At 66.8% G+C, this 115343-nt stretch carries 94 protein-coding genes, 5 tRNA genes and 1 pseudogene (1 of these 100 running past the window's edge); 52 read left to right on the top strand and 48 right to left on the bottom strand.

Annotated elements, in window-relative coordinates; all coding sequences use genetic code 11:
• On the bottom strand, window positions 1-828 hold part of the coding region annotated (gene purD / locus RIT73_RS10000) for a phosphoribosylamine--glycine ligase (RefSeq protein WP_309131922.1) (this coding region is incomplete at its 3' end). The annotated region extends 827 nt beyond the left edge of the window; 828 of 1655 annotated nt are visible.
• Window positions 829-861: 33 nt separating this feature from the next.
• On the opposite strand from purD, the gene RIT73_RS09995 reads away from it, so the two are divergent.
• From RIT73_RS09995 to RIT73_RS09985, 3 genes are read left to right on the top strand one after another with little or no spacing between them, the layout of a single operon-like run.
• Window positions 862-1998 carry an asparaginase gene (locus RIT73_RS09995; RefSeq protein WP_309131921.1) on the top strand — a complete coding sequence of 379 codons (1137 nt, stop codon included), beginning with the start codon at window positions 862-864 and terminating at the stop codon, window positions 1996-1998.
• Between the two features lie 18 nt (window positions 1999-2016).
• Window positions 2017-2418 (top strand): sterol carrier family protein, encoded by a 402-nt coding sequence (locus RIT73_RS09990; RefSeq protein ID WP_309131920.1) that lies wholly within the window; start codon window positions 2017-2019, stop codon window positions 2416-2418.
• Entirely contained in the window at window positions 2415-3857 is a 1443-nt protein-coding gene (locus RIT73_RS09985) for an aldehyde dehydrogenase family protein (RefSeq protein ID WP_309131919.1), read from the top strand. Before RIT73_RS09990 ends, RIT73_RS09985 begins: the two co-directional genes overlap by 4 nt.
• A 98-nt stretch (window positions 3858-3955) precedes the next feature.
• On the opposite strand, the gene RIT73_RS09980 is transcribed toward RIT73_RS09985, so the two are convergent.
• On the bottom strand, window positions 3956-4945 hold the full coding sequence (locus tag RIT73_RS09980; protein ID WP_309131918.1) for a universal stress protein: 990 nt from the start codon (window positions 4943-4945) through the stop codon (window positions 3956-3958).
• Between the two features lie 210 nt (window positions 4946-5155).
• On the opposite strand from RIT73_RS09980, the gene RIT73_RS09975 reads away from it, so the two are divergent.
• From RIT73_RS09975 to purM, 5 genes are all read left to right on the top strand, one after another.
• A complete protein-coding gene (locus tag RIT73_RS09975) occupies window positions 5156-7618 on the top strand; it encodes a molybdopterin-dependent oxidoreductase (protein WP_309131917.1) in 2463 nt (820 codons plus the stop codon).
• Complete coding sequence (locus RIT73_RS09970) at window positions 7615-8136, top strand: hypothetical protein (RefSeq protein WP_309131916.1); 522 nt, start codon at window positions 7615-7617, stop codon at window positions 8134-8136. The genes RIT73_RS09975 and RIT73_RS09970 overlap by 4 nt, the downstream gene beginning before the upstream one ends.
• Window positions 8137-8283: 147 nt before the next feature.
• The gene (locus RIT73_RS09965; protein ID WP_309131915.1) at window positions 8284-8799 is read left to right on the top strand and encodes a hypothetical protein; all 516 of its coding nucleotides are present in this window, start codon (window positions 8284-8286) and stop codon (window positions 8797-8799) included.
• A 48-nt stretch (window positions 8800-8847) separates the two neighbouring features.
• Complete coding sequence (purF, locus tag RIT73_RS09960; protein WP_309131914.1) at window positions 8848-10329, top strand: amidophosphoribosyltransferase; 1482 nt, start codon at window positions 8848-8850, stop codon at window positions 10327-10329.
• Between the two features lies 1 nt (window position 10330).
• Complete coding sequence (gene purM / locus RIT73_RS09955; protein ID WP_309131913.1) at window positions 10331-11476, top strand: phosphoribosylformylglycinamidine cyclo-ligase; 1146 nt, start codon at window positions 10331-10333, stop codon at window positions 11474-11476.
• A gap of 224 nt (window positions 11477-11700) precedes the next feature.
• On the opposite strand, the gene RIT73_RS09950 is transcribed toward purM, so the two are convergent.
• Complete coding sequence (locus tag RIT73_RS09950) at window positions 11701-11916, bottom strand: DUF3073 domain-containing protein (protein WP_309131931.1); 216 nt, start codon at window positions 11914-11916, stop codon at window positions 11701-11703.
• Window positions 11917-12044: 128 nt separating this feature from the next.
• Between RIT73_RS09950 and RIT73_RS09945 the strand changes: the two genes are divergently transcribed.
• From RIT73_RS09945 to RIT73_RS09895, 11 genes are all read left to right on the top strand, one after another.
• Window positions 12045-12860 carry a hypothetical protein gene (locus RIT73_RS09945; RefSeq protein WP_309131912.1) on the top strand — a complete coding sequence of 272 codons (816 nt, stop codon included), beginning with the start codon at window positions 12045-12047 and terminating at the stop codon, window positions 12858-12860.
• A 92-nt stretch (window positions 12861-12952) separates the two neighbouring features.
• On the top strand, window positions 12953-13549 hold the full coding sequence (locus tag RIT73_RS09940; RefSeq protein ID WP_309131911.1) for a hypothetical protein: 597 nt from the start codon (window positions 12953-12955) through the stop codon (window positions 13547-13549).
• Window positions 13546-14415, top strand: a complete 870-nt coding sequence (locus RIT73_RS09935) for a hypothetical protein (protein WP_309131910.1) — start codon at window positions 13546-13548, stop codon at window positions 14413-14415. Before RIT73_RS09940 ends, RIT73_RS09935 begins: the two co-directional genes overlap by 4 nt.
• Window positions 14416-14573: 158 nt before the next feature.
• The gene (locus tag RIT73_RS09930) at window positions 14574-15761 is read left to right on the top strand and encodes a PLP-dependent aminotransferase family protein (RefSeq protein ID WP_309131909.1); all 1188 of its coding nucleotides are present in this window, start codon (window positions 14574-14576) and stop codon (window positions 15759-15761) included.
• Window positions 15762-16040: 279 nt separating this feature from the next.
• Window positions 16041-17072: an SIS domain-containing protein gene (locus tag RIT73_RS09925; protein ID WP_309131908.1), complete on the top strand. Its 1032-nt coding sequence runs from the start codon at window positions 16041-16043 to the stop codon at window positions 17070-17072.
• Window positions 17072-17899 (top strand): PfkB family carbohydrate kinase, encoded by an 828-nt coding sequence (locus RIT73_RS09920; protein WP_309131907.1) that lies wholly within the window; start codon window positions 17072-17074, stop codon window positions 17897-17899. The genes RIT73_RS09925 and RIT73_RS09920 overlap by 1 nt, the downstream gene beginning before the upstream one ends.
• A gap of 72 nt (window positions 17900-17971) precedes the next feature.
• Window positions 17972-18874, top strand: a complete 903-nt coding sequence (locus RIT73_RS09915) for a transporter substrate-binding domain-containing protein (protein WP_309131906.1) — start codon at window positions 17972-17974, stop codon at window positions 18872-18874.
• Between the two features lie 11 nt (window positions 18875-18885).
• Complete coding sequence (locus RIT73_RS09910; protein WP_309131905.1) at window positions 18886-19809, top strand: amino acid ABC transporter permease; 924 nt, start codon at window positions 18886-18888, stop codon at window positions 19807-19809.
• The gene (locus RIT73_RS09905; RefSeq protein ID WP_309131904.1) at window positions 19806-20570 is read left to right on the top strand and encodes an amino acid ABC transporter ATP-binding protein; all 765 of its coding nucleotides are present in this window, start codon (window positions 19806-19808) and stop codon (window positions 20568-20570) included. Before RIT73_RS09910 ends, RIT73_RS09905 begins: the two co-directional genes overlap by 4 nt.
• 8 nt (window positions 20571-20578) lie before the next feature.
• A complete protein-coding gene (locus RIT73_RS09900) occupies window positions 20579-21688 on the top strand; it encodes a hypothetical protein (protein ID WP_309131903.1) in 1110 nt (369 codons plus the stop codon).
• Between the two features lie 58 nt (window positions 21689-21746).
• Entirely contained in the window at window positions 21747-22829 is a 1083-nt protein-coding gene (locus RIT73_RS09895; RefSeq protein WP_309131902.1) for a LacI family DNA-binding transcriptional regulator, read from the top strand.
• On the opposite strand, the gene RIT73_RS09890 is transcribed toward RIT73_RS09895, so the two are convergent.
• Window positions 22801-24279, bottom strand: a complete 1479-nt coding sequence (locus RIT73_RS09890; protein ID WP_309131901.1) for an NAD(P)/FAD-dependent oxidoreductase — start codon at window positions 24277-24279, stop codon at window positions 22801-22803. The genes RIT73_RS09895 and RIT73_RS09890 overlap by 29 nt on opposite strands.
• Before the next feature lie 74 nt (window positions 24280-24353).
• Between RIT73_RS09890 and RIT73_RS09885 the strand changes: the two genes are divergently transcribed.
• From RIT73_RS09885 to RIT73_RS09870, 4 genes are all read left to right on the top strand, one after another.
• Window positions 24354-24728, top strand: coding sequence for a VOC family protein (locus RIT73_RS09885; protein ID WP_309131900.1), 375 nt, complete (start codon window positions 24354-24356; stop codon window positions 24726-24728).
• A gap of 8 nt (window positions 24729-24736) precedes the next feature.
• Entirely contained in the window at window positions 24737-25261 is a 525-nt protein-coding gene (locus RIT73_RS09880; RefSeq protein WP_309131899.1) for a HutD family protein, read from the top strand.
• Window positions 25262-25680: 419 nt separating this feature from the next.
• Complete coding sequence (locus RIT73_RS09875; RefSeq protein WP_309131898.1) at window positions 25681-27219, top strand: hypothetical protein; 1539 nt, start codon at window positions 25681-25683, stop codon at window positions 27217-27219.
• Between the two features lie 234 nt (window positions 27220-27453).
• The gene (locus RIT73_RS09870; RefSeq protein ID WP_309131897.1) at window positions 27454-28971 is read left to right on the top strand and encodes a catalase; all 1518 of its coding nucleotides are present in this window, start codon (window positions 27454-27456) and stop codon (window positions 28969-28971) included.
• A 111-nt stretch (window positions 28972-29082) separates the two neighbouring features.
• On the opposite strand, the gene RIT73_RS09865 is transcribed toward RIT73_RS09870, so the two are convergent.
• The 5 genes from RIT73_RS09865 to RIT73_RS09845 all read right to left on the bottom strand — a co-directional run bounded on the left by RIT73_RS09865 (window position 29083) and on the right by RIT73_RS09845 (window position 34811).
• The gene (locus RIT73_RS09865) at window positions 29083-29754 is read right to left on the bottom strand and encodes a GntR family transcriptional regulator (RefSeq protein WP_309131896.1); all 672 of its coding nucleotides are present in this window, start codon (window positions 29752-29754) and stop codon (window positions 29083-29085) included.
• A gap of 32 nt (window positions 29755-29786) precedes the next feature.
• Window positions 29787-30794, bottom strand: a complete 1008-nt coding sequence (locus RIT73_RS09860) for a proline racemase family protein (RefSeq protein WP_309131895.1) — start codon at window positions 30792-30794, stop codon at window positions 29787-29789.
• Window positions 30795-30822: 28 nt separating this feature from the next.
• Window positions 30823-31728, bottom strand: coding sequence for a dihydrodipicolinate synthase family protein (locus RIT73_RS09855; RefSeq protein ID WP_309131894.1), 906 nt, complete (start codon window positions 31726-31728; stop codon window positions 30823-30825).
• A gap of 179 nt (window positions 31729-31907) precedes the next feature.
• Window positions 31908-33827, bottom strand: a complete 1920-nt coding sequence (locus RIT73_RS09850) for an aconitate hydratase (protein ID WP_309131893.1) — start codon at window positions 33825-33827, stop codon at window positions 31908-31910.
• Between the two features lie 96 nt (window positions 33828-33923).
• Window positions 33924-34811, bottom strand: a complete 888-nt coding sequence (locus RIT73_RS09845) for a LysR substrate-binding domain-containing protein (RefSeq protein WP_309131892.1) — start codon at window positions 34809-34811, stop codon at window positions 33924-33926.
• A gap of 217 nt (window positions 34812-35028) precedes the next feature.
• Here RIT73_RS09845 and RIT73_RS09840 point away from each other — a divergent pair, with 217 nt between their 5' ends.
• Window positions 35029-36201, top strand: coding sequence for an acyl-CoA dehydrogenase family protein (locus tag RIT73_RS09840; protein ID WP_309131891.1), 1173 nt, complete (start codon window positions 35029-35031; stop codon window positions 36199-36201).
• Window positions 36202-36271: 70 nt separating this feature from the next.
• On the opposite strand, the gene RIT73_RS09835 is transcribed toward RIT73_RS09840, so the two are convergent.
• The 6 genes from RIT73_RS09835 to RIT73_RS09810 form a co-directional block, all read right to left on the bottom strand.
• Window positions 36272-37558 (bottom strand): C45 family peptidase, encoded by a 1287-nt coding sequence (locus RIT73_RS09835; protein WP_309131890.1) that lies wholly within the window; start codon window positions 37556-37558, stop codon window positions 36272-36274.
• A gap of 205 nt (window positions 37559-37763) precedes the next feature.
• The gene (locus RIT73_RS09830) at window positions 37764-38153 is read right to left on the bottom strand and encodes a hypothetical protein (protein ID WP_309131889.1); all 390 of its coding nucleotides are present in this window, start codon (window positions 38151-38153) and stop codon (window positions 37764-37766) included.
• A gap of 264 nt (window positions 38154-38417) precedes the next feature.
• Window positions 38418-38491 (bottom strand) — tRNA-Asp (locus RIT73_RS09825).
• A 108-nt stretch (window positions 38492-38599) separates the two neighbouring features.
• A tRNA-Phe gene (locus tag RIT73_RS09820) sits at window positions 38600-38675 on the bottom strand.
• Between the two features lie 69 nt (window positions 38676-38744).
• A tRNA-Asp gene (locus tag RIT73_RS09815) sits at window positions 38745-38818 on the bottom strand.
• A gap of 35 nt (window positions 38819-38853) precedes the next feature.
• A tRNA-Glu gene (locus RIT73_RS09810) sits at window positions 38854-38926 on the bottom strand.
• Between the two features lie 158 nt (window positions 38927-39084).
• On the opposite strand from RIT73_RS09810, the gene RIT73_RS09805 reads away from it, so the two are divergent.
• Both RIT73_RS09805 and ybaK read left to right on the top strand, forming a co-directional pair.
• Window positions 39085-39432 carry a metallopeptidase family protein gene (locus RIT73_RS09805; RefSeq protein WP_309131888.1) on the top strand — a complete coding sequence of 116 codons (348 nt, stop codon included), beginning with the start codon at window positions 39085-39087 and terminating at the stop codon, window positions 39430-39432.
• A gap of 421 nt (window positions 39433-39853) precedes the next feature.
• A complete protein-coding gene (ybaK, locus tag RIT73_RS09800; protein ID WP_309131887.1) occupies window positions 39854-40354 on the top strand; it encodes a Cys-tRNA(Pro) deacylase in 501 nt (166 codons plus the stop codon).
• 69 nt (window positions 40355-40423) lie between these two features.
• On the opposite strand, the gene RIT73_RS09795 is transcribed toward ybaK, so the two are convergent.
• On the bottom strand, window positions 40424-41035 hold the full coding sequence (locus RIT73_RS09795; protein ID WP_309131886.1) for a YigZ family protein: 612 nt from the start codon (window positions 41033-41035) through the stop codon (window positions 40424-40426).
• Window positions 41036-41210: 175 nt separating this feature from the next.
• On the opposite strand from RIT73_RS09795, the gene RIT73_RS09790 reads away from it, so the two are divergent.
• Window positions 41211-42572: an aspartate aminotransferase family protein gene (locus tag RIT73_RS09790; protein WP_309131885.1), complete on the top strand. Its 1362-nt coding sequence runs from the start codon at window positions 41211-41213 to the stop codon at window positions 42570-42572.
• Between the two features lie 14 nt (window positions 42573-42586).
• On the opposite strand, the gene RIT73_RS09785 is transcribed toward RIT73_RS09790, so the two are convergent.
• Window positions 42587-44218: an amidohydrolase gene (locus tag RIT73_RS09785; protein ID WP_309131884.1), complete on the bottom strand. Its 1632-nt coding sequence runs from the start codon at window positions 44216-44218 to the stop codon at window positions 42587-42589.
• Window positions 44219-44284: 66 nt separating this feature from the next.
• A complete protein-coding gene (locus RIT73_RS09780) occupies window positions 44285-46306 on the bottom strand; it encodes a thiamine pyrophosphate-dependent enzyme (RefSeq protein ID WP_309131883.1) in 2022 nt (673 codons plus the stop codon).
• A gap of 161 nt (window positions 46307-46467) precedes the next feature.
• On the opposite strand from RIT73_RS09780, the gene RIT73_RS09775 reads away from it, so the two are divergent.
• Window positions 46468-49284 carry an ornithine decarboxylase gene (locus tag RIT73_RS09775; protein WP_309131882.1) on the top strand — a complete coding sequence of 939 codons (2817 nt, stop codon included), beginning with the start codon at window positions 46468-46470 and terminating at the stop codon, window positions 49282-49284.
• A 113-nt stretch (window positions 49285-49397) separates the two neighbouring features.
• On the opposite strand, the gene RIT73_RS09770 is transcribed toward RIT73_RS09775, so the two are convergent.
• From RIT73_RS09770 to RIT73_RS09750, 5 genes are all read right to left on the bottom strand, one after another.
• Window positions 49398-50177: an amino acid ABC transporter ATP-binding protein gene (locus tag RIT73_RS09770; protein WP_309131881.1), complete on the bottom strand. Its 780-nt coding sequence runs from the start codon at window positions 50175-50177 to the stop codon at window positions 49398-49400.
• Window positions 50177-50971, bottom strand: a complete 795-nt coding sequence (locus tag RIT73_RS09765; RefSeq protein WP_309131930.1) for an amino acid ABC transporter permease — start codon at window positions 50969-50971, stop codon at window positions 50177-50179. Before RIT73_RS09765 ends, RIT73_RS09770 begins: the two co-directional genes overlap by 1 nt.
• Window positions 50972-51244: 273 nt before the next feature.
• Complete coding sequence (locus tag RIT73_RS09760) at window positions 51245-52051, bottom strand: transporter substrate-binding domain-containing protein (protein ID WP_309131880.1); 807 nt, start codon at window positions 52049-52051, stop codon at window positions 51245-51247.
• Between the two features lie 455 nt (window positions 52052-52506).
• Window positions 52507-53943: an MFS transporter gene (locus tag RIT73_RS09755; protein ID WP_309131879.1), complete on the bottom strand. Its 1437-nt coding sequence runs from the start codon at window positions 53941-53943 to the stop codon at window positions 52507-52509.
• A gap of 187 nt (window positions 53944-54130) precedes the next feature.
• Window positions 54131-55342: an MFS transporter gene (locus RIT73_RS09750; RefSeq protein WP_309131878.1), complete on the bottom strand. Its 1212-nt coding sequence runs from the start codon at window positions 55340-55342 to the stop codon at window positions 54131-54133.
• Between the two features lie 278 nt (window positions 55343-55620).
• Between RIT73_RS09750 and RIT73_RS09745 the strand changes: the two genes are divergently transcribed.
• Window positions 55621-57114, top strand: a complete 1494-nt coding sequence (locus tag RIT73_RS09745) for an MFS transporter (protein WP_309131877.1) — start codon at window positions 55621-55623, stop codon at window positions 57112-57114.
• Here the strand turns inward: RIT73_RS09745 and pcaC are convergent.
• The 6 genes and pseudogenes from pcaC to RIT73_RS09715 form a co-directional block, all read right to left on the bottom strand.
• Entirely contained in the window at window positions 57111-57536 is a 426-nt protein-coding gene (gene pcaC, locus RIT73_RS09740; RefSeq protein ID WP_309131929.1) for a 4-carboxymuconolactone decarboxylase, read from the bottom strand. The genes RIT73_RS09745 and pcaC overlap by 4 nt on opposite strands.
• Window positions 57537-57626: 90 nt before the next feature.
• Window positions 57627-58244: pseudogene (locus RIT73_RS09735) on the bottom strand (alpha/beta fold hydrolase); the annotation flags it as partial.
• A 361-nt stretch (window positions 58245-58605) separates the two neighbouring features.
• Window positions 58606-60099 carry a lyase family protein gene (locus RIT73_RS09730; protein ID WP_309131876.1) on the bottom strand — a complete coding sequence of 498 codons (1494 nt, stop codon included), beginning with the start codon at window positions 60097-60099 and terminating at the stop codon, window positions 58606-58608.
• A 66-nt stretch (window positions 60100-60165) separates the two neighbouring features.
• Entirely contained in the window at window positions 60166-60783 is a 618-nt protein-coding gene (gene pcaG / locus RIT73_RS09725) for a protocatechuate 3,4-dioxygenase subunit alpha (protein ID WP_309131875.1), read from the bottom strand.
• The gene (gene pcaH, locus RIT73_RS09720) at window positions 60776-61576 is read right to left on the bottom strand and encodes a protocatechuate 3,4-dioxygenase subunit beta (protein ID WP_309131874.1); all 801 of its coding nucleotides are present in this window, start codon (window positions 61574-61576) and stop codon (window positions 60776-60778) included. Before pcaH ends, pcaG begins: the two co-directional genes overlap by 8 nt.
• A gap of 103 nt (window positions 61577-61679) precedes the next feature.
• Entirely contained in the window at window positions 61680-62864 is a 1185-nt protein-coding gene (locus tag RIT73_RS09715) for a 4-hydroxybenzoate 3-monooxygenase (RefSeq protein ID WP_309131873.1), read from the bottom strand.
• A 379-nt stretch (window positions 62865-63243) separates the two neighbouring features.
• On the opposite strand from RIT73_RS09715, the gene RIT73_RS09710 reads away from it, so the two are divergent.
• The gene (locus RIT73_RS09710; RefSeq protein WP_309131872.1) at window positions 63244-64299 is read left to right on the top strand and encodes a YeeE/YedE family protein; all 1056 of its coding nucleotides are present in this window, start codon (window positions 63244-63246) and stop codon (window positions 64297-64299) included.
• Complete coding sequence (locus RIT73_RS09705) at window positions 64296-64520, top strand: sulfurtransferase TusA family protein (protein ID WP_309131871.1); 225 nt, start codon at window positions 64296-64298, stop codon at window positions 64518-64520. Before RIT73_RS09710 ends, RIT73_RS09705 begins: the two co-directional genes overlap by 4 nt.
• 41 nt (window positions 64521-64561) lie before the next feature.
• Here RIT73_RS09705 and RIT73_RS09700 read toward each other — a convergent pair whose 3' ends face one another.
• Window positions 64562-65590 (bottom strand): class II glutamine amidotransferase, encoded by a 1029-nt coding sequence (locus RIT73_RS09700; RefSeq protein WP_309131870.1) that lies wholly within the window; start codon window positions 65588-65590, stop codon window positions 64562-64564.
• Between the two features lie 453 nt (window positions 65591-66043).
• On the opposite strand from RIT73_RS09700, the gene RIT73_RS09695 reads away from it, so the two are divergent.
• Both RIT73_RS09695 and RIT73_RS09690 read left to right on the top strand, forming a co-directional pair.
• Window positions 66044-66577, top strand: a complete 534-nt coding sequence (locus RIT73_RS09695; protein ID WP_309131869.1) for an O-acetyl-ADP-ribose deacetylase — start codon at window positions 66044-66046, stop codon at window positions 66575-66577.
• Window positions 66578-66585: 8 nt separating this feature from the next.
• A complete protein-coding gene (locus RIT73_RS09690; protein ID WP_375294992.1) occupies window positions 66586-67290 on the top strand; it encodes an SDR family oxidoreductase in 705 nt (234 codons plus the stop codon).
• A gap of 56 nt (window positions 67291-67346) precedes the next feature.
• Here RIT73_RS09690 and RIT73_RS09685 read toward each other — a convergent pair whose 3' ends face one another.
• The 3 genes from RIT73_RS09685 to RIT73_RS09675 all read right to left on the bottom strand — a co-directional run bounded on the left by RIT73_RS09685 (window position 67347) and on the right by RIT73_RS09675 (window position 68970).
• Window positions 67347-67769, bottom strand: a complete 423-nt coding sequence (locus tag RIT73_RS09685) for an organic hydroperoxide resistance protein (RefSeq protein ID WP_309131868.1) — start codon at window positions 67767-67769, stop codon at window positions 67347-67349.
• Window positions 67770-67927: 158 nt separating this feature from the next.
• The gene (locus RIT73_RS09680) at window positions 67928-68116 is read right to left on the bottom strand and encodes a hypothetical protein (RefSeq protein WP_309131867.1); all 189 of its coding nucleotides are present in this window, start codon (window positions 68114-68116) and stop codon (window positions 67928-67930) included.
• A 98-nt stretch (window positions 68117-68214) separates the two neighbouring features.
• Window positions 68215-68970, bottom strand: coding sequence for a glucose 1-dehydrogenase (locus RIT73_RS09675; RefSeq protein ID WP_309131866.1), 756 nt, complete (start codon window positions 68968-68970; stop codon window positions 68215-68217).
• Window positions 68971-69171: 201 nt separating this feature from the next.
• Here RIT73_RS09675 and RIT73_RS09670 point away from each other — a divergent pair, with 201 nt between their 5' ends.
• Window positions 69172-69744, top strand: a complete 573-nt coding sequence (locus tag RIT73_RS09670; RefSeq protein ID WP_309131865.1) for a dihydrofolate reductase family protein — start codon at window positions 69172-69174, stop codon at window positions 69742-69744.
• Between the two features lie 40 nt (window positions 69745-69784).
• Window positions 69785-70060, top strand: coding sequence for a DUF2277 domain-containing protein (locus RIT73_RS09665; protein WP_309131864.1), 276 nt, complete (start codon window positions 69785-69787; stop codon window positions 70058-70060).
• A gap of 157 nt (window positions 70061-70217) precedes the next feature.
• Here RIT73_RS09665 and RIT73_RS09660 read toward each other — a convergent pair whose 3' ends face one another.
• Together RIT73_RS09660 and RIT73_RS09655 are read right to left on the bottom strand one after the other, a co-directional pair.
• Complete coding sequence (locus RIT73_RS09660) at window positions 70218-72857, bottom strand: ATP-dependent Clp protease ATP-binding subunit (RefSeq protein ID WP_309131863.1); 2640 nt, start codon at window positions 72855-72857, stop codon at window positions 70218-70220.
• 107 nt (window positions 72858-72964) lie between these two features.
• Window positions 72965-73738, bottom strand: a complete 774-nt coding sequence (locus tag RIT73_RS09655) for an IclR family transcriptional regulator (RefSeq protein ID WP_309131862.1) — start codon at window positions 73736-73738, stop codon at window positions 72965-72967.
• 130 nt (window positions 73739-73868) lie between these two features.
• Here RIT73_RS09655 and mdlC point away from each other — a divergent pair, with 130 nt between their 5' ends.
• From mdlC to RIT73_RS09640, 3 genes are read left to right on the top strand one after another with little or no spacing between them, the layout of a single operon-like run.
• Window positions 73869-75554: a benzoylformate decarboxylase gene (mdlC, locus tag RIT73_RS09650; RefSeq protein WP_309131861.1), complete on the top strand. Its 1686-nt coding sequence runs from the start codon at window positions 73869-73871 to the stop codon at window positions 75552-75554.
• Window positions 75554-77017 carry a benzaldehyde dehydrogenase gene (locus tag RIT73_RS09645; protein WP_309131860.1) on the top strand — a complete coding sequence of 488 codons (1464 nt, stop codon included), beginning with the start codon at window positions 75554-75556 and terminating at the stop codon, window positions 77015-77017. The genes mdlC and RIT73_RS09645 overlap by 1 nt, the downstream gene beginning before the upstream one ends.
• Before the next feature lie 55 nt (window positions 77018-77072).
• Complete coding sequence (locus tag RIT73_RS09640; RefSeq protein ID WP_375294993.1) at window positions 77073-78353, top strand: MFS transporter; 1281 nt, start codon at window positions 77073-77075, stop codon at window positions 78351-78353.
• An 11-nt stretch (window positions 78354-78364) separates the two neighbouring features.
• Here RIT73_RS09640 and RIT73_RS09635 read toward each other — a convergent pair whose 3' ends face one another.
• Window positions 78365-81286, bottom strand: a complete 2922-nt coding sequence (locus tag RIT73_RS09635; RefSeq protein WP_309131858.1) for an ExeM/NucH family extracellular endonuclease — start codon at window positions 81284-81286, stop codon at window positions 78365-78367.
• 305 nt (window positions 81287-81591) lie between these two features.
• The gene (locus tag RIT73_RS09630) at window positions 81592-85026 is read right to left on the bottom strand and encodes a bifunctional proline dehydrogenase/L-glutamate gamma-semialdehyde dehydrogenase (RefSeq protein ID WP_309131857.1); all 3435 of its coding nucleotides are present in this window, start codon (window positions 85024-85026) and stop codon (window positions 81592-81594) included.
• Between the two features lie 198 nt (window positions 85027-85224).
• On the opposite strand from RIT73_RS09630, the gene RIT73_RS09625 reads away from it, so the two are divergent.
• Window positions 85225-86877, top strand: coding sequence for a transposase (locus RIT73_RS09625; protein WP_309131856.1), 1653 nt, complete (start codon window positions 85225-85227; stop codon window positions 86875-86877).
• Window positions 86878-86938: 61 nt separating this feature from the next.
• Window positions 86939-87565 carry a uridine kinase gene (gene udk, locus RIT73_RS09620; RefSeq protein ID WP_309131855.1) on the top strand — a complete coding sequence of 209 codons (627 nt, stop codon included), beginning with the start codon at window positions 86939-86941 and terminating at the stop codon, window positions 87563-87565.
• 91 nt (window positions 87566-87656) lie between these two features.
• Here udk and RIT73_RS09615 read toward each other — a convergent pair whose 3' ends face one another.
• From RIT73_RS09615 to RIT73_RS09605, 3 genes are read right to left on the bottom strand one after another with little or no spacing between them, the layout of a single operon-like run.
• On the bottom strand, window positions 87657-89264 hold the full coding sequence (locus RIT73_RS09615) for an amidohydrolase (RefSeq protein WP_309131854.1): 1608 nt from the start codon (window positions 89262-89264) through the stop codon (window positions 87657-87659).
• Window positions 89265-89282: 18 nt separating this feature from the next.
• Window positions 89283-90743 carry an APC family permease gene (locus RIT73_RS09610; RefSeq protein WP_309131853.1) on the bottom strand — a complete coding sequence of 487 codons (1461 nt, stop codon included), beginning with the start codon at window positions 90741-90743 and terminating at the stop codon, window positions 89283-89285.
• 1 nt (window position 90744) lies between these two features.
• Window positions 90745-91995, bottom strand: coding sequence for an MFS transporter (locus RIT73_RS09605; protein WP_309131852.1), 1251 nt, complete (start codon window positions 91993-91995; stop codon window positions 90745-90747).
• A gap of 205 nt (window positions 91996-92200) precedes the next feature.
• Between RIT73_RS09605 and RIT73_RS09600 the strand changes: the two genes are divergently transcribed.
• Window positions 92201-93016, top strand: coding sequence for an SDR family oxidoreductase (locus tag RIT73_RS09600; RefSeq protein ID WP_309131851.1), 816 nt, complete (start codon window positions 92201-92203; stop codon window positions 93014-93016).
• 7 nt (window positions 93017-93023) lie between these two features.
• On the opposite strand, the gene RIT73_RS09595 is transcribed toward RIT73_RS09600, so the two are convergent.
• From RIT73_RS09595 to RIT73_RS09580, 4 genes are read right to left on the bottom strand one after another with little or no spacing between them, the layout of a single operon-like run.
• On the bottom strand, window positions 93024-94037 hold the full coding sequence (locus tag RIT73_RS09595) for a helix-turn-helix domain-containing protein (protein WP_309131850.1): 1014 nt from the start codon (window positions 94035-94037) through the stop codon (window positions 93024-93026).
• Between the two features lie 34 nt (window positions 94038-94071).
• Window positions 94072-95337 (bottom strand): aminotransferase class III-fold pyridoxal phosphate-dependent enzyme, encoded by a 1266-nt coding sequence (locus tag RIT73_RS09590; protein WP_309131849.1) that lies wholly within the window; start codon window positions 95335-95337, stop codon window positions 94072-94074.
• The gene (locus tag RIT73_RS09585; protein WP_309131848.1) at window positions 95334-96413 is read right to left on the bottom strand and encodes a phosphotransferase; all 1080 of its coding nucleotides are present in this window, start codon (window positions 96411-96413) and stop codon (window positions 95334-95336) included. The genes RIT73_RS09590 and RIT73_RS09585 overlap by 4 nt, the downstream gene beginning before the upstream one ends.
• Before the next feature lie 32 nt (window positions 96414-96445).
• Window positions 96446-98359 (bottom strand): FAD-binding monooxygenase, encoded by a 1914-nt coding sequence (locus RIT73_RS09580; protein WP_309131847.1) that lies wholly within the window; start codon window positions 98357-98359, stop codon window positions 96446-96448.
• Between the two features lie 261 nt (window positions 98360-98620).
• On the opposite strand from RIT73_RS09580, the gene RIT73_RS09575 reads away from it, so the two are divergent.
• The 6 genes from RIT73_RS09575 to RIT73_RS09550 are packed head-to-tail and all read left to right on the top strand — an operon-like array spanning window position 98621 to window position 105172.
• Window positions 98621-100123, top strand: coding sequence for a fumarylacetoacetate hydrolase family protein (locus tag RIT73_RS09575; protein ID WP_309131846.1), 1503 nt, complete (start codon window positions 98621-98623; stop codon window positions 100121-100123).
• Window positions 100120-100845: a GntR family transcriptional regulator gene (locus tag RIT73_RS09570; RefSeq protein ID WP_309131845.1), complete on the top strand. Its 726-nt coding sequence runs from the start codon at window positions 100120-100122 to the stop codon at window positions 100843-100845. The genes RIT73_RS09575 and RIT73_RS09570 overlap by 4 nt, the downstream gene beginning before the upstream one ends.
• Window positions 100846-100874: 29 nt before the next feature.
• Window positions 100875-102380: an aldehyde dehydrogenase gene (locus tag RIT73_RS09565; protein ID WP_309131844.1), complete on the top strand. Its 1506-nt coding sequence runs from the start codon at window positions 100875-100877 to the stop codon at window positions 102378-102380.
• Window positions 102381-102423: 43 nt separating this feature from the next.
• Window positions 102424-103590: a 3,4-dihydroxyphenylacetate 2,3-dioxygenase gene (hpaD, locus tag RIT73_RS09560; protein ID WP_309131843.1), complete on the top strand. Its 1167-nt coding sequence runs from the start codon at window positions 102424-102426 to the stop codon at window positions 103588-103590.
• Between the two features lie 11 nt (window positions 103591-103601).
• On the top strand, window positions 103602-104387 hold the full coding sequence (locus RIT73_RS09555; RefSeq protein WP_309131842.1) for a fumarylacetoacetate hydrolase family protein: 786 nt from the start codon (window positions 103602-103604) through the stop codon (window positions 104385-104387).
• Window positions 104372-105172 (top strand): HpcH/HpaI aldolase/citrate lyase family protein, encoded by an 801-nt coding sequence (locus RIT73_RS09550; RefSeq protein WP_309131841.1) that lies wholly within the window; start codon window positions 104372-104374, stop codon window positions 105170-105172. Before RIT73_RS09555 ends, RIT73_RS09550 begins: the two co-directional genes overlap by 16 nt.
• Window positions 105173-105374: 202 nt before the next feature.
• Here RIT73_RS09550 and RIT73_RS09545 read toward each other — a convergent pair whose 3' ends face one another.
• A complete protein-coding gene (locus RIT73_RS09545; protein ID WP_309131840.1) occupies window positions 105375-107414 on the bottom strand; it encodes a hypothetical protein in 2040 nt (679 codons plus the stop codon).
• A gap of 1191 nt (window positions 107415-108605) precedes the next feature.
• On the opposite strand from RIT73_RS09545, the gene RIT73_RS09540 reads away from it, so the two are divergent.
• Window positions 108606-109829: a PrsW family intramembrane metalloprotease gene (locus RIT73_RS09540; protein ID WP_309131839.1), complete on the top strand. Its 1224-nt coding sequence runs from the start codon at window positions 108606-108608 to the stop codon at window positions 109827-109829.
• Window positions 109826-111016, top strand: coding sequence for a MarP family serine protease (locus tag RIT73_RS09535; protein WP_309131838.1), 1191 nt, complete (start codon window positions 109826-109828; stop codon window positions 111014-111016). Before RIT73_RS09540 ends, RIT73_RS09535 begins: the two co-directional genes overlap by 4 nt.
• A gap of 44 nt (window positions 111017-111060) precedes the next feature.
• Here the strand turns inward: RIT73_RS09535 and RIT73_RS09530 are convergent, their stop codons facing one another.
• From RIT73_RS09530 to upp, 3 genes are all read right to left on the bottom strand, one after another.
• A complete protein-coding gene (locus RIT73_RS09530; RefSeq protein ID WP_309131837.1) occupies window positions 111061-112002 on the bottom strand; it encodes an endonuclease/exonuclease/phosphatase family protein in 942 nt (313 codons plus the stop codon).
• Window positions 112003-112100: 98 nt separating this feature from the next.
• A complete protein-coding gene (locus RIT73_RS09525) occupies window positions 112101-112919 on the bottom strand; it encodes a winged helix-turn-helix domain-containing protein (protein WP_309131836.1) in 819 nt (272 codons plus the stop codon).
• Window positions 112920-113195: 276 nt separating this feature from the next.
• Complete coding sequence (upp, locus tag RIT73_RS09520) at window positions 113196-113834, bottom strand: uracil phosphoribosyltransferase (RefSeq protein WP_309131835.1); 639 nt, start codon at window positions 113832-113834, stop codon at window positions 113196-113198.
• Between the two features lie 108 nt (window positions 113835-113942).
• Here upp and RIT73_RS09515 point away from each other — a divergent pair, with 108 nt between their 5' ends.
• The 3 genes from RIT73_RS09515 to RIT73_RS09505 all read left to right on the top strand — a co-directional run bounded on the left by RIT73_RS09515 (window position 113943) and on the right by RIT73_RS09505 (window position 115216).
• A complete protein-coding gene (locus RIT73_RS09515; RefSeq protein ID WP_309131834.1) occupies window positions 113943-114491 on the top strand; it encodes a tRNA adenosine deaminase-associated protein in 549 nt (182 codons plus the stop codon).
• 86 nt (window positions 114492-114577) lie between these two features.
• Window positions 114578-115012, top strand: coding sequence for a nucleoside deaminase (locus tag RIT73_RS09510; protein ID WP_309131833.1), 435 nt, complete (start codon window positions 114578-114580; stop codon window positions 115010-115012).
• Window positions 115013-115125: 113 nt separating this feature from the next.
• Window positions 115126-115216: transfer RNA gene (locus RIT73_RS09505), tRNA-Ser, on the top strand.
• Window positions 115217-115343 lie beyond the last annotated feature (127 nt).

Raw genomic sequence — 115343 nt, 5'->3', positions numbered from 1 at the left:
GACGACGCGCAGACCCTTCGACGTCAGGGCCAGTCCGCAGTAGAGGAGACCGACGAACGGGGTGCCGCGGCGGGTCATCTCGTCGACGACAGGTTGGGCGACGGTGTTGACGATGTCGTCGACGAGACCGGCGGGTGCCCATGGCAGTGGCGAGTAGGCGCCCATGCCGCCGGTGTTGGGTCCGGTGTCGCCGTTGCCGATGCGCTTGAAGTCCTGCGCCGGGGCCAGCGGAATCGTGCGCTGCCCGTCGCAGAGGACGAAGAGGGAGACCTCGGGGCCGTCGAGGTAGTCCTCGATGACGACCCGATCGGAGACCTCGAGGCAGGAGGTGGCGTGGGCCAGCGCCTCGTCGCGGTCGGAGGTGACGACGACGCCCTTGCCGGCGGCCAGACCATCGGCCTTGACGACGTACGGGGCACCGAACTCGGCCAGGGCGGCTTCCGCCTCGGCGGGGGTGTGGGCGACGACCGCCCGTGCCGTGGGCACGCCGGCGGCCTCCATCACCTCCTTCGCGAACGCCTTCGAACCCTCGAGGTGAGCGGCCTCGGAGCTGGGGCCGAAGACCGGGAACGAGGCTTCGCGCAGAGCGTCGGCGACACCGGCGACGAGCGGGGCCTCCGGTCCGATGACGACGAGGTCGACGTCGAGGACCTCCGCCAGGGCAGTGACCGCGGCCGGATCCGTCGCGTCCACAGCCTCCGTGTGGGCGATCTGCGCGATGCCCGGATTGCCGGGCGCGGCGATCACCGCATCGACCTGGGGGTCACGACTGAGAGCGAGGACGAGGGCGTGTTCGCGGGAGCCCGAACCGATGACAAGAACCTTCACACCACCAGCCTATAAGGTCGTAGGCTGGAGTGCGTGAGTCGATCCACTTTCACCCCCGCCGATGCGGCCGAGCTGGCAGTCGTCGTGCGCAGCGGTTTCGTCGAATCCCGTCACGTCGGCTCCGCCGTGGTCCTCGACCCTGCCGGATCACCGCTGATCAGCCTGGGTGCCCCCGCCGTCCCCGTGTTCACCCGCTCGAGCCTCAAGCCGCTTCAGGCGATCGCCGCGATGAGCCTGGGCGCCCGCGTCACAGGAGCCTCGGCGGCACTGGCCACTGCCTCCCATAAATGCGAAGGCCGCCACGCCGAGGTGGTCTCAGGGATGCTCGACTCCGCCGGGCTCTGCGTGAGCGACCTCCGCTGCCCGCCGGCGCACCCCGCAGACGGGGCGTTCCGCCGCCAGGTTCCGGACGAGAAGTCGCCCCTGTTCTTCAACTGCTCGGGCAAGCATTCCGCGTTCCTCATGGCCGCCGTCGCCCTGGGTGCCGACACCGCGAGCTACCTCGACCCCGAGCATCCCGTGCAGCGCCGCGTCGCCGAGGTGGTCGAATCCTTCGCGGGTGAGTCACCGGCAGCTGTCGGTGTCGACGGCTGCGGGGCGCCCGTGTTCGCGCTCAGTCTCGCCGGTCTCGCGCGGGCGGTGGGACGAGTCGTGCGCCTCGGCACGGATTGTCCGGGCGATGGCCGTGACAGCAGCGCTGTCGATCCTGTAGGTCCGCCGGCCGAGGCCAACCCTTCGGTTCCGGGTTCCGAGCGCGCCGTCGACTACACCGCCTACGCCGCCGAGGCGCGCACGCTCATCGACGGCGTCTTCACCCACCCGTGGGGCATCGAGGGCAAGGGCAGGCCGAACACGACGGTCATCGAGCGCCTCGGCGTCTTCGCCAAGGGCGGGGCCGAAGGGGTCATCGTCATGGCGACGAAGTCCGGGTACTCGGTGGCGGTCAAATGCCTCGACGGGTCCTCACGGGCGACCGGCCTCGTCGCGCTCACCCTGCTCGACCGTGCGGGAGCGTTCGACGACGTCACCGCGGCGAACGACCCCGTCGTCACCCCTGAACTCCTGGCCGACGTCATCTCCGCCATCACCGACCCCGTCACCGGAGGCACCGATTCCGAGGGGCGGACGGCGATTGTCGGAGAAGTCTCGCTGGGTGAGGATCTGAGCTGAGAATCGAGAGGATGTCAGATGGCGATTCGCCGCAGAATTGACCCGGCCGAGGGCCGCAGCGCCCTCGAGATGTGGGTGGCCCACACCGATGCGAACAGCGCCCCGGCCGACCGGTCGACGATCGCGACCGCGGTCCGCTTCACCCTGGAGGAGCTCGCCTCCCGGGCGGAGGGCAACAGCGTCGAAGTCCGCGTCCCGCCCTTCGGCGTCACCCAATGCATCCCCGGCCCCCGCCACACCCGGGGCACACCCCCGAACGTCGTCGAAACCTCGGCGGAGGTGTGGCTGAGCCTGGTCACCGGACGGACCGACTTCGCCTCAGCGCTCGCCGCCGGCACGATCGACGCCTCCGGCACCCGCGCCGACCTCAGTGACTACGTTCCCCTGTACACGACAGCCGAACTGGAAGGCAGGCGATGAGCGCTCAGATCACGCAGACCACGTCGTTCATCGGCGGGCGGCACGTGCCCTCGCTGACGACGTACGCCAACATCGACCCGGCCACCGGCGACCACCTCGGCGACGTCTCCCGCGGCGGCGCCGACGAGGTCGATCGCGCGGTCAGGGCCGCAGCGAAGGCACAGCGTGAGTGGAAGCGCTCGAGCCCGGAGCAGCGCTCGCGCCTCCTCGTCGCCACCGCTGAAGTGGTGCGCGAGCACCGCGACGAACTCGCCAGGCTCGAGTCCGAGGACACCGGCAAACCGCTGACGCAGGCCTACGCCGACGTCGACGTGTGCGCCCGCTACTTCGAGTTCTACGGCCACACCATCGAGTCCTACTACGGCCACACGATCCCGCTGACCGACGACATGCACGTCTACACCCGCCGCGAGCCGTACGGCGTGACCGGGCACATCGTGGCCTGGAACTATCCGCTCCAGCTCATCGGCCGCGCCGCCGCGACCTCGCTGGCCACCGGAAACTGCGCCGTCGCCAAACCCGCCGACGAGACCCCGCGTTCGACGGTTCGGCTCGCCGAGCTCATCCACTCCGTCGGCTTCCCCGCCGGCGCATTCAACGTCATCACCGGGCTCGGCGCCGAGGCGGGAGCCGCCCTGAGCGCCCACCCGGAGGTGGCGCATCTCGGCTTCGTCGGTTCGACGCAGATCGGTTCGGCGATCGCCCACGCCGCCGCGGACCGGGTGGTGCCCACCGTCCTCGAACTCGGCGGGAAGTCGGCGAACATCGTCTTCGCCGACGCGGACATCGACGCGGCGATCCCGTCCCTGCTCCGTTCGATCATCCAGAACGCCGGGCAGACCTGCTCGGCCGGTTCCCGGCTCATCGTCCACCAGAACGTCCACGCCGAGGTGATCGAGAAGCTCGCGGCGGCGATGGGTCAGGTGACGATCGGCCACGGCCTCGACGACCCGATGCTCGGCCCCCTCGTCTCCCGGAAGCAGCAGTCCCGGGTCGAGGGGTTCCTGTCCGACATCGGCGGCGCCGAGATCATCACCGGCGGCAGCCGTCCCGAAGGGCTGGCCGCGGACCTGGCGGGTGGTGCGTTCATCGCCCCGACCCTGGTCGACAACGTCTCGCCCGGCTCCATGATCGCGCAGGAGGAGGTGTTCGGCCCTGTCGTCGCCGCGATGCGCTTCGACGACGACGCCGAGGCGATCGCCCTGGCCAACGGCACCGAGTACGGACTTGTCTCCGCTCTGTGGACGCAGAACCTGTCCCGCGCACACCGGATCGCCGCCGAGGTGGACGCCGGGCAGATCTTCGTCAACACCTATGGCGCCGGTGGGGGAGTGGAGCTGCCGTTCGGCGGGTTCAAGAAGTCCGGGTACGGTCGGGAGAAGTCGATCGAAGCCCTTGACGAGTACACGCAGACGAAGACCGTCGTCATCCGGCTGTAGGTGACTCCCATCGTCCGCCCGGTCTCACTTCGAGGCGCGGACTCACTCCGAGGTGCGGACTCACTCCGTCCGCCGGGACTCCCATCATCCGCCCGGTCTCACTCCGAGGTGCGGTGGTGGGCGTTCTTCCGGCGCGGGACCTTGACGACCCGGACGGGGCACACTGCGTGGGCCATCACCGCCTGTGACGTCGACCCGAGGAGGGTCGCGACGAATCCGCCCCGGCCGCGCGAGCCGATGATCAGGAGATCGGCGGTGTAGCTGGCGTTGACGAGCACCTCGGCGGCGGGAGCGTCGAAGATCGACCACCGGATCTCCACCTCGGGGAACTCGTCGGCCAGGGTCGCGACCTCCATCTCCCGGCGGGCGGCCGCCTCGTCGTACATCTTCTGCAGGTGGGTCTCGCTCGGCATCCACTCCGGGGACAGGATGTGGGTCGACGTGATCCCGACAAGATGGAGCGGCCGGCCGTAGAGCCGCGCCTGGATCGCGGCTTCGCGCAGAACCGGGGATCCTGCCTCGAACGGGTCGGCGCCGGCGACGATCTCGCCGGAGAAATCGGGCCGTGAGCGCCGATCATCATCGGTGAACTGCCGGGCTCCGCTCGAGCGCACGGGCAGATCGATCGGGGCGGTGTGCTCCAATTCGGGGCGCTCGGGCCAGGTGCAGGGGATGATGACCGTCGGACACTGAGCGTGGGCGGGCATGGCCAGCGCCACCGAACCGAGCAGACGCCCGTGGAAGCCTCCCCGGCCGCGGGCACCGATGACGGCGAGATCGGCGGACTTGGAGTGCTCGACCATGACCCCCGAGGCGTCACCCGGGGTGACCACCGTCGTCACGTGGACCCCGGCATCACGGACGACCTGGGCGGTCGCCTCGGCGAGCTGCTTGGTGGAGTCCTTGACCGCGGAGTCGAAGTCGATCGGATAGACGATGTCGGATTTCGACATGGCGACCCCGGGAATCGTGTACGCGGCGATGAGGCGGATCTCGGCGGAACTCATCTGCGCATGCTTCACCGCCCACTGGACCGCGCCGTTGCTGTTGGAGGAGCCATCGATTCCGACGATTATCGTGTGAGACATGTTCCACCCTCTGTCAGATGAACTACCGGCCACGCTGCTGATCTCCAGCTTAAGTGACTTCACCGCCGCTGATAACACCATTGCATCGCGATTTCTTCGGGTGCAGGATGGAGGGCAGGCAGGAGAGAAGAGATCACTTCGCTTCCGCGGTGCGGTGCAACCCGACGTGACATGCCGATCATCGCGGCGGCCGAGGGAGGGTGTTGGCAGATGGCACGGGTGGATCGCATTGCAGAGCCGTGGGGCACTCGCACTCCGTACGGTCCCGGCGAGTCGTGGCCGGTGCGAGTGGATACGCACCTGGCGCCCGGCCTGGACGAGTCCGACGTCGACGAGTGGGTGCAGTCGGCGTCGATCCTCCATTCCAACGGTGACGCGATGGACATCGCCGTCAAGGACGGGCGCATCGTCGGTGTCCGCGGGCGCGGCGAGGACCGCGTCAACCACGGACGCCTCGGACCCAAGGACCTCTACGGGTGGCAGGCCAATTCCTCACCGGACCGGTTGACGAAGCCGCTGATCCGCCGCGACGGCAAGCTCGTCGAAACCGACTGGGACACCGCGATGGACGCCGTCGCCGGCCGGACGAAGGAGCTGCTGGCCGAACGCGGTGCCTCCGCCGTCGGCTTCTACACCTCCGGTCAGCTGTTCCTCGAGGAGTACTACACGCTCGGGCTCATCGCCCACGGCGGCATCGGCACCAACCACGTCGACGGCAACACCCGGCTGTGCACCGCGACCGCGGCCGCCGCGCTCAAACAGTCATTCGCCTCCGACGGGCAGCCCGGCTCCTACACGGACATCGACCACGCCGACGTCATCTGCCTCTACGGCCACAACATGGCCGAGACCCAGACCGTGCTGTGGACGCGCATCCTCGATCGCCTCGCCGGACCCAACCCGCCCGCCATCGTCGCGGTCGACCCACGCCAGACCCCCGTCGCCGACCACTCCACCGTCCATCTGGCACCGCTGCCGGGCACGAACGTGATGCTGATGAACGCACTCCTCAAGGAGATCCTCGACCACGACTGGGTCGACCACGACTACGTCAACGCCCACGCCGTCGGATTCGCCGAGCTGGAGAAGATGCTCGCCGACGTCAGCGTCGACCGCGCCGCCGAGGTCTGTGACGTCCCCGCCGGCGACCTGCGGGAGGCCGCCCGACTGATCGGAACCTCGCAGCGGCTGCTGTCGACGGTCCTCCAGGGCTTCTACCAATCGCATCAGGCGACCTCGGCGGCGGTCCAGGTCAACAACATCCACATCCTGCGCGGCATGCTCGGGCGCCCTGGCTGCGGGGTCCTGCAGATGAACGGTCAGCCGACCGCGCAGAACACCCGCGAAGCCGGCGCCGACGGTGACCTCCCGGCCTTCCGGAACTGGGCCAATGACGCCCACATCGAGGACCTGGCGAAGGTGTGGAACATCGACCCGATGGAGATCCCGCACTACACGGCGCCGACGCATGCGATGCAGATGATGCGCTACATCGAGGACGGCTCCCTGCGGTTCCTCTACGTCACCGCCACCAACCCGGCCGTGTCGATGCCCGAGCTCGCCCGGATGCGCAGCATCCTGTCCCAAGACCGGCTGTTCCTCGTCGTCCAGGACATCTTCCTGTCCGAGACCGCGCAGCTGGCCAACGTCGTCCTGCCGGCCGCGACCTGGGGCGAGAAGACCGGCACCTTCACCAACGTCGACCGCACCGTCCACCTCTCGGAGAAGGCCGTCGACCCTCCCGGCGGTGCCAGGCCGGACCTCGACATCCTCATCGACTACGCCCACCGGCTCGACCTGCGCGACAAGGACGGGCAGCCGCTGGTCAAGTGGAGCACCCCGGAGGAGGCGTTCGAGGGCTGGAAGGAATGCACCCGCGGCAGGCCCTGCGACTACACGGGAATCACCTACGGCAAGCTGCGCGGCGGCAGCGGCATCCAATGGCCCTGCAACGAGGACAACCCCGACGGCAGCGAGCACATCTACGTCGACGGCACGTTCTGGTCCGCACCCGACTACTGCGAGAACTACGGCAAGGACATGGTCACCGGCGCCCCGCTCGAACCCACCGAGTACAGGGCGCTCAACCCGGACGCGAAGGCGATCATCAAGGCCGGAGAGTACCTGCCGCCCCACGAGACGACCTCCGAGGAGTTCCCCTTCCACCTCATCACCGGTCGGACCCTCTACCACTTCCACACCCGGACCAAGACGGCTCGCGCGCCACAGCTGCAGGACGCCGCCCCCGAGGTGTGGGTCGAGGCCTCGGCGGGCGACGCAGCCAGGCACGGGTGGAGCGAAGGCGACCTGCTCCGCATCACCACCCCGCGCGGTGAGGTCAGGGCACGGTTGCGGGTGGCCGGCATCCGCGACGGTGTCCTGTTCCTGCCCTTCCACTACGGGTACTGGGACACCCCCGGCGGGGACGAACCAGCAGAGCACGGCAGAGCCGCGAACGAGCTCACCCTCACCGACTGGGACCCGGTGTCCAAGCAGCCGATCTTCAAGACCGCTGCGGCCGCCGCCACGCGGGTGGCATCGTCGCAGGGGCAGGCGGCGCCTGCGCCGACGACGACCGCGTCCCGACCGGTGGGAACTTCGGTCCCGCCCACCCACGGGGACGACACCGCTGTAACCGATGAGAACCTGCGAGACCCGGAAGGTGCACGATGACGGTCATCCAGACCCTGCGCAGTCTGCACGGCAACAAGGTGGGGACGGCGATCGAAGAGCTCCATCGGATCGAGAACGATCTCGCCGCGGCGCTGCTGCACCTCTCGGACAGACACAAAGCCGACCATGAGATCCACCACGTCGCTCGCGACATCGCCGGCTGGTCCCAGGAGCACGTGCGCCGCCTCGCCGAGGTGGGGGCCGACTACGACCTCACGCTCGACCCCGAACCCGAGGACGAGTCGAAGCTGCTGGCACGGCTGACCCAGAAGGGCGCCGAGCTGGTCGGGCGCTTCCACGAACCGGCACTGCTCCTCCTCGGCGATCTCAGGCATCTCCATCGGATGGCGGCAGGGGCCTCGCTCGACTGGGAGGTCCTCGCGCAGACCGCACAGGCCATGAAGGACCGCGAACTGCTGGGCGTCGCGGAGGAATGTCACCCGCAGACGCTGCGGCAGCTGCGGTGGGCCAACGCGAAGGTCAAGGAGATCTCCGCCCAGGTCATGGTCACCGGGTGAGCGGGTTCCCCTGGGAACCGGGCCGGAGAGTCTCGACTAGACTGTCCGCGAACCGAAACGGCGGCCGCTTCCGCCCTCACGCTCAGCTCGACCCGCTCAGCTCGACCCGTACAGCCCGCCGCGGCGGGCGAAGGCACCAAGGAGATCATGAAGGACCAGATCGACGTCACCGTCCGTCGCAGCCCCAAGTATTCGGTGTTCATCGGCTTGGGCGCGATCCTGGGAATCCTGGTCGCCGGAATCCTCGCGCTGACGGTCGACCCGGCCGCGCTGCCCGACGGCTACACCCTCGGCAAAGGACTGGGCCTGCTACTGATGGTCCTCGCAATCATCGGTGCCTTCCTCGGCGGATTCGTCGCGCTCCTGCTCGACCGCGTCGGCAGGCGCAGAGAGCGCAACTACCGGGTGGGCGCCCAGATCGACATGGTCGACGACCCGAAGGAGATCGCGCGGCGCCGCCTCGCGCAGATGAGGGGCGAGACCCCCGCCGAGGCGGACGACAGTTCCGCACCCACCGACGCCAGGGCGGACGGTCAGGGGAACGGCCCTGGGGACAGCGCGCCGACGCCGGGAACCACCTCGGCGGACGGACAGGGGAACTTCGAAGGGACCAACGCACCGAACCCGGGCACCACCTCGGCGGACGAGGATCTGCGTTCCTGAGCCCGGCCTCCGGTGATCTCGGTCATGGGAATGTGAGATAATTATTCGGTGGCAAGACGAGACGGGCGACTGACCCACGAAATCGACCCCCAGGACCGATCACCTCAGGATGCATGCGGAGTGTTCGGAGTCTGGGCGCCGGGCGAGGAAACCGCCAAACTCACCTACTTCGGGCTCTACGCCCTCCAGCACCGCGGGCAGGAATCAGCGGGAATCGCGGCCAGCAACGGCAAGCAGATCCTCGTCTACCGCGACCTGGGCCTCGTGTCCCAGGTGTTCCACGAACGCGACCTCGAGATGCTCCAGGGGCACATCGCGGTCGGGCACACCCGCTACTCGACGACAGGATCGCCGTCGTTCGAGAACGCGCAGCCGACTCTCGGCCCGACTCCCTTCGGCACCGTCGCGCTCGCCCACAACGGGAACCTGACGAACTTCGACGAGCTCGAGGAGATGGCCGACCAGCGTCGCGCCGATGCGCACAAGGTCGTCGAGGCGGCGACCCAGAAGTCGATGCGCACCCGCCCCTTCCGCGACTCCTCCAACGACACCTCCCTGATCACCGAGCTGCTGGCCAGCGAAGAGGGTGAGAACCTCGCCGACGCAGCGCTCCGGCTCCTGCCCAAGGTGCAGGGCGCCTTCTCGCTCGTGTTCATGGACGAGCACACCCTCTACGCCGCCCGCGACCCGCACGGGGTGCGCCCCCTGTCGCTGGGTCGGCTGGAGAGCGGCTGGGTCGTCGCCTCCGAGACCGCGGCCCTCGACATCGTCGGCGCCTCCCACGTCCGGGAGGTCGAGCCCGGTGAGATCATCGCCATCGACGAGGACGGGCTGCGCTCCTACAAGTTCGCCGAGCCCACCGACGCCCGCTGCGTCTTCGAATACGTCTACCTGGCCCGCCCCGACAGTGTGCTCAACGGCAAAACCGTCCACGCGGCGCGGACCGAAATGGGCCGGCAGCTGGCCCGGGAGTTCGCCGTCGACGCGGACCTCGTCATCGCCACACCCGAATCGGGAACTCCGGCCGCCGTCGGCTACGCCGAGGAATCCGGCATCCCCTTCGGTCAGGGACTGATGAAGAACGCCTACGTCGGCCGCACCTTCATCCAGCCCTCGCAGACACTGCGCCAGCTGGGCATCAGGCTCAAGCTCAACCCGCTGCGGGAGAACATCGCCGGCAAGCGCCTCGTCGTCGTCGACGACTCGATCGTGCGCGGCAACACCCAGCGGGCGCTGGTGCGGATGCTGCGCGAGGCCGGCGCCAAGGAGATCCATATCCGGATCTCGTCTCCACCGGTCAAGTGGCCCTGCTTCTACGGGATCGACTTCGCGACCCGGGCCGAGCTCATCGCCAACGGCCTGACCACCGACGAGATCTGCAAGTCACTGGGCGCCGATTCGCTCGGCTACATCTCCCTCGACGGCATGATCGAGGCGACCGAGCAGCAGCGCAGCAAACTGTGCACCGCCTGCTTCTCGGGTGAGTACCCGATCCCCGTCAACAACACTTCTCCCGACAAAGGATGCTGAGTTGAGTTCCGAATCGACCCCCGACCGGGGTGCTTCCGACGCTGCGCCACACTCGACCGACGCTGCGCCACGATCGACGACCTACGCCTCCGCAGGGGTCGACGTCGAAGCCGGTGACCGGGCGGTCGAACTGATGAAGTCCGCCGTCGCCGCCACCCACAACGCCAATGTCATCGGCGGAGTCGGCGGGTTCGCGGGTCTCTTCGACGTCAGCGTGCTCAAGGACTTCCGTCGGCCCCTGCTGGCCAGCTCCACCGACGGGGTCGGAACGAAAGTGGCGATCGCCCAAGCCCTCGACAAGCACGACACCATCGGATACGACCTGGTCGGGATGGTCGTCGACGACATCATCGTGTGCGGGGCGAAGCCGCTGTTCATGACCGACTACATCGCGTGCGGCAAGGTCGTGGCCGAACGCATCGCCGACATCGTCCGCGGCATCGCCGAGGCGTGCGCGAGTGCCGATGTCGCCCTCGTCGGCGGGGAGACCGCCGAGCATCCGGGCCTGCTCGGCGCTGACGAATACGATGTCGCTGGTGCCGCCACCGGCGTCGTCGACGCCGATGACCTTCTCGGGCCCGAGAAGGTCCGTGCCAGCGATGTGCTCATCGCGTTGCCCTCTTCGGGCATCCATTCGAACGGATACTCACTGGTCAGGCACATCATCGCCGAGGCGGGATGGAGTCTGGACCGGAACGTGGACGAGTTCGGGCGGACCTTGGGCGAGGAGCTCCTCGTCCCCACGCATGTCTACACTGCCGAGCTCAACGCCCTGTTCGCCGAGCTGCCGGGAGCCGTGCACTCGGTCTCCCACGTCACCGGTGGGGGACTGTCGGCCAACGTCGCCCGGGTGCTCCCGACAGGTCTGATCGCGCGAATGTCGCGCTCGAGCTGGGAGATCCCGCCGGTGTTCACCGTCCTCGGCGACCTGGGGGGAGTCCCGCAGGCCGACCGTGAGCGCACGTGGAACCTCGGCGTGGGGATGGTTCTCGTCACTGCCGCCGAGGCTGCTGACAGCGTGCTGGCCGCCTGTCCCGGGTCCTGGGTGCTCGGAGAGGTCAGTGCCGATGACGGGTCCCTGGCAGGCAGCCCCGACTATGTGCAGGGTGCCAAGGGCGTCGACGGCGGCGCCGCGATCCTCCGCTGAGCAGTGTGTCCCCGACAAGTTGTGCGGACTTTGCCTCGAATTCTTCGCTCAGATCGAGGCAAAGTGCACACAAGTTGCCGCCGACCGAGCGAAAGTGCACACAGTTTGTCACGGAGCACGCAGAAGGCGGAGACCGAAGTCTCCGCCTTCTGGATTTCGTTCAGTTCCCGGTCGGGATGATCGACGTGAGGGGCGAGTCGTGGTGACCGGCCGGTCAGGGGCGATCAGTCGCGCTGCGAGAAATCGTCATCGTCGTCCACGTTGTACTTCTCGGCATACTCCGAGTAATCGGGTTCGTCGTCATATGGATCCGACGATCCGGACTTCTGGGAATCGGCGCCCAATTCCTTCTGGAGTCGACTCAGGTCGGTCTCCGGGCTGTAGTACTTCAGCTTCCGAGCTACCTTGATCTGCTTTGCCTTTGCGCGGCCGCGACCCACTGGCGTGACCCCCTCCGTCGTCATGTGGGGCACGATGCCCCGGACTAGATCTCTGCTATGCGCTTAAATCCTACCCGTTCACTGGGGGAAGTTCCATTTTGCCGTCTCACCTTGGATAGGCTGTGCTCATGTCCTACAGTCGCGAGTATCTTGTCTCTCTGCGGATCTTCGAACCCACAGTCGTCCATTCCGAACTGCAAGACAGGGATGTCGAGGACAACCGGCCGCGGATCGAGGAGCAGGTTGCGAGTGACGCCGACAAGCGCCTGATTTCCCTGCCTCCGAACCCTGTCGCTGAGTCCTTCCGGACAACCCCCCTTTTCCTCCCCGCGTCTCAGTCCCCGGACGGAGTCGACCGCTTCTGTCCCGTCCAGGAGGACGTGCGAAGCTGGGAGGCGCTCGACGCGTTGGCCGAGCACACCTCGAAGGCGACGCTGGACATCATCGTTCCCAAGTCGGCTCGACGCCGAGCCGCGAGCCGTCGCGCCGAATGGCTGCAGGAAGCAAAGGACACGCGTGTGTTCACCCGCGTCGCCGCCTGGGACGTGCCTCCGGCCTGGTGGCTGTTCTTCTCACTGAGCGAGGACCGCATCGTCACGGAGGAGAACGCCTCCGGTCTGCGAGTGATGATCCGCACGGACATCCTGGCCGCCTCGGCGCGGATGGAATGGGCGGCGGAGACGATCGCGGAGAAGTCGAAGGTCGTCGACATGGTCGAGCAGACGGCGACGCTGGCGCAGTGGGTCGACGGCTTCGACATGAATTCGGTGCTCGAGCTCGACCTGGGCGGCATGAGCGATGTCCTGTGGCCCAATGAGGCTCCCGAGCTCGTCGACTCCTGGGTGACGGCACTGAGCAACGACGACCCTGAGACCGCCGTGGCCTCATTCCAGAAGTATGCCGCGATGTGGGAGCAGCTCAACCTCTACGCCCGCAGTTCCTGAAGATGCCGCGCCGCAAATGCGGGCGCAGTTCCTGAAAAGGTCGGTCCGGTGGGAGCCGCTACGATTGGTCCCGTACCAGCGGACCCGAGAGAATGACCCCCACAGATCGCATGCAGACCCGACTTCTGACCACCAAGCGTTCGCGCGCCGCGAAAGCCGATGCCGCCTCGGCGAGGGCGGACGGGCAGGACGTTCGCGATGCCCAGTCGCCGGCGTCCTCGGGATCATCTGCCCCGGTTGAGTGGACGCCGGTGTCGAAGTGGTCGATCTGCTGGCGGATCACGGTCACGGCCGTCGCCTTCGCAGTGCTCACGGCCGGTCAGTTCCTCAACACCAACGACTTCTTCCCGCTCGGCTCGCTCACCCAGTACGCGACGGCCAAGGACCTCAACGGGTCGGTCAACTCGACGTGCATCGCAGCGAAGTTCCCCAGCGAGGATGAACCGCGCAAGCTCGGATTCAACACTGCGACGGTGGGCATCGAACGCGGTGATGTCGAGTCGCAGCTCGACCGCGTCATCGCGAAGCCCGAACTGCTGCAGACCCTGGCCGACTCCTATGTTCGCCTGCACCCCGATGAGCCGAAGCCGGAGACGATGATCCTCTGCCGCGAGACCACCCAGCTGAAGAACGGAATCAGCGTCGGCGAACCGACGAAGAAGGTCCTCGCGACCTGGAGGGTGCAGTGACGGGTGTGCTCACCGCTGCGCAGCCGCGCAACCGATTCCTCGACTGGTTCATGCCGCAGATCCCGCTGGCTCGGGTCGCGGTGCTGCGGGTCATCATCTACATCTTCGTCATCTTCGACGTGCTCACGATCTCCAACGACGTCATCGCCCATGGCTGGACGCCCGATCTCTACCAGCCGCTGTGGCTGGCCCGGGTCCTCCATCTTCCTCCGGTCAGCGTCCTCGGCGCGCAGGTCCTGCTCGCCGCGGTCATTGTCTTCTCCCTCCTCGGCGCGGCCGGGATCCTGCAGCGTCTCAGCGGCTGGATCGTCGCGATCACCTTTGGCGCCTGGATGTTCTACACCCAGGGCTACGGCTACGTCGCCCACGATCACATGGCGCTCGTCATCGCCGTCCTGGTCCTGCCGACCATCGGAATCGCACGATTCCGGGACGGGGGAGTCACCTCGGCGAAGGCGGGCTGGGCGCTCAAGATGATTCAGATCTCCGTCGTCCTCACCTACTTCTATTCGGTGCTGATGAAGTGGATCGCGTCGGGCAACATCGCTGACTGGGCCAATGGGGCCGTGATCATCTGGGCGCTGATGCGCCGCGGCGCGGAGTGGTCGAAGCCGTTCCTCGAGATGCCGGGCCTGCTCATCGCGGGACAGTGGGCGACGCTGGCGTTCGAGGCGCTCTCGCCGATCGCGCTGTTCGCCAAGGGACGCTGGATCTACTTCATCGTCGCGTTCTTCTGCGTGTTCCACCTGCTCACGTATCTGGCGCTGGGCATCCACTTCCTGCCGACGGTGATCTGCTGGGCGGCGTTCCTGCCGCTGGAGAAGCTCGTGCCCAGGCGGTATCGGAAGACTCCGGCAGCGGCGTGAAGCGCAGTACACTTCCACCATGTCGACATCGCCCGGCGCGGACGCATCGCTCGCGTCGGTCCGCGACCCGTTAGGCTCTGCTCGTCATCACCGGCGACGAGTGCTCGAATCACATTCCGCTCGACGTGCCGCCGGCGCACACCGATCGAGGGGGAGAAATGTCGTCGAAGTTCGCCGATCGCATTGCTCGGGTTCAGCCGTCCGCCATTCGTGATCTGCTCAGATACGGCGACGATCCCTCGATCACTTCGTTCGGCGGCGGGTACCCCGACCCGGCGCTCTTCCCTACCGCCGAGCTCCAGCAGGTCTACGCCGACATCTTCGCCAAGGAGAGCGCGACCGCCCTGCAGTACACCGCCTCGGCGGGGCTGCCGGGCCTGCGGGCCCAGATCGCCAAGCGGATGGCCAACGGCGGGACGCCGACGGATGCGGAGGATGTCCTCGTGCTCCAGGGTGCCCAGCAGGGCCTGGACCTGGTCGCGAAGCTGCTCATCGATCCCGGCGACGTCATCGTCACGGAGAACCCGACCTTCCTCGGGGCCCTCATCGCCTTCAACCCCTATCAGCCCGAGTACGCGGCCGTCGACATCGACGAGGACGGCATGGACGTCGACGCGCTCGAGGCGACTCTGCGCTCAAATGGCGGGGTCAAGTTCATCTATGTCATCCCCGATTTCCAGAACCCCACCGGCGTGACGCTCAGCCTCGAGCGGCGGCAGCGGATCATCGAGCTCGCCAACGAATTCGACGTGCTCGTGCTCGAGGACTCCCCGTACCGCGACCTGCGCTTCGAAGGCGAGCAGCTGCCGACCCTGCGCTCGCTCGACACCGAGGACCGAGTCATCCACCTCGGCAGCTTCTCGAAGATCCTGGCTCCGGGGGTGCGCATGGGATGGGTGAGCGCGGAGCCCGCGATCCTCGAGAAGCTCGGCCTCCTCAAGCTCGCCGCCGACACCCAGTCGAGCACCCTGAACATGACCGCCGTGACCCGGTTCCTCGAGGGCTTCGACATCGACGAGCACATCGCCCGCGCTCGCGTCGTCTACCGGCAGAAACGCGACCTCATGGTCACGACGATGAACGATGCCTTCCCCGCCGAGGTGGCTGTGACGAGGCCGGAGGGTGGTCTGTTCACGTGGGTGAGGTTCCCGGAGGGCTTCGAATCGGCGGCGTTCATGGTCGAGCACGCCCTGCCCGAGGCTCGGGTCGCCTACGTTCCCGGTGGAACCTTCTTCCCCACCGAGGAGCGGAGCAACTATGCCCGGTTCAGCTACTCCGGACAGTCGGACGAGGCGATGGTCGACGCATTGAGCCGGCTTGGGGAGATCCTGCAGACGGAGATGTGAATCTCGGCTGCACGAGGGGCCGCGTCGGTCGGCTGCACGAGGGGCACAAGAGACCAGGGGCTCAAGGTGCCTCCGGCTCACGGCGCCAGGGGGTCGAGGCGCCCGGGTTCACCAGGGCCAATGCGCAGGAGTGGCGATTCAACGGGTGTCCCTGCGCGGATGCCTTTTCCACTTTATATGAGATCGATCTCAGTTTTTCTCGCAAAACTATTGACAGCCAGTTCGCTCCGATTCAGACTTGATAAAACTGAGAACGATCTCACATTCAAAGGAGAAGTGATGACCAAGACTGTCCAGGGCCGCGGAGTCGTAGGAATGCAGGACACCATCGTCAATGATGTGGTCGAAGTCGCCAGTGGAGAAGCAGCGGAAAGGGTCCGTGCCTTCGTCGCCGCCGGAGTGACCCCGACGACAAAGGCGATCTACCTGCTCGGGTGCGGGGGATCCCACTACATGTTCGGCGTCATGAAGTACCTTCTCGATGCCTCGCCGATTCCGGTCATCGACATGAACTCGGCCGAGTTCGTCGCCCGCTTCCCGCACGGTCTCGGCCCCGATGTCGTCGTCATCGCATCGTCGACCCATGGTACGACCATGGAAACGGCAGAAGCGATCGACGTCGCGCAGAACTCCGGCAGCCCGGTCCTGCTGGTCTGCCAGAACAATGAAAGCCCGTGCGCAGATGCCGCAGAGACCACCGTCAATCACAACGGGGTCGAGGCGAAGCAGGTCCTGCTCACTGTCATCGCCCACGAATTGCTCGCGGCGTTCGACGCTGTTCCCGAGTCCCTTCCGTCACCCGAGGTGCTGGCCGCCTGTGGCCCGGTCTTCCCAGAGACGAATGACGTCTGGGCTCATCGCCTCGATCGCGCGGCTCATGCCACAGCCGACTCCTCGGGGGCGACGTTCATCGTCGGCGCGGGACCGAACGAGGGTGCAGCCGACACTCTGGCAGCCTGCTACCTGATGGAGATGCAGAACATCACCGCCGTCGCCTCCGGCGCCAACGACTTCCTCCACGGGACTCACGAGATGGTCACCGACGACACCAACCTCATCGTGTTCCTGGGCGAGGACTCAACTCGTCCCGTCGCACAGAGAACTGCCGATTTCGGCCGCCGGTTCAGCCGGAACACGCACGTGCTCGACAGCACCACGCTGCCCATGTCCGGTGTCAACCCCGCCCACCGGGGCACGATCTCGGCGATCCTCTATGCCAGCTCCGTCATCGCCCTCCTGGCCAACAAGATCGAAGCCATCACCGAGGAACCGCTCATCACCCGCAAGTACATGTGGAAAGTCGAATACTGATGAGCGTCATGGTGGTCGGTGACAACATCGTCGACGTCTTCGATGAATCCGGCGTGGCCTCCGTCGGCGGCAACTGCCTCAACGTCGCGGTCCACCTCGACCGATTCGGAGTGCCGGCACGTTACATCGGCAGTGTGGGCGACGACGCCCTCGGCACAGCGGTTCTCTCCGCCCTCGAGACCGCCGGCTTCGCAACCGATCACATCACCAGGAGGCGTGGAGTCACCGGCTATGCGATGATCCACCATACCGACGGCGAACGCCATTTCGGGGACTTCGACCGCGGGGCAAGCGTCGTTCACCTCGGCGAGAGGGAATGGGAGGCGCTGGCAGGTGCGGAACTCATCCACTCGAGCTACTCATCGGTGCTCGAGGATCACCTACCGCGGTTGGCCGCGATCGCTCCCATCTCGTTCGACTTCGACTCACATTTCGACGACGACTACCTTCGCACCCTGGCTCCGTTCGTCGCTCATGGATTCTTCTCGGCTGCCGAACGCGCCGTGAACGAGATCGCGACCAAGGCCGAAGAGCTCATCGCTGACGGCATGCGCACGGTGACGATGACCCGCGCCGACCGCGGTGCGCTGCACTTCACCTCGGCGGGCACTTGGAGCGTCGACGCCGAAGACATCACCGCGGCCGATACGCTCGGCGCCGGAGACGCCTTCATCGCCGGAGTCGTCGCCGGGATCGTCCGAGGGGACCCGATCCCGGACATGCTGCAGGCGGCGACTCGGCGGGCCGGGGAGGTCTGTACGACGATCGGCTCGCTGGGCCTCTACGTCGACGCCGATCTCGTCCAGCTCACGCGCGCAGCGCGCTGACCTCTTCTCGAGTTCCTCACCATCACCATTCCTCATCAACCGCACCATTCATCGAAATACAAAGGAGTAGTCATGAAAATGCGAATGCTGGCAGTCCCTGCCGTACTCAGTCTGGGCCTGCTCACGGCCTGCGGATCGTCTGCCGCCAGTGAAGCCGGGAAGAGCGAAAAAGCCCAGCCCGGGTCCCAGATCACGGCGGAGAAGGACGAAGCTGTCGCCAGCCAGGTGCCCGAAGAGTTCAAGGACGGGGTCAACGTTGCCGTCTACAGCGACTGGGCTCCGGAGGAATACGTCGAAGAGGGCGAATTCAAGGGCTGGTCGGTGCAGCTCGCGCAGATCTGGTCGCAGAAGATGGGCGCCGAGTTCGAACTCAACGCCAGCGGCTTCGACTCCATCATTCCCGGGTTGGGCAACAACCGCTACGACATGGCAGTCGCCAGCCTCGGCGTCACCGACGAACGGCTGAAGAGCTTGGACTTCGTTCCCATGCAGAAGGAGGGAACCTCATTCGCGTGGGCGAAGAGCAAACCCGACAACGCCGTCTCCGCAGTCGAGGATGTCTGCGGAGGGACGGTGGCGGTGCTCACCGGTGCCTGGGAATACGACTACCTGACGACGAACAATGAGAAGATCTGCGGCGACGAACCGATGGACGTCCAGCAGTTCAAGGACCAGCCCTCGGCCGAGTTGGCCGTCACCTCCGGGCGCGTCGACTACGTCGCCGCCGGCTCCGGAAAACTCGGTTACGCAGCCAAGCAGTCGGGTTCCCTCGTGGTGGGTGACTTCATCGTCGACGCCGTCTACAACGGAGTCGGAATTCCCAAGGACAGCCCGCTCGGTCCGGTGCTCCGCGACGCCATGCAGTCGGCCATCGATGACGGAAGCTACGGCGAACTCCGTCGCGAATGGGGCGCCAGTGAGCAGGGCGACCTCAAGAAAGCTGTGCTGATCACGGAAGACAACCCGAACGGCTGAGAATGATGTCTTTGACCACAACCACGCACGACCGCCCTGACCCGAAGCTCGCGGACACTCATACCCGAGTCCACCATCTCAAACATCCGAGCTGGTGGATCGGCGGCGCCGTCGTCATCCTCCTCATCGCAGCTTTCCTCAATCTCCTGTTCACCAACGAGAACATGAAATGGGACGTCGTCGGAGACTACCTCTTCGACCCCGAGATCATCCATGGTCTTGGCGTGACCATCCAGCTCACGGTGCTGGCGATGGTGATCGGACTGACCCTGGGTGTGATCCTCGCGATCATGAGACTCAGCCGCAATCCGCTGTTCGCTGCGGTGTCGTGGATCTGGATCTGGTTCTTCCGTGGAGTGCCCCCGCTCGTGCAGATGATCTTCTGGTTCAACCTCGCGACACTGATCCCGCAGGTGAAGCTCGGCGTCCCCTTCACGGAGCTCAACCTGGCAGTCTGGGACATGAACACCTTGATGACCTCGTTCTCCGCCGCCATCCTCGGACTGGCTCTGACCGAGAGCGCATACGCGGCCGAAATGATTCGGGCCGGAATCATGGCAGTGCCTCAGGGGCAGGTGGAGGCCGCTTCGGCGTTGGGGATCCCCTCGGCGAAGGTGATGATGAAGATCGTCCTGCCGCAGGCGCTGCGTATCGTGATCCCTCCGATCGGCAATGACCTCATCTCGATGCTCAAATTCACGTCCCTCGTCAGTGTGCTTGCGACACCAGACCTTCTCTACAGCGCGCAGATGATCTACTCGCGCACGTACCAGACCATTCCGCTCCTGCTGGTGGCGACCCTGTGGTACCTGGTGTTGACGACGATCTTCACCCTGGCTCAGCAGATGGTCGAGCGGAAGATCCACAACCAGCCGCTGCTCAACGTCGATCGCCTGAAGTTCCTCCCCATCGGACCGCGAAAGGTCGTGTCATGAACTGGCCGCTGCTCAAAGCCGACAACATCCACAAGCAATTCGGGTCCAATCTGGTGCTCCGCGGGGTCGACCTCGAAGTCAGAGCCGGCGAGGTCCAGTGTGTGATCGGTCCTTCGGGGTCGGGGAAGAGCACGCTGCTGAGGTGCCTCAATCTGCTCGAGCGACCGGACGAGGGGTACGTCTATCTAGATGGGGAACCGGTGGGATACTCCTGGTTCGGTGATGACCTGCGCGAGATGAAACCGGTAGCCCTTGCCCGGCAGCGTGAACGGATGGGAATGGTATTCCAGAGCTTCAACCTGTTCGGCCATCTCACTGTGCTGGAGAACGTCACTCTGGCTCCGCGCCTGATCAACGGAACCAAGGATGCGGTGGCCAACGAAGAGGCACGCGAACTGCTGCGAGCCGTGGGCCTGACCGACAAAGCCGAACACAAGCCCGCTCAGCTCTCCGGCGGCCAGCAGCAGCGCGTCGCAATCGCCCGTGCCCTGGCCATGCGCCCCGAGGTGATGCTCTTCGACGAGCCGACATCCGCCCTGGACCCTGAGCTGGTCGGAGAAGTGCTCGACGTCATGCGCAAGCTGGCGGACGACGGGATGACGATGGTCATCGTGACTCATGAGATGACGTTCGCGCAGGAGGTGGCGGACAAAGTGGTCTTCATGGACGGCGGCGTCATCGTCGAGTCCGGCACCCCGAACGAGGTGTTCAAAGAGAGCATCCATCCGCGCACGACCTCCTTCCTGGCTCGAGTGCTGTGAGCGGTGCGATGAGCGGCAGCCGTGCCAACGTGGGGATCAGGACAATCGGTTTCGACGAGTGCTTCACGTCATTATCGCCGGAAGCGACCGTCGACGTCCTCGACCGCGCCGCCGTCATGTCCCGGTGGGGGAGGGCCGCACCGGCTTCAGGGGACTCGCATGGTGCAGCGGCTTTTCCGGCCGCACAGTTCTCAGCGATGTCCGGTGATTCTCTGATGTTCGGGCACATGGGCTTAGTCCCAGGACTCGGCATGTGCGTGAAGACCGGAATGCAGGTGCCGGACAATAGGAATCGTGGATTGGACACCGTGCAGGCGTCAGTCCTGCTCTTCGACGCCGACACCGGAGTTCCCCAGGCGCTGCTCGACGGACGCGCGATCACGATCATGCGCACAGCCGGTGCTCTGGTCGCGGGCATCCGCAAGGCACTGGAGGTCGACGATGCCATGGCAGGGGATGCTCGGAGGAGAAAAGTCGCAGTCATCGGATACGGGGCGCAGGGCCGACATGTCGCCCGACTGGCTCGTGCCGTGCTGAAAGCGGACCAGGTGGACGCGTTCAATCGATCTGCCTGTGCCGCTGAGCCGGGAGTCCAGATGACCAACTCCGTCGCCGAGGCGGTTGCCGATGCCGATGTCATCGCCTGTGCGACGTCGAGCAGTGAGCCCGTGGTGGACTTGGCCCAGCTGCTCTCGAGTCGGACCACCCTGTCAGAGGCGAATCCGGCCGTGGTCATCGGTTCGCTCAACTCGTATGAACCCACCTTGACAGAAATCGATCCGGCGATCATCGCCGCCTCGACAAGCGTCCACATCGACGTTCCCGATCCGCAGAAGTTCGGACCAATTGCGCAAGCGGGCTCCGGCAGTGATGGTCGGCACAGCGAGAGACAGGGGAACCGGCCGCGAATCAGCCTCATCGGGGACCCTCCGGACTGCGAGAGCACAGAGCCCGAATGCGGCCAACGGAGCCTGCGGACCGTGCTCATCGGCGGTCACGGGCTGCAGGACGCATTGCTCGCATTCGCCGTGCTGCACGGCTGGCCCGCCGCCGATGCCGCGACCCGTCGGTACACTGACACCACAGGTGAGTGGGCGCAGAGGCAGGAAGATCGCTGATGGGCGATCCGAACCGGCAGAGGCCGGATGAACCATCGAAAGGCGGCCGGAGACGAAGATGAAGCGCAGAAGCGTGACGATCAAAGATGTGGCGCAGGCTGCGGGTGTCTCACGTGCGACGGCAGCCAGGGCACTGGGTGATTACGGATACTCGAGCGGACCGGTCCGCGATGCCGTGATGAAGGCCGCCGAGGAACTCGGATACTCACCGAGCCGGATGGCCAAGGCGATGCGCAACGGTCGCTCCCACCTCATCGGCTTCGTCAGCGCCGACATCACCGATGGCCTCTTCTCCGAAGCCCTCGGAGGGATCTGCCGAGTTGCCGAGACTGCCGGATACCAGGTCGTCGTCCTCAACAGTTCGGATAAGCTCGACGACGAGATCACCGGGATCACCACTCTGCTCTCGCACGGGGTCGAAGGGCTGATCGTCTCACCTGTGATCGTCTCCCACTCGGAACACCTCACAGAGGCCGAGCAGACCGTGCCGATCGTCTGCGTCGACCGAGTGCCGAGCGGGCTGTCGGGAGTGGTCTCCGACAATGAAGGCGCGGGCCGGAAGGCTGCCGCCCGAGCAGTGGAACAGGGACATCGTAGAATCGGGCTCGTCGCCTCGGTGCAGAGTGAAGAACCCGTCCAGTTGGAGCGCTCGGGCTCGACGGTGCACGTCGTCGGGGCGGACCGCCCCTCCGTGCTCAGGGTCAGAGGCTTCGTCGACGAGCTGCAGAATTCGGGGCTCGGCATCGATGAGAGCCAGGTCTGTCTCATTCCCCACCCGGCGGGGAACACCTTCGCACTCGTCTCCGAATGGTTGGACGAGCATTCGGACCTGACGGCGATAGTGGCCGCCGATTCCTATCAGGCCAGACATCTTTATCGTGCGTTGCGGGAACGGAAGAGGTCGATTCCCGATGACGTGTCGATCCTCGTGTTCAGCGACGACGAATGGACTCAGTTCGTTTCACCTGCGGTCGACACGATCAGCCTTGACGGCGGGGAGATGGGAGCCAGAGCCGCAGAGGCCCTGCTGCGCGAGATCGAGGGCGAGTCGGGAGATCGGACGGTGGAGTCGATCCCGACGATCTATCGCCCGGGCGGCAGCATCAACCGAATCAAGGCGCCAGACTCGGCGCCTCGCTGATCCCGAACTCGTTCTTCAGTGCACGGCGGGCGGCGAACCAGCCGTTCATCCCGTGCACACCCGGGGCCGGCGGCGTCGCCGAGGAGCACAGGTAGGCTCCGGGAATGCCGAGGCTGTAGTCATCCCAGGCCAAGCGTGGTCGGGCCATCATCCGGTAGAAGGAGACGATTCCGGCGGCGATGTCGCCGCCGATGTAGTTCTGGTTGTGGGCGGCCATCTCGGACGCCGGGATCGCATGGGAGGCGACGATCGTGTCGCGGAAGCCCGGGGCGAAGCGCTCGAGCTGGCGGGTGATGTACTCGGTCGGATCGAGCGGGCAGTCGAAGGGGACGTGGCAGTACGTCCACAATGGCCGCAGACCGTCCACCTCACGACTCGGGTCGAAGACCGTCGGATCGGAGGCGAGCGTGAGCGGATGGCGCGGCATCCGGCCGGCGGCGACGTCCGCCTCGGCGGCGGCCATCTGCGCACGCGTGCCACCGACATGGATGGTCCCGGCACGCGCGACGTCCGGGTCGGACCAGGGGACGGGGCCGTTGAGGACGAAGTCGACCTTGGCCGCGGCGTTGCCCTGAGGGAAGGACCGCAGCGCCTTGTCGACGCGGGTCGGGAGGTGGCCGGTGAAGATCTGTGCGGCATTCAGCGCCGAGGTGTCGAGGAGGTAGCTGCGGGCAGCGGGCAGGTCCTCGACGCGGTCGATGCGCGCGTCTGCTGTGACGGTGCCGCCGTGGGCTTCGAGATCGGCAACCATGAAATCGATGATCGACTGCGAACCACCGACAGGGGAGGGCCATCCGGCTGCATGAGCAAGAGTCGAGAGCATCGTCGCGGTCGCGGCGGTGCCCATGCTCGGAAGCTTCCCGATCGCGTGCGCGGCCACTCCCGTGAACAGGGCCTGGCTGGTCTCGTGAGAGAACGGGATGTTCCAGGTGGGGCCGGACTGGGACAGGAGGCGAAGCCCGAACTGGACGACGTTGGCGATGCCCCGGGCGTCACGCAGGGTCTCGGGCAGCGACCGTTTGTCGCCGAGGGACAGCCAGACCGCATCGTCGACGCGGTCGAGGAGCGGCCCGAAGAATCGGCGCCACTCAGGACCTGCCGCGCCGAGGTGGTCGACCGTCGCCTCGAGATCGTGGAATGCCAGCGCCGCCGGCCGTCCTTCGAGGGGCTGGGCGTAGGAGATCTCCGGCGTTGTGAGTTTCAGGCCGCGGGCGGGCAGATCGAAGTCGACGAAGAAGGGGCTGGCGATCGCGAGCGGATGGACCGCCGAGCAGATGTCGTGAGTGATGCCGGGGGCCAGACCGAGTTCCAGGGTGCGCGCGCCCCCGCCGATCGTCGACTGGGCTTCGAACACCTCCACTGACAGTCCCGCGCGGGCCATGGTGAGAGCGGCGGCCAAGCCATTGGGGCCGGAACCGACGACAACGACATCAACCTCGGAAGAGCTCATGAGGACAGTCTAGGCTCTCAGTGCGCCCGGTCAGCCTCTTCAAACCGTCATGACCTCGGCGTAGACTCACAGACATGGCTATCGCAAAGCAGCCCATCATCGTCCTCGACGCCCCTAACGCCCTGGAGCTGGCCCAGTTCTACGCGAAGATGCTCGACTGGGAAGTGAAGGCCGACGAAGGCGACGAGACCTGGGTGGAGATCACGTCCGATTCCTGGCCCCCGATCTGCTTCCAGGAGGTCGAGGATTACCACGCTCCGAGCTGGCCGAGTCAGAGCCACCCGCAGCAGATGCACATCGACGTCGTCGTCGACGACCTGGATGAAGCCGAAGCTCAAGTGGTCGAACTCGGCGCCGGCAAGGCCGACTTCCAACCGGGCACGAGCTTCCGAGTGTTCCTGGATCCCGCGGGGCATCCTTTCTGCCTGTGCGTCGACTCCGGTTCCTGACTCGGGGCATGCGCGTCCTCAGAAACTTCGACGACCTCACTCCTGTGCCCTGGGCCAATGGCGCCGGAGAGACGACCGAACTCATCTCACTGACTGAGTCGGAGACCATCACTCCGGGCCGGCGCCCGTGGCGCCTGAGCGTGGCGCGGTTGGAGAGGACCGGGCCGTTCTCCTCCCTTCCGGGAATGGCCCGCACCTTCCTGCCCGTGGGCGCCGAGGTGACCCTGGAGATCGACGGTCAGGTGCAGCGAGTGCTCCAGACCGAGCCCGCGCGCTTCACCGGTGACCAGGACGTGGCCTTGGTCGACCTTCCCGTACCGTGCTTCGCCCTCAACCTCATGGTCGCCGAGGACCATGGCAGCGGTTCCGGTCGGCCCACGGTGGAGATGGTGGTGGATCCTGATCAGGGCTTCCATGAGTGGGAGCGATTCGCCGTGACCCTGGAGGCGACGGCCGAGCATCCTCGATTCCGGCTCATCCACCTCGGCGAGGGGGAGACCCTTCCCGCCGGGCGGGTCGCCTACCTGCGCTGAGCCGACCGGCCGGAAGGCGTTTGATCGGTCCCTACTGATGCCCGCGAGTCGGCGATAGAGCGGACCCTGACATGCCAGCGAATCGGTGGTTGTTCGGGCCTGCGTGAAGGCCTTCACACGTCCGCGGAAGCTAACTGTGGGTACCGTGTGAACGGGTTGTGTCGAGGGTGACAATTCGCTTCATTTCCCCTGGTGGAGAGGGTGCCGACGGCAATCGTTGTCAGAGTAATCACAGACTGTTGATGGGTCCATCAGGCAACCCGAAAACGGGCAGACGATACTGGGATCAGTCAGCAGTTTTTGGAGGAACCTTGGCTTTGAAACACGACATCTCATCTCAGTCATTTCCGTCCAAAGGCGGGCGTCCGACAGAATCCGGCACTGCGCCAGGGGACGCTATTGCGCCAGGGAGCGATGCTGTGCCCGACCATCATGAGGAGGGCGACACGAAAGCGCAGGACGGAGGAGCGACCGTTCGCAGTCACGGACCGGGAACCTCGGGTCGCGGGGCCGACTCCGTGGAGGGTGCACTTCAGCCCTCACAGGCTTTGCCGCTGATCACGGAAGAGCTGGCTGCGGCCTATACGACCACGCGGACCGCGCCTGAACCGCCGCGAACCGACAGGTTTCGATCCGCGAACCAGGCCGTTCACCCACACGCTTACGACACCGCCGTTCGCAATCACACCGCCGTTCGCAACGACACCGCCGTTCGCAACAACACCGCCTTCCATGGCGACACTCCCGCCGGCCGCGTCGACGTCGCCGACGACGCCAGGGAGCACGCCGGCAGCGACAACCAGGATGCCGAGGACGGCAAGAAGAGCAAGAAGGGCGAGGGCGGACTGTCGATCACACAGCTCCTCGCCGGAGCCGGTGCCGCGGCGACTTCGTCGGTCATCGGTGGTCAGCTGGGCGTGGCCGGAACCGTCATGGGCGCTGCCGCCGCCAGCATCATCACCGCCGTGGCGGTGACCATCTACAGCAAGAGCATCGACAAGGGCAAGGAGAAGGTCAAGGACGTCGGCAGCAAGCTGGCGCCGGCGGTCAAGGTCGCTCCTGCCAACATCACGGATGGCAAGCCGCTCGTCTCTCTCATGCGCGGAGCAACATTCCGAAAGCACAGCAGGGAAGCGAATGCGGACGGTCGGTCAACCGGACAGCCGGCCCCTGGTCTCGCCGCGAGTGCGTTCGGTTCCGCCCCCGCGGACGGAGTCGGACACCCCACCGCGGATGCGATCGGAACCGCGGCAACAGCTGCGGCGGATGCACCGGACGGGACCGCGTATGCGACCGGAACAGCGGAGGAAGAGGAGCAGGAGCCACGGACGTGGCTGCAGAAGCTGCGCCGCAAGCGCGTGCTCTACCCGGTCGCCATCGGAGTCGCGACGTTCGGCGTGGGACTGGGCATCGTCGTCGCCGCGGAATCCTTCACCGACGCCGACATCTCCCCGGGCACCTCGCAGATCTCCCGATCGGTCACCGGCAGCACCGCCGAGGACCCGAGCGACTCGCAGGACTCGGGCGGTTCCAGTGGCTCGGGAACGACCTCGGGCGAGGACGGGTCCCGAGTCGTCAGGGACCCCGTCGAACAGCAGGGGCCGGAGGGCACTGACAGCAGCTCCGCCTCGGCGGGAGAATCCGGAGCATCCGGCGGGAAGCCGGATACGAGCCAGGGCACCGACACCGGCACCACGACCTCCGACGGAACGACCAGCGACGCGGCAAGCACTGACGCGGACTCCTCGACTTCGACCAGCGGGGGAACAAGCGACTCCGGCTCGCAGACGGGCACCACCGACGGGTCGAGCTCCTCAGGTTCATCGTCGACGTCCGGCACCTCCGGATCGGGTTCGACGAGCAGCGGTGGATCGGGCTCGGTGAGCGGCTCCGGATCCAGCAGCTCAGGATCCGGTTCCGCAGGCTCGAGCTCCGGGTCTGTCGCCGGCAGTGAATGAGACGGGCCTGACCAGGGCTGATGCGCTTTCGCATCAGCGGAACGGTAGTGAGGTGAGGCTGTCTTGATGCCGGGCCGAGAGAGGGCTAGTTTGGACAGTGGCTTCGAAATCAGCCACCCGAACAACTACTGGAAACCCCAATCCCCATCCGTCGAATGAGGGAGATCCCTCGTTCGGCAATGGCAGGGCCAGCGGATGACCGCTGTGTCCGCACGACTGGTTGAAGGAGTAACCATGACGAAGCACGAAGATCATCAGTACCAGGGGTTCGACGCGCAGAAGCCGTCGACCACCGAAACCGGTGCGCCCAGGGAATCGGACGCGCATTCGCTGAGCGTCGGTCCCGATGGGCCGCTCCTCCTCCACGACGTCGCCCTGATCGAGAAGCTCGCGCGCTTCGACCGGGAACGTGTCCCCGAGCGCAGCCCGCACGCGAAAGGCTCGGGCGCCTTCGGCGAATTCGAGGTTCTTGAGGACGTGTCGAGCTACACGAACGCGAAGTTCCTGCAGCCGGGCACGAAGACCCCGATGCTCGCCCGGTTCTCCACCGTTGCCGGTGAGCTCGGCTCGCCCGACTCATGGCGTGACGTGCGCGGATTCGCTCTGAAGTTCTACACCGAAGACGGCAACTACGACATGGTGGGCAACAACACCCCCGTCTTCTTCGTCCGCGATCCGATGAAGTTCGCCGACTTCATCCACTCGCAGAAGCGCATGCCCGACTCGGGTCTGCGCAGCAACAACATGCAGTGGGACTTCTGGACGCTCTCGCCCGAATCAGCCCACCAGGTCTCGTACCTGATGGGACCCCGTGGTCTGCCGCGCAGCTGGCGCCACATGAACGGCTACTCCTCCCACACCTACATGTGGGTCAACGGAGCCGGAGAGCGGTTCTGGGTGCAGTACCACTTCCACAGTGACCAGGGCGTGGAGTGCATGTCGAACGAGGAGGCTGCGAAGCTCGCCGGCTCCGACGCCGACATCCACCGCCGGGACCTGTTCGAGTCGATCGAGGGCGGCGATTCCCCCTCGTGGACCTTCAGCGTCCAGATCATGCCCTACGAGGACGCGAAGAAGTACCGCTTCAACCCGTTCGATCTGACCAAGGTGTGGTCGCACAAGGACTACCCGCTGCACAAGGTGGGACGGTTCACCCTCAACCGGAACCCGTCCAACCACTATGCGCAGATCGAGCAGGCTGCATTCAGTCCGTCGAACACGGTGCCGGGAATCGGAGTGTCTCCCGACAAGATGCTCCTCGCCCGGACGTTCTCCTACCCGGACGCCCAGCGCCACCGGGTCGGGACGAACTTCAACCAGCTGCCGGTCAACGCCCCGATCGTCAAGACCAACTCCTACGACAAGGAAGGGTTCATGGAGTACCACCACAGCGGTGACGCTCCGGTGTATGCGCCCAACTCCTTCGGCCGTACCTTCCAGGACACCCAGGGGCCGGTCGCCAACGGCTGGGAGGCAGACGGCGAGCTCGTGCGCTCGGCCTACACCCTGCACGAGGAGGACGACGACTTCGGTCAGGCGCACACCCTGGTCCGTGAGGTGTTCTCCGAGGAGGACCGGCAGGGACTCATCGAGACCGTCGCCGGCAGCGTCAAGGGCGAAGTGACCGAGCCCGTCCTGTCGCGTGTCTTCGAGTACTGGAAGAAGATCGACCAGGAAGTCGGCCAGGCGATCGAGGACAAGGTCAAGGCAGCGGACGATGACCGCAACTTCGAGAACGAGCTGAACGCCTGACGCTCGACCCGTGACCCCGGCGAGCTGAACGCCTGAGGCTCAGCTCGAAGGGACGCAATCGCCCCGGCACCGCATTGACTGTGGTGCCGGGGCGATTCCTGTCTGCGCGTCTCAGTTCTCCGCCGCCTCCTCGCCGGTGGCCCAAGTGGAACGGGCGTGGCCGATGTGGCGAGCCAGCAGGGCCTCTGCGGTTGCGCCGTCTCCCGCCCGCAGCACGCGGATGAGTTCGTGGTGCTCCTTCGCCGAGGCGGACAGCTTCCCCTCGCGGGCCAATGCGGCGATGCCGTAGAGCCGCGTGCGTGAGCGCAGCGACGTGGCGAGTTCCGTCAGCTGCGGATTGCCCGCGAACGACAGGATCAGGGCGTGGAAGTCCCGGTCGTGCGTGAGGTACCCGTTGAGGTCCTGTTCGTCCGCGCCCTTGAGGCAGGCGTCGGCGAGCGTCTCCAGCTCGGAGACGGCGTCCTCGGTGATCCGACCGGCGACGAGGTGCATGACCGGCGGCTCGAGGAGCAGCCGGATCGCGGTGAGGTCGTCGAGGTCCTTCTCCGTCACCGTCGTGACCCGGAACCCCTTGTTCTTCACCGTCTCGACGAGGCCCTCGCGGGAGAGGTCCATCATGGCCTCCCGCACCGGGGTGGCCGAGACTCCCAGCTGCTCACCGAGAGTGGGCGCGGAGACGAGCTCCCCTTCGGCCAGCTCCCCGGTGATGATGGCCGAGCGGAGCTTGTCGAGCACCGTCTCGCGCAGGTTCCGGGGCCGGTCCAGGGGGATGAGAGCTGACACGTCGAATTCCTTTCGTCACTTCCTCACAATACTCAGACGAGGAATCCGGCGGGGAAGGGGTCGCTCGGATCGAGGAAGTACTGGGCTGTCCCGGTCACCCAGGCGCGGCCTGTCACGGTCGGGACCACCGCCGGACGACCGGCGACCGTGGTCTCCTCGATGAGCCGCCCGACGAATGTCGAACCGATGTAGGACTCATTGATGAAGTCGGTGCGCAGGGGGAGTTCACCACGTGCGTGGAGCGCGGCCATCCGCGCGCTCGTCCCGGTTCCGCAGGGGGAGCGGTCGAACCAGCCGGGATGGATGACCATCGCATGCCGCGACCTCCGGGCGGTGGAACCCGGCGCCGTGAGAGAGACGTGACGGGTGCCGCGAATATCCGCGCGCTGCGGGTGAATGGGTTCATCATCGCCATTGATCGCCGCCATGACGGCCAGTCCCGCGTCGAGGATCTCGGCCCGATTGACCCGGTCGTCGCGGAACTCGATCCCGAGCGAGTCGATGTCGACGATCGCATAGAAGTTCCCACCGAACGCAAGATCATAGGTCACGGCCCCGAATCCGGGGACGCCCACCTCGGCGCCGAGGCGGTCGACGAAAGAGGGCACATTCGTGATCGTCACGGACTCGGCATGCCCCTCGGTGACCGCCACCGAGGCGACGACGAGGCCCGCAGGAGTGTCGAGGCGCACCGTCGTGACGGGTTCGACGACCTCGACCATGCCGGTCTCGACGAGGACCGTGGCGACGCCGATCGTGCCGTGGCCGCACATCGGCAGGCACCCGGAGACCTCGATGAAGAGGACGCCCCAGTCAGCGTCGACCCTGGTCGGTGGCTGCAGGATGGCGCCGCTCATCGCGGAGTGGCCGCGGGGCTCGGTCATCAGCAGGGTGCGGACATGGTCGGAGTTCTCCAGGAACCAGGTGCGGCGCTCGGCCATGGTGGCACCGGGGAGCACCCCCATGCCGCCGGTGATGACCCGGGTGGGCATCCCCTCGGTGTGGGAGTCGACGGCGTGGAAGACGCGGGTGGTGCGCATGGGTGCCTCTCGGTCAGCGGCTCCTGGTCTACTTGTCGTAGCCCTTGGCGGCGGCGGCCTTCGTGTCCTTGGTGATGCGGTCGACGATGTCCTGCGACAGCGGCAGGCGCGGGGGCCGGCAGATGCCGCCCCTGAGTCCGAGGATATCCATGGAGAGCTTGATCGCCTGGACGAATTCGGTCTTCGAGTCCCAGCGCAGCAGCGAGTGGAGGTCCCGGTAGATCTCCTGGCCCCGGTCCAGATCCGACCGGTTGCCGGACGTGCAGAGGGTGTAGAGCTCGATGCACGACTGGGGGATGGCGTTCGGATAGCCCGAGACCCAGCCGACGGCGCCGGCGAGACCGACCTCGAGCACGGTGTCATCGGTGCCGATGAGGATGTCGATGTCCGGGGCGAGTTCCTTGATCTCGTAGATGCGCCGGGGATCCCCGGAGAACTCCTTGACGCCGACCATGTTGCCTGCCGCGTGGATGTCGGCGATGAGCTCAGGCACCAGATCGACCTTGGTGTCGATCGGGTTGTTGTAGCCGACGACCGGCAATCCGACCTTGGCGACCGTGGCGTAGTGGTCCTTGACGATCGCGTGATCGGCCCGGTACGTGTTCGGAGGCAACTGCATCACCGAGGTGGCTCCGGCTTCGGCGGCCTGCTCGGCCCAGTGTGCGGACTGGAGGGCGCCGTAGGCGCCGGTTCCCGCCATGACGGTGAAGCCCTTCGGGCTGGCTTCGACCGCGGTCCGGATGACCTGGGCGCGCTCCTCGTCGCTGAGGGTCTGGTATTCGCCGAGCGATCCGTTCGGGGCGACGCCGTCGCAGCCGTTCTCCGCCAGCCAGGCGACGTGCGCGGCGAACGCATCGTAGTCAACGGAGTAGTCGTCCTTGAAGGGCAGGGCGGTGGCGACGATGACTCCGTGCCATGGCTTCTTTTCCGTCATGAGGGTTCCTTTCGCGGGGCTGGCGTCTCTGCTCAGTCTCGGGGCCCGTCACGGAAGCCGGCGACTGTGTCGATCTATCCGTGGCGTATGAAGTGTGACATTGCACAGATTAGCACGGGGTGCAGGTTCGCGGCCAGGGTGGCCGCGCCGGCGATGCGGGTCTTGTGTCGCCTTCGCAGTCAGCGGTTCGCGATACGGCCGCCGGCGAGGACCATCTCGACCTGACGGGGCGAGAGCCGGTGCTGGAAGTTGACGGAACGACCGGCCACCTCGGCGGTGATGCTCCGGGACTTCCCGAGCTGCTCACGCAGGTCGCGGAACTCGAGGACATCGCCCTGGCTGAGGGAGTCGTAGTCGGAGCCGTCGGCGAAATCCAGGGCCAGGACGCCGAAGTTCGCGAGGTTCTGCCAGTGGATGCGGGCCATGGACTTGGCGATGACCACGCGCAGCCCCAGGTAGCGGGGAGCGATCACGGCGTGCTCACGGGACGAGCCCTGACCGTAGTTCTCGCCGCCGACGATCGCGTGCCCGCCCTCGAGCGCGGCCGCCCGCTTCGCGTAGGTGGGGTCGACCTGGGTGAAGGTGAATTCCGAGATCTTCGGGATGTTGCTCCGATACGGCAGGACCCGAGACCCGGCGGGCAGGATCCCGTCAGTGGAGATGTCGTCGCCGACCTTGAGCGCGATGGGCAGGTCGATGTCCTCGGGGAGGGGGTCGAAGTCGGGCAGGGACGAGATGTTCGACCCCTTGATCAATTCCACCTCGCGCGCCTCGTCGGGCGGCAGGGGAGGGATGAGCATGGAGCGGTTGGCGGAGAACCTCTCCGGCAGCCGCACCCGCGGGTACTCCGCGTCCAGGTCCCGGGGGTCGGTGATCTCGCCGGTCAGGGCGGCCGCCGCCGCGGTCTCGGGTGAGCACAGCCAGACGGAATCCTCATCGGTGCCCGAGCGGCCGGGGAAGTTGCGCGGCATGGTGCGCAGGCTGTTGCGGCCCTTGGCCGGTGCCTCGCCCATGCCGATGCAGCCCATGCAGCCGGACTGATGGATCCGCGCTCCCGATGAGACGAGCTTCGTCAGCCAGCCCCCGGCGATGAGGTCGGCGAGAACCTCGCGGGAGGTGGGGTTGATGTCGAGGGAGACCTGCTGGTGCGCCTGGGCGCCGTCGAGGATCTCGGCGACAATCGCGAAATCGCGCAGGCCGGGATTCGCCGAGGAGCCGACGACCACCTGGAACACCTCCTCGCCGGCGCAGTCGCGAACCGGACGGACATTGCCCGGAGACGAAGGGGCGGCGATGAGGGGTTCGAGGGTCGAGAGATCGATCGAGTCGTGGAGATCGTAGGTTGCGCCCTCGTCGGCGACGAGCTCGGTGAAGTCGTCACCGCGGTCGGCGGCGACGAGGTACCGGCGGACCTCCTCGTCGGCGGGGAACACGGTGGTGGTGGCGCCGAGCTCGGCTCCCATGTTCGCGATGACATGGCGGTCCATCGCGGTGAGACTCCACAGTCCGTCACCGTAGTACTCGATGATGCGCCCGACGCCGCCCTTGACCCCATGGCGACGCAGCATCTCGAGGATGACGTCCTTGGCCGACACCCAGGGCGGAAGCTCGCCGGAGAGTTCGACGCCCATGATCTGGGGCATGTCGATGTAGAGGGGGTCGCCGGCCATGGCCGTAGCGACCTCGAGGCCGCCGACGCCGATGGCGAGCATTCCCAATGCTCCGGCCGCGCAGGTATGGGAGTCGGACCCGACCATGGTGACTCCGGGCCGTCCGAAGCGCGATTGATGAACCGGATGGGAGACTCCGTTTCCGGCGGGGGAGTACCACAGGCCGAACCGGGCGGCTGCGGACCGGAGGAGTATATGGTCCTCGGAGTTCTTCTCGTCCGTCTGCAGCAGGTTGTGGTCGACGTACTGCACGGAGGTCTCCGTCTGCACGCGGTCGAGGCCGAGGGCCTCGAGCTCGAGCATGACGAGAGTTCCGGTCGCATCCTGGGTCAGGGTGTGGTCGATCCGAACGGCGATCTCCTCGCCGGGGGTCATCGAACCGGATTCGAGATGAGAGCTGATCAGTTTCTCTGCGACATTCTGTGCCATCGTCCTTCACCTTCGAGAGCGAGCGCGGCCAGTTCAAGTCTCATTCACGCTATCCCAGTCCCTGATTGAGGACAAGGGCACTGACTTCTGCGCAGATCAGGCCGTCGGCAGAACTTCCCGCACGATCTCGAGAACTCGGCTCAGTGCGGGGGACGGGTTGTTCCGTCGCCAACCGAGCGCGAGCGGGAACGCGTCCGCCCCCTCGGTGAGCCGGACATAGCTGACGCCGTCGATGCGGATGTGATCCGAGGACGCGACGACGATGGCGATGCCCACCTGCGCGCCGACGAGTGCGAGCATGCTGTAGGGGTCCGGTGCCTCCTGGACGATGTGCGGCAGGAATCCGGCCTCGTCGGCCAGGCGCATCAGGGCTTCCCTGACCTGCGAGCCGTGGGAGGGGGCGTAGGAGATGAACGGCTCGTCGCGCAGCTCGGCGATGCTCACCTCGTCCCGGCCGGCGAAGTCGTGATCGGAGGGCACTGCCACCATGACGCGTTCCTGGCGGATGACGTGGACGTCGATGCCGGCGGGAGCCGGGGGGCTGATGACGCCGAGGTCGAGATGCCCGTCGCGCACGGCCAGCGCCGCCTCGCCGGAGTAGGTCAACGGACGCAGCACGAGTTCGATGCCCGGCTGTCGGCAGGCGACCTCCCGGGCGAGCAGAGAGAGGATGGAATAGCCGCTCGAGCCGCCGAATCCGAACTGCACCCGCCCGACGACACCCTGCTGGGCGGCGCGAGCGATGCGCTTGGCGCCCTCCACCTGCGTCTGGATGGAACGCGAGGGTTCGAGGAGCGCCTCCCCGGCCGCAGTGAGCCTGACCCGACGCGTGGTGCGCTCGAACAGCGCCACGCCCAGCTCCTTCTCCAGGGACCTGATCATCTGGCTCAGTGCCGGTTGGGCGATGTGGAGCTTCTCGGCCGCACGACCGAAGTGCAGCTCCTCGGCGACCGCGGTGAAGGCGGAGAAATGACGCAGATCCACGGGTCCCTGCCTCCTCTCCTGTGAAGCTGACGTCGGCGACGGCCACGCCGGCGTCGAATTGATAAGAATATGCCAATAATAGCTAAACGATTGGGCATTGGACTTGCATTGATCGGAAGTGGGAAGCTGAGCCTCGGACCAGAGCTCACCCTCAGACCAGAGTCGACTCTCAGACCATGACCGATAGGCGCGCGAGCGCTGCGACAGGAGCCCATCGATGACCACCACCGGCAACCCCTCCGACCTCCTCGACCTCGACGGACTCTTCTCGGACTCCGAGCGCGAGTTCCGCGACACGGTTCGCGAATTCGTCGACAACCGGATCCGTCCGAACATCGCCGAGTGGTACGAGAACGCGATCTTCCCTGTCGACATCGTTCCCGAGATGGGCGAGCTGGGCCTGCTCGGCATGCACCTCGACGGATACGGCTGCCCCGGACGCTCCGCGGTCGAATACGGACTCGCCGCCCTCGAACTCGAAGCCGGCGACTCCGGTCTGCGCACCTTCGTGTCCGTCCAGGGATCGCTCGCGATGTCGGCGATCCATAAGTTCGGCTCCGAGGAGCAGAAGACCACCTACCTGCCGGGGATGGCGAAGGGCGAGATCATCGGCTGCTTCGGCCTCACCGAGCCCACTGCAGGGTCCGATCCGTCCTCCATGGCCACGACCGCCAGCCGCAACTCGGATGGCTCCTGGACGCTGACGGGGAAGAAGAGGTGGATCGGACTCGCCTCGATCGCGGACATCGCGATCATCTGGGCCTCTACCGATGACGGCATCCGCGGATTCGTCGTTCCCACCGACAGCGCCGGTTTCACCGCGACCCCCATCGCGCCGAAGCTGTCGATGCGCGCTTCGATCCAATGCGACATCGACCTCGACGAGGTGAGCCTGCCCGCCGAGGCGATCCTGCCCGAGGCCGCCGGGCTGAAGGGGCCGTTCTCCTGCCTCAACGAAGCCCGGTACGGAATCATGTGGGGTGCGATGGGCGCTGCCCGCGATGCCTTCGAGGTGGCGCTGACGTACTCGCAGGAGCGGATGCAGTTCGACAAGCCACTGGCCGGATACCAGCTCAGCCAGGAGAAGCTGGTCAACATGGCGCTCGAGATCCAGAAGGGCATCCTCATCGCCGAGCGAACGGGTCGGCTCAAGGACTCGGGCCACCTGAACCCCGTGCAGATCTCGGTGGGCAAGCTCAACAACTGCCGGGAGGCCATCGCCATCTGCCGGGAAGCCCGGACCATGCTCGGCGGCAACGGGATCACACTCGACCATTCCCCGCTGCGGCACGCGAACAACCTCGAATCCGTGCGCACCTATGAAGGAACCGACGAGGTCCACACTCTCATCCTCGGCCGCCACATCACAGGAGAACCCGCGTTCCGCTGACGACGGCGTTCAGGTGCTCAGCACAGAGGCATCTCTCCACCACGCGAAGGACTGGCCGACCTCACACGGTTCAGCGCCAGCGCTGCCATGCGGCCTGCCGGCTGACATCGGCGATCTCGGCCACCCGTGCCCATGAGTTCTGCTCGGCCAGCAGACGGGCGCTGGTGCCGAGCGCCTCGCCGACCTCGGTGGAGAGATCGATGAGCGCCGAGAATGCGGCAGGATCCGGAGACTGTGCGAGGTCGCGGACCGCCCCGCGCGCGGTTGCTGAGAGCTCGGCCACGGTGGCGATCCGGGGAGGCTCGGCGCCGGCCGACTCGGTGGCCGGATTCTCGGGGTCCGAGGCCGATCCCCGATCCGGTCTCAGGTCGACCGGGTCGGGTGTGGGGTCGTCGAGGGTCACGATGATCATCTCCTCGGTAGAAGTGAAGGTTCGGGTCCAGCTGCGGGAGCGCCACCGGTATTCGACCTCGCCGCGCAGGGGCCGGTAGACGGCAGTGTACAGGGTGCCGAAGGCGTTGTCGTAGTCGCCGCTGAAGACCCCCTGACCCAGCATCGCCTCGGCGATCTCTTCCACGTCGCCACCCTGATCCACGGCGCCGGTGAGCAGATCCTGCCGTTCGACGCTGCGAAAGCGCCGGGCGTGATCGGGGAATTCGGGTTGGCGCCCACGGTGATTCGTCGCGATGGGGTCCTCGGTGACTTCCGGTGCCATTCCGGGACCGACGTAGGCGGTCACGGCCGTCCCCTTCGCATCGACCATCGTGAGGTTGTAGTACATCGAGACCGGTATCGTCTCGAGCCGGCGCAGTGCTTCGGGGACATCTCCCGCTACCTCGAGGAGGAAGCGCACGACCAGGGGAGCGGCGAATCCGTCGCCGTCACCGGGCCGACCGCCGAAGGCGAGCGACACGGCCAGGCCGTCGTCGTTCATTCCATCGAGGAGCCCCCAGAGGCAGTCCGAGGTGCCGATGACCCGGCGGGAGCCGTAACGGGTCGAACTGTGAACACACTCGAACAGTTCGAGGCCGTAGTCATAGTTGCGCAGCAGCGCGGGTTCCGGTGCGCGGAGGGCGACTTGGGAGCAGCCCGGCAGGAAGCGGGGCGGGTTCCAGAGCGTGAGCATTCTCGCGGCCGTCTCATCCCCACCGGCGAGGTCGACGAGTCGTTGCCAGGTGGGGACCAGCTCGGGCATGTGCTCGCGAAGCCTGCTCTCTGCGGTCCGCAGGTCGGGTCGAGCTTGGTCGCCGTCGCGCAGGTACCAGGCACGGTAAGCGGGCCACACGCTGTCGAACAGGGCCTTCCAACGGGCGGACGGGCGGTCTTCGGTGATTCCGTAGAACGTGAATGAAGTCATGTGTCAAGAATATGTTGACAGTCGAGGGCGTGTCAAGAAATTCTTGACGCGCCCCCTGCGTGCAGAGAGTCGGCAGTCTGGCACCTGCGTGAGCGGATTCCGCTAGTCGGAGCTGGAACGGACGAGGACCCCCACGCCAGGTGAGGGTCCTCGGAGGGTCGTCAGCCGCGCGCTCACATGATTCTGCGAGCAGCGGGGGAGTGGATCAGTACTCGTCGTCGATGACCTGCGGCATGCCGTCGATGACGTCGACGTCCTCGATGTCGTCGTCGGCCAGGGCATCGACATCGAGATCGTCGCCGGCGAGTTCGGCCACCTCGGCATCGTCATCGCCGTCGGAGACCATCTCGTCGCCGTCCCGATTGCCCTGCTCGGCAGCAGCCGATTCATCCACGGAGAATTCGTCCGGGATTCCAGCCGCGTTGTCGTCGATCAGCTCGGGATCACCCTCGGCCGAGTCCGTGTCTTCGAGGAGCGCGTCGTCGGCGCCTTCGATTCCGGTTCCGACAGGTCCTTCGGCGCCGGGTTCGATGTAGGGCTCCTCGACGTCGGGATCGCCCTGCACGTCCATCGGGTCCATGGGGTTCTCGGTCATGATCGCTCCTCAACTGTCATCGGTCGGTGCCGACCTCAGGCCGGCCGTGGTCGGATCCTCATTGTTGCACGTGGGGACGGTTCCGGACAGAAGTCCTTGATGCCGCAGTTCCGAGTCCGGCGAACCGGCAGCCCCTGGCGCGACGGCCCGACTTCGCCGCGAGTGCCCCTCCTCTGACCGGGGCCGGCGCGACTATGTGGGGCAGCGGGGAGTTGGGGCGTGAGACAGAGAAAGGCCCCTCCGAAGAAGGACCTTTGTCAACTGCGACCCTGACGGGACTCGAACCCGCGACCTCCGCCGTGACAGGGCGGCGCGCTAACCAACTGCGCTACAGGGCCTGGCATCGCAGAGCCGTCCCGGCGACCACGACAATGACTGGCATTGACCGCAGAGGACGGGAAGTCCTGCGAACGAGAGGAACCCTCGGCAATCCGAGGGTTCCCATCTGGTGGCTCCGACCGGCGTCGATCCGGTGACCTTTCGATTTTCAGTCGAACGCTCTACCAACTGAGCTACAGAGCCTTGCCTGTTGACTCGTCAAGACGAGTCGGGAGAAACAAAGGCTCTTCCGAGGAAGAGCCTTGTGCTCCGCGACCCTGACGGGACTCGAACCCGCGACCTCCGCCGTGACAGGGCGGCGCGCTAACCAACTGCGCTACAGGGCCTTGCTTGTGATCCATGATCTCTCGATCCTGTATCGTACCCCCAACGGGATTCGAACCCGTGTCGCCGCCGTGAAAGGGCGGTGTCCTAGGCCACTAGACGATGGGGGCCTTCGGTTCCCCGGGTCCTCCCTGGGCAACGACGTTAAGCTTATCCCAATCATTTCGGTGAATGCAAAGCGAAAACCAGTGTCCCGCCTCACAGTGCGAAACCCGCACCGAAGGGCCTCCGCCGAGGTGGTGCGGAAGTGGGCGGATAGGGTTGAGATATGGAGCACCTGAGTGAAGAAGAGTTCGAGTCGATCCTCGATGAGGCTCTGGACGAACTTCCCGCGGGCGTCACGGATGAACTCGACAACGTCGCTCTCTTCGTCGAGGACGAGCCCGAGGACGGCAGCACTTCTCTGCTGGGACTGTATGAAGGCACGCCCATGGGTGAGCGGGGTCAGCTCGGCCTGGAGATGCCGGACACGATCTTCCTCTACCGCAACAATCTCATCGCCTTCGCCGAGGACCGGGATCATCTCAGGCAGGAGATCGTCGTAACGATCGTGCACGAGATTGCGCACTTCTACGGAATCGACGACGACCGGCTCCACGAGATCGGCTGGGGCTGACCCCACCCCGGCGGCTGCTGTCCATTCGGCAAGTCGACTGTCCGCCCTGTCGAGCCGCTTCGGCCACGGGCGAAGCCGGATCCGGTGTGTGCGCGGGGGCAGGGTTCGTGCTCCGGCCGGTCGGCCGTTCTGCCTCTTCCCGCGACCGGCGGCGGTGCGACCTGGGCGGACGTCGCCGGGTGCGCTCGCCCGGTGTTCGTGCCCGCTGACGGCGGCCCACCTCGGCGAGGTCCTTATCTGAGGCATTACCGAACGGTCGCCATTCAGCGCAGAGATTGGCGTTGGCCCGCGCATTTCGCCTATTGTGGCTACATATCCAGAGCATTCGAAACTACATTCCGTCCGTATCGAAGCTCACGCAGACTCTGCATCGCGGCACGAAGCGTGTCGGCCGAGTACGGGCAGGAGGCACGACCCCTATATGACAGTCGCATCCAGAACGACCAGCGCAGCAACCCCGGCGGTGCGTGTTCTCAACCTGGCGGGGATCGACTACTCCCTGCGCAGCTTCGAGCATGATCCCAGTACTCGACGCTATGGTTCCGAGGCAGCGGACAAGCTCGGCGTCGGCTCCGACCGGGTCTTCAAGACCCTCATGATCCAGGTCGACGGATCTCCGGTGACCGCGCTCGTCCCCGTCTCCGGGCAACTCGACCTCAAAGCCCTGGCCTCCGCTCGCAATGCGAAGAAGGCCCAGCTGGCAGGCGTCGCCGAAACCGAGCGTCGGACCGGATACCCGGTCGGCGGCGTCTCCCCGTTCGGTCAGCGCCATGCCGTCCCGGTCGTCATCGACCGCACCGCGCTGGAGCATTCCTCCGTCTTCGTCTCCGCCGGTCGCCGTGGCCTCGAGATCGAGATCCGTCCCGAGGACCTCGTCATGCTCACCAACGCGCAGGTCGCGAAGATCGCCGCCCTCGACTGACCGTCAGCACCGAGCGCTGACCACCTGCACCATTCGACGTCGCCGACGGTCAGCACGGTTCACTGACCGTCAGCACCATTCGACGTCGCCGACGGTCGGCTCAGCCCGGCCCGCGGTGAGGTCGGCGAGCATCGCCAGCGCCGCGTCCACCTCGGCGACGGGCACCAGCACGTCCACGGTCACCTGAGCGCCGTACTCCGCGCGGCACGTCCATCCCCGGTTCCCGGCCGCTCGTTCCACGGCATTGGCCTGGGCGTAGTCCAGTGGTGCCGTGACCGGGACGCGCTCATGCCGCGTGACGATGCGGACCAGGTCCACCGCCGCCGAGGCGGCCTGACCGTAGGCGCGCACCAGCCCACCCGCACCGAGCAGGGTTCCCCCGAAATACCGGGTCACGACTGCGACGACGAAGGTCAGTTCGTGGCCGGTGAGGACGTCGAGGATCGGGGCGCCGGCGGTTCCCGCGGGCTCACCATCGTCGCTGAACCGGCGAGTGCGGGAATCGGGATCGAGGACGAATGCCGTGCAGTGGTGGCGGGCCTTGGGATGAGCGGATCGACGGGCGGCGATGACCTCGCGCGCCTCTTCCTCGGTTCCGACCGGGGCGACGAAGCCGATGAAGCGCGACCTCTTGATCTCGATCTCGGCCTCGGCTGCGTCTGTGATGGTCCGATACGGCATGCTCTCAGCCTATCGAACCGGGTTCCGGATGCAGCCGGTCCCGGCTCAGATCGCAGGGTGGACCTCGGGCCGGTTCCGGTCCTGGTCACAGGTGGTCGCCGCTGGCGTACGATGAGCGAAGAGGCGCAGAGAGCGCCCCTCGATCATCTCTCAGCTGGCGAAAGGATGGCCGGACATGCACCACCTCAGTGATGCCGAGATCGCAGCGATCAAGGACGAATCCGCACGAGCCTACGAACTCGACCGGGCCCATGTCTTCCATTCCTGGTCGGCGCAGCAGAAGCTCGACCCGATGACGGTCTCCCGCGCCCAGGGCTCCTATGTCTACGACGGGCAGGGGCAGCCGTTCCTCGACTTCTCCTCCCAGCTCGTCAACACGAACATCGGCCACCAGCACCCGAAGGTCGTCCAGGCGATCAAGGATCAGGCGGACCTGCTGTGCACGATCAGTCCTGCCCACGTCAACGCCGCCCGCTCCGAGGCCGCCCGGCTCATCACCGACCGGACTCCCGCCGGCCTCGACCACGTGTTCTTCACCAACGGCGGAGCCGACGCCAACGAACACGCGATCCGGATGGCCCGGTTGCACACCGGCAAGCACAAGGTCCTCTCCCGCTACCGCTCGTACCACGGTGGGACGCAGACGGCCATCAACGTGACCGGCGACCCCCGCCGCTGGGCCAACGACCTCGGCGACTCGGGCGTCGTCCACTTCTTCGGCCCTTTCCTCTACCGGTCCGAGTTCAACGCCACCACCGAGGCGGAGGAGACCGAGCGGGCGCTGCGCCACCTCGAGCGCACCATCGAACTCGAAGGTCCGCCGACCATCGCCGCTATCGTCCTCGAAACGATCCCCGGCACGGCCGGGATCATGGTCCCCTCGAAGGAATACCTGCAGGGCGTGCGGGCCCTGTGCGACAAGTACGACATCATGTACATCGCCGACGAGGTGATGGCCGGGTTCGGCCGTACCGGCCGCTGGTTCGCATTCGACCACTTCGACGTCGTGCCCGACCTCGTCACGTTCGCCAAGGGCGTCAACTCCGGGTATGTGCCGCTGGGCGGAGTGATCATGAGCGACGCCATCTACGACACGTTCGCCCAGAGGCCCTACCCGGGCGGACTCACGTACTCCGGGCACCCGCTTGCCTGTGCCGCCGCCGTCGCCACCATGAAGGCCATGGAGGAAGAGGGCATGATCGAGCACGCGGCCCGCCTCGGCGAGGAGATCGTGGGTCCGCGGCTGCGCGAGATCGCGGAGAAGTCCAAGCACGTCGGCGAGGTGCGAGGGGTCGGCATGTTCTGGGCCGTCGAGCTCGTCTGGGACAAGGAGACCCGTGAGCCGCTGGCTCCCTACGGCGGCAGCTCACCCGAGCTCGCCTCCGTCGTCGGGCAGATGAAGGAGCACGGCGTCATCCCGTTCTCCAACTTCAACCGGATCCACGTGGTGCCGCCGATCAACATCAGCGAAGAGGATCTCGAGAAGGGCCTGGGCGTCACCGAGAAGGTGCTCACCGACCTCGACTTCAGCCGCTGAGGCGACGGGGACCCTCACCGGGCGTCGTGGGTGAACTCTCCGCCGAGGACGGTCGCGCGGACGGGGATCTGCGAGATCTCGATCGCGGCCACCTCGGCGGGGTGGGCATCGAGGGCCACGAAGTCGGCGAGCTTCCCCCGCGACAGCGTTCCTTTGTCCCCACCCTGCCCTGAGGCGGTCGCCGCCACGGAGGTGTAGGCGGCGATCGCCTCAGCGGGGCTCAGGCATTCGGCGGCCGAGCCCATGACGTCGCCGCCGCGGGTGCTGCGGGTCACGAACGCCTCGATTCCGCGCAGCGCATTGCCGTCGGCGCATGGGCGGTCAGAGCTGCCGGCGAGCAGCACCCCGGCATCGACGAAGGACTTCGCTCGGTAGAGCAGCCGCCGGCGCTCCGGGCCGACCGAGGCATTCATCCCGTCGCCGATGCCTTCGGCGAAGGCCGACTGCGGGGTGACGGCGATGCCGTGCTCGGCGAGAGTGGCCAGGTGCTCGTCGTGGACGAGCGCGGCGTGCTCGATCCGGTTGGGCACCGCACGCCTGCCGTGACGGGTCTGCGCCTCGACGATGGTGGCGACGGCAGCATCGACGGCGGCGTCGCCGATCGCGTGCACCGCCACCGACCAGCCCGAGGCATAGGTGTCGAGGATCCGGCGACGCAGCGCCTCGGCGTCGTCCTGGAGGTAGCCGGGATGGTCCTTGCCGGTGTAATTCTCCCGCAGCGCCGCGGTCTCCCCGCTCAGCGCCCCGTCCATGAAGAACTTCACCGGCCCGAGGGAGATCAGATCGTCGCCGAGCCCGGTGCACAGTCCCGCGTCGAGACCGATGCCGAACCCGTCGGCGGGATTGGCCGCGATCTCGTGGAGCCCGTCGGCCTGCGGCATCAACTGGGCCCGGGCGCGCAGCTTCCCCTGCTCGCGGGCACGGAGGTAGGCGCTGATCTCGATGGGGGAGTGGCCGATCCAGCCGTAGGCGATGCCGCATTCGCCGAACGAGGTGATGCCCTCCTGCGCGTAGCGGGCTGTCGCGAGGTCGAGCGCCTCGACGATCGTGTCGAGGGAGTACGGGCGGATGAGGTTCTGGACGAGCTCCTGCGCGGTCTCCTCGAGCAGACCGGTCGGGCGGCCCGCGGCGTCGCGCACGACCTTGCCGCCGATCGGCTCGGCGAAGTCCGGGTCGAGGATCCCGGCGCGGTGCAGCGCCTCGGTGTTGACGATCGCGGCGTGCCCCGAAGTCTGGCGCATGAACAGGGGCCGGTCGCCGGTGATCGCATCGAGGCGGGCGAGCTCGGGGTACTGTCCGCCGTAGTCACGGTGGGCGAATCCGGTGGCGTTGATCCACTCGCCGGGCGGAGTCGTGGCGGCCGCACGCTCAAGGGCTGCGTAGACGTCGGGGAGGCCGCCGGGCAGGTTCGTCACGTCGACCGAGGCCAGCGTGAGGCCGAACCAGGTCGTGTGGCAGTGGGCGTCATGGAAGCCCGGCAGCACCGTCGCCCCGCCGAGGGACTCCACCCGATCAGCGTCGATGCCGTCGAGCTCCTCGTCGAAGCCGATGATCCGCCCGCCGAAGACACCGATGCGGGTGGCTCGGGGACGGTTGGGGTCGAGGGTGTGGGCGTCGAGATCGGTGAAGATCGCGTCGATTCTCATGGGTTCCTTCGGGTGACGGGGGGAGGGGGTCTCAACCCGGACGCACTGTCACAGCGTGACGCATTGTCACAGCCGTGCGCTGCGGACGGCGGGATCGGTGATGCAGTGGACGAGAGCCAGGCCCTCGTGCGCGAGTGCGGCGGCGAAGGCGGCGCGGAAGTCCTCGGTGCGTTCGACCCGCAGCCCCAGGCCCCCGTATGCGGTGGCCAGTGCTGCGAAGTCGGGGTTCTGCAGCGCGGTGCCGACCGCTCGTCCCGGGTAGTCGCGGTCCTGATGACCGCGAATCGTGCCGTAGACCGAGTTGTCGTTGACGACGACCGTGAGGTTGACGCCGTACTGCACCGCGGTGGCGAGCTCCTGGCCGTTCATGAGGAAGCAGCCGTCGCCGGCGATCGAGAAGATCGTCCGCTCGGGGTGGACGAGGCCTGCGGCGACGGCCGCGGGAATTCCGAATCCCATCGATCCGTTGCGCGGCCCCAGCGCCGAGGGGAACGAGTGCGTCGGCAGGAACCGCGTCGCCCAACCGGCATAGTTCCCCGCCCCGTAGGTGATGATCGCGTCCCCGGGCAACAGCTCCCTGACATGGACGAATGCTTCGTCCATGTCGACGTACCCGTCCGAACCGCTGTTCGCCGAGATGATGCCCGTGTCCATCGAGTTCGCCGTGGCGGAGCCCGCGGCAGCCGAGTTCGCCGAGGTGCTTGCAGAGTCGGCGGGGACGCGGGGGATGCGCCAATCCTGGAACTCGGCGCGCGCCTCGCGGATCCACTCGGGAAGGTCCTGTGGCTCCTCCGCCGCGAGGATTCTTGCAGCCCCGGGCTGCCCCGTCGCGGCGCTCGCGGACTCGCGCCTCGCATCATCGCCTTCGCCCGGGTCGACGATGGAGCCGTCGGCGCCGACGGTGTACGTGCTCTCGCCAGGGCTCTCGTGAGGTCCGTGGGTCTCATGGAGCTTCCTGGCCAACGCCCGGACTGTGGTGACGATGTGCTGATCGAGCCGGCCGTAGTGACCCTGGGCGTCAGGGTCGGGCCCGACGACGACGGTGGGCTGGGTGGTGCCGATCGTGAAGCCGTCGGTGGCGATGTCGGTGCGCACACAGCCGAGGAAGACGTGCAGGTCGGCGTCGTCGAATACCCGCTTCGCCACGGGTGCCGCCCCGAACCCGAGGATGCCCGTGAAGTTGGCGCCAGCATGATCGATGCCGTCGTAGGCCCGGAACGTCCCGAGCACGGCCATGCCCATGTTCCGGCTCCACTCGGCGATGACCGCTGCGGCCCTCGGGGACCAGTCCTCCCCGCCCACGATGAGCACCGGGCGGTCGGCGGCGTTGATCCGCGCCTCCAGTTCGACGATCGCGCCCGCGCTCGCCTCGGGGATGCCGACGGCTCGCGGCGGCAGGACCTCACCGGCGGTGGGCTGGACGAGGATCTCCTCAGGGAGACCGACGACGACGGGACCCGGCCGGCCGGACACGGCGGTGTGCATGGCGTCGGCGACCACCTCGGCGGCCTTGTCGGGGTCATCGAGGACGAGGACCTTCTTCGTCGTCGTGGAGAACCATCCGGCGAGGTCGAATTCCTGGAAGGCCTCCCGTCCGCGCTGTTCGGTGGGGATGAGGCCGACGAAGACGACCATCGGGGTGGCGTCCTGGTAGGCGGTGTGGACGCCGACCATGACATTGGAGGCGCCGGGACCGCGGGTGACCATCGCGATGCCCGGGACTCCGGTCATCCGGCCCTCGGCCACGGCCATGTAGGACACGCCGCCCTCCTGGCGGCAGACGATCGGTTCGACCGTCGAGTCATGCAGTCCGTCGATCACGTTGAGATAGGACTCGCCGGGGACGAGGTAGACGCGTTGGACGCCGTGGGCCTCGAGCTCGGCGACGATGAGATGGCCGGCCGAGCGCACCTCGGACGCATACCTATCGTCCGCCCTGTCGGAATCGAAGGACGGGGAGCCTCCGATGGATGGTGTCTCGGCGAGCCCGGGTGCGGCGGCGGACGACGACAAGGCAGCTGGCGACCGGTGGGAGACGGCGGAACGGGAGGTCGGCGACGGTGCCGAAATCTGCTCGGTTCTGTCCATGCTTCATGCTTATCATTCTTTTGTCTCAAGTGGGCGGAGCATTGCGCATTCGATCTCACTACGCCGTATGATCTGTGCACAATGAACTGTGCACAACGGATCCTGGGGTCGTTCGCTTCGGGTCCCTGGACCGTTCGCAACATCAAAGCCAGGGGGCTCATATGACGGGCATCGACGCCGACGACCACTCCGAGCGGGCACTCTTCATGCCCGGCCCATCCGTTGCGGGAGGCTCATCGCGAACCCGCTTGGACTCGAGCTTCCGCTCCCATCCGCAGACGGCCAAGCTCGAACGGGATCCGGGGATGCCGGCCAGCACGTGGCGCCTGCGCTCGGACGCCTGGGAGTACCTGAAGTTCGCGGTCAAACGACTCGCACTGTCCGGCGGGGACTTCTCCTTCATCGCCGCCGACGGCGAGGTGTGGCGGTCGCTGCGCGCACTGAAGACGATCGAGCTGTACTGGGCAGGCTTCGGCCAACGCTACGTCGAGGACATTGCGGAGCTGCTGGCCGACGGCGAGTTCGACAAGGCCCACGACATGATCACCCGCGCCGTCAACCGGCTGCGCGGCACCACCGTCCCCGACGTCAAGGAGGACGTGCTCACCGAAGAGGAGCAGGCCGAGCACCGCGACCGGCAGGACCCGCGCCCGCGCTTCGAAGTCCTCATCGTCGACGAGACCACCGACGCCGGACGCGATGAGCTCCACTCCGACCTGCTCAAGCTGCGCAGCCCCTCCGACCTGTTCATCTACGACTACGTCATCGTCCCCACCGCCGATGACGCCGTGGTCGCGGCGCTGACGAACCCGAACCTGCTCGCCTGCGTGATCCGTCCCGGCTTCACCGACCGGACCCGGCAGGTGCTCAGCCGCGACCTCCGCGCCGCCGTCTCGATGGCCCACGAGGGCACGACCAGTTCACCGACGACGCCGATGAGCCCGCTCAACTCGGTGCGGCGGGTGCTGCGCCTGGCGGACACCCTGGCCGGGCTGCGTCCCGAGCTCGACCTCTACCTGATGGCCGGTGCCCACATCGAGAGCCTGGCCGGAGCGCTCACCCATCGGTTCCGCCGCGTGTTCCGCCGCGAGGACCAGTTCGAGCTCCATCTGTCCCTGCTCCGCCGGATCGGCCACCTCTACGACACCCCGTTCTTCGCCGCAATCCAGGAGCACGCCCGCCGCCCGGCCGGCGTCTTCCACGCCCTGCCCGTCTCGCGTGGTGGGTCCGTCGTCGGGTCGAAGTGGATCAGCGACTTCGTCGACTTCTACGGGCTCAACCTGCTGCTGGCCGAGACCAGCGCCACCTCGGGAGAGCTCGACTCGCTGCTCGCCCCCGTGCGGACGCTGAAGAAGGCTCAGTCCCTGGCGGCTCGCGCCTTCGGTGCCAAGCGCACGTACTTCGTCACGAACGGGACGTCGACGGCGAACAAGATCGTCCACCAGGCCGTCGTCTCGCCCGACGAGGTCGTCATGGTCGACCGCAACTGTCACAAGTCCCACCATCACGCGCTCATGCTCACCGGGGCCCGCACCGCGTACCTCGAGGCCTACCCGCTCAACAACGTCGCCTTCTACGGTGCGGTGCCGCTGAATCGGATCAAGCAGCTGCTCCTCGACTACCGGGCCGCCGGTCGCCTCGACGAGGTGCGGATGATCACCCTGACGAACTGCACCTTCGACGGCATCGTCTACGACCCGCTCAGGGTGATGTCGGAGTGCCTGGCGATCAAGCCCGACCTCGTCTTCCTCTGGGACGAGGCCTGGTTCGCGTTCGCCCGGTTCCACCCGGTCACCCGCAAGCGCACCGCCATGGTCGCCGCCGAGCGCCTCGAGGAGACGCTCAAGTCCAACGCCCACGAGGCCGCGTACCGGCAGCAGCAGAAGCGCCTGTTCGACCCCGAGACCGGCGCACCCGCACCCGACGAGGTGTGGCTGTCCGAGACCCTGCTGCCGCCGCCGACGGCGCGAATCCGGGTCTACGCCACCCAGTCCACGCACAAGACGCTGACCGCGCTGCGGCAGGGATCGATGATCCACGTCTACGACCAGGACTTCAACTACGGCGCCGAGGATGCCTTCCACGAGGCGTACATGACCCACACCTCGACCTCGCCGAACTACCAGATCCTCGCCTCGCTGGACCTGGGCCGTCGGCAGGTCGAGATGGAGGGCTTCGCCCTGGTCCAGAAGCAGCTCGACCTCGCCACCAGCCTGTCGTCGGCCGTGGCTCGGCACCCGCTGCTGAAGAAGACGTTCCGAGTGCTCACCGCCAGGGATCTCATCCCCGCCGAGTACCGGACGACGACTCGGACGATGCCTCTGCGCGACGGCATGGCGACGTTCTGGGAGGCCTGGACGAAGGACGAATTCGTGGTCGACCCAAGCCGCATCACCATCGAGATCAGCGGCACCGGCGTCGACGGCGACACGTTCAAGCACGAGCACCTGATGGACCGGTACGGCATCCAGGTCAACAAGACGAGCCGCAACACCGTGCTGTTCATGACGAACATCGGCACCTCGCGCTCAGCCGTCGCCTACCTCATCGAGGTGCTGGTCAAGCTGGCCGGCAAGTTCAACGACTCGCGTCCCGCGCTGGATGCCCGGCCGGAGGCGATCATGCCCCCGCTGCCCGACTTCAGCGCCTTCGCCCCCGAATACGCCGCCGAGGTGCCGGTCGCCGATCCCACGCGCCAACTGCCCGACGGCGACCTGCGCAGCGCCTACTACGCGGGCCTGCGTCGGTCCTGCATCGAGCACGTCCTGCCGCATGAGCTGCGGCGCCGGCTCGAGGCAGGCGGCAAGCCGGTCTCAGCCGGTTTCGTCACCCCGTACCCGCCGGGCTTCCCGGTGCTCGTGCCCGGTCAGATCATCACCGCCGAGGTGCTCGACTTCATGTCCGCCCTCGACACCCGGGAGATCCACGGCTACGACGCGCGGCTGGGTTACCGGGTCATCCTCCCCCGGGAGCAGTAGGGGCGCACGGGGGTGATCGAGAAGGCATGATCAGGCACGGTTTGCTTTGAAAAGCACCGGGCGCAACCCGGGCTTTTCAAAGCAAACCGTGCCGATTTCGAAATGAACCAGCCTTAGCCCAGCTGGCCGGGGTGGAGCACTCGGGCGAGGAAGTTCTGCGTCCGCTCCTCCTTCGGGTTGCCGATGACGTCCTTGGCCGGCCCCTCCTCGACGACGACTCCGCCGTCCATGAAGACCACGCGGTCGGCGACCTGCCGGGCGAACTCCATCTCGTGGGTGACGACGACCATCGTCATCCCCGCCTCGGCGAGGGAGCGCATGACCTGGAGGACGTCTCCCACGGTCTCGGGATCGAGCGCCGAGGTGGGCTCGTCGAAGAGCATGACGTCGGGGTCCATGCTCAGCGCACGGGCGATCGCCACGCGCTGCTGCTGGCCGCCGGAGAGGGAGCCGGGCTTGGCGTCGATCTTCTCCGACAGCCCCACTTTGTCGAGATTCGCCTCGGCGGTGTGGTTCGCCTCTTCCTTGGATCGGCCCAGGACCTTGATCTGAGCGACCGTGAGATTCTCGCGCACGGTGAGGTGGCCGAAGAGGTTGAAGCTCTGGAAGACCATGCCGATGCGGGTGCGAGCGGCGTCGATGTCGAGGTCGAGATCGGTCATGTCCATGCCGTCGACGACGATCGAACCGCCCGAGGGGGTTTCGAGGACGTTGATGCACCGCAGCATCGTCGATTTGCCGGAGCCGGACGGCCCGATGACGCAGACGACTTCACCCTTGCGGACGTCGAGGTTGATGTCGGTGAGCACCTGATTGGAACCGAAGCTCTTCTTCAGGTTCCTGATCGCGATGAGCGGGGTTCCGGAGTCCGGTGCGGTGGTGGTCTCGGTCATTACTTCACTCCTGCTTCGGCGGAACCGTACTTGCGTTCGAGGACCCGCGACAGATACGACAGCGGGATCGTGATGATGAGGTAGCACAGGGCGACGACGATGAACGGCGTGAGATTCGCGGTGTTGACGATCTCCGCCCGGGCCAGCGCAGTGAGCTCACGGCCGTCGACCGAGGAGCCGAGGATGTAGGCCAGCGAGGAGTCCTTCGTCAGGAGGATGAGCTCGTTGGTCAGCGGCGGCAGGATGATGCGCATCGCCTGAGGCAGGACGATCGTGAACATCGCGCGAGAGGACGACATGCCGAGCGACCTGGCGGCCTCGACCTGTCCTTTCGGCACGGCCTGGATGCCAGCACGGATGGTCTCGGCCATGTACGCCGAGGACACGAGCGCGAGAGCGATCATGATGATGTAGAGCTTGGGCAGTTGGAAGCCGGGGAACGCCAACGGCAGCCCGAAGCCCATGACGAGGAAGACGACCAGGGCAGGCAGGCCGCGGAAGAACTCGATGTAGACGAAGGCCAGCCAGCGGTAGACGCCGACCGATGACAGTCGCATGAGTGCGAGCACGATCGCGATCGCCAGACCGAGGGCGAATCCGAGGAGGGTGAAGACGACGGTGTTCTTCAGCGCTTGGGTGACGACCTCCGGGAACATCGCAGCGGCGATGTCGACGCGTCCGAAGGTGCCGATCAATGTGGGCCAGTCCGCCATCAGAGCGACGACGACCGCGATGACGATGAGCAGGCCATATTGGATGCCGCGAGAGATCTTCGCCTTCTGCCGACGGCTCATCTTCGCCTTCGGTGTGGCGACCGCCTGTGGGGCCGTCGGTGGGCGGCCAGTCTCTCCGCCGTCATTGGTGGTTCGTGGGGTGGACATGAGTGAAGTCCTTCACTGAAGTGGGTGGAGGCGGATCGGTCCCGCCCCGACTGCTGGGTGTACGAGCGTGGTCACGGAACCGGCCGGAGCGCATGCCCCGGCCGGTTCCGTGGTGCCGAGATCAATCGGCTGCTGAGGCCGTCCGGTTCGCCGTATGGGCACCGGAGTGATCATCGGACGCTGAGATCATTCCTTGGGAGCGTCCTTGCCGAACCACTTCTTGTAGATCTCGTTGTACTTCCCGGTGTCCTTGAGCTCCTTGACGGTGTCGTCGACGGCCTTCTTCATCGCCGTGTTGCCCTTCTTCATCGCGATGCCGTAGTTCTCACCGGTGTCGATGTCGAAGCCGATGGCGAAGCCCTCATTGTTGGCGGCGTAGTCATAGAGCACACCGTTGTCGTTGATGACGGCGTCGGCCTGACCGTTCTTCAGCGCTTCGAGAGAGAGGGGGAGGTCTTCATAGGTGATGACCTCGGCATCCTTGAAGTTCTCGGTCGCGTAGTCCAGCCCGGTGGTTCCGGACTGCGCGGCGATCTTCATCCCCTTGAGGCCCGCAGCATCTTTGACAGACTTATCCGACTTCGTCAGGATCGCCTGGTTGGCGGCGAAGTAGGGTTCGGAGAAGTCGATCGCCTCCTGACGCTCCGGGGTGATGGTGATTGCGGCGGCAGCGACGTCACACTGGTTCTGGGCGAACGAGGCGCCTGCGGTGATCGGTTCGAACGGGACGTTGACGATCTCCTGCTCGACTCCGAGCTTTTCGGCCACCGCATCGACGACGTCGACGTCGAAGCCCACGACCTCGCCATCCTTCTCGAACTGGAACGGCTGGTAGGACAGGTGGGTGCAGGTGGTCAGCTTGCCTTCCTTGACCAGCGGCACGCCGCCCTCACCGGTGGCTGCGGGCTCGGATTCGCTCCCGCCTCCACCGCATGCCGACAGGGCGAGCATGGCGCCTGCGGCCACCGCGGCCAAAGTGATCCGTCGCTTCATCTTTCCTCCAGGTGCATCGGTGACACTTCGTCACGAATGTGGGCCGTCCCTGCATCGGTGCGGGGACGGCGACTGGAAGAAATCGTATCGTGTCATGAGTCACAAGGCCGGAAGTGAGTTCTGTTCAGGGCAGTTGTGACTGAATCGTAGTTTTCGGCGGAGTGGTTGCAGAGGCGATGCTCAGCGGGGTTCTGCCTGGTCAGGGGCGTGCGCTCCGGGAATGTGCGCCGCGGTTCAGGGTCGCTCTGTGGTGAGGGAAATTTCCGACTGATTGGACGAAAATGCCTGAGCCGGCGGCCGCTGGCGCAGGCAGTCGTCGGATCCGAATAGCCGCGTGGGCCCCACTGATGAGTGGGGCCCACGGTGTGAAGCGGGGCAAACGCCGGGGCGGCCGCGCCGCGGCTCGACGCCAGGGCGGCTACCGGCCTGGTCTGTGGCGGCTCAGTGCGAGCCCGTCAGGCGAGCTCGGACTCCATATCGATGTCCGAGGTGTCCTCGGCCAGCCACAGGGCGATGAATGTCAGGACCGCGGCGGCGATGATGTAGAGGCCGCAGTAGAAGATCGTTCCGCCTTCTGCCTGCCACAGGGCCACCATCGCGAAGGGTGCAGGTCCTGCACCGATGACGCCGGCCATGTTGTAGGACACCGCCGAGCCTGTGTAGCGCACGTTCGCGGGGAACAGCTCGGGCAGGTAGGCGGCCATCGGACCGAAGGTCAGTCCCATCAGGGTGAAGCCGATGATGAGCGCCGAGATGACTCCGACGGTTCCCGCGTTGAACAGGACATTGACGACGAGGCCATAGGCCGCGATGAGCACCGTCACGCCCAACAGCATCTTCCGTCGTCCGAGCTTCTCGGCCAGGGGGCCGGAGACGAGGGTGAAGATGCCGAAGAACACGACGCCGATGATCAGGTACGTGAGGAACTCATCCTTCGTGTAGCCCAGCCCCGCGACGAAGCCCGCGGGATCGAACGGCTTGCCCGCAGCCTCGGCGGCGGTCCGGGCCTGCTCGACCGACGCCGGCGAGGTGCCGTACGTGAGGGTGAACGCGGTCATGAAGTAGAAGATCACGTAGGTCGCGAGCATGATGAAGGTGCCGAGGACCAGCGGCTTCCAGCTCGTGACGAAGACGCGGGAGATCGGGGCGCGGGTGACCTGGTTGCGCTGTTCGACGAGCTGGAAGGCGGGGGTCTCCATGAGCGAGAGGCGCACATAGAGGCCGACGGCGACGAGCAGTGCCGAGAGCAGGAACGGGATGCGCCAACCCCACGCCAGGAAGTCCTCCGGGGAGGTCCAGCGGGCGAGGCCGATGAACAGCAGGTTGGTGAGGATGAAGCCGGCAGGGGCGCCGAGCTGCGGGAACGTGCCCCAGATGGCTCTCTTCCCCTTCGGCGCGTTCTCGGTCGCGAGCAGGGCCGCACCGGACCATTCGCCGCCGAGGCCCACACCCTGCGCAAAGCGCAGCAGGACGAGGAACAGGGGTGCCAGGACCACCCAGCCGGGGGTGGCGGCAGTGGGGAGGAGGCCGATGAGGAAGGTGCCGATGCCCATGATGAGCAGAGAGGCGACGAGAGTCTTCTTGCGTCCGATGCGATCACCGAAGTGGCCGAAGATGACCGAGCCCACCGGGCGGGCGACGAAGGCCACGCCGAAGATCGCGAACGAGCTCAGCAACTGGGTCGTCGAGGTCTGATTGGGGAAGAACAGGGCAGGGAAGACCAGCGACGAGGCGGTGGCGTAGGCGTAGAAGTCGAAGAACTCGATCGTGGTGCCGACCATCGAGGCGGTGAGCACCTTGCCGCGGGTATTGGTCTTGCGGGCCAGCGCGATCGAGTCAGCCTGGTCCTGCGCGTTCGAATGGGGACCGGAGGGTTGGGTTTCGGTGGACATGTTCCTTGTGTTTCGTCAGTTCAGCAGGGGCGACTCAAGTGGAGGTGGCTCGTGTCGGTGGACTGCGGCTCGGGGTGGTGTCCGCAACCGTAGGACTTTACGCCGCAATTCGGCCTTCCGGATCGGGAATCTCATCTGGTGAGAGACGCCCGCTGTGAGAAGGGGAAACGAGTCTGGGGAACGAAGCTCAGGATTCGATGCGAGTGCGCGGGCGCTGGGAGGCGGGGCCGCCTCGGCGGAGGGCGATGGCGACGGTCAGGACGACGAGGCCGGCGATGCACAATCCCACGCCCACCCAGGCCGGAGCGCGGTAGCCGAGGCCCGCGCTGATGACGACCCCGCCGAGCCAGGCGCCGAGGGCGTTGGCGAAGTTGAACGCGGCGTGGTTCATGGCCGCACTCAGGCTCGGGGCGTCGGTCGAGTCGCGCAGCAGGCGCATCTGCAGGGACGTCGTGATCAGGGAGCCGGCGACGCCGATGAGGAAGAGGGCGACGATCGCAATGGCTGCGATCGAAGTGAAGGCACCGAAGGTCGACAGGACCAGGGCGGAGAGGGTCATTCCGAAGACTCCGGAGCGTTCGATCGACTTGTCGACGATCGGCCCGGCGATGAGGGAGCCGGCGGTCATGCCGAGTCCGTAGACGGCGAGCACCCAGGGGATGGCGGCGGTGGGAACGCCGGCGACGTCGGTCATGGTCGGGGTGATGTAGGTGTAGACGGCGAACATGCCACCGAAGCCCACGGATCCCGCGACCAGGGTGAGGATGATCTGGGGCCGGGCCAGCGCCTTCATCTCCCCGCGAGCGGACGGTGCCGCGGACAGCTTCACGCGGGGCACGGCGATGGCGACCATGATGACGGTGAGGATCCCGAGTGCCGCGACGAGGGCGTAGGCGCTGCGCCAGCCGAGCATGTTGCCCAGTGCGGCGGCGAAGGGGACGCCGAAGATGTTGGCGATCGTCAGACCGAGCATGACGCGGGCCATGGCTCTGCCGCGTCGGTTCGGCGCGGCCAGGGAGGCGGCGACGATTGCGCCGACGCCGAGGTACGCGCCGTGCGGCAGGCCGCTGGCGAAGCGGGCGATGTTGAACAGTGCCGCACTGGGGGCGAGCATGGACGCGATGTTGCCGAGCGCGAAGAGGGCCATGAGCCCGAGGAGCAGGTTCTTGCGGTCCATGTGGGCGGCGATCGTCGTGATCAGCGGCGCCCCCACGACGACGCCGATCGCGTAGAAGGACACCGCATGTCCGGCCTCCGGGACCGTGATGCCGAGGCCGGCCGCGATGTCGGGGAGGAGCCCCATGGTTGCGAACTCGGTGACCCCGATGCCGAATGCGCCGATGGCCAGGGCGAAGACGGCGAACTTGTAGACGCGGCGGGACACCGGAGCATCGGTCATGGAGGTCCTTTACGAGGAGTGGGGCGACGGTTTCGTGGACTCGGCAGGATATCGATCACAGCGGAATCGTCCGCGAGATCTGATATGCCGTGAGTGAACCAGCCTATTGGTGCCCCTGGCCATTCCGATAGCCCTCGTGCCGCAATGTGACGATGCGAACAGCAGTCGGAGTTGGGGCGGAGGGCAGAGGAGAAAACTGTTGTCGACCTGCCGCCCCGGGGCGATACTGGTGTCGGTGGCTGCGGAGCCGTGGCCATCTCTCACACCCCGAGGAAGTCATGGACGACGCGAATCCCCTCCCACCCCAGCACGATGTCTCCGCCCCATCGCCACACGATGTCTCCGCCCCATCGCCACACGATGTCTCCGCCCCATCGCCTCATGGTGGCTCGAATTCTCCGGCATCCGCTCCGGGTCAGGCCACCGGCGACCCCATCCCCCCGCCGCACGGGCAGCGGACATTCCTGCACATCCTCGTCAACACCGCGGTCGCCAACACGACGACGAGCTTCCTCTGGTTCGCGCTGACCTTCTGGGTCTACCTCGAGACCCGCTCGGTCCTGGCCACCGGCGTCATCGGGGGCGCCTACATGCTCCTCGTCGCGGTCTTCTCGATGTTCTTCGGCACCCTCGTCGATCGCTTCCGCAAGCACACGGTGATGGTCCAGGCGACGCTGGGCACCCTGGTCCTGTTCGCGCTCTCCGGCGGCATCTACCTCGTCTTCCCCGAATCCGTGCTGCTCGACCTCCGGGGCCCGTGGTTCTGGATCTTCGCCGTCGTCATGCTCGCCGGAGCCGTGGTCGAACAGCTGCGCAACATCGCCCTGTCCACCACCGTCTCGCTGCTGGTCGCCGGTCCGCGCCGGGCCAACGCCAACGGACTCGTCGGCACGGTGCAGGGTCTGGGGTTCCTCGTCACCAGCGTGTTCAGCGGACTCGCGATCGGGATGCTCGGGATGGGGTGGTCGATCCTCATCGCCGTGGTCCTCGTCGCGGCGTCGGTGGTGCATCTGCTCATCCTGAGAATTCCCGAACCGGTGATCATGCAGGCGGAGGGGCAGGCGAAATGGGTCGACGTCCGCGGCGGGTTCCACGCCGTCCTCGCCGCTCCGGGGCTGCTGGCCCTCGTGGTCTTCACGACGCTCAACAACCTCGTCGCCGGCGTCTACATCGCGTTGACCGACCCGTACGGCATTGAGGTCTTCGGCAGCGTGGAGCTGTGGGGCGTCGCGCTCGCCGTTGTGTCCTCGGGATTCATGGTCGGCGGCGCGGTGATCGCGAAGTTCGGGCTCGGGAGCAACCCGATCAGGACGATGCTGCTCTTCGCCGCCCTCATCGGCGTCATCGGTGCGGTCTTCGCCCTGCGCGACTGGTGGTGGCTCTACGGGCTCGGGCTCTGGGTGTTCTTCGCGATCATGCCGGCTGTCGAAGCCGCCGAGCAGACGGTCATCCAACGAGTCGTGCCCTTCCGTCAGCAGGGCCGGGTGTTCGGCTTCGCGATGACGTTCGAAGCGGCTGCGGCCCCGATCACCGCCTTCCTCATCGCCCCGATCGCCGAGTTCTGGACGATCCCCTACATGAAGACGGAGGCCGGTCGCAATGCCTGGGGTTGGCTGCTCGGTGAGGGGCAGGTGCGGGGCATCGCACTCGTCTTCGTCGGCGCAGGGATCGTCGCGACCCTGCTCGGTCTTGGGGCGTTCCTCACCCGGTCCTACCGGTTGCTGTCGACCCAGTACGCCGAGGCGACCGAGGCCGACTCCGTGGTGACCTAAGCGTCCCCGACCGCGTCCTCGTCCATCTCCGCGAGAGTTCTCGCGGCGACTGCGAACGCGGTGTTGGCGCTGGGCACCGAGCAGTAGATCGCGGACTGGAGCAGGACCTCCTTGATCTCGTCGTGGCTCAGACCATTGCGGACGGCCGCCTTGACGTGCATGGCGAGTTCGTCCTCGTGTCCGCCCGCGATCATCGCAGTGAGCGTGATCGCCGAGCGCATCCGCCGGTCGAGTCCCGGCCGAGTCCAGATCTCGCCCCAGGCGTAGCGCGTGATGAGGTCCTGGAAGTCAGCCGTGAAGTCGGTGATCTTCGCGTTCGCTCGGTCGACGTGGGCGTCGGAGAGGACTTCGCGCCGCACGGTCATTCCCGCGGCGTGCACGTCGTCCCGGCTGGCCTCGCGGGGACCCGAAGCGGTGGGCATCTGAGGCGCCGAGGTGGCTGAGGCGATGTCGGTGCCGTGCTGGAAGTCGTGGAGGAGTCCGGCGGTGACCTCTGGTGCCTCGATCGGCACGAGGTGGGCGGCGCCCTCGATGATTTCGAGCAGACCGCTTCGGACCCCGTTGGCGATCTCGACGAGTTTGGTCGGGGGAGTCGGCTGGTCCTCGGAGCCGGCGACGGCGAGCACTGGGAGGGTGATCTCCGGCAGGCGATCGCGCACGTCGAAGGAGGCCAGGGCATGACAGAGTGCCGCGTAGGAGAAGCGGTCGGCGTCCTGAAGTGAGTGGAGCAGCGCCGCTGAGGCCTCGGGTTCCCGGTCCATGAAACCGGGCCCGAACCACCGCTGGGCCGAGCCGACCACCTGGGTGGGAGTTCCCGACGTCGCGACGAGCTCGGCGCGTTCGACCCAGGCGTTGGACTCGCCGATCTGCGCCCCGGTGCAGAAGACGGCCACGTGACTGAACCGCTCACTGTGGTCGAGGGCCAGCTGCAGGGCGATCGCCCCGCCGATCGAATCCCCGGCCAGCGCGACCTGCGGAAGTGCGCCCTGGGGCGATTGACCCTGTGCCGATCTGCCCTGTCTCGGGTCACCTTGTCCCGGTTCGGCCTGGCCGGGTTCGGGATCGGTGCCGACCACGTCGGGCAGGACGCGGTCGATCGTTGCGAGGACCGCCTCGGCGAGGTCACTCATCGTCAGGGAGGCAACCGCAGGCGCCCCTGCGGGGACGCCTGCGGTTGCCTGCACCGGTGCCGAGCGCCCATGGCCGGGCAGGTCGATGCCGATGACCGTGGAGCTCGGGCTCATCTGCCCGAATGCCGTCGCTGCGCGCTGCCAGAGCGCGGTGACCGAGGTTCCGAGCGAGGGGAGCACGACGAGCACCTCAGGCACTGTGCCGGGGGATGCATTCGTGGACGCGGGCGGGCGGCCTGATGTCGTATTCGCGGACGCGGGGCCTGCCGCGGAATCCGCGGACGCCGCGGCAGCCGGAGTAGTCGAGAACTCGGTTCCGAACTGATTCGGAGCGGCGAGGACTGTTGCTGTGAGGTCCAATTCAGAACGCCTTCGGGTCGGAGAACAGCGGATCGGAGAACTGCGAGTCGGGGAACAGCGGATCGGTGGCAGCCGGAGCCGCCTCGGAGATGGACCGAAGGATGGATCGGCGGATCTCCTCCGCGTCGCCGAGGTAGTTCTCCGGTCTCAGCAGCTCCTCGATCTCGCCACGGGAGGGCGCATCGCCTTCTGCGGTGCCCGGCTGCACTTCGGCGGTGTCCGGCTGCTCTGCGGCGGCCGAGCGCAGAGCCTTCTCGAGCTCGTCTGCGGCGTCACCTCCGGATTCTCGCGCAGCGGCGAGGGCATCTTGGATCTGCGCTTTGCTCAGGCGGCCGGCGAGGGCGATGGAGAGCCGTTCGCTGATGATTCCGGGGCTCGCGGCGTCGACATTGCGGCGCATCGCCTCGGTGTCGGCGGAGAGCCCGGCGATCATCGCCTCGAGGAGCGACAGCGACGATCTCGACAGTGTGAGCAGTTCGGCCAGGGCGGGCCATTCCGCGTGCCAGGCGCCGTCGGAGCGCTCCTCGACGGATTCGGCGGTGGCCGTGGCCAGCGTTGCCAGGGCGGCAGGTGCTCGCATCCCGTTGCGGTGGAGCAGGACCGCAGTGGTGGGGTTGAGCTTGTGCGGCATCGCGGAGGACCCGCCGGTGGCGGACAGGGCGATCTCGCCGATCTCGGGCCGGACGCCGATGAGGACATCGCGGGCGATCGTCGAACACACGCTCACGCACTGCGCGAGATGCGAGCCCCAATGGAGCACGCGCACCCGGTTGCCGTGCCAAGGGACCGGCGGATCCGCGAGGGCGGCGTCCGGTCCTCGCAGCTGCACGTGGAACTCCCGCAGCAGCGTCTCGGTCGACTCGCCGGCGAACTCCCTGATCGCCGCGCGAGTGCCGGCCGCACCACCGACCTGCACCGCGTCGACGACCGGTGCGAGGGTGAGCACGTCGTGGACCTCCGCGGCCCAGTTGGCCGCCCGCAGGCCGAAGGTCGTCGGCAGCGCCGGCTGGGTCAGGGTCCGCGCCAGGCACAGAGCCGAAGCGTACCTCTCGGAGAGTTCGGCCAGGGAATCGCAGATGACTCCGAGGGCCGCGATGTTGCCCCGAACGATCCGGGAGACGAGCAGGCCGAACGCCGAGTCGAGGACGTCCTGACTCGTCAGACCGCGATGGAGAGCGCGGGACGCCTCGGGCCCGAGGCCGTCGCGCACGATCGTGAGGAACGGGATGACCGGGTTCCCGCCGCTCTCGGCCGCTTCGGCCAAGTCCTCGAGCCCGGTGCCGTCGGACAGGCGCGACCGGATGGCCGCGTCGATCCCGGCGATCGCCTCGGCGCGGACGTCCTCACCGATGAGTCCGGCCCGCGACTGCGCCTCCACCCACGCCGCTTCGACCTCCCCGAGCGCGGAGACGAGCGCGGCATCGTTGACGGCTTCCGCCCCGCGCAGGTCACCCGGGGCGAACAGCAGTCGCGTCGGCGGAGTCGGGTCATTCATGTCTGTCCACTCTCGCTTCTCAGTCCTCGTCGGTCTCTGTCCCCGTCGATCTCAGTTCGCCGGTCCTCAGTCCCCGTGGCCCGGGAACCGGAGGAAAGGCGTTTCGTCCTCACCCTGCAACCGTATGTCGAATCGCAGGGATCCGTCAGCTTCGCGGGTCGCGATGAGCCGGTCTCGTTCGGCCGGGCCGAGGGAGGCCAGGAAAGGGTCGGCCGCCAGCGCCTCGGTGTCCTCGGGCAGGTAGATCCGGGTGAAGAGCCGGTTGAGCAGGCCGCGGGCGAAGATCACGACGCTGATGAAAGCAGGCTTGCCCGCCTCGGTGGGGCCGGGGTTGAGCGTCGAGAAGCTGAACCGACCTTCGGGGTCGACGGCGGCGCGGCCGAAGCCGGTGAATGTGAACCCGTCACGGCGCAGGGAGCCGGTCGCCCGGGAGATCGTGCCCGACTCGTCCGGCTGCCAGATCTCGAGGAGCGAATCGGGAACCGGGACCCCGGCGCCGTCGTAGACGACGCCGTGGAGCTGGACCGCCCCGGCGGAGCCGGCGGGAACCAGTTCGCTGTCACCCGGGAAGGGCAGAGCGTAGCCGTAGAATGGTCCGACGGTCTGGCCGGGGGTGGCGGTGAGGTCGCGAGTGGCGGTGTCACCTGCGACGGCGCCGATGCTGGCGGGGTTCTGCTCAGTCATGGTCCTCTTCTTCCATCCAGGTCCGGTTGCTGCCGGTGAGCACGATGTCCCAGTTGTAGCCCATGAGGAATTCGTGTTCGGTGATGTCGTGGTCGTAGGTGGCGACGAGGCGGTCGCGGGCCTTCTGGTCGGTGATCGACTGGTAGATCGGGTCGAGTGCGAACAGCGGGTCGCTCGGGAAGTACATCTGGGTGATCATGCGCTGGGTGAACTCGGACCCGAAGAGGGAGAAGTGGATGTGCGCGGGCCGCCAGGCGTTGTGGTGGTTCTTCCACGGATAGGGTCCGGGCTTGATCGTCGTGAACGAGTAGGAGCCGTCCGGTCCGGTCAAGGTGCGACCGACACCGGTGAAGTTCGGGTCGATCGGGGCAGGATGCTGATCGCGTTTGTGGATGTAGCGTCCGGCCGCATTGGCCTGCCAGATCTCGACGAGCTGACCGGCCACGGGACGGCCGTCGCCGTCGAGGACGCGACCGGTGACCCGGATGCGCTCGCCGATCGGCTCCCCACCGGCCTGGACGGTCAGGTCGGACTCCAGAGTGCCGATGTCGCGGTGGCCGAATGCGGGGGAGAGGAGTTCGATGGTCTCCGGGTCGGCGTGCCTGGGATCCTTCGTGGGATGGCGCAGCAGTGAGGAGCGGTAGGGAGGGTAGTCGAGTCGCGGCTGCGTCTCGGCGGGTTTCCCGGCCGCGACTGCGGCGGAGTGGGAGGCTTCGATCTCCTCGATCTCTGCGCTCAGCGTCGCCTGGGACTCGGCGGCATCGTCGGGGCCCGAGAGCTTCTGTGCACCCATGGTCGCACCTTTCGGTCAGTGGGAGAGCTGATGGTCTGTCGGTGGGAGAGCTGATGGTCTGTCGGTGGGAGAGCTGATGGTCTGTCAGTGGATGGAGCCGTGGTCAGCCATTGGGCCACCCGGTGTAGCACTCGGCGAGGTACCGGCGGCCGTGGTCGGAGTCGAGCATGGAACGGAGTTCGCCGAGGCTGCGGCGGGACTCGAACGCGTCCTGGTTCTCATCGGTGTGGAGCATCCTGGTCATCTGGTAGGAGAAGTTCTGCGCTTTCCACACGCGATTCGTCGCGGCCCGCGAATAGCCGGCCAGCGCCTCGGCGTCGGAGTCCTTGAGCGCGGCGATCAGGGCCGGGGCGAGGACGGAGACGTCGGCGAAGGCGAGATTGAGTCCCTTCGCGCCGGTCGGCGGGACGGTGTGGGCGCTGTCGCCGGCGAGGAAGAGCGACCCGTGCTGCATGGGTTCATGGACGGCGGAGCGGAACGGCAGGACGGTCTTGTCGATGATCGGCCCGGTCTTGAGCTCGAAGCCGTCGGGCCCGGCGACGCGATCCTGCAGCTCACTCCAGATCCGGTCGTCGGACCAGTCGGTGACCGCGGTGTCGGGGGAGGTCTGGAAGTACATCCGCTGGACCGAGTCGCTGCGCTGGGAAATGAGTGCGAAGCCGCGTTCGGAGCGGGAGTAGATGAGCACCTCGTGGCTGGGCGGAGCCTCGCAGAGGATCCCGAACCAGGCGAAGGGATACTCGTGGAAGAACTTCTCCTTCCTCTCCGCCGGGATCATCGCCCGGCACGGGCCGCGGGAGCCGTCGGCGCCGACGACATAGCGGGCGCTGATGCGCAGGTCCTCGCCGTCTGCGGTGACGGCGCGGACCCAGGGGCGGTCGGTGTCGATGTCGCCGAGGCGGGTGTCGGTGACCGAGAAGAACGTCGGCCGTGAGGTGCGGGCGCGGGCGGCAGCGAGGTCGACGAAGATCTCGTTCTGCGGGTAGAGCCACACGGATTCCCCGATGAGACTGGGGAAGTCGAGGAGATGGCTGACACCGTCGATGCGGATGTCGATCCCGTCGTGCCGGTGGCCCTCGGTGAGGACCCGGGAGTCGATGCCGTCCGCTCCGAGCATGCGCACCGACCCGGCTTCGAGGATTCCGGCACGATGGGTGTGAGCGATGTCGTCATGACTGCGGTTGTCGACGACCACCGAGTCGATGCCTGCATTGTGCAGCAGGTGGGCGAGCATGAGGCCGGCGGGACCGGCTCCGACGATGGCAACATCGGTGTGAAGTTCTGGCACCTGGGCCTCCTTGCCTGACGGGGTGAGTCCAGTGTGCTCCGCACCACTGACACAAGGCGACATAGTTTTCATTCAATGGGAAACTTGGTCATTCGATCGCCGAGGCGGCCGGGCGGCCCGGCGGCCGGCCCTCGAGCGCGCAGCACCGGGCGGCCCTCGGGCGCGCAGCACCGGCCCGATTTCGGAGTGCTGTGCGAGGTGAATCCGTCCACTGCCCCTGACTGCTCAACATTCGAACGCCTTCGAGTGCCGTCGGCGCACGGTTCATCGCGCATGACCCCGGATGACGACGGGTTGACTGTTGAGCAATCTGGATATCACAATGTTCATTGTTTCGTGATCGACACCCGATCGCGATCCACCGACAGAAAGCAGTCCCATGATCGTCACCGGATTGGTGGTTGGACTGGTGCTCGGATTCGTCTTCCAGCGAGGACGATTCTGCGTCACCGGCGCCTTCCGCGACCTCACCCTGACCGGCAACACCCGCTGGTTCTCAGCCCTCATCGTGCTCATCGCCGTCCATTCGGCAGGCCTGTTCCTGCTGGGCACCCTCGGCGTCATCACGCTCGAGGAATCGGCATTCCCGTGGCTGGCGTCCATCCTCGGCGGCCTGATCTTCGGCTTCTCGATGGTCCTGGCCGGCGGCTGCGCCACGGGCACCTATTATCGCGCCGGTGAGGGACTCGTCGGCAGCTGGTTCGCTCTCATCTTCTACGCCCTCGTTGCCGCGGTGATGAAGACCGGGCCGGGGGCCGAGCTGACGACCGGCCTGCGCTCGATCACTGTCGAGAACGGCACTCTGCAGTCGAGTACGGGGCTGAGCCCCTGGGTGTTCGTCGCCGTCATCGCAGCCATTGCGATCGCTCTCACCGTCCACCACCGGCGAAAGCAGACAGTTCCTCTGGCGACACTCCCGCCGCGGAAGACCGGGATCGCCCACCTGCTCACCGAGAAGCGCTGGAACCCGTTCGCGACAGCCGCCGTCATCGGTGTCATCGCGACGATCGCCTGGCCGTTGTCGGCGGCGACCGGACGCAACTCCGGGCTGGGAATCACGACCCCCTCGGCGAATCTGAGCACCTACCTCACGACGGGGGACAGCTCTCTCATCGACTGGGGCGTCATGCTCGTCATCGGCATCCTGGTCGGATCGTTCATCGCGGCGAAGGCGTCGGGGGAATTCAGGATTCGGATCCCGGACAAGGACACCGTCATCAAATCGATCCTCGGCGGAACCGGCATGGGAGTGGGCGCGGCCATCGCCGGAGGCTGCACCGTCGGCAATGCCATGGTCTCGACGGCCCAGTTCGAGTACCAGGGGTGGGTTGCCACGTTCTTCATGATCGTCGGCGCCGGAATCGCAGTGAAGACGACCATTCGTACACGACAGCAGACGGCCGCGCCGGCGGTCGCAGAAAGCAGGAGCGCATGAAGCAGGTACTGGAGACCACCGGGCTCGTCTGCCCGTTCCCCCTCGTCGAGGCGAAGGATGCGATGCAGACGCTCGAGTCCGGCGATGAGCTCGTCATCAACTTCGACTGCACGCAGGCGACCGAGTCGATCCCGCAGTGGGCGGCCGAGAGCGGTTACCCCGTCACCCACTTCGACCGGACCGGGGACGCGAGCTGGACGATCACCGTTCAGAAGGCCTGAGCGCGCCGTCCGACGCCCCGCCGTCCGACACCCCGCCGGCTTCAGAGTCGCACGATCGTCTCCGACCCCGCGGTCAGGGGCAGGCGCATCGCCGTGTTCTGCTCGATGAGCCTCCACCCCTTGTGTTCGAGGCCCGATGAGGACACGATCATGGCGTCCGAGGGGAGCTGCTGCCAGCTCATCCGGTAGTAGTGGTCCTCGTGGTCAAGGGGCAGCCTGCCGCCGAGGGGGCCCGTGTCGAAATGATCGTAGGGGATTGCGGTGCCTGCGGTGGCGTGGACGACGATCATCTCCTGCCTGGTCAGGAGCAGGAGGTTCATCCCGGGGTGGTCGAAGACGTCGCGGAGCATCCGGACTGTCGCGACCGTGGCCATGAGCAGGCCCTCGCCCTGTGAGATCCTGCGGAGGATGAGGGCGAAGACGATCGCGGTGTCGGTGGTGCCGCCCACCTCGGCGAGCTCTACAGGCGTGACGAACTCGCGCAGCCGTTCGACTGGATGGATGGAGCCGTTGTGCGCCAGAGCGATGCCGCGGGCGAGGAAGGGGTGGGTGTTCTCCACGAGCTCGGCCATGCCGGTCGTCGCCATCCGCAGATGAGTGATGCGCCCCGTGGCCCGGTCATTGTCGAGGACGGCAGTCAGGCGCGGATCATCGGCGCCATGATCCGGGGTGCGGAATCGCTTCACCCCGTCAGTCTGCTCCGAGATCCATGCGGTGCCCCAGCCGTCGTCGTGGAGCAGGCCCAGATCCTGCCATCGGCGGCATTCGTCCCGGCCGATGAGATCTGCCGCGCTCACCGGACTGGGGGAGACGTGCCCGAGAAGCCTGCAGATACCAACCGCCTTCCTCGCCTGGTCCCAGGTTGCGTCGGCCACCAGGGTCTGCTCCAGAGCAGGCACGCGGTTCAGCGCCAGGTGCGCGAGCGCTCTTCCCGCGCCGAGGCGAGAGCAGGTGAGGCGAGAGCAGGTGAGGCACGGAAGATCGTCCTCGGTCCTCGACAGGCCGCGGACTCCGAGGATCGCAGGCCTCGACAGGCCTCGGACTCCGAGGAAGTAGTTGAAATCGCGCACGACACCGACTTGTGGTCGAATTCCCTGGGATTTTCGACCGCAACCTGGGCTCGTGCGCGATTTCAACCATTTTTTCGGGGGTTCAGCCGCCCGCGTCTACGCGCGGACCCGACATGCGAAGACCACCAGAGACGGCGAAGAAGCTCCGCGACTGTTAGCGATAGTCTGACCGACACTCGTTGTGTTAAGTGTTAGTCAGGCATGGAGGTCGGGCAGCCTGTCGTCAAGGTGGGCTTCGTCGAGCGGATTCTCGGTGTGAACCAAGTGACCGCACAGCGTGCACTGAGCACCTTGGCGAAGCGAGGGCTCTTGGTTGAAAGCAGCGGGCGTTCGCGATATCGGATCTGGCGACAACCTGAGCTTCTCGCGGTGCTCGACGAGTATGCGAGCACGATCAGACGCGCAGAACAGCCACCCCGCCGAGCCAACGTGTCCTCGCTACACTCGGAAAGTATGAAGATCACGGTGCTCGAAGGCGATATCACCGCGGCTGACGTCGACGCGATCGTCAACGCCGCGAACTCGAGTCTGCTCGGCGGCGGTGGCGTCGACGGGGCGATTCATCGCGCGGCCGGTCCCGCACTCCTCGAAGAATGCCGAGAGGTCAGACGGACGAAGCACGTGCGTGGCCTGCCGCCCGGCGAGGCGGTCGCGACGGGCGGCGGAAACCTCAAGGCCGAGTGGGTGATCCACACCGTGGGTCCGAACCGGCACCAGGGTCAGACCGACCCCGCGATCCTCGAATCGTGCTTCTCGTCGAGCCTTGACCTTGCCGCCGAGGTGGGTGCGAGGTCGGTGGCGTTCCCTGCGATCGGAGGTGGAGTGTATGGCTGGTCGCCTCGTGACGTCGCCGAGGCGGCTCACCGCGCCATTGTCACTGGCCGTGGCGAGGGGCGCTGGGAGGAGATCGAGGACGTCCAGTTCGTGCTCTTCCACGAGACCATGACGAGCGTCTTCTGCCAGGTCTTCGACCACGACCAGTGGTGACTGCTTCGATGACCGTTGAGGAGAGTTCGACCATGCCGCTCGCGCTGATCACCGGTGCGGGACGACCGGGCAACATCGCCTCGGCGATCGTGCCGCGCCTGCAGGACGACGGCTGGGACGTCGTCACAAGCGATGTTGTCACAAGCGAGGCGATCGACGTCGACTATCTCTGTGACCTGTCCCAGGCTGAAGCGCCTGGGGAGCTGATCGCCGCGGTCACGCGCGAGCGAGGACCGATCAGCGCGCTGATTCTCAGCCACGCCCACGACGTCGAATCCGGAATCCACGACACCACAGCCGAGAGCTTCGATGCCCACATGAACGTCAACGCCCGAGCGAGCCTGCTGCTCATCGCGGCGTTCGCGCGGCAGATTCCAGCAACGGGCGGGGCGATCGTGGCCTTCACAAGCGACCACACGACGGGGAACCTGCCCTACGGGGCGTCGAAGGCGGCGCTCGACCGCATCGTCATCTCTGCTGCCAGTGAGCTCGGTCCGGTGGGGATCTCGGCGAACGTCGTCAATCCCGGGCCGATCGACACCGGGTGGATGGAGGGGGAGCTGCGTGAGGCGCTGACACCTCATCACCCGCTGGGCAGATTGGGCACGCCCGCCGATATCGCTGCTGTCACCGCGTTTCTCGTCTCGGACGAAGGCCGCTGGATCACAGGGCAGCTCCTCCATGCCGACGGCGGGTTCTCCGCACGGATCTGAGCGACAGCACGAGAGCCCCGACAGATCGTCGGGGCTCTCCTCGGCTCGTGTGCGTCTCAGATGGCGGTGACTTCGACAGGGATGTTTCCCTTGACCGCCTTCGAGTACGGGCACAGCTCATGAGTCCGGTCGACCAGCTTCTGAGCTGTATCGTGATCGACGTCCGGAATCGAGACCTTCAGCTTGACGGACAGGCCGAAGCTCTCGCCTTCCTTCCCGATTCCGACCTCGCTGTTGACGACCGATTTCGCGGTGTCGACGCCCATCTCCTTGCCGGCCAGCCCCAACGCACTCTGGAAGCATGCTCCGTAGCCGACGGCGAAGAGCTGCTCGGGATTCGTGCCGCCACCGGGCCCGCCCTGCTCTTTGGGCGTCCGCAGGGTGACGTCGACGGCCTTGTCGTCGGTGGCGCCGTGGCCGTCTCGTCCTCCGGTGATCTCTGCTTTGGCCGTGTACGCGATGTTCTCGGGAGTCTTCATCTGCCTTCTCATCTTCGTCGGGATTCGCTGACCTGACTGTTCGTCGACCCCGCGCAAGCGGCTGACGACCTGTGAGCACTGTTGGTGTCGGCAATTGTGATCGGGCAGCCCTCGGTTCTGATCGTCCGGGCCGGATCCCAGTTGCTGACCGTTCGGGGTCAGCCCCTGGTTCTGTCTTTCGACCTGAAAGCGGCCTTGATGAGCCCGTAGATGACGACGGCGACCACGACCACGATCGCGAGTTTGACGAGGAACCATGTCACGGACAGCACGACATTCACCACCCACAACGCGACGATGACGGCGATGACTGCGCCGACAGTGCTCCACATCGTGCTCTTCCTCATGGCCCCATCGTAGGCATCGACGGTTTCCCGGGGCAATGACCGTCGGGTGCCGCACTCCGATCCCCGGTTCTCGCAGTCCCGAGGCTCGGAGTGAGTCCTCACACCGCGGTGTACCCGCCGTCGATGAGGTAGTAGCCGCCGGTGATGAAGGAGGCGTCCGAGGAAAGCAGGAAGCTCACGAGGTGGGCGACCTCCTCGGCGGTTCCCAGTCGCCCGAGCGGGTGCTTGGCCTTCAGCTGATCGAGGGCGTCGGCCGGGAGCTGCTCGAGCAGCGGGGTGCTGATGTACCCGGGCCCCACGGCGTTGATGCGCAGTCCCTGCGGACCGTATTCGGCTGCGGCGTTCTTGGTGATGCCGACGACGCCGTGCTTGGCCGCGGTGTAGGCGCCGTTGCCGATGGCGGCGACCATTCCGTGGATGGACGCCATGTTGACGATCGCGCTGTCAGCGGCTCCGGCCTTGAGCATCTCGGGAATCTGGTGGCGCATCCCGTAGAGCACGCCGTTGAGGTTGATGTCGATGACCTTGTCCCAGGCGTCGAGGTCGGTTTCGCCGACCGGTGCCTGCGGTCCACCGATTCCGGCATTGTTCACCGCCAGGTTGAGGGCGCCGTAGGTGTCGACGGCGAACTGGACGACCTTTGCGGAGTCCTCCTTCACACTGGTGTCCTGCTCGATCGCCGAGGCGGTGCCGCCGCTGTCGGTGATCTCCTTGGTGACTCGCTGCGCGGCGTCGAGGTTGATGTCGGTGACGACGACCTTCGCGCCCTTGGCTGCCAGGTCCTTGCTGATCGCTTCTCCGAGACCGGATCCTCCGCCGGTGACGAGTGCGACCTTGCCGGTGAAATCTGCCATGTCGATTGCCTTCCTGTTGTCTGGATCAGAGTCCGATGTTCGAGGCTCTCACTGGGTCAACACGGACGACGAGCCGAAGATTTCGTTCCGTCGATCACCCGCTCGACACTCCGCTCCGCGCTGCCCTTGAGTCCGCGGCCACGGGATGCTTGAATGGAATATGCAGTTGCAGAATGCAATCACATAATCGAGGGGGAAACCATGGGCAAGGTCGCCTGGGGGTTCACATGTTCCATCGATGGGTTCATCGCCGGGCCCGGTCACGACATGTCATGGCTGTCGGCAGCTGAACCGATGACCGAAGGCACAACGGAGGACCTGGCCGCGAAGGTCGCCGTCATCATCTCCGGTCGCGCCGGTTATGACGCCGCGAAGGCACAGGTCGACGATCGCGACGAAATGACGTCCGAGGCGTATGGCGGGGCGTGGTCGGGAACGGAGTTCGTCCTCACCCACCGGCCCGAGGAGCTGGCCGGCGATCCGCGGGTGACCGCGCTCGACTGCTCCGTGGTCGAAGCGATCGACCGGGCCCAGCAGATCGCGGGGGAGCGCGACATCCAGATCATCAGCGCCGACATCGCCCGCCAGGCTCTCGAGCACGACCTCATCGATGAACTTCAGGTTTTCGTCGCCCCCGTGTTCCTCGGCGACGGGGTCAGGATCTTCGACGTCCCGGGCGGGCGTCGAGTGGACTGGGAACTCGTCGAGATCGACGAGGTGAATCGGCGCAGCTTCGCCCGCACCTACCGACCGAAAGGGCGAGGCGATGCCTGAAGCTCTGGTCCGCGTCAGCACCGCGGCGTACGGTTGAGGCATGTGCAGAAACATCAGGACCCTGCATAATTTCGCACCGGCTGCCACGAGCGAGGAAGTTCACGCGGCGGCACTGCAGTACGTGCGCAAGATTGCGGGCACGACGAAACCGTCCAAAGCCAATGTCGAGGCGTTCGACCAGGCCGTCGAGGAGGTCGCCCACATCACCCAGCACCTCCTCGACTCCCTGGTGACGACCGCCCCGCCGAAGAACCGTGAGGAGGAAGCGGAGAAGAAGCGAGCGAAGGCGCTCGCCTCAGGACGCTACGACCGCTGAGTGCAGCCCGTCCAGGGAGCAGTGCCGAGCGCACGTGCACAGCAGACAGACCCGGACGCATGAGACAGGCCCGGGCCGGAGAATCACTCCGTCCCGGACCTTCATCCGCCTCGGCGTTCAGCCAGCCACGTTCAGCCAGTCGAAATTGACTGCTGCCTCAGGCGGCCACGGACTCACGGACAGCCCGCGCCTCAACACGCAGCTGCTCGTCGGCGACGGTCACCACGACCGATCCGCCCTCGTCGAGCGCCTCGGTGACGAGGAGATCGGCGATGCGGTCGTCGAGCTCGCGCTGGATCACCCGACGCAGCGGACGGGCGCCGAACTCCGGTTCGTATCCGGTCTCGGCCAGCCAGTCGACGGCGGCCTCGGAGACCTCGAGTCGGATGTCCTGCGCAACCAGCCGCTCACGCGAACGTTCCAGCTGCTGGCCGACGATGACGCGCAGCTGCTCACGGTCAAGCCTGGAGAACATCACGGTGTCATCGATCCGGTTGAGAAATTCCGGACGCATGACCTCCTTGAGCCGTCCCATCACCTTGGCCCGCAGGTCCTTCTCCGTCACGGTCGCATCCGCCGAGGTGAACCCGAGCGGGGTGCTGCCGGACATGAACTCCGAACCGAGGTTGCTCGTCATGATCACGACCGTGTTCCTGAAGTCCACGGTGCGTCCCTGCCCGTCGGTGAGCCGACCGTCGTCGAGCACCTGCAGCAGCAGGTTGAACGCATCCGGGTGGGCCTTCTCCACCTCGTCGAGCAGGATCACCGAGTACGGACGCCGGCGCACCTGCTCGGTGAGCTGACCCGCCTCGTCGTAGCCGACGTATCCCGGAGGGGCACCGACCAGGCGAGACACCGTGTGCCGCTCCCCGAACTCGCTCATGTCGAACCGGATCATCGCCGACTCGTCGTCGAAGAGCGTGGCCGCCAGCGCCTTGGCAAGTTCGGTCTTGCCCACGCCCGTGGGACCGAGGAACAGGAAGCTGCCGATCGGCCGATCCGGATCACCCATGCCGGTCTGGTTGCGGCGGATCGCCCGCGCAACCGCGGTCACGGCATCGTCCTGACCGATCACCCGCTGGTGCAGTTCCTCTTCCAGCTTCGCCAGCCGCGCCTTCTGACCTTCGGTCATCCGTGCGGCGGGAATGCCGGTCGCGCGGGCGACGACCTGAGCGATCTGCTCGGCGTTGACGACGCCCCCAGAACCGAGGCTCGTGGAACCGACGTTTGCCGAGGCGCTGGAACCGGAGCTCGCCGAGGTGGTGCCGGGCTGAGCTGCTGGCCCCGGCTGAGGGCCGGACTCGGGCCGGATCGCCGCCTCGAGCTGCTCATTCACACTCGCGATCTCGTCACGGATCTCACCGGCCCGTTCGTAGTCCTCGACCTGGATGGCGGCGTTCTTCTCCGCCTCCAGCTCGGCGAGCTTCACCTGCAGAGCCGCGGTGTCCACGGCGGGTCCACGATGCAACGACAGCCGGGCACCGGCCTGGTCGATCAGGTCGATGGCCTTGTCGGGCAGGAACCTGTCGGTGATGTAGCGATGGGACAGTCGAACGGCCGCCTCGATGGCCTCGGGCGTGTAGGTCACACCGTGGTGCTCGGCGTAGCGATCCTTGAGCCCGTCGAGGATCGTCACGGCGTCCTCGACGCTGGGCTCACCGACGGTGACCGGCTGGAACCGGCGCTCGAGGGCCGAGTCCTTCTCGATCGTGCGGTACTCCTTGAGCGTGGTGGCGCCGACGAGCCGCAGCTCTCCGCGAGCCAGCCTCGGCTTGAGGATGTTGCCCGCGTCCATCGAGTTCGACTCTCCGCTGCCACCGGCGCCGACGAGCGTGTGCAGCTCATCGACGAAGACGATCATGTTGCCGTCGGAGGCGATCTCATCGAGAGCGCCGGTCAGTCTCTCCTCGAAGTCGCCGCGGTAGCGGGTGCCGGCGAGCATGCCCGGCAGGTCGAGGGAGATGACTCGCTTGCCGGCGATCTGGGCGGGAACCTCACCGGACTGAATGGCCTGCGCCAGGCCTTCGACGATCGCGGTCTTGCCCACACCGGCCTCGCCGATGAGCACGGGATTGTTCTTCGTCCGCCGAGCGAGGATCTCGATGGTCTGCTCGATCTCTTGCGAGCGGCCGATCACCGGGTCCAGGCGCCCCTCGGCGGCCAGGGCTGTGAGGTCCGTGCCGAACTTCTCGAGCACCGAATCCTCGGCGCCCGATTCGCCGCCGTGGTCGGACTGCGCGGTCCCCGGGTTGCCGGCTCCCGCCTCGGCGGCGGCCTGCGCTCCCGCCTGGAGCGACGCCTGGGTCACGCCTGCCTGAGCCAGGAGGCGGCCGGCGGGCATCTCCTGATTGAGGACGAACGCGAAGAAGATGTGCTCGGGGTCGATGTAGGTCGAGCCGAACGCCCGGGCGACCTGGTAGGCGTCAAGCAGTGCGCGCTGGGCGGAGCCGGTCAGCGCCAGCGCGCCCTCCGCCGCGTTGCCCGTCGAGGCCGGCAGTCGCTCCTCAGCGGCGCGAGCGATCGCCTTGGGGTCGGCGCCCGCCTGTCGGATGGTGGCGGCGCCGGGATCGGACTCGGTCATCACCCGCAGGATGTGCAGGGCGTCGACCTCAGTCTGACCGTGCTCCTTGGCGAATGCGCCGGCGCGGTCGATGACCTCGTGACTGCGCTTGCTGAGCAGGCGATTGATGTTGACGGGACGACCCTGACGAGCACCAGTCTGACCCTGGAGGAGGCGTGCGAGGAACTCGTCGAACGAGTCCGAACCGGAACCGGCAGAACCGAAGAATGCAGCCAATTTACCCTTCCTTCGAAAGTTGAGTGTACCTGACTCAATAAACGAAGGGAGGGGTGGACTTATTCCCGCCAGTCCACAAACAGCGTCTCGGTCCACAGCGAAACTTCTCAGTCCACGACGAACTTCCCCTGCGCCTCGAGGTCCTTCGTGATCCTCGCCGAAGCGGTGCGCAGCGCTGACATGATCGTCGGTACCCCGATGTTGTCCTCGGCATCGACCACGACGCCGAGGGCGGCGATCACCATCTCGTCGGGCCCGAACACGGGCACGGCGATGCCTGTGGTGCCCTCATCGATGTGCCCGACGAGCTCCGCGAAGTGGTAGGTGCGGATGGTCGAGAGCATCCGCCGCAGCTGCGCCGGATCGGTCGTCGTGTTCGGTGTGAACGCGGTCAGGTCTCCGCGCAGGTAGGCTTCGCGCACATGCCTGGGGGCGTGGGCGAGCAGTACCAGACCGCACGAGGACGCATGGGCCGGCAGGCGTCCGGCGGTCTTCGACCGGTGGATCACCGCGGTCGGCGCCGACATCCGCTCGATGAAGAGCACCTCCCGTTCGCGCAGGATCCCCAGCTGCGTGTTCTCGCCGACGAAGCTGTGGACGGCCATCATGTGGGGCCGGGCGACGGTCGCCAGATCGACGGCGTCCGAGGCGCGGTTCGCCAGCTCCCACATCCCGACTCCGATCCGCAGCCGCCCGCCCGGCTCGCGCTGGAGTAGGTTGTGGCGCATCATGTCCCCGATCAGGCGGTAGGCCGTCGACTTCGGCAGATGAGCCCGGGCGGCGAGTTCGTCGGTGCTCAGGCTGGGGTGGTCGGGGTCGAATGCGGCGAGGACCCGGACCAGTCGGTCGATCATCGAGTCACCCGAGGGAGAGTTCGCCATGACGGAATCGTAGCCCCCATCGCTGGCTTCTCTCAATGAATGAGAACTCCGTGGCTTCACGTGGTCGCCGTCACTATCGTGAGCAGTCGACGGTCCCTGCACCCAACTCGCTGCGAAGGAGCAGATGTCCATGACGACAGTCACCGTGCGCCACGCGGTCCATGAGCTCATGTCCTTCCATGGAATGACCTGCGTATTCGGCAACCCCGGCTCCAACGAACTGCCCTTCCTCAAGGACCTCCCCGCCCGCTACCTCCTCGGCCTCCACGAAGCCACCGCCGTGGCCATGGCCGACGGCTACTCGCAGATCACGAAGCGACCGGCCCTCATCAACCTCCATGCCGCGTCCGGAACCGGCAACGGTCTGGGTGCGCTGACGAACTCGGTGATCTCCCGCTCCAAACTCGTCATCACCGCCGGTCAGCAGGTCCGCGACATGGTGGGCCCCGAGGTCATGCTCGCCAATGTCGACGCCGCTGCCCTGGCCAAACCACTCGTCCACCAGTCACTCGAACCGCTGAGCGCCGCCGACGTCCCGCGGGCCTTCTCCCAATCCGTGTTCGCCGCCGAGGACGGGCCCGTCTACCTCTCCGTGCCCTACGACGACTGGGACGCCGAGGTGCCCGCCGCCCTCATCTCCCAGCTCTCCCGCCGCGTCGCCTCCGGCCAGACCACCGACCCGGGCATGATCGCCGAACTCCACGAGAAGCTGAGAGATGCTTCGTCCCCGGCGCTCGTCCTCGGACCCGACGTCGACGATGAGAAGGCCTGGGAATCCTCCATCGCCCTCGCCGAGGCGCACGACCTCCCCGTCTGGGCGGCGCCGTCCCTGTCGCGGCTGCCCTTCCCCAACCAGCACCCGCTCTTCCTCGGTGTCCTGCCCGCAGGAATCGCCCCCATAGCCGAGATCCTCGGGGCCCATGACCTGGTGCTCGTCATCGGCGCTCCCGTCTTCCGGTATCACCAGTGGATGCCAGGGGAGTACCTGCCCGAGTCCACGGAGCTCATCCAGATCGGCACCGATGCCAAGGCTGCCGCCCGTGCGCCGTTCGGTGACGCCCTCATCGCCGATCCCATCGAGGTCATCCGTGCCCTCGCCGAGGCGGCCGGAAGCATCGCGTCAACTTCGCCGGCCACGCCACCGCGCGCGGCCATGCCGCCGGCGGCCACCTCGGCGGTCGAGGGGGTCCTCCATCCGGAGGAGGTCTTCGCGACTCTGCGCGAGACGATGCCGGGCGACACCCGGTTCGTCGTCGAGTCGACCTCCACGAACGCGGCCTTCTGGGCGCAGATGGACCTCACGCATCCCGGGTCCTACTTCTTCCCGGCATCCGGTGGGCTCGGCTGGGGACTGCCCGCCTCGCTGGGCGTGGCCCTCGCCGATCCGCAGCGCCCGGTCGTCGCGATCATCGGGGACGGTTCGGCCCATTACTCGATCTCCGCGCTGCGCACGGCCGTGACCGAGGACATCCCGGTCGTCGTCGTCCTCCTGCGCAACGGCACCTACGGGGCGCTCGACTGGTTCGCCGACATGCTCGGCGTCGACAAGGCCCCCGGCCTCGACCTCGGGGCCGTCGACTTCGTCTCCATCGCCCGCGGCTACGGGATGGAGGCGGCCCACGCCGCGTCGGCCTCGGAGCTTGCGAACCTGGTCGCCGAGGCGGGTGTCCGTGAGCGAGACCGCGGGCTGCCGACGTTCATTGAGGTCGACACGGAGAAGACCCGGCCGGAGAGACCGGCAGACGACACGCCACGGGCCGACGAGAACGAGCAGTCCGAACAGACCCAATCCGACGATGAACAGGGAGAACAGTGATGAGCGCAAACAGTTTCCTCGGCACCGACTGGCACGGCAAGATCTTCATCGGCAGCTGGAGCGGTGGCGGCTCCGACACCTATGACGTCATCGAACCCGCCACCGGTGAGACGCTGGCCCGCCTGGGCACCGCGAACGGCTTTGCCGTCCGGGCAGCCGCCACCCGCGCCGCTGCGGCCCAGAAGGAGTGGGCTCGGACGACGCCGGCCGAACGCGCGGCGGTGCTGCGCCGGGCCGCAGCCCTGTGGGCCGAGAACGCCGAGGAGATCGCCGGCTGGATCGTGCGCGAAGCCGGCTCGATCCCCGCCAAGGCCGAACTCGAAGTGAGCACGGCCGAGCAGATCTGCTACGAATCCGCCGGTCTGCCCAGCCATCCCAAGGGGCAGGTGCTGACCTCGAATGAGCCGCGGTGGTCGTTCTCCCGCCGGGTCCCGGCCGGGGTCGTGTCCGTCATCGCGCCGTTCAACTTCCCCCTCATCCTGTCGATCCGGTCCGTCGCCCCGGCACTCGCCCTGGGCAACGCGGTGCTGCTCAAACCGGATCCGCGCACCGCGGTCTGCGGAGGAGTGGCCCTGGCCCGGGTCTTCGCCGAGGCGGGCCTGCCCGAGGGGCTCCTGCAGGTCCTGCCCGGCGGCTTGGAGGCGGGCGAAGCCGTCGTCACGGCTCCCGAGGTCTCCGTCATCTCCTTCACCGGTTCCACGGCTGCCGGCCGGAAGGTCGGGGAGACCGCCGGCCGCCTCCTCAAACGCGTCCACCTCGAACTCGGCGGGAACAACGCTCTCGTCGTCCTGCCGGGTGCCGATGTCGAGGCAGCCACCTCGGCGGGGGCCTTCGGCTCCTGGATGCACCAAGGACAGATCTGCATGACCACGGGACGTCACCTCGTCCACGATTCGATCTACGACGAGTACGTCGAGGCGCTCGCCGCCCGGGCCCGGAACCTGCCCGTCGGCGACCCCGCCAAGGAACAGGTGGCCCTGGGGCCGATCATCGACGAGAACCAGCGCATCCGGGTCCGCGACATCATCGACAAGGCCCAGGCCGACGGTGCCCGACTCGTTGCCGGCGGGGCGGGTGAGGGAGCGTTCGTCCCACCCACGGTCCTCGCCGAGCTCTCACCGTCGAACCCTGCCTGGACGCAGGAGATCTTCGGACCCGTCGCTCCCGTGGGCCGGTTCTCCACGCTGGATGAAGCCGCTGACCTCGTCAATGCGAGCGAGTACGGACTGTCTCTGGGCATCCTCGGCGACGTCGGCACGGCGCTCGAGCTCGCGGACCTCGTCGACACCGGCAAAGTCCACATCAACGAGCAGACCGTCTCCGACGAGGCCAACGTGCCCTTCGGCGGGATGAAGGACTCCGGCAACGGCTCGCGATTCGGGGGTGCAGAAGCCAATATCGAGGCCTTCACCGAGACCCAGTGGATCACGATGCGCTCGCAGATCGCCCCCTACCCCTTCTGACCACCCCAGACTGTCCGTTGGTCGAAAATCCTCGACCGAACTCATCAGTCATGCCCTGAAATCGGAGACAACGATGTCAACACAACCCCTGCACACCACGGCGGACTCCGCCCGAATGACCCGCTGGCCCGCGGTGCTGTGCTGGCTGGCCGTCGCCCTCGAGGGCTTCGACCTCGTCGTGCTCGGCGCGGTGATCCCGGAGCTGCTCGCGACGAAGGCGCTCGGCTTCACCCCTGAGGCCGCGACCCTCGTGGCCACGATGAGCCTCGTCGGAGTCGGGCTCGGTGCTGCAGCCGTCGGCCCGCTCGTCGACCGATTCGGGCGCCGGTACTCGATCATCGCGTGCGTGCTGATCTTCAGTGTGTTCACCCTTTTGGTCGCCTTCGCACCGAACGTCGCCCTGTTCACGACCTTCCGCTTCATCGCGGGGCTCGCCCTGGGCGCCGTGATGCCCAGCTGCCTCGCCTACATCAGCGAGCACAATAAGTCGGGTAAGACCGGCAAGGCCACGACACTGACGATGACCGGCTATCACGCAGGCGCCGTGGCGATCTCGCTGCTCGCAGTCTTCTTCTCCCACAACTGGCACCTCCTGTTCATCGCCGGCGGTGTCGCGGGTCTGCTCATGCTGCCGCTGCTGTGGTGGAAGCTGCCCGAATCCCAAGGGTTCCTCGATGCGCAGGCGGCGAAGACGGCTGTTGGGTCCTCGGCGTCTGTCGGTTCCGCCGCCACCCCTGACCCAGTGGCGGTGAAGACCGGCCTGGGCGGGCTGTTCGCAGGCCGGTACGCGCTGGTCACGATCGGTGTCTGGGTGACGAGCTTCATGGGTCTGCTGCTTGTCTACGGCCTCAACACCTGGCTGCCGAAGATCATGGCCGACGCCGGCTATCCGGTTGCTGACTCCTTGGTCATGCTGTTCGTCATGAACGTCGGCGCCGTCGTCGGTCTCGTCATCGCCGGATGGCTGGCGGACAAGCACGGGACGAAGCCGATCGTGCTCATGTGGTTCCTCTTGGCCGCCGTGTTCCTGGCGGCACTGAGCATCCCGATGTCCGGCCAGATTCTTGTCAACATCGCCGTGTTCATCACCGGAGTGTTCGTGTTCTCGGCGCAGGTGCTCGTCTACGCGTTCGTCTCCGCGATCTACCCCGCGCACACGCGCGGCACCGCTCTGGGCATGGCATCGGCGGTCGGGCGGATCGGCGCCATCGTCGGCCCGTTCATCACCGGCACCTTGGTCACTGCGGGAATCGCCTACCCGTGGGGCTTCTACCTCTTCGCCGTCGTGGCGGTGCTCGGTTTCGCCGCGATGTCGATCGTGCCGAAGAAGGTGTAAGCGCCTGCGCCTCAGATCGGATCAGAGTCGATCGGCTCCGACTGCCGCCGTCGAGTGATCGCGGCTGAGGCCGCGCCGACGAGAAGAAGCCCGGCTGCGATCGAGACCGGCAGACCGAGCTCCCCGCCGGTACGCGGCAGCCGGCCGGAGTCGGCGGAGCTGCCATTGCCGCTGCCGGAGCTGCCTTCGGCGCCGCCATTGCCTGCCACACCGGCCGTGCCTGCACCGGCCGTGCCTGCACCGGCCGTGCTGCTCGACCCGGAGGCATCTGCCTCAGCAGACGCTTCATCAGTGCCGGCGGCATCGTCTCCGTTCGCGCCGAGGCCTCCTGCGGTGTCCGCCTCAGCATCCGTGCCTGGCGCTTCGTCCTCGGGCTCGAAGAGCCCGACGAGCACAGGGTCGTGATCCGAGGCGCGGAACTGGTCCGGCTCGTAGAACTGCGTCGCGTTGTAGTTGTGGCGGCTGTACTCGAGGGCCAAAGCCTCGACCGAGTTGATGTTCCAGACATCGGCTCCGGTGACGGCAGCGAACGCCGAGGTCGGCAGATCGCCTGCGCTCTGACCAGCCGTGCTCCCGGCTTCGCCTTTCGCGCGTCCGGGTTCGCCGCCAGCATGTCCGGGTTTGCCTTCCGCGTGTCCGGCGTTCGCCGCAGTGTCGAGCGCCAGCACGTGGTCGAGGCTCCCCACCCGGTTCTTGTACAGGTAGGTCGATTCGTCGGTGTGCTCGGCTCCGACGTTGGCGTAGCCGGCGTCATAGAAGACCTGCATCGGATCTTCCTGCGTGTAGGAGTTGAAGTCTCCCATCAGGTACACGTAGTCCGTCGACGCGGCGTCCTTCTGCTCTGCCGCGAAGTCCACGAGCGATTTCGCCTGCTTGACGCGATCGGCATTCGACGCGCCCTGACCATCCCCGGTGTCCTCATTGCCCGGGCCTGACCCGGAGCCCTTCGACTTGAAGTGGTTGGCGATGGCGATGAAGGTCTTCTCCGTCTCGACCTCTCCACGCGCGTCCTTCGGCGCGAACGCCTGAGCCAAAGGCTCACGAGCATTCGAGAACGCATCCTCGTCGTCGTGGATCGTCGACTGGCCCTCCACCGCCACCTCGGCGGGCTGATAGATGAAAGCCGACCGGATGACGTCCTCATCGGAGGGGACGTCAGTGGGGGAGGGTGCGAACGCCCACTTCTGAGTCCCCGCGGCCTCGTTGAGGCTCGAGACGAGTTGCTCGAGGGCGGCGTCCCTGTCCTGGCCGAAGTGCGCGGAATTCTCGATCTCCATCAACGACACCACGGAAGCGTCCAGGCTGTTGATCGCCGCGACGATCTTGGCCTCCTGGCGCTCGAAGCTCTCTTCGTTCGCAGCGCCACGGGCGTCGCAGCCGCCTCTGACCGTGACCGGGTTGCCGTCACGGTCCGTGTAGAAGGTGCAGCCGGGAAGATCCGTGCCAAGCGTCGTGAAGTAGTTGAGCACATTGAAGCTGGCCAGGCTGACTTGTCCGCCCACCTGCCCGGGAGCCCGCGTGCGTGTGTTCTCGAAATTCGCCGGCTGGACTGCGGCAGCGTTGTCCCCGGTCAGACGGGTGGTGGGCTGGAACCGCCATTTCTCATGCCCGAAGCCGAGCACCACCGGCGACGTGATCGTGGCCTGTGCCCCCACCCGCACCGGCTGGTCGTGGGAGACATAGGGCAGCGGCACGTCCTGGTCCTTCTCGAGGAAGTTCACGGTCGAGCCGTCATCGAGGGCGACTTCGCGGGCGAGGTTCTCCTCGTCGAGCGCCTTCGCCTTCTCGCTGCCCGGCCGCGCCACGTCCGTGGGCTGCGGCAACGTCCCATCGCCGGTGGCGAGCAGGACCTCGCCGTACTTGTTCGTGTTGTAGGTGTCGGCGACCGTCAGTTCTGAGGTCGGCTGGACCAGCATGCCTTCGAGGGCTTCGCGCTCGGCAGGGTCGGTGGGGAACTCCCCGTCCACGGGTTTGACCGCCTCGGCGGGTTCCTGCAGCGGATGGAGTCCGGATGCGGGCACGTTGATCTGGGTCTGACCATAGTGTTCGGACACCGAACCGCTCAGCTCGACGTGGTCGCCGATGTTGACCTCGCCGACGGTGTCGGGGGAGTAGACGAAGATGCCGTCCGAGGCGCCGGGAGTCTCGTCGCCGCCGGTTCCGGGAGTCTGGACATAGTAGCCGTTGAGGCCGCCGGTGGGATAGGACGCAGTGACCACGCCGCGGGTCGTGACCGTCTCGCCGACCAGTGGGCTCTCGTCTCCGGTGCCCTGAATGTCGGCGATCGGGGTGACGTCCTTCGGTGCCGGATCCTCGCCGGAACCGTCACCGTCGTCGTCGCTGCGGCCGTCAGGAAGGGCATTGGGCGTCGCCGAGGCGGACTGCCATCTGCCATCGATGAGCTGGATCGAGTTCTCGCCTCCTGACTCGGCAGTCGCCCCGGTCGGTGTGGCATCCTCGCCCACGACCGGCTCAGGTGTGAAAGTGTTGGCCTTCCCGGTCACACCCCTCCCCTCAACGACTCCGCCGATCTGGTCGAAGGAGACGAGCGAGCCGGCATCGTCGACGGCAAAGGCACTGGCACCGTAGCTGCCGTCGGCCGCGGACCCGGATTTCACGGAGTTGGTGATCGGAACTTCGATCGCCAGGGCACCCGATTCGCCGATGGTCGTTCCGGCGGGAACCTCGACGGCGTGCTCGGGTGCATGGACGCTGCCGCCGCGGGTCACCGAGCCGATGGTCCATCCGGAGAGGTCGGTGCCCGGCTCTGCGGCGACCTCGATGAAGTCGGAGTCGAGTGTGTAGGCGATCTCGCTGATGTGGGCAGTCTCCGCAGCGGACGCCGGGACTGTCTCACCGGCGGGGGAGATCAGGCTGAGTCCGGCCACGAGTCCCAGTGCGGCGCAGGAGGAGATCGGTGTGGAGAGTTTCATCGATGCCTTTCGAGTGGTCGCGACCGTCACAATCGTCTGCACCCTATCCAGCCCCATGACGACACCTGTGGCGATCGTGTGAACTCGATGTGAACAGTCTTCCGGGTGACTGTTGGTGCAGGTGGCCTTGAGACTACAGCGAGCCCCTGACTCAGCGACCAGGGCTGATGAAACCGTGACGCGACCGACTCAGTCGGCAGACACGAACGAGCGGACCACTTCCCCTCGAGGGCACCCCCTGTCTGGAAGGTGTCAGGGGTCCGCTCGAGGCGAAGTGGTCCGCTCGGTGCAGAGAGGCCGGGAGGTCAGTCCTTGAGCTCGGCCGCCAACTGGTGGAAGTCGCGGCTGGGGTTGCCGAAGCGGTGCAGCGTCATCGACACGGCCTGCTCCTGAACGTAGTAGCGCAGCTCCACCCGGGCCGAGGACGTCACCGGCTCATCGATGACCGCGACCTCGGGACGCGGGGCGGCAGCGGCGAGCAGCTCCGGCTCCTGCGTGCCGAGCACCCGGATGCGGGCGCCCACGGTGTCGTCGTACTGACCGCGGGAGACCATGTCCGCGAACTTCTCCGCCGACTCGGTGCGCGCCGCGATGCCGCGGGCGTTCGTGACGGCCTTGCGCACCTCGGCGCTGGCCTCGTCGGAGACGCTCAGCTGCACGGTCGAGGAAACGGTGGCCGCGGCGTGGAGGGAGCGCTCGAGGTCGAAGACCGTCGCGTCCTTGGACACGCGCAGGGTCACCGGGCGCGGACGGTAGCGGAAGATGTTCGCCTCCGAGGCCAGTCCGCTCGGGTCCTTGGCCGCACCGAACTCCGCCGCGAACCAGCGCTTGTCATCGGCCTTCGCCAGCTCCAGGTTCTGCTCGGACGACTGGGCGCCCGGCAGCGAAGCAGGGGCGTCGGTGTAGTGGCCGAAGAGCATGAGGTAGTTCGGGCCGCCGGCCTTCGAACCGAGCCCCACCGACGACTGCTTCCAGCCGCCGAAGGACTGACGCTGGACGATGGCGCCGGTGATGCCGCGGTTGACGTAGGCGTTGCCGACCTGAACGCGGTCGAGCCAGGTGCGCACCTCCTCGGGGTCGAGGGAGTGGATGCCTCCGGTGAGACCGAAGTCCACGGCATTCTGGAACTCGATCGCCTCATCGAGGTCACGCGCGTGCATGAGGCCGAGGACCGGTCCGAACACCTCGGTGAGGTGGAAGAACGAACCGGGCTTGACCCCGTCCTTGATGCCGGGGCTCCACAGACGGCCCGTGTCGTCGAGCTGCTTGGGCTCGAGCAGCCAGGATTCGCCGGGCTCCAGAGTGGTCAGGGCACGCTTGAGCTTGTCCGAGGGATCCTCGGTCAGCGGTCCCATCGTCGCCGACAGGTTCGAGGGCCAGTCGACGACCAGCGACGAGGCGGCGTCGATGAGCTGCCGGCGGTAGCGTTCGGAGTCATAGGTCGATCCGACCATGATGCCCAGCGACGCGGCCGAGCACTTCTGACCCGCGTGGCCGAAGGCCGAGTGGACGAGGTCGGCAACGGCGAGGTCGCGGTCGGCGGCCGGAGTGATGACCAGGGCGTTCTTGCCCGAGGTCTCGGCATTGACCTGGAGCTCCGGGCGGAACGACTTGAACAGCGCCGCGGTCTCCGAGGCACCGGTGAGGATGACGCGGTCGACATCGGGGTGGGAGACGAGGTGCTGTCCGAGCTCACGCTCGATCGGGGCGCACAGCTGCAGGACGTCCTTGGGCACACCGGCTTCCCACAGGCAGTCGACGATGAGCGCCGAGCAGTGGGGGGTCGGCTTCGAGGGCTTGTGGATGACGGCGGATCCGGCGGCCAGAGCGGCCACGGTCGACCCGGTCGGGATGGCGACGGGGAAGTTCCACGGCGGAGTGATGACGACCATCGTGTCGGGGTGGAAGTCCGCACCCTCGAGCTTCTCCAGCTCCAGCGCATGCTGCGCGTAGTAGCGAATGAAGTCGATCGCCTCGGAGATCTCCGGGTCCGACTGGGACGGCATCTTCCCGACCTCGGCGGCTTCGACGGCGATGAACTCCCCGCGGCGGGCGGCGAAGATCTCGGCGGCGCGGTGGAGGATCTCCCCACGACCTTCCGCCCCGAGGGCCTGCCAGGCCTCGGCGGCCTTGCGGCCGCCCGCGATCATCTCATCGAGCTGCGCGGTCGAGTCGATCTGCGGCGCATTCGGACGGCCGTCGAGGTAGCCGGGAGCGGTCGCCTCGGCGATGATCTCCTGCACCCACTTCTGGTTCGCGGGCAGCGAGGGGTCCGTGTCGGGTTCGTTGGCGAACACGGTCTGCGGTTCGGCCGGAACATACGCGGCGGAGCGATCCTGGCGGCGGTTGGGCTGCGGCGGAGTGTCGCCCTCGGCAGCCAGGGTCTCCTCGAGCTGCTTGACGGAGGCGCGGAAGCGCTCGGCCTCGCGCTCGAAGATCTTGTTGCCATTGGCCAGCTCGAAGATGCCGGACATGAAGTTCTCGCTGGCGGAGTTCTCCTCGAGGCGGCGCACGAGGTAGGAGATCGCGACGTCGAACTCCTTCGGGTGCACGGCGGGCACGTAGAGGAGGAGATCCCCGACGTCCTCGGTCACCGCAGCGGCCTGTTCGGTGGCCATGCCCTGGAGCATCTCGAACTCGACGCGCGCAGTGACTCCGCGCTCGACGGAGAGGTGGTGGGCGAAGGCGATGTCGAAGAGGTTGTGTCCGGCCACGCCGATGCGCAGGCCCTTCATCCGCTCGGGGGTGAACAGCCAGTGGAGGACGCGCTTGTAGTTGGCGTCGGTGCTCTGCTTGGAATCGCACGTGGTCACGGGCCAGCCGGCGATCTCGGCATGGACGGTCTCCATGGCGAGGTTCGCGCCCTTGACGAGGCGGACCTTGATCCCGGCGCCGCCGCCGTCCACGCGCTCGGTGGCGAATTCGCTCAGGCGCTGCATCGCGGACAGGGCGTCGGGCTGGTAGGCCTGGAGGACGATGCCGGCTTCGAGGTCCTTGAACTCGGGCTCGGCGAGCAGGCGGGTGAAGACGGCGATCGTCAGCTCGAGGTCGCGGTACTCCTCCATGTCGAGGTTGACGAACTTGGAGCCCGTCGGCGCCTTCGCGGCCTGCTGGTAGAGCGGGCGGAGGCGATTCATCACGTACTCGACGGTGTCCTCGAAGGCCCACATCGACAGCTGCGAAGCGACCGAGGAGACCTTGACGGAGACGTAGTCGACGTCGGGGCGGGCCAGCAGACGGTGGGTCTCCTCGAGGTGGTGGTCGGCTTCCGCGTCACCGAGGACGGCCTCACCGAGGAGGTTGATGTTGAGCCGGTGTCCGTCAGCGGTGAGTGCGGCAACGGTCTTGCCGAACTGCTTGTCGCGGGCGTCGACGACCATGTGACCGACCATCTGGCGCAGACGGGCGCGGGCGGCGGGGACGACGACCTGCGGAGCGACGCGGGCCAGGGCGGCACCGGCCTTGATCTGCGCGCGGTCGAGCTTCGACATGGTTTCGGGGGCGAGCTTCCCGACCTCGGCCAGGGCGTCACCGGCGGCGTGGACGTCATCGGTGCGCACGACGCGGTCGACGAAGCCGACGGTGAAGTCGAGGCCGTTGGGATCGGAGAGGACGGCAGCGAGGCGCTCGGCAGCGGGGTTCTTCGCCGTGGTCTTCTCCGTGGCCACGCGCAGCCATCTGCGCACGGTGTCGACGGAGCGACGGGTGAGCTGTTCAAGGTCGGAATCTGTCTGCAGCAACTGCTTCGTCCTTCACTCTTCGGTATGTCCCGGAGTCGGTGAACGCCGGGGCTGATGATGCGGTTTCATATGCTGTTTCCCGCGTCATCATTGGCCATTAACGGGATCGTGAGACCAGTATGCGCGCCGGGATTTGAGCAGAGAAGAGATTGCCCGGGATAGGCGGACAGTTTGAGTCAGAAGTCGTAGAATGGAGGGGTGTATTCCCCTGAGATGCGCCGCCGTGCCGTGGCCAGGGTGGCCGAGTCCTCCATCGTCGAGGTGGCCGCTGAGATGGGCGTGTCCCCGTCGAGCCTGCGCCGCTGGATCACGCGCTCAGATCTTGACGATCGACCCCGCAGCGGCCGTCCGCGGATTCAGAGTACCGCGAATCAGGTCGTCGAGGCGCTGGTCGGCACGGCCGGTGCGAGGATCTCCGGGAAGGACTATTCGACTCGGGCGCTCGCCGAGGCGACCGGGCTGAGTCAGAGCATCGTGTCCCGGGCGATGCGGGAGATGACCGTGCCCCTGGCGGAGCTCGACGGCGAGGGGGAGGTCTCGGTGGTGGCCGGCGGCTTCCCCTTCATCGTGTTCGGGCTCCGCGTCGATGGGCGGGAGCCCGGTTCCCGTGCCGATGGAAAGGCTCCCAGGGCCAGTGTCGGCGAGGTGCCCGAGCCCCACGCCGAGGGGCAGGCAGCCCGCGAAACCGCCGCCGGAGTCTCCGCGCGGCGAGTCCAGCGGCGGATCGCGGGGGTCATCGCGGCTCTCCGCTCGGCCGGAGTGCAGCATTGGGCCAAGCGCTTCGACAGCGAGCACAGACAGACGGATCCGGCTGCGATGAGCGCCCTGCTGGTCGGGCGCGACGAGTCAGGGGACGCACGTCTCCGGGAGCGCTTCGTCATCTTCGACCCTCTGGGGGAGACAATCGATCTGTCGATCGGCGCCGACGCCTCGATCCATCAGGATTTCGACGAGTTCGTCGAGGCGCTCAAACAGGCCCTGGCCCGCTGCCGCGACATCCCCGGTTCGCTGCTCGACCTCATCGCCGCACGTGTGCGGCATGGTTTCGAAGGGGTGATGTGGCAGGCGTCGAGTCAGGGAGAATCACAGAAAAGTTCCAGTTCTTCTGACTCAATGGATATCTCTTCGTGGTTACCGAAGACGACAAGATCGATCACTGAGCACCTCGCCATCGCCCTGCGTGAGGAGATCATCGACTCAGGCTATCAGCCGGGGGACCGGATCAATCCGCGCCTGCTCTCGCGCCGGATGGAGGTGCCGCGCTCTTCGGTGGATGCGGCGCTGCGCAGGATGGTCGACGACGAGCTGCTTGACGGTTCCCGTGGCGGGGCGCGGATCCCGCTCATCACCACGGTCGACGTCCTCGACCTCTACGCTGCTCGTGTCGCTGTCGGCGAGGTGCTGCTGCGGTCGTTGGCGATGCGTCCCAAACGGTACTTCGTTCCGGTTCAGCTGGCGCTGCGGCAGGTGGAGGCGTCGACGGCGACGAAGAGCGGCATCGACGTCGAGAACGCCGACCTCCATTTCCAGCAGGAACTCGCCCGCGCCTCGGGTCTGCGCCAGAGCGCCCGGGCCTTCGAATCGCTGACCCTGCGCCTGCGGCTGTTCATCTCCGTCCTGCAGCTCGACTACTCACCGGCCGGTGAACGCATCCTCATGGACGATCGGGCGATCTTCTCCGCCCTGGTGCGCGGTGACGCCGAGAGCGCGATCAACACCTGGAGGTCCAAAGTCGACAACGCCGTGCGGCACATGGCCGGACTGCTCTCCCGGCGCCGCTTCGACCAGGACCTGTGGGCACAGCTCACCCGCCGTTTTGACTCAGGGCAGACGAGCCGCCGCCAAGGGTGAGGGACGCTGCGGGGTTGGTATATCTTTGGGGGAAGTTCGAGCCGAGAGGGAAAGCAGCGTCGTGCAGACATTGATTGTGGGAGTGGCCGGCGGGACCGGCAGCGGGAAGACGACGCTGACGCGGGCGCTGCTGGAGAAGTGCGAGGGCCCGCCTTCGGTGCTCTACCACGACAACTACTATCGCAGGCAGGACGAACTCACCTACGAGGAGCGCGAGAGGGTCAACTACGACGACCTCGACGCGTTCGACAACGATCTCTTCGTCGAGCACCTGCGCACCCTGCGCGCAGGCAATGCGGTCGAGAGCCCCATCTACGACTTCTCGATCCACAATCGCAGCAATGAGACGACGATGGTCGAACCCGCCCCGGTGGTCATCGTCGAGGGGATCCTCATCTTCGCCGAGGCGCGGATCTGCGAGCTGCTCGACATCAAGCTGTTCGTCGACACCGATGCCGACGTACGCCTGCTGCGGAGGATCAAACGCGACGTCGTCGACCGCGGACGGACCCTCCAATCGGTGGAGGAGCAGTACCTCGGCACGGTCAAACCGATGCACGAACTCTACGTCGAGCCCTCGAAGCGCAATGCCGACATCATCATTCCCGATGGCGGGCACAACATCGTCGCGATGGACATGATCCTCGGCCACATCCAGGCGGGGATCACACAAGCGGAGATCTCGTAGGTCAGATCGCGGACCTCGCAGCTGGGATCCCGCAGCTGGGACTCCGCAGCTGGGATCCCGCAGGCCGGGATCAACCGACCGCCGCCGCGGTCTACCGCTGGTACACCTTCCTCCCGGCGAACCATGTCTGCTCCACCTGCACGTCCGCCAGATCACTCGCCTCGACCGTGAACGGGTCGCGGTCGAGGACGGCGAAGTCCGCGGACTTGCCGACGGACAGGGACCCGCACTCGGCTCCCAGCCCCATCGAGGTCGCCGACCCCAGGGTGAAGACCCTGATCGCCTCGGCGCGGGTGATCGCCTGCTCCGGCCACAGCGTTCCAGGGTAGCGGCTGCTGGGATCTTGGCGGGTGACCAGGCCCTCGATCCCCTCCCACGGATTCGGAGTCGGGGAGACCGGCCAATCGGAACCGCCGGCCACGATCGCACCGGCGTCGAGCTGACTGCGCACCGGCTGCATCCTCTCTGCCCTCTCCGGCGGCAGGACGAGTTTGATCGCCTCGGAGATCGGGCCGGGCACCCAGATGAACGGGGAGATGTCGGCATCGACGCCCAGCTGCGCGAACCGCGGGATGTCGGAGTCGAGCACGAACTGACCGTGGGCCACCTGGTACCTGGTGTGGGTGAAGCCCTCGGCCCGGAGCGCTTCGACGGCGTTCAGCACGGCGTGCACCGAGGCGTCGCCGGTGCAGTGGATCTTCGCCGACAGCCCCACCTCGGCGGTGCGGCGCAGCCAGGTCAGGAGCTCACTCGGATCAAGCAGGGTCTGGCCGCAGTGGTGGGCGGCATGGTGGTCGTCGGGCAGATACGGTTCGACGAAGGCACCGGTCCGGGTCGGAGGCACCCCGTCGAGGAAGATCTTGACGAAGTCGGGACGATGATGGGCGGAGCGGTACTGCTCGCCGTCGAAGACGAGGGAGTCGCCGATGGTGTCGAAGCCGAAGCTCTCATCGTTGATGAGCATCGAGGACACGACCCAAGCGCCCAGTTCATCGGCGGAGTCCAGGGCGTGCAGCGCCCGCATGATCTGGGTCGAGACTCCGGCGTCCTGGAACGCGGTGATCCCGAATGAGTGGAGGATCCCGATCGCGTGCTTCGACGCCGCCTGCTCCTCGGCAGGACTCAGAGTGATCGCCTCCAAAGCTGCCCGGCCCACGGGCAGACCTTCGGCTTCGAACAGGACACCGGTGGAATTGCCGGTGATGCCGGCGGCCGCCATCGCGGCCGAGTTCGCCCACCGGTTGTGGTGGGCGTCGTCGCTGAGCACGACGGGGTGCCCACCCGAAGCGGCGTCGAGCCTGGCCAATGCCGCCGGCGAGTTCACCTGCTCGAGGACGTCCGAGGCCCAGGGCGAGCCGATCACCCAGCCGCCGGGTTCCAGCTCACCTGCGCGCTCCTTGTCCCCGATGTGGTCGGCGACGGCGGTGACGATCCCATCGAGGTCGGCCCCGATCGGGATGTTCAGCTCGAACAGGGCCTCCCGGCCCGAGACGAAGTGGTGGTTGTGGACATCGACGAACCCCGGCAGCACGAAGGCCCCGCCGAGGTCGAGGACCTCCGCCTCGGCACGGGCAGTGGCGAGCACCTCGGCGTCGGTGCCGATGGCGGTGATCCGTCCGTTTTCGACGGCGATGGCCTCGGCCCAGGGTGAATTGTCATCGACGGTGAAGATGCGGCCGTCGCGGAAGATGGTCTGCACGAGTGGGTCTCCTTCGGTTCAGGAATCGGCTGTGGGGTCGACCTGTTCGAGGTCGTCGGCGAGTGCGGCGTAGACCGCGGGCCGCTTGGCCTTGAGATAGGCGCCGTAGCCAAGGCCGCCGATCGCGGTGACGACGAGCAGCCAGGGCAGGATCCGGACGGCCAGGGCGTCGGAGCCGGCGACGATCTCGAAGTTGCCGATCGCCAGCACCACGATCGTGCCCAGCAGCAGGAAGCTGACGAGCGGCGCGATGAGGGTCGACCAGAACCGCGGGGAGCGTGCCCGGCGGAAGTGGACGAAGATCGCCAGTGCCGCCAGGGTCTGGAGGACGATGATCGACAGGGTGCCGAATCCGAGCATCGGCGGCAGGAGGGTGACCATCGGGTTGTCCCCGCTGAGCATGAACAGGAAGGCGACGAAGGCTGCGAAGCCCGCCTGCACGAGGCCCGCCACGACCGGGGCGCCGGTCGAACCGGTCCGGGCGAGCACATGGGGCAGGACGCGGGCGCGGCCGAGGGCGAAGAGGTAGCGGGTGGCGGAGTTGTGGAAGGCGAGCATCGCCGCGAACAGGCTGACCAGCAGCAGGACGAGCATGATGGTGAGGAACGGTGCGCCCACGTACTCGACGGCGAGGTTGAACAGCAGGTCACCCGCGGCCAGGTGCTCGAGCGCCACTCCCTGGGTCTGCGCCACGCCGATCGCGGACACGACGGCCCAGGTGGTCAGGCCGAGGACGAGCCCGATCGCGATGATCGCGGCGTAGGTGGCGCGCGGGATCGTCTTCAGCGGCTGCTTGGCCTCCTCGCCGAACAGGGCGGTGGCTTCGAAGCCGAGGAATCCGGTGGCGGCGATGAGCAGGCCGATGGGGAAGGACCCGGCGAACACGGCCTCGGGGCTGAAGGCGGAGAAGTCGACGCCGGTTCGGATGAGGACGGCGATGTCGAAGACGACGAGCAGGGCGACCTCGAGGACGAGGGCGACCCCGAGGATCTTCGAGGAGAAGTCGATGCCGCGCCGGGCCATGAGGAACGAGGCGATGATCGAGGCCAGACCCCAGAGGTACCAGTGGATGTCGATCCCGGTGAGGTCGGCGATGACGGTCTGCATGAAGAAGCCGCTGGTGCCGATCGTGCCGACGACGAAGAAGTTGTAGCCGATGGTCGCGATGAGACCGGCAATGAGCCCGCCGGTGCGGCCCAGCCCTTTGACGACGAAGGCGTAGAAGCCGCCGGCGTTGATGAGCTCCCTGCTCATCTGCGCGTAGCCGACGGAGAAGAGCAGGAGGATGAGCGCCATGATGAAGAACGATGCCGCGGCCCCGCCTCCGTTCCCCAGCGCCATCGCCAGCCCCGCGACGACGACGATGCCTGTCAGCGGGGCCACGGCGGCGAGGACGAGGAAGACGATGCCTGCGACGCCGAGGGCGTTCTTCTTCAGCGCGGTGTGCGTGCCGGTGACGGGAGAGTCGGCGGTGCTCATATCAGTTCCGTTCCTTGTCCGCCGCTTCTGCTGCGGCGAGAGATCCGGTGATGGGTGGGGCGGCTGCCTCACCGCGGGTGCGGCGGGTGAGGAGCGCGGCACCGGCCGTGGCGGCGAGGAGGGCCGCGAAGGAGAAGACGATCATGCCGGTGAAGCCGGACGGTCCGGCGATGAGGGCACCGGCGATGATCGGGCCGAGGGCGAACCCGCCGCCGATCATCAGGTTGACGGTGTTCATCGTCTGGGGTCCGCCGCCGAGAGCGGAGACGCTGCTGATGAGGTAGGGCAGGACGAAGGTCCAGCCGAACTTGAACAGGATCGCCGCGATCGCGAAGCGCAGCAGGGCGGGGCCGCCGAGGAGGACGAGCACCGAGAGCGCGAGGACGGCGAAGCCGGAGAGCAGGTACCCCCGTCGACGCGGGCTGTCACCGAGGATCGTGGCGAGCAGCGCCGAGGCGATTCCCGCGATCGTCGCGATCATGAGCACGATGCTCGTGGCGTTCTCCGAGTTGCCCGCGGCCGTGGACAGCTGACCCATGAACGACCACACCCCCGACAGGGCGATGTAGAAGAACACGATCGCGGCGAGGCCGGCGACGAAGGCCGGGATCTTCTCCTTGGCCAGGGTGGAGCGACCGGAAGTGAGCCTGCCGGGTTTCGCGGCTCCCGCCTCGGCGAGGTCGATGCCTCTGACCAGGGGGATGAAGAACAGGCAGATGACGGACAGTCCGGCCAGGGTCCAGTACATCGCGGACACGTCCGCGTTCGCGTAGAGGCTGGGGAAGACGGCGAGGATGAGCGCGCCCATGGCGAGTTGGCAGACGACGAAGAGTCCGAAGGCGCGGCCCGGATTGGAGGCCTTCGGGCCGAGGGCCAGGAGCACCACGGTGATCGATCCCGCGGCCAGGGAGGTGATGATGCGGACGAGGAGGAGCGCTTCGAAGCTCGGGACGAATCCGGAGACGAGGTTGCCGAGGATGACGATGATCGTGCACACGGTGACGGAGCGCACGAGCGGCACCCGGCTCAGCCACAGGTACGCGGGAACGGTGGCGAGGCTGAAGGCGCCGAGCTCACAGGAGAAGAGCAGGCCGACCTGGGTCGGTTCGAGCTGGTACTTCGTCGTCAGCGGGAATGCGATGACCGGGGCGACGAGCAGGACCGTGTAGAGGACGGCGGAGAAGACGGAGGTGAAGAGGTAGATGCGACGCGAGAGCCTGTCTGGTGGCGCAGCGATGGTGTCGGCGTTCATTGTTCGTGACCTTTCGACGGTGAATGGTGCTGAAGACGACTGACGCGAGTGTGTGAGGAAGACTGATTCGAGCCTAGGGGCGCTCGCCTCACCGGCTATTGACCACGAGCGCACGGCTGTGGCCTGAGAGTGTCCGAAGTCACGCAGAGGCGGCCGCCCCTGCATCGCGGGCCGAGAATGGAGGCAGTCGACAAGGAGGTCACCGATGGAATCCGAGACCGGACGCAACGCGAACAGAGTCATCGTCATCACGGGAGGCGGCACAGGAATCGGCGCCGCCACCGCGCAGAGGTATGCGCAGGACGGGGAGACGGTCGTCATCCTCGGGCGGCGGATGGCACCGCTCGCCGCGGTCGCCGAGGAGATCGGCGCGGCCCCGATCGTCGCCGACGTCTCCGACCGGGAATCGACGGAGGCCGCCGTCGCCGAGGTGGTCGAGCGCTTCGGACGCATCGACGTCCTCGTCGCCAACGCCGGCGGGCACGGCTTCTCGGCCGTCGGGGACACCGACGACCGGACCTGGGAAGACGCCTGGCAGGGCAATGTCACGACCGCGTTCGTCATCGCCCGGGCGGCCCTGCCGGAACTCGAGCGGACCGGTGGGCAGATCGTCATCGTCTCGTCGCTGGCCGGGCTCTTCGCGGGCCCGTCCGTGGCGGGCTACACGGTGGGCAAGCACGCTCTCATCGGGCTGACGCGGTCACTGGCCAGGGACTACTCCCGGCGCGGGATCAGGGTGAACGCCGTGTGCCCCGGGTGGGTGCGGACTCCGATGGCCGACGAGGAGATGGACGAGTTCGCCGCGCACGCCGAAGGGCTGGCTTCGCGGGAGGAGGCCTATGCCCGGATCACCAAGGACGTGCCTCTGCAGCGTCCGGCCGCCCCGGCGGAGATCGCCTCGGTGATCAGGTTCCTCGGCTCTCACGAATCCTCCTACATCACGGGCGCGGTGATCGTCGCCGACGGCGGCGCGCATATCGTCGACCTGCCGACCCTCGGTTTCGAAGCCGCCGGGATGTAGGGACGGATCATCCCAAGCGCTGGTGGCGCAGTTCACTCGGGGACCGGCCGAAGTGGGCTTTGAACACGCGGCTGAAATGCGCCGGGTCGGAGAACCCCCACTGCGCGGCGATCCCGGCGATCGTCCGGTGGGCGAGCGCCGGGTTGAGGATCTGCGCGCGGCACTTCTCCAGGCGCCGATCCTTGATGAGCGCGGAGACGGTGGTGCCGGTGTCGCTGAACAGCGAGTGGAGGTGCCGGGTCGACATGAAGTGGGCCGCGGCGATCGACCCCGGGGTGAGATCGGCGCCGAGGTTCTCGTCGATGAAGCGGTAGATCTCCTCCAGCTGCGCCTGCTTCGGGTCGTGTGCCTCCGCCTTGACGTCGAGGACCGTTGAGAGCAGCGCCGAGAGCAGGTCGAGACCGCTCTGGGCCACCTGAGCCCGGGCGTGCAGGGGCAGCGAGGTGATCGTCGCCGGCACCTGCGCGAGGAAGTTCGAGACCATCGGGCCCAGGGCGCAGTCCGCCCCGAGGGAGATCGCGGTCAGCTCCTCGACGATGGTCGTGGGCAGGCCCAGCCGGTCCTTGGGGAACATCATCACGAGGTTGCTCACGGTCTCCGCGAACATCAGCGAGTACGGCCGTGAGGTGTCGTAGAGCGCGAGGTCGCCCGGTCTGATCACGGTTTCCCGGCCGTCCTGGACGAGGATGCCGTTGCCGTGCAGGAGCAGGTTGAGCTTGAAGAATCCGCTGCCACCGGCCGCGATCGTCCCCGGGGTCCGCTCGACGAGGTGGGGCTTCGTTTGCAGGTGGGTGAAGACGGCCTTGTCGGCAGCGGTGGTGTGGATCAGGGCGTCGAAGGGGTTCCTCCCATCCCCGCTGACCATGAGCGGGACGAAGGACCGGGAGACGATGTCACGGAACTCGGGGATCGACTCCGCGCGCTGCCGGACGTCACCCGCAGCGCTCGCCTCGGCGGTGGGTGCCGCGCCCGCCTCGGCGGTGGATGCCGCAGCTGTCGCGGCGGTCACTGCATTCGACATGATGCCTCCTTGCGCTCACGTCTGACCAGTGGTGTCAGACTTCCAATTCTGTCAGGGATTCGCCCAATGCACCCAGCAGCTGCGGCAGCTCTTCGGGCCCGAATGCCAAAGGGGGACGGACCTTGAGGACGTTGTCGTCGCGGCCGATGCGCGAGATGATCACGTGCTTGGCCTTCATCGCCTCGACGACGCGCTTCGTCAGATCGGGGGCGGGCTGAGTGTCGCGGACGAATTCGAGGCCCAGGAACATGCCGGCGCCCTTGGCGGTGCGCACGAAGTCGTACTCGTCGGCGAACCGTTGCAGCTGACTCAGCGCGGTCTCCCCGAGGCTGCGGGCCTGCTCCATCAGGTTCTTGTCGGCCATCTCGTCGAGCACCGCCTGACCGACGGCGGCGGAGACCGGGTTGCCGGCGAAGGTGTTGAAGAATTCGTTGTTCGGTCCGAACTCGTCCATCACGCCGGCGCTTGTGATCACCGCCGACATTGGGTGGCCGTTGCCCATCGGTTTGCCGAGGGTGACCAGGTCAGGGGAGAGTCCGACCCGCTGGTATCCCCACATGTGGGTGCCGGTGCGTCCGAAGCCGGACTGCACCTCGTCGGCGATGACCATGCCGCCGGCGGCCTTGACCCGCTCGGCGATTCCGGCGACCAGTCCCTCGGGCAGGCGCGGCATCCCCTCGGTGGAGAACAGCCAGTCGAACAGACACGCGGAGATCCCGTGGCCGGACTCCTGGAGGGAGGCGATGGCCGCATCGAGGTCGGCGAGAGTCTCAGTGAGCACCTCGTCCTCGGTCCGCGGGTCCGCGTCGAGGTCGGGAATCCGCAGGGTGCGCACGTGCGGGGCCAGGGGTTCTCGGGTCGTGAGCCCTGTGGTCATCTCCGCCAGGGAGATCGTCGTGCCGTGGTAGCTGAAGTCGGAGACGATGAGACCCTTCGCGCCCGTGAGCTGCCGGGAGATGCGCAGGGCGAGTTCGTTCGCCTCGGAGCCGGAGTTGCCGTAGAAGACCCGGTCGAGTCGGGGTTCGAAGGTCGCCAGCAGCGCCTCCGAGTATTCGACGACGCGGGCGTTGAGGTAGCGGGTGTGGACGTTGAGCCGCTGCGCCTGGTCGCACATGGCCTTGACGACCCGGTCGTTGCAATGGCCGACATGGGGGACATTGTTGTAGCCGTCGAGGTACTTCTCGCCGTGGACGTCGGTGAACCAGACGCCCTTCGCGGTGACGAACTCGAGCGGTTCGTCGTAGAACAGCGGGGAGTAGGGGCCGATGGTCCGGTTGCGGCGGGTGATGAGATCGGTCATTCGTGCGCTCCTGTCGAGTCGGGATCCGCGACGGACGAGCCGCGCTTCTGCGCGTCCGAGGAGATCAGGGTCCGCGCGAGGTCGACAAGGTGGGGGAGGACCTCGCCCAGGTGGAATTCGGCCGCCGGCTCACCTCGGCGATCGACGGCCCATCCGAGGTAGGTGAGGCCGCGGGCGACGAGGAGCGCGGGGAAGGCGGCGAAGTCCGCGGCCTCGAGGCGGCGGTGCTTCTGGTAGCCGGCGAACAGGGCCTGGTGGCAGTCCTTGGCGCGCGGGTGTCGGGTGTAGAAGTAGAGCGCGGTGGCGAGGTCGAAGAGGTGCCAGCCGGCGGCGAAGTCGTCGAAGTCGATGAGGACGAGCCCGTGACTCGTGCGGAGCACATTCTCGGGGGTGAGGTCGGCGTGGATGGGTCCGAACCGGTGCGGTTTCTGCCCGTAGTCCTCCAGTGTGCGACGGATGAGGGCGATCGCCTCGGTGAGGGTCTGCCGCATGACCTCATCGCACCCGGGTGCGGCGCTCACGGCGCGGAGCGGATCTCCCCACAGGGCGGTCTCACCGACGAGACCCTCGACGTCCCAGCGGGAGCGCGTGGCCTCGACCGTGAACTGGGAGGCGACGGTGGCGTTGTGGACTTCGGCGATGAGTTCGCCGAGGTGGCCGAAGTCCTCCGGGTCGAGCTCTGCGCTGCCGTGGAACGCCGAGTGCTCGTCGCCGAAGCTGCCGTCGTTGACGATGAAGTGCTGGAGGTCGACCTGGTGGGGACCGGCCGGATGGTTGCGGCCCACCACGGTGAAGTGCTCACCGGACGTGGTGGTCCGGAACCGGGGGACACGGACGCCGCGGGTCTGAAGGGCGCGGACGAACTCGAGCTCCTGGTGGAGCTCCTCGTCGCTGTGGTATCCCTGCCGGTGCAGCCGCAGGACGCAGTCGACGCCGTCGTGGTGAAGGGCGAACACGCTGTTCTCACGCTGCTTGAGCAGACGCAGCTCGAGGTCGGGCGGCAGCGCGTAGGCGGACAGCGCCTCGCGGGCCAGCTCCGCCGCGGTTCCGACGGTCGAGGGTGCGATGGCAGACATCATTGTCCTCTCTGGGCTCTCATCGGCAGTCGTCACGGGGCGAAGACGCCTGCGAAGAACTCGCCGAGGCGCTCGTGTTCGTCGAGGCCGAACACGCCGGAGACGTACTGATCGGGGCGGACCACCACGACGGCGCCCTCCCGGCTGATCCCACGCGCCTCGAAGATGTCGTCGTCGGGCAGCGTCGCGTAGATCTTCTCGAGGTACTCCAACTGCAGCTTCCCGACCAGGGGTCGGAACACCTGCGGCGCATCGGTGAAGGCGAACTCGGTGTGCTCCTGCTGGTAGATGACGCTGAGCTCGATGAGTGCGTCGAGATCGTCACCCGGGCGGCGGAACCTCACCAGCGGGGACTGCGGGTCCGACTCGAGCCAGTCGGCCAGGGCGGCGACCTTCGACTCCGCACCGCTCGTGTCGTTCGTGGGTCGCTGCGAGTCGGCGAAGACGTAGACCCGCCACCGGCCGTCGGCCTTCGCCTGATGGCCGAGGTGGACTGGGAAGGCGTCGCAGACGCGGTTGACCTGTGCCGACTTGAACCGTTTCCCGACCGGGAAGCCGGTCGCCAGTTCCTGCCCGGCGGCCGACGCGGTGATCATCGACTCGGTGTACTCGGTCATGAAGCCGGCGGGGAACTCGGCGGTTTTGACATAGAACTGTTCGAGGTAGGCCTTGTCCGGCAGCTCTTCCTGCGGGGTGGCCATCAGCGTCGACCATTCCTTGTCGAAGTCGATGAGGTTCTTGGCCGTCACCCGCCGCTCGAGCGAATACGTGCGCAGCAGCTCATCGGTCGACCGGCCGGTGACGACCTGGCCGAGCTTCCAGGCCAGGTTGAACCCGTCCTGCATCGACACGTTCATCCCCTGGCCGGCCTTCGCGGAGTGGGTGTGGCAGGCGTCGCCGGCGATGAACACGCGCGGGGTCGGCGAGTTCGGGTCGTCCTCGTCGGTGTCGTCGAAGGCGTTCGTGAGGCGGTGGCCGACCTCGTAGACGCTGTGCCAGCAGACGTCCCTGACGTCGATGGAGTAGGGGGTGAGGATCTCGTTGGCCTTCGCGATGATCTCCTCGACGCCCGTCTGGCGCACCGTGCGCGAGGCGTCGGCTGGAACCTCGCCGAGGTCGACGTACATTCGGAACAGGTGCCCGCCCTCGCGGGGGATGTGGAGGATGTTGCCGTGCTTCGAGGCGATCGCGCACTTCGTCCGGATGTCCGGGAAGTCGGTGTTCGCGAGCACATCCATCACACCCCAGGCATGATTGGCCTGATCGCCGAACATGCTCCGGCCGATCGACTTGCGCACCTGCGATCGGGCGCCGTCGCAGCCGACGACGTAACCGGCCCGGATGGTCCTCTCCTCACCGCTGCGCTCGCCCGACGTGTGCCGGACGGTGACCTGGACCGGGTGCTTCGGGTCAGCGGCGGTGGCCGGGTCCTCGACCTGGAGGTCGACGAACTCGATGCCGTAGTCGGGGGTGATCCGGCCGGGGGACTGGAGTGCGAACTGTGCGAAGTAGTCGAGCACGCGGGCCTGGTTGACGATGAGGTGGGGGAATTCGCTGATGCCGGTCTCGTCGTCCTTGGGGCGCCCGGTCCGGATGATGTGCTCGGGGTTCTCCTGGTCGGGGTTCCAGAATGCCATCTCCGTGATGTGGTAGCCCTCGCGGATGATCTCCTCGGCGAATCCGAACGCCTGGAACGTCTCCACGGAGCGCGCCTGGATGCCGTCGGCCTGGCCGATCTCGAGTCGGCCGGGCCGACGTTCGATGATGCGGGTGCTGACATCGGGGAACTGGGAGAGCTGTGCGGCGGCGATCATTCCCGCCGGCCCCGTGCCGACGATGAGCACGTCGACCTCGTCGGGCAGCTCGTCGGGGCGATCGATCCCATAGCCCTCGGCTGCCTGGATCCGCGGATCAGCGGAAACATAGCCGTGATGGTGAAAATGCATGTCGACCTCCGGTTCACGGGCACGTCATTGTGATGGTTCACATCGTACCAGTTCATATACGATTGCAGGCTTTGTTGCTGAATCAGGGCCGGAATCCGGTGAAACCGTCCGCGGGCTGTCTCTGTGAGGGCCATCTCGCTGCGGGTGCCCAGCCCTTCACCGCGGATCCTGCGTCTGTTTTGGTGATCTGGATTACTTGTCTCGTGGAACCGTATCATATACGATCGGGGAAGTTGAAGACTACTGAGAGGTGCGAGATCAATGCCGACTCCAGCTGGGATCCCGGTGTCGCCGGGAAAGATCATCGCCGTGCATGTGGCCTACGAATCGCGGGCTGCCCAGCGTGGCAGGCGCCCCGCACAGCCCTCCTATTTCCTCAAGGCGACCAGCTCACTGGCGGCGAGCGGTGACACGATCGAACGACCGGTCGGGACGTCGCTTCTCGCCTTCGAGGGCGAGATCGCCGTCGTCATCGGCACCCCTGCCCGATACGTCGGTCCGGACGAGGCCTGGAGCCGCGTCGCAGCGGTGACCGCCTCGAACGACTTCGGCCTCTACGACCTCAAGGCCCCCGACAAGGGTTCGAATATCCGCTCGAAGAGCCGCGACGGCTACACACCTGTGGGTCCCGAGCTCATCCCCGCCACCGAGGTGGACCCCACCGCACTGCGCCTGCGCACCTGGGTCAACGGCGAGGTCCGACAGGACGATGGCACGAGTGACGAGCAGCTGATCTTCCCTCTCACGCAGATCATCGCCGACCTCAGTCAGCACTTCACCCTCGAACCGGGCGACGTGATCCTCACCGGTACCCCCGCCGGGTCGAGCGTCGTCGGTCCTGGCGACACCGTCGAAGTCGAGGTCACCGCCACCTCGGCGAAGACGGGGGAGGCCCTGAGCACCGGGCGCCTGCGCACCGAGGTGGTCGACGGTCGCGGAGACTTCGACGAAGCGCTCGGCAGCGTCCCTGCCATCACCGAAGCACTCCAGGAGGACGCTTGGGGATCGCGGGAAGAGGCAGGGCTGCCCCCGGCGGAGGCGACCGGGTCAGGCCCGGCCACCGGTCCTGACCCGCTGAGTGAAGAGCTGCGGGAGAAGCTGCGCGCCGCCCCCACCGCGGGTCTCTCGGCCCAGCTGCGCGCCCGCGGTCTCAACAATGTCGCCATCGACGGGGTGAAATCGCTGGTGCCCGGCACCAAACTCGTCGGCACTGCTGCGACCCTGCGCTTCGTTCCCAACCGTGAGGACCTGTTCACGTCCCACGGCGGCGGCTACAACGCGCAGAAGCGCGCCTTCGACGCCCTCACAGCCGGCGAGGTCGTCGTCATCGAAGCTCGGGGTGAGCCCGGATCGGGCACCCTCGGCGACATCCTCGCCCTGCGGGCCAAGGCTCAGGGCGCGGCAGGCGTGGTCACCGATGGGGGAGTGCGAGACTCCGCCGAGGTGGCCGGCATCCTGCCGGTGTTCGCGACCGCCGCGCACCCGGCAGTCCTCGGTCGCAAGCACGTGCCGTGGGAGTCCGACGTGGCCGTGGCCTGTGGCAACGCCACGGTCCTGCCCGGCGACGTCATCGTCGGCGACGACGACGGGGTCATCGTCATCCCCCGCAGCCTCGTCGAGGAGGTCGTCGACGCTGCCCTGGCCAAGGAGGTCGAGGACGGCTGGGTCGCCGAACAGGTGGCCGCCGGCAATCCGATCGACGGACTCTTCCCGCCCAAGGGCGAATGGAAGTCGAAGTTCGAGGCCTGGAAGAGCACCCGATGACGACCCCGACCATGGACTCCGGGAGCGGTATGGGCACGGGCGGGCTCCTGAGCAAAGCCGAGCACGCCTACCGGTGGATCCGTGAGCGCATCGCCGACCACACCTACGAACCCGGGCACCGGCTCGTGCTCTCCCAGATCGCCGGTGAGCTCGACACCTCCGTGGTCCCGGTGCGCGAGGCGATCCGCCGGCTCGAAGCCGATGGGCTCGTGACCTTCGAACGCAATGTCGGGGCTCGGGTGGCGATGGTCGACAAGGACTCCTATGTCCAGTCGATGGAAGCCGTGGCGATCCTCGAGGGTGCCGCGACCGCGCAAGCCCTCGGCCATCTCACCGACGAGGACCTCGCCGAGGCGGAGGCGATCAACACCCGGATGCGTGAGCTCCTCGACGACTTCGATCCGGTCGAGTTCACCCGCCTCAACCACGACTTCCACGCCGCCCTGTTCGTCCGCTGCCCCAACGTTCGGCTGCGCACTCTCGTCGCACTGGAATGGGACCGGCTCGCGCACCTGCGCGACTCGACGTTCTCCTTCGTCCCCGAGCGAGCCCGGGAATCCGTCGACGAGCACTCGCGGATCGTCGGTCTGATCCGGGCGGCCGCCTCGGCGGAAGAGGTCGAACGGGTCGTCCGCGCACACCGGGCGGCGACCCTCCACAGCTACCAGCAGGCGGAGACCCGCCCCACGGTCACGCCCGCGAACACAGCCACCGAAGAGTGAACACAGCCACCGAAGAGTAAGGACACGTCATGACCGACACCACCACGGCTCCGACCGGTCTGCCGGAGAAGATCCGGCACTACATCGACGGCGAATTCGTCGACTCCCTCGACGGCGAGGAATTCGACGTCATCAACCCGGTGACCAACGACCCCTACATCCGGGCCGCTTCCGGGAAGAAGGCCGACGTCGACCGCGCGGTCGCCTCGGCGAAGCGGGCCTTCGCCGAGGGTCCATGGCCGACGATGCTCCCCCGCGAACGCGCCCGGGTGCTGGGCAGGATCGCCGACATCGTCGAAACCCGCGAGCAGACCCTGGCGGAGATGGAGTCCTTCGACTCAGGTCTGCCGATCACCCAGGCGCTCGGCCAGGCTCGGCGAGCCGCGGAGAACTTCCGGTTCTTCGCCGACCTCATCGTCGCGCAGATCGACGAGGCCTACAAGGTGCCGGGCCGCCAGGCCAACTACGTCAACCGGAAGCCGATCGGCGTCGCCGGCCTGATCACTCCCTGGAACACCCCGTTCATGCTCGAGTCGTGGAAGCTCGCCCCGGCGATCGCCACGGGCAATACCGTGGTGCTCAAGCCTGCCGAGTTCACTCCGCTCTCGGCCTCGCTGTGGCCGGGGATCTTCGAGGAGGCCGGTCTGCCCCAGGGCGTGTTCAACATGGTCAACGGTTTCGGGGAGGAGGGGTTCGCCGGCGACTCCCTCGTCAAGCACCCCGAGGTGCCGCTCATCTCCTTCACGGGGGAGTCGAGCACCGGCCAGCTCATCTTCGCCAATGCCGCCCCCTGGCTCAAGGGCCTGTCGATGGAGCTCGGCGGGAAGTCTCCGGCCGTCGTCTTCGCCGACGCGGACCTCGACGCCGCGATCAACGCGACGGTCTTCGGGGTCTTCTCCCTCAACGGGGAACGCTGCACGGCCGGTTCGCGCATCCTCGTCGAGGAGTCGGTCTACGACGAGTTCGTCGAGCGCTACGCCGCCCAGGCGAAGCGGGTGAAGGTGGGCCTGCCTTCGGACCCCACCACCGAGGTGGCCGCCCTCGTCCACCCCGAGCACTATGAGAAGGTGATGTCCTACATCGAGATCGGCAAGCAGGAAGCGCGCCTAGTCGCCGGGGGCGGACGTGCCGAGGGCTTCGAGACCGGCAACTTCGTGCAGCCGACCGTCTTCGCCGACGTCATGCCCGACGCCCGCATCTTCCAGGAGGAGATCTTCGGACCCGTCGTCGCCATCACCCCGTTCAAGTCGGATGCCGAAGCGCTCGAGCTCGCCAACAACACGAGGTACGGACTGGCCGCCTACATCTGGACCTCCGACCTCAAGCGGGCGCACAACTTCTCGCAGGCAGTGGAAGCGGGAATGGTGTGGCTGAACTCGAACAACGTCCGCGACCTGCGGACCCCGTTCGGCGGCGTCAAGGCTTCGGGCCTCGGACACGAGGGGGGATACCGGTCGATCGATTTCTACACGGAAGCACAGGCGGTGCACATCAACCTCGGCGAGGTCCACAATCCCGTGTTCGGCAAGCAGTGAGCCAGACCTTTCGCTCATTCGTGATTCAGGCAAGGACGCTGAAATGACCAATCGCAATGACATGACCCTGACCTCGGCGGGCTATTACGTCAGCCAGGAGGCACCGATCGTCACGGACAACCCGGTGCCCACACCCCGGACCGCTCCGCCGGACGTCCTCCGCTGCGCCTACATGGAACTCGTCGTCACCGACCTCGCCGCCTCGCGTGAGTTCTACGTCGATGTGCTCGGGCTCTATGTGACCGAGGAGGACGAGTCGAGCATCTACCTGAGGTCCACCGAGGAGTTCATCCACCACAACCTCGTGCTGCGCAAGGGGGAGACCGCGGCGGTGGCCGCCTTCTCCTATCGCGTGCGCGCGCCGGAGGACCTCGACCGGGCGGTCGAGTTCTACACCGAACTCGGCTGCGACGTCCGCCGGAACCCGGATGGCTTCGTCAGGGGCGTCGGGGATTCCGTGCGGGTGGTCGATCCGCTCGGCTTTCCCTACGAGTTCTTCCACTTCTCCGATCACGTCGAGCGGATGTCCTGGCGCTATGACCTGCACATCCCCGGTGAGCTCGTCCGGCTCGACCACTTCAACCAGGTCACCCCGGATGTGCCGCGGGCGGTCAAGTACATGCAGGATCTGGGCTTCCGGGTCACCGAGGATATCCAGGACGCCGAGGGCACGGTCTACGCGGCCTGGATGCGCCGCAAGCCCACCGTCCACGACACGGCGATGACCGGCGGTGACGGACCGCGGATGCATCACGTCTGCTTCGCCACCCACGAGAAGCACAACATCCTCGCGATCTGCGACAAGCTGGGTTCCCTGCGCCGCTCGGACGCCATCGAACGCGGGCCCGGCCGGCACGGCGTGTCCAACGCCTTCTACCTCTACCTGCGCGACCCCGATGGGCACCGCGTCGAGGTCTACACCCAGGACTACTACACGGGTGACCCCGACAACCCGGTGATCACCTGGGACGTTCACGACAACCAGCGACGTGACTGGTGGGGCAACCCGGTCGTGCCCTCCTGGTACACCGACGCCTCACTGGTGCTCGACCTCGACGGCAATCCGCAGTCCGTGCGGGCCCGGACGGACAGCTCCGAGATGGCGGTGACCATCGGCGCCGACGGATTCTCCTACACCCGCAGGGAAGATGCTGACGCGTCGACCGAGGGCGGCGCGTCCGACGAGTTCAAACTCGGCAATCAGCTCTGAGAGGACCTTCCATGCTCGATGAAGCAACGATCGCCGGCATCGCCGACGACCTCGCCGAGGCCGAGGCCAACCGCACGAAGATCGGCCGGCTGACGGCGAAGTACCCCGAGATGACCGTTGAGGACTCCTACGCCGTGCAGAACGAATGGCGCCGGCGCGGGGAGGCCGCAGGTCGCAGGCTCTACGGTCACAAGATCGGACTGACTTCGAAGCCGATGCAACAGGCCACCGGAATCACGGAGCCCGATTACGGGGCGATCTTCGCCGACCAGGTCTATGAGACCGGAGCGGTCATCGACCATGCCCAGTATTCGGGGGTGCGGGTGGAGGTCGAACTCGCCTTCGTCCTCAGGGACGAACTGCGAGGACCCGATGTCAGCCTCTTCGACGTCCTCCGCGCCACCGAGTACGTCGTGCCCGCCCTCGAAGTGCTCTCCTCACGGATCGAGATGGAGGGGCGGACGATCGTCGACACCATCTCGGACAATGCGGCGCTGGGGGCAATGGTCCTCGGCGGGCGCCCGGTCTCCGTCGACGCCGTCGACCTGCGCTGGATCAGTGCTCTCCTCTACCGCAATGAGACGATCGAGGACTCCGGAGTCGCTGCCGCGGTGCTCGACCACCCGGCCCGGGGAATCGCCTGGCTGGCCAACAAACTGGCCGAGCACGGTGATGTGCTGCAAGCTGGGGAGACGGTGCTGGCCGGATCGTTCACCCGTCCGATGTGGGTGCACCCCGGTGACACCGTCCATGCCGACTACGGAGAACTGGGAGTCATCACATGCCGTTTCGAGTAGAGCTGCCGCAGACCTTCACCGAGCGCGTGCGGGAACTGGGAGCGGGGGAGTACCTGGCCGGAATGTGGGTGTGCTCGGCATCGCCGACTGCTGCTGAGATCGCGGCGGCCTCGGGGATGCAGTGGGTCCTCATCGACGCCGAGCATTCGCCCATCAACCTCGACGTCACCACCCGACTCCTCCAGGCGATGAACGGCTACCCCGCCACCCCGGTGGTCCGGGTGCCTGCCAACGATCGGGTGCTCATCAAGCAGTTCCTCGACCTCGGGGCCCAGAACGTGCTCGTGCCGATGGTGGATACGAAGGAGGACGCCGAGGAAGCGGCGCGCTCCGTGTTCTATCCTCCTCGCGGAGTCCGCGGGGTCGGTTCGGCCCTGGCCCGGGCGTCCCGCTGGAATGCCGTGCCGGGCTACCTCGACCGCGCGGACGCTCTCGTGTCCCTGACGGTGCAGATCGAATCCGCGACCGCGGTCGAGAACGCCGCCGAGATCGCCGCCGTCGATGGGGTCGACGCCGTGTTCGTCGGTCCCTCGGACCTGGCGGCCTCGATGGGACTGCTCGGCCAGCAGACCCATCAGGACGTCACCGAGGCGGTGCTCCACACGTTCGAGGTCGTCAAGGCGGCTGGGAAGCTGGTCGGCGTCAACGCGTTCGATCCGGCACAGGCCCGCAGGTACCTCGATGCCGGAGCCTCGTTCGTCCTCGTCGGTTCGGACGTCGGACTGATGATGAACGGCGCGCGCGCCTGGGCCGACACCTGGGTGAGGGACGCGGAGTCCGATTGAACTGAACTCTTTCTCCAGCCCTGTTGTGTGTGCTGAGACGGTGGGGAAGGACAACGCCTGCGAAGGGACAGCACCTGCGAAGGGACAGCACCGAGGATCACCTCGGTGCTGTCCCTTCGCTTCAATCATGATCTTCATCGGCTGATGCCGACTCAGTTCATCGGCCGGTGCGGCCTCAGGTCATCGGCTGCGGCTGCTCTCGTCAGTCCGTGGAATCCCGACGACCGGAGACCAGGAGCGCTGTCACTCCGAGCCCGATGAGGAGCAATCCGGCTCCGACGAGGGCTGCGTTGCCGGGAGCTCCGGTGCGTGGCAGCTGATCGGGCGCACGCGGTGCCTGTGGCTGATCCGCCACCGGTTCGACCGGAGGCTCGGCTGCCGGCGGTTCGGCTGCCGAAGGTTCCGGGGCGGGTGGTGGCGGTTCGGCAGTTGGGGCCGGTGGCTGCCCATCAGGTGCCGGGGGCTCCCCGGCCGGTGATTCGTCAGCAGGTGGCGGCGTGTCGCCTGGCGGGGGCGGTTGGGTGGCGGGCGCCGAGGGTTCGTCAGTCGGCGCGGGCGGTTCCTCCACGGGCGTGGGCGGTTCCTCCACGGGCGTGGGCGGTTCCGGTTCCGGAGCGGCCCGGTGTACCGTTTCAGCCGGGATGCCCCAGTCGCTCGTCCATGACTTGTGGGCGTCGTCGCCGTTGACGGTGACGACGAAGGTCACCCATCCCACTGGCGCGGTGATGGCGGAGGTGCGCAGCGAGGCCTTGCCGTCCTGGTCTGCAGTGATCCTGAAGTCCTGGGAGTCGATCTTCTCCCCGCCGACTTTCGACGACTGCTTCGGCTGCTCAGCGGAGTGATACGCCGTGACGGTGGCCGAGACTGCGGAACCCGGTCGCATCCCTCGGATGTCCACCTCGTCGTGTGCCTGCGTTCCCGTCAGGACCGCGGTGGTGTCGGCGGTCGGTGTCCAGGGCACGAATCCGGTTTCGCGGGGCTGACCGTGGATTCCCTTCCACTCCCTGGTCTTCGCGTCTGCGGCGATGGTCTCGGTGAAGTAGAGCCATCCCCTGAAATCGTCGGGGATTTCGATGGCCGCGGATCGGTGCGTGCCGTTGCCGACGGATTTCGACGTCACGGTGCCGATCACCTCGGCGTCGTCGTTCTTCTTGCCGGGCTCGGGCTTCGACGCGGTGCGCCACAACTCGTGCACGACGGTGACCGTGTGGTCACCGACCAGGCCGGAGACCGTGAACTCATCAGTGACCGACTCGCCCGGGGTGGGGGTCTGGTCGGAGATCTCGGTCGTCACGGTTGGTGCTGATGTGACGTCGATGGCCGCGCGGGCGGAGACTTCGGTCGGCTTGTCGGCAGTGATGACACGTTGCACTCGCGCCTTCGTCGGTTCGAAGAGCAGGACGGTCTCAGGGGCGACCTGCGCGGTCCCCGTCACCGAGACCTTCCCCGGGCCTGTGACGGTGTATGTCTCGACCTCAGCTTTGCTGCTGGTGGTGAGAGTGGCAGGGGTGTCCTCGAGGCCTTCGACCTTCAGGTGGATCGGGATGTCGGGGACCAGATGTCCGCTTGCGCTGACCAGCGACACCGAGAGTTCGACCTGGTCGCTGTCCGGCAGAGTCGGCTTCCTCTCACCGTCGCTTTTCGCGTGCGGCTCGAGCACCGGCATGCCCGGGGTCGTCTGCAGGCCCACCTTGAGCCGATACGGGCCGGCGAAGCGTGCGGCGTCGGCGGTGATCGCCGCGAACTGCTTCGCGCTGCCCTTGAACTTCTTGCCGAGCTCTTTCGGTTCCTGCGGCGGCACCGTGTGGTCATGGGGGATCGCAGTATCGAGCCTCGCCATCGCGCTCAGTGCTGCGTGGACGTTCTTGGACTTCGCCGCGGAGTGCTGATGCAGCGCCCATGCGGTCCGCGGGGACGTGATCTTCTTCGGGGTGGATCCCTTGAAGTACTCGGGCAGCGGCGACTGCTTGCCTGCGTCGATGCAGTAGGCGTTCGCTCCTTTGAAGGTTCGGTAGGCGCCGTACCAGGTCTTTCCCTCCCTGGCGTGATGCCAGATGCCGGGACCGTAGGCATCGGCATGAGCGAGCATCGGCACTTCGCCGATCCTTGCCGTTCGGGAGGCGGAGTCGGAGCCTTGATCTCGTGAAGAACCGGCGGCCAGCGTTGGTCCCGACCCGAAGGTCAGCGACAGCACGAGAAGGAGGAGGAGCGTGTGGAAGGTGAGTCGTATTCGTGTGGTCATGACCCGATTCCACGCGAGGCGAGGCACCGTGGCCAGAGCGGAGATCGGGCCTGTGAATTCACCCGACGCACTCCACAGGCAGATGAGCATGAGTCGCCACGGAAACGGCTCGACCTGTGGACGAGGAGTCACGACGATTCCGGGTGGATTCGGAGGTCAGCGGCCCACACGGTTGCCTCTCGCGGGCTGGTGCCACCATTCTGGCGGGCATCCGCGCCGAATCGGACCTGCCGAGGCGCATCTGTCCACAGGAGACCGGGCTCAAGTGGATATTCGAAAGTGCTGGACTGTTGCTGTACAGCCACAGCATTCTCTGCTCGGTGTCAGTTGGCGACCGTAGACTTGACCGTGCGCTGTACTCTCCACGAAGAAGGACCATCCATGACGAAACAAGTGGGCCCGATCGATGGCCCCGGCTCGCCTCAGGGTTCTCCGGCGGGGTCCCCTGACCTGAAATCGCAGTTTCAGCGTGCCGAGCCGCCCCGGTTCATCGAGGGACACACCGATCAGGGGAGTCCGCAGAGCCACCCACCGCAGCCACCTCCGCCGTACACTCGGCAGCCCCAGCCGCAGGTGAGCCAGCAGCCGCAGTCGGGGCCGCAGCCGGGAAGGCCGCCGATGCAACAGCCGCCGATGCAACAGCCTCGCATGCAGCCCGGCCCGCAGCCTGGCCCGCGGCCGCGGCCGGGACCCCCGCCGCAGCCCGACCACGAGCGGTTCCGTCCTCGGCCCACAACCCAGTCGCAGGCACCAGCCCAGACCGGGTCGAACCAGGGACCAGGACGGCAGCGCAACCAGCACGGGCAGCAGCCAGTCCCCGGCGGACAGCAGCCGGCGCCCAGTGGTCCGCCGCAGCCGGGCTCGCAGCACCACCTCGGCGGGCCCGGACAAAGCCGGGCCGGATTCCCCGGTGGCCCGACGCCGAGCCATCCTGGCATTCCCGGACCTGGCCAGGCCGGATTCACCCACGCCGGCGCGCCTGAGCCTGCGCATCCCGGGCAAGAGCAACCAGGCATGGGGCATCCGGGGCAAGGGCAGCCCGGCATGCAGGGAACGGCCCACCCCGGGCCGGCCCGCCCCGGGACGGCGCACCCCGGCATGCCGGGACCGGGGCATCCCGGTCCCGGGGGGCCAGGCCTCCCACCACGGATCTACGAACAGGCCCGATTCGCCCCCACTGTCACGCAGGAGATGCGAGTGCGAGCTGCGGTGCAGGCGCCTCAGCGATTGGTCAGCGAGACCCCATGGACAGGGGCCGTGCGGCAGTCCCAGCCGGCAGAGGAACCGGGATCGACCGGCAACGTCGTCCGGCTCGTCGTCGCGATCCTCGCCATTCTCGGCCTCACCGCCGGCCTGCTGCTCCTGGCCCTCATCGGCGGGCTCAGCTTCGGAATGCGGCTCTTCGCCCTCATCGGGCTATCAGCGATTCCGCTCACCGGGATCATCCTCTACGTCCTGTGGCTCGACCGCTGGAAGCCGCAGCCCAAGATCATTCTGGCTCTGTGCCTCCTGTGGGGAGGGGTCGCCTCCGTCATCCTCACTCTGTTCGTGTCGCTTATCGGTGAGGTCGCGCTCTACTTCGCGGGAGTCGGAGCCGTTCCCGACGTGTTCGGGGCAGTCGTCCAGGCCCCCATCGTCGAGGAGACGACCAAGACGTGTCTGCTCGTCGTCATCGTCCTCGCCGCCCGCCGCTACTTTGAAGGACCGCTCGATGGACTCGTCTACGGTGCCCTCATCGGCGCCGGTTTCGCATTCACCGAGAACGTCCTCTACTTGGGCAGTGCGTGGAACGAGAGCACGGCCGGACTGTGGACCACCTTCGTCCTCCGGTGCCTGTGCTCCCCGCTCCTCCACACTCTCTTCTCCACCTGCGCGGGAGTGACGATCGGATTCGCCGCGCGCAAATGGCCATGGTGGGGGACGATCCTCATGTGGCTGCCCGGACTGTTCGTCGGAATCTGCCTCCACGCCCTCTGGAACGGAACGATGACGGGGCTGGGGGCGATCAGTCCGATCGCCTCGATCATCGGACTGATCGTGCTCAGCTTCATCCTCACCGTCTGCTGGGTGGTGCTGGGGCTGCTCCTGCGCCGCAGCGAACGACTCCACACCCTGAACATGCTCGGTGACTACGCCAACACGGGCTGGCTCTCCCACGCCGAGGTCGACATGCTCGGAACGTGGAAGGGCCGCAGGTTCGGCAGGCGCTGGGCGGCGTCCTTCCCGGGCGGCAACGAGGCGATGCGCACCATGATCCGGACCTCTGCCCGGCTCTCGACCACGCGGATGCGACTGCTGGCCGGAATCGGAGGGGAGAAGGAGCGCGCCATCGAGAGCTTCCAGCTCAAGGAGTTCGCCGCGGCGCGGGACCGGCTCCTGGCAGCGTCGGGAAGCGCGGCGAGGCAGCCCCAGTGACCGTCGTCGACATCGTCATCATAGTCCTGGGGGTGGCCGCGCTGTTCGCCGGCTACCGTCAGGGCTTCATCACGGGTCTCGGCACCGTCGTCGGACTCGTCGTCGGGTGGGTCGCCGGCCGGCTGCTGGTGCCCCTCGTCGAGCATCTCAGCCGCGGCACCCAGGCGATGGAGAATCCCGGAGTCGTCATGCTCCTCGCCTCGATGCCGCTGGTGCTCAGCGTCCTGTTCGCCTTCGCCGGCAGCGGCGCCGGCCACCGGATCAAGGAGTCGATGGACTCCGAGCTGGGACAGGGCATCGACTCCATCGGCGGCACCGTCACCGCCGGAGTCGTGTACATCCTCGTCGTCTGGTTGGCGGCCGGATACATCCGCACGACCCCGTTGGTCGAGCCCAACCGCTGGGTTGCCGATTCTTCGGCGATCGCCGCCCTTGACCGCACGATCCCGTATTCGTCCCAGCAGGCGCTGGGTGACATCTCGTCGACGTTGAAGGCCACCGGCTTCCCGCAGGTGTTCTCCGGCCAGACCGAGCAGATCCGCGGCGTCGGCGAACCCGACCGGGACATGGTCGAGGTCGGTCGGCAGGCCGAGGAATCGGTCGTCAAGGTCACCACCACTGCGACCACCTGCCCGACGGGCTCCGAGGGCACCGGTTTCGTGTTCCGCGACGGCTATGTCGCCACCAACGCCCATGTCGTCGCAGGATCCAGGGAGCTGGCCGTACAGGTCGAGGGACGGGGCAGGCCCTACTCCGCCGAGGTGGTGGAGTTCGATCCTGATGCCGACGTCGCCGTGCTCCGGGTCGAGGACCTCGACGCCCCGGCGTTGGACTTCGGAAGTCCTCTGACCACCGGCGATGACTCGGTCGTCGTCGGATTCCCGGAGAACGGACCGTACACGATCTCTCCCTCCCGCATCCGCGAGAAGATCAATGCCCGCGGTCTCGACATCTACTCGTCATCGTCCGTCGTGCGTGAAGTCTATGCACTGCGCGGGATCGTGCGGGAAGGCAATTCCGGGGGCCCCCTCATCGACGCCGACGGAAATGTCGTCGGGATGGTCTTCGCGCGCTCGGCCACGGACGAGGAGACCGGCTATGCGCTGACCCGCGCGGAGATCGACGACGAGCTCGACGCCGGTGTGGGCAGTGATTCGGCCGTGCCGACAGGGGCCTGCTCGAAATAGTCCCGACGGCGAGAAAGGAACTGCGCCAGAAGCGGGCGCTGTGACTATTCCAGGTTGAGGCCGGCGACCACAGCGCGGTGATCGCTCGTGCCGCGTCCGAGCACCTCGTCGGAAGTGGCGTCGAAGCCGCGGTAGAGGATGTGATCGAGCCGGGTCACCGGAAAGACGCCGGGCCAGGTGAATCCGAAGCCGCCGCGCGCCTCAGTGCGGGTGTCCTTGAGCGGTGGCACGAGAGTCGAGAACTTCCGGTCGCTCGAGGCGGTGTTGAGGTCGCCGGCGACGATGACGTGCTCGGCCGGGTCAGCGCTCACCGTCGTCGCCAGGCGGCGCATGGCGGCATTGCGCATCGCCTCGTGGCCGGGTCGCACCGAGGGCATGTGCACGGCGTAGAACCGGATGTCACCGTGGTCGGTCGAGATCGTCGAAGCGAAGGCCCGCGGCCACTGCAGCCCGAGATCGACCTCCTCGGGTTTGGAGATCGGCCACTTCGACCACACGCCGATCGTGTCGACGACCCGGGAATGGGGGAACGCGGAATCGAGCTCCTCATGGATGATCTTGCCCGACAGGGACTCGAGCTCCTGGATGGTGAGGATGTCGGGATCGGCCTCGATGATGTTGCGAGCCGTCGCCGTCGGCTGGGGCAGGCGAGCTCCCACATTCTGTGTGGCGACAGTGAGATCCGATGACTTGTCGTCCCCGCCCGGGAGCAGGGGAGGGCCGAACATCCCGGCCCACACCACTGCAGGCACCAGGAATCCGACTGCGCTCAGGGCGGAGAACCGGATCAGGGCCATGAGCAGCACGAGGGCGAGGAACACACCGGTCCAGGGCAGCAGGCTCTCGACGACCAGGGCGATGCCCGCACGCGTGGGCAACAGGTGGTGGAGCAGGAGGAAAGCCGCATAGAGCAGGCCGAAGATCAGCGCAGTGATGCCCTTGGCGGGGTTGCGCGGTCGGCTGGATCGAACATCAGTCTGGTTCATCGCTTATGCATCTTAACCGCGGAGTCTGTCCCCATCCTGGATGCGCACTGAGGCGCACGCCACTCGGGGACGACACTCAGCTGCGGCGCCGATGCGAGTCAGCGATGTGCGGTGGCGCTCCAGACGGTGACATCCGGGTGGGTGTCGTAGCGATACCCGGCCCCGCGCATCGTGCGGATGACGGAGGCGTATTCGCCCAGGCGCCTGCGCAGGCGCCGGATGTGGACGTCGACGGTCCGCTCATCGGGGGCGTCTCCGCCCGACCAGACGGCGTCGATGAGGGCTTCGCGGGGAAGGGTGGTGTCGGCATGGGAGACCAGGGTGGCCAGGAGGTCGAACTCCTTGGTCGTGACATCGACGAGTTCACCGTCGATGCGGACCTCACGTCGGGGAATGTCGATGCGCAGCCGTTCGGTGGGACTGCTCAGGAAGCTCTCCTTCAACCGGGAGCCGAACCCGCCGGCCGGAGCCGCAGGTGCGGCCGGCTCCGAGGTCTCACGCAGAGCAGGCGGGTGGATCCGGTTCGGGATGCGAGAGCGGACGGGTCCGTGTGTTCCCGCAGGCGAGCCGGTGGCGGCAGGCGAGCCGGAGGCCACGGCGCGCACGGCGTCGATGTCGCTGCCGCGTCCTTCGGGGGCCAGGGCGATGACGGCCTGGGTCTCGGCCTGGGAGGCGAGTTCCTTGGCATAGGCCTGGAGCTCGCCGGCGATGGCGGAGAGGTTGGTGCCGTCGGCGGCGGCCTTCGACTCATCGAGGCCGATGTAGACGATGATTCCCCGCGCGGCCTTCGGTGAGGGCACGACTCCGGCGGGACCATAGGTGTGAGGTGCGTTGGTGGTGTCCACGGCGCTCAACCGCGCTCCTGCGCGACGGGTGGCGACTGCACTGCGGGGGTGGACGTACGCTGATTCCGACATCTCTGTCCTTTGCTTCGACTGTATGAGTCCGCTGCGACGTAGGGGTGTACTCGTTCGATGCCGACCAGCGGAGAGACGATCACCGGCAGCGAACGCAGGGCATACACATGTATGCCGAACGCATTCGGGCCGAGTGAGTCGAGTAAGTCATGACTTCATTATTTGTCACAAAACCGAGGCCGTGCAAAGGATCACGTCGTTTTGAGACGAATGTGACGAACTATGACGAGATGTCGGGGGCGCCTGCGCTGAGATGGTCGGCGCCCCTGAGGGGAGTCAGTCGACGATCCCGTACATCCGATCGCCGGCATCGCCGAGGCCCGGGACGATGTAGCCCTTCTCGTTGAGCCTCTCGTCGAGCGCCGCCGTGTAGATCTCGACATTCGCGGATTCCGCGTAGTCCTCTTCAATCCGACGCACGCCTTCGGGTGCGCTGACCAGGCAGACGGCTGTGACGTCGCGGGCGCCTCGGGCGAGGAGGAAATCGATGGCCATCGCCAGCGTCCCGCCGGTCGCGAGCATCGGGTCGACGACGAAGACCTGCCGGCCGCTGAGGTCATCGGGCAGTCGATCGGCGTAGGCGGACGGTTCGAACGTCTCTTCGTCACGGACCATGCCGAGGAAGCCCACCTCGGCGGTGGGAAGGATGCGCAGCATCCCGTCGAGCATCCCGAGTCCGGCGCGCAGGATCGGGACGACGACAGGTCGGGGAGCGGCCAGGCGCGTGCCGGTGAACGTCGCCACCGGGGTCGTGACCTCCCGGTCCTCGACGGACACGGAGCGAGTCGCCTCATATGCGAGAAGCATCACCAGCTCCTCGGTGAGCTGGCGGAACCGGGCGGAGTCCGTGGACTCATCGCGCAGCACGCTGAGCTTGTGGGAGATGAGCGGGTGGTCGGCTACATGAAGGCGCATAGAGAAAATGGTACGGGCAAGAGCCCGCTCCGGCACGCCGCGCAGGAAATCGGTCCATTCCCGCGTCGTGCTGTGGTGCACGGGCGGTCGAGCAGTCACAATGGAGGCATGTCCTACTTCACTGAGATCCTTGCAGAATCAAGCGAGGGATACCGTCCCCTCGATGTCGATGTCCGGGATGCCGCGGACCTCGACGGGCTCGTCGACATGATGCGGTCCGCCGGCTCGGCGGACGCGGAGGCGGTTGCCGTCATCGAGCACGAGGACGAATGGTTCGGCCTGGTCAGACTGTGCGCCGACAACGAGGTCAAGGTGTTCCTGTCCGATCTCAGGGCCGTCGAGCTCAGCCCCTTCGCCGAGATCTTCACCGACTATCTCGACTCCCGTCCGGACGCCTACGAGCCCGACGAGGATCTCGTGCCCGACGTCGACGGCGTCGACGAGGAGGAAGCGGAGGAAGAGGACGACGAGGTCGAGATGCTCGAATTCGATCCCGACGCCGAATGGGGCGGCGACGCCGACATCTACGCCGACCGGGGAGTCACCGCCGTCGACCTCATCGAGCAGGTGGAGAAGTACCCGTCGGACCCGGCCCGCGTCGTCGCACACGTGGGGGAGACCGTCGGCTTCGCCGACCAGCTCGAGGCCGCGCGCTGAACCAGTCGTCCGACCGGACGGCGGTTCCGGACTTCGCAACCGGTGCGCTGAGTCAGTCGTCCGAGCCTGCACGTTTCGAGGACTGGATGGGCCTCGCCCTCGCCGAGGCGGAGCTCGCGGCGGCTCACGATGACGTTCCCGTCGGGGCCGTCGTCGTCGACGCACGTGGAGAGGTGATCGCGCGCGCTCACAATCGACGTGAAGTCGATCAGGATCCGCTCGGTCACGCCGAGCTCCTCGCTCTGCGTGCGGCCGCAGAGGTGACCGGCCGGTGGCGCCTCGACGGCTGCGCCCTCATCGTCACCCTCGAGCCGTGTGCGATGTGCGCGGGTGCGCTCGTCTCCTCCCGCATCGACCGAATCGTCTACGGGGCCTTCGACGACAAGGCCGGGGCTGCCGGATCGATCTGGGACCTGCCCCGGGATCGGGCCTCTCTGCACAATCCGCAGGTGACTTCGCGGGTCCGCGCAGAGGAATGTCGGCGGGTGCTGAGGAGCTTCTTCGCCGCCAAGCGCGCTTGAGCGCACCGAGGTGCTGCGGTCCGGAAGCGTAGTAGAGGGCCGCATTCCGCCAGTGGTCCAAGTCACGGGATCCGGATTTGGCGGCGGGTGGGCAGAACTGTAAAGTTGTCCGCGGTGGCGTGTCCGAGCGGCCGAAGGTGCAACACTCGAAATGTTGTGTACGGTAACCCCGTACCGTGGGTTCAAATCCCACCGCCACCGCCATTGTGATGTGTCGCGACATCGTTCACTCGATGTCGCGGCACATTTCTCATTTCCCGCCGGGATGTCTCACGACATTGTTCATCGAATTGATGCCATGTCTCGCGACATCGTTCACCGTATGTGTCAC

It is taken from the genome of Brevibacterium sp., assembly GCF_031179145.1.
Classification (GTDB): Bacteria; Actinomycetota; Actinomycetes; order Actinomycetales; family Brevibacteriaceae; genus Brevibacterium.
Note: the sequence above shows the minus strand (reverse complement) of the source record. Positions and strands in the feature narration are given on the sequence as shown.

Coding starts and splice junctions, on each gene's coding strand:
- RIT73_RS09990 (WP_309131920.1), top strand. CDS start 2,017: ATGGCGATTCGCCGCAGAATTGACCCGGCCGAGGGCCGCAGCGCCCTC.
- RIT73_RS09985 (WP_309131919.1), top strand. CDS start 2,415: ATGAGCGCTCAGATCACGCAGACCACGTCGTTCATCGGCGGGCGGCAC.
- RIT73_RS09980 (WP_309131918.1), bottom strand. CDS start 4,945: ATGTCTCACACGATAATCGTCGGAATCGATGGCTCCTCCAACAGCAAC.
- RIT73_RS09975 (WP_309131917.1), top strand. CDS start 5,156: ATGGCACGGGTGGATCGCATTGCAGAGCCGTGGGGCACTCGCACTCCG.
- RIT73_RS09970 (WP_309131916.1), top strand. CDS start 7,615: ATGACGGTCATCCAGACCCTGCGCAGTCTGCACGGCAACAAGGTGGGG.
- RIT73_RS09965 (WP_309131915.1), top strand. CDS start 8,284: ATGAAGGACCAGATCGACGTCACCGTCCGTCGCAGCCCCAAGTATTCG.
- RIT73_RS09945 (WP_309131912.1), top strand. CDS start 12,045: ATGTCCTACAGTCGCGAGTATCTTGTCTCTCTGCGGATCTTCGAACCC.
- RIT73_RS09940 (WP_309131911.1), top strand. CDS start 12,953: ATGACCCCCACAGATCGCATGCAGACCCGACTTCTGACCACCAAGCGT.
- RIT73_RS09930 (WP_309131909.1), top strand. CDS start 14,574: ATGTCGTCGAAGTTCGCCGATCGCATTGCTCGGGTTCAGCCGTCCGCC.
- RIT73_RS09925 (WP_309131908.1), top strand. CDS start 16,041: ATGACCAAGACTGTCCAGGGCCGCGGAGTCGTAGGAATGCAGGACACC.
- RIT73_RS09920 (WP_309131907.1), top strand. CDS start 17,072: ATGAGCGTCATGGTGGTCGGTGACAACATCGTCGACGTCTTCGATGAA.
- RIT73_RS09915 (WP_309131906.1), top strand. CDS start 17,972: ATGAAAATGCGAATGCTGGCAGTCCCTGCCGTACTCAGTCTGGGCCTG.
- RIT73_RS09905 (WP_309131904.1), top strand. CDS start 19,806: ATGAACTGGCCGCTGCTCAAAGCCGACAACATCCACAAGCAATTCGGG.
- RIT73_RS09900 (WP_309131903.1), top strand. CDS start 20,579: ATGAGCGGCAGCCGTGCCAACGTGGGGATCAGGACAATCGGTTTCGAC.
- RIT73_RS09895 (WP_309131902.1), top strand. CDS start 21,747: ATGAAGCGCAGAAGCGTGACGATCAAAGATGTGGCGCAGGCTGCGGGT.
- RIT73_RS09890 (WP_309131901.1), bottom strand. CDS start 24,279: ATGAGCTCTTCCGAGGTTGATGTCGTTGTCGTCGGTTCCGGCCCCAAT.
- RIT73_RS09885 (WP_309131900.1), top strand. CDS start 24,354: ATGGCTATCGCAAAGCAGCCCATCATCGTCCTCGACGCCCCTAACGCC.
- RIT73_RS09880 (WP_309131899.1), top strand. CDS start 24,737: ATGCGCGTCCTCAGAAACTTCGACGACCTCACTCCTGTGCCCTGGGCC.
- RIT73_RS09870 (WP_309131897.1), top strand. CDS start 27,454: ATGACGAAGCACGAAGATCATCAGTACCAGGGGTTCGACGCGCAGAAG.
- RIT73_RS09860 (WP_309131895.1), bottom strand. CDS start 30,794: ATGCGCACCACCCGCGTCTTCCACGCCGTCGACTCCCACACCGAGGGG.
- RIT73_RS09855 (WP_309131894.1), bottom strand. CDS start 31,728: ATGACGGAAAAGAAGCCATGGCACGGAGTCATCGTCGCCACCGCCCTG.
- RIT73_RS09850 (WP_309131893.1), bottom strand. CDS start 33,827: ATGGCACAGAATGTCGCAGAGAAACTGATCAGCTCTCATCTCGAATCC.
- RIT73_RS09840 (WP_309131891.1), top strand. CDS start 35,029: ATGACCACCACCGGCAACCCCTCCGACCTCCTCGACCTCGACGGACTC.
- RIT73_RS09835 (WP_309131890.1), bottom strand. CDS start 37,558: ATGACTTCATTCACGTTCTACGGAATCACCGAAGACCGCCCGTCCGCC.
- RIT73_RS09830 (WP_309131889.1), bottom strand. CDS start 38,153: ATGACCGAGAACCCCATGGACCCGATGGACGTGCAGGGCGATCCCGAC.
- RIT73_RS09805 (WP_309131888.1), top strand. CDS start 39,085: ATGGAGCACCTGAGTGAAGAAGAGTTCGAGTCGATCCTCGATGAGGCT.
- ybaK (WP_309131887.1), top strand. CDS start 39,854: ATGACAGTCGCATCCAGAACGACCAGCGCAGCAACCCCGGCGGTGCGT.
- RIT73_RS09795 (WP_309131886.1), bottom strand. CDS start 41,035: ATGCCGTATCGGACCATCACAGACGCAGCCGAGGCCGAGATCGAGATC.
- RIT73_RS09790 (WP_309131885.1), top strand. CDS start 41,211: ATGCACCACCTCAGTGATGCCGAGATCGCAGCGATCAAGGACGAATCC.
- RIT73_RS09785 (WP_309131884.1), bottom strand. CDS start 44,218: ATGAGAATCGACGCGATCTTCACCGATCTCGACGCCCACACCCTCGAC.
- RIT73_RS09780 (WP_309131883.1), bottom strand. CDS start 46,306: ATGGACAGAACCGAGCAGATTTCGGCACCGTCGCCGACCTCCCGTTCC.
- RIT73_RS09775 (WP_309131882.1), top strand. CDS start 46,468: ATGACGGGCATCGACGCCGACGACCACTCCGAGCGGGCACTCTTCATG.
- RIT73_RS09770 (WP_309131881.1), bottom strand. CDS start 50,177: ATGACCGAGACCACCACCGCACCGGACTCCGGAACCCCGCTCATCGCG.
- RIT73_RS09765 (WP_309131930.1), bottom strand. CDS start 50,971: ATGAGCCGTCGGCAGAAGGCGAAGATCTCTCGCGGCATCCAATATGGC.
- RIT73_RS09760 (WP_309131880.1), bottom strand. CDS start 52,051: ATGAAGCGACGGATCACTTTGGCCGCGGTGGCCGCAGGCGCCATGCTC.
- RIT73_RS09755 (WP_309131879.1), bottom strand. CDS start 53,943: ATGTCCACCGAAACCCAACCCTCCGGTCCCCATTCGAACGCGCAGGAC.
- RIT73_RS09750 (WP_309131878.1), bottom strand. CDS start 55,342: ATGACCGATGCTCCGGTGTCCCGCCGCGTCTACAAGTTCGCCGTCTTC.
- RIT73_RS09745 (WP_309131877.1), top strand. CDS start 55,621: ATGGACGACGCGAATCCCCTCCCACCCCAGCACGATGTCTCCGCCCCA.
- pcaC (WP_309131929.1), bottom strand. CDS start 57,536: ATGCCCACCGCTTCGGGTCCCCGCGAGGCCAGCCGGGACGACGTGCAC.
- RIT73_RS09730 (WP_309131876.1), bottom strand. CDS start 60,099: ATGAATGACCCGACTCCGCCGACGCGACTGCTGTTCGCCCCGGGTGAC.
- pcaG (WP_309131875.1), bottom strand. CDS start 60,783: ATGACTGAGCAGAACCCCGCCAGCATCGGCGCCGTCGCAGGTGACACC.
- pcaH (WP_309131874.1), bottom strand. CDS start 61,576: ATGGGTGCACAGAAGCTCTCGGGCCCCGACGATGCCGCCGAGTCCCAG.
- RIT73_RS09710 (WP_309131872.1), top strand. CDS start 63,244: ATGATCGTCACCGGATTGGTGGTTGGACTGGTGCTCGGATTCGTCTTC.
- RIT73_RS09705 (WP_309131871.1), top strand. CDS start 64,296: ATGAAGCAGGTACTGGAGACCACCGGGCTCGTCTGCCCGTTCCCCCTC.
- RIT73_RS09695 (WP_309131869.1), top strand. CDS start 66,044: ATGAAGATCACGGTGCTCGAAGGCGATATCACCGCGGCTGACGTCGAC.
- RIT73_RS09690 (WP_375294992.1), top strand. CDS start 66,586: ATGACCGTTGAGGAGAGTTCGACCATGCCGCTCGCGCTGATCACCGGT.
- RIT73_RS09685 (WP_309131868.1), bottom strand. CDS start 67,769: ATGAAGACTCCCGAGAACATCGCGTACACGGCCAAAGCAGAGATCACC.
- RIT73_RS09680 (WP_309131867.1), bottom strand. CDS start 68,116: ATGAGGAAGAGCACGATGTGGAGCACTGTCGGCGCAGTCATCGCCGTC.
- RIT73_RS09675 (WP_309131866.1), bottom strand. CDS start 68,970: ATGGCAGATTTCACCGGCAAGGTCGCACTCGTCACCGGCGGAGGATCC.
- RIT73_RS09670 (WP_309131865.1), top strand. CDS start 69,172: ATGGGCAAGGTCGCCTGGGGGTTCACATGTTCCATCGATGGGTTCATC.
- RIT73_RS09665 (WP_309131864.1), top strand. CDS start 69,785: ATGTGCAGAAACATCAGGACCCTGCATAATTTCGCACCGGCTGCCACG.
- RIT73_RS09655 (WP_309131862.1), bottom strand. CDS start 73,738: ATGGCGAACTCTCCCTCGGGTGACTCGATGATCGACCGACTGGTCCGG.
- mdlC (WP_309131861.1), top strand. CDS start 73,869: ATGACGACAGTCACCGTGCGCCACGCGGTCCATGAGCTCATGTCCTTC.
- RIT73_RS09645 (WP_309131860.1), top strand. CDS start 75,554: ATGAGCGCAAACAGTTTCCTCGGCACCGACTGGCACGGCAAGATCTTC.
- RIT73_RS09635 (WP_309131858.1), bottom strand. CDS start 81,286: ATGAAACTCTCCACACCGATCTCCTCCTGCGCCGCACTGGGACTCGTG.
- RIT73_RS09610 (WP_309131853.1), bottom strand. CDS start 90,743: ATGAGCACCGCCGACTCTCCCGTCACCGGCACGCACACCGCGCTGAAG.
- RIT73_RS09605 (WP_309131852.1), bottom strand. CDS start 91,995: ATGAACGCCGACACCATCGCTGCGCCACCAGACAGGCTCTCGCGTCGC.
- RIT73_RS09600 (WP_309131851.1), top strand. CDS start 92,201: ATGGAATCCGAGACCGGACGCAACGCGAACAGAGTCATCGTCATCACG.
- RIT73_RS09595 (WP_309131850.1), bottom strand. CDS start 94,037: ATGTCGAATGCAGTGACCGCCGCGACAGCTGCGGCATCCACCGCCGAG.
- RIT73_RS09590 (WP_309131849.1), bottom strand. CDS start 95,337: ATGACCGATCTCATCACCCGCCGCAACCGGACCATCGGCCCCTACTCC.
- RIT73_RS09585 (WP_309131848.1), bottom strand. CDS start 96,413: ATGTCTGCCATCGCACCCTCGACCGTCGGAACCGCGGCGGAGCTGGCC.
- RIT73_RS09580 (WP_309131847.1), bottom strand. CDS start 98,359: ATGCATTTTCACCATCACGGCTATGTTTCCGCTGATCCGCGGATCCAG.
- RIT73_RS09575 (WP_309131846.1), top strand. CDS start 98,621: ATGCCGACTCCAGCTGGGATCCCGGTGTCGCCGGGAAAGATCATCGCC.
- RIT73_RS09570 (WP_309131845.1), top strand. CDS start 100,120: ATGACGACCCCGACCATGGACTCCGGGAGCGGTATGGGCACGGGCGGG.
- RIT73_RS09565 (WP_309131844.1), top strand. CDS start 100,875: ATGACCGACACCACCACGGCTCCGACCGGTCTGCCGGAGAAGATCCGG.
- hpaD (WP_309131843.1), top strand. CDS start 102,424: ATGACCAATCGCAATGACATGACCCTGACCTCGGCGGGCTATTACGTC.
- RIT73_RS09555 (WP_309131842.1), top strand. CDS start 103,602: ATGCTCGATGAAGCAACGATCGCCGGCATCGCCGACGACCTCGCCGAG.
- RIT73_RS09550 (WP_309131841.1), top strand. CDS start 104,372: ATGCCGTTTCGAGTAGAGCTGCCGCAGACCTTCACCGAGCGCGTGCGG.
- RIT73_RS09545 (WP_309131840.1), bottom strand. CDS start 107,414: ATGACCACACGAATACGACTCACCTTCCACACGCTCCTCCTCCTTCTC.
- RIT73_RS09540 (WP_309131839.1), top strand. CDS start 108,606: ATGCGAGTGCGAGCTGCGGTGCAGGCGCCTCAGCGATTGGTCAGCGAG.
- RIT73_RS09530 (WP_309131837.1), bottom strand. CDS start 112,002: ATGAACCAGACTGATGTTCGATCCAGCCGACCGCGCAACCCCGCCAAG.
- RIT73_RS09525 (WP_309131836.1), bottom strand. CDS start 112,919: ATGTCGGAATCAGCGTACGTCCACCCCCGCAGTGCAGTCGCCACCCGT.
- upp (WP_309131835.1), bottom strand. CDS start 113,834: ATGCGCCTTCATGTAGCCGACCACCCGCTCATCTCCCACAAGCTCAGC.
- RIT73_RS09515 (WP_309131834.1), top strand. CDS start 113,943: ATGTCCTACTTCACTGAGATCCTTGCAGAATCAAGCGAGGGATACCGT.
- RIT73_RS09510 (WP_309131833.1), top strand. CDS start 114,578: ATGGGCCTCGCCCTCGCCGAGGCGGAGCTCGCGGCGGCTCACGATGAC.